This is a genomic window from Nocardioides thalensis (assembly GCF_013410655.1).
Taxonomy (GTDB): domain Bacteria; phylum Actinomycetota; class Actinomycetes; order Propionibacteriales; family Nocardioidaceae; genus Nocardioides; species Nocardioides thalensis.
This window is the reverse complement of record NZ_JACCFP010000001.1, coordinates 112,380-223,733: the sequence shown is the minus strand read 5'-3', so window position 1 is coordinate 223,733 and position 111,354 is coordinate 112,380. Positions and strand designations below refer to the sequence as shown.

At 72.6% G+C, this 111,354-nt stretch carries 111 protein-coding genes, 2 tRNA genes, 1 other RNA gene and 1 riboswitch (2 of these 115 running past the window's edge); of the genes, 34 read left to right on the top strand and 80 right to left on the bottom strand.

All coding sequences use genetic code 11. The annotated features are described in order from the left end of the window. From HNR19_RS01100 to HNR19_RS01090, 3 genes are all read right to left on the bottom strand, one after another. A protein-coding gene (locus tag HNR19_RS01100) for a redox-sensing transcriptional repressor Rex (protein WP_179666158.1) crosses the window boundary here: on the bottom strand, window positions 1-402 show its 5' portion. It extends 318 nt beyond the left edge of the window; the window shows 402 of its 720 coding nt (coding positions 1-402); it begins with the start codon at window positions 400-402; its stop codon lies off the left edge, out of view. A gap of 238 nt (window positions 403-640) precedes the next feature. Beyond that, window positions 641-919, bottom strand: a complete 279-nt coding sequence (locus HNR19_RS01095; protein ID WP_179666157.1) for a glutaredoxin family protein — start codon at window positions 917-919, stop codon at window positions 641-643. Beyond that, the gene (locus HNR19_RS01090) at window positions 919-2,475 is read right to left on the bottom strand and encodes a class I adenylate-forming enzyme family protein (RefSeq protein ID WP_179666156.1); all 1,557 of its coding nucleotides are present in this window, start codon (window positions 2,473-2,475) and stop codon (window positions 919-921) included. Before HNR19_RS01090 ends, HNR19_RS01095 begins: the two co-directional genes overlap by 1 nt. A gap of 53 nt (window positions 2,476-2,528) precedes the next feature. On the opposite strand from HNR19_RS01090, the gene HNR19_RS01085 reads away from it, so the two are divergent. The 3 genes from HNR19_RS01085 to HNR19_RS01075 all read left to right on the top strand — a co-directional run bounded on the left by HNR19_RS01085 (window position 2,529) and on the right by HNR19_RS01075 (window position 5,607). Next, entirely contained in the window at window positions 2,529-3,431 is a 903-nt protein-coding gene (locus HNR19_RS01085) for an HAD family hydrolase (RefSeq protein ID WP_179666155.1), read from the top strand. A 99-nt stretch (window positions 3,432-3,530) separates the two neighbouring features. Further along, window positions 3,531-4,319 (top strand): sigma-70 family RNA polymerase sigma factor, encoded by a 789-nt coding sequence (locus HNR19_RS01080; protein WP_179666154.1) that lies wholly within the window; start codon window positions 3,531-3,533, stop codon window positions 4,317-4,319. Between the two features lie 130 nt (window positions 4,320-4,449). Then, window positions 4,450-5,607 (top strand): DUF5667 domain-containing protein, encoded by a 1,158-nt coding sequence (locus tag HNR19_RS01075; protein WP_179666153.1) that lies wholly within the window; start codon window positions 4,450-4,452, stop codon window positions 5,605-5,607. Between the two features lie 51 nt (window positions 5,608-5,658). Here the strand turns inward: HNR19_RS01075 and HNR19_RS01070 are convergent, their stop codons facing one another. From HNR19_RS01070 to HNR19_RS01050, 5 genes are all read right to left on the bottom strand, one after another. Then, window positions 5,659-6,855 (bottom strand): lysophospholipid acyltransferase family protein, encoded by a 1,197-nt coding sequence (locus HNR19_RS01070; RefSeq protein WP_179666152.1) that lies wholly within the window; start codon window positions 6,853-6,855, stop codon window positions 5,659-5,661. Then, complete coding sequence (locus tag HNR19_RS01065) at window positions 6,848-7,918, bottom strand: NAD-dependent epimerase/dehydratase family protein (protein ID WP_179666151.1); 1,071 nt, start codon at window positions 7,916-7,918, stop codon at window positions 6,848-6,850. The genes HNR19_RS01070 and HNR19_RS01065 overlap by 8 nt, the downstream gene beginning before the upstream one ends. Before the next feature lie 30 nt (window positions 7,919-7,948). Beyond that, window positions 7,949-8,050 carry a 30S ribosomal protein bS22 gene (locus HNR19_RS01060; protein ID WP_008356322.1) on the bottom strand — a complete coding sequence of 34 codons (102 nt, stop codon included), beginning with the start codon at window positions 8,048-8,050 and terminating at the stop codon, window positions 7,949-7,951. Window positions 8,051-8,195: 145 nt separating this feature from the next. Next, complete coding sequence (locus tag HNR19_RS01055; RefSeq protein ID WP_179666150.1) at window positions 8,196-8,411, bottom strand: helix-turn-helix domain-containing protein; 216 nt, start codon at window positions 8,409-8,411, stop codon at window positions 8,196-8,198. A gap of 179 nt (window positions 8,412-8,590) precedes the next feature. Further along, window positions 8,591-9,781, bottom strand: coding sequence for an acetoin utilization protein AcuC (locus HNR19_RS01050; protein ID WP_343046992.1), 1,191 nt, complete (start codon window positions 9,779-9,781; stop codon window positions 8,591-8,593). Window positions 9,782-9,856: 75 nt separating this feature from the next. Between HNR19_RS01050 and HNR19_RS01045 the strand changes: the two genes are divergently transcribed. Then, window positions 9,857-10,549 (top strand): HAD family hydrolase, encoded by a 693-nt coding sequence (locus tag HNR19_RS01045; protein WP_179666149.1) that lies wholly within the window; start codon window positions 9,857-9,859, stop codon window positions 10,547-10,549. A gap of 269 nt (window positions 10,550-10,818) precedes the next feature. Then, on the top strand, window positions 10,819-12,006 hold the full coding sequence (tuf, locus tag HNR19_RS01040) for an elongation factor Tu (protein WP_179666148.1): 1,188 nt from the start codon (window positions 10,819-10,821) through the stop codon (window positions 12,004-12,006). A gap of 64 nt (window positions 12,007-12,070) precedes the next feature. Here the strand turns inward: tuf and proC are convergent, their stop codons facing one another. After that, window positions 12,071-12,871, bottom strand: a complete 801-nt coding sequence (proC, locus tag HNR19_RS01035; protein ID WP_179666147.1) for a pyrroline-5-carboxylate reductase — start codon at window positions 12,869-12,871, stop codon at window positions 12,071-12,073. Window positions 12,872-12,958: 87 nt separating this feature from the next. Here proC and HNR19_RS01030 point away from each other — a divergent pair, with 87 nt between their 5' ends. Then, entirely contained in the window at window positions 12,959-13,345 is a 387-nt protein-coding gene (locus HNR19_RS01030; RefSeq protein WP_179666146.1) for a hypothetical protein, read from the top strand. A gap of 6 nt (window positions 13,346-13,351) precedes the next feature. Here the strand turns inward: HNR19_RS01030 and HNR19_RS01025 are convergent, their stop codons facing one another. Genes HNR19_RS01025 through HNR19_RS01015 form a run of 3 tightly spaced genes read right to left on the bottom strand, consistent with a single transcriptional unit; the run spans window position 13,352 to window position 15,793 of the window. Then, window positions 13,352-14,302 (bottom strand): proline dehydrogenase family protein, encoded by a 951-nt coding sequence (locus tag HNR19_RS01025; RefSeq protein ID WP_179666145.1) that lies wholly within the window; start codon window positions 14,300-14,302, stop codon window positions 13,352-13,354. A gap of 49 nt (window positions 14,303-14,351) precedes the next feature. Beyond that, the gene (locus tag HNR19_RS01020) at window positions 14,352-15,086 is read right to left on the bottom strand and encodes an ABC transporter permease (RefSeq protein ID WP_179666144.1); all 735 of its coding nucleotides are present in this window, start codon (window positions 15,084-15,086) and stop codon (window positions 14,352-14,354) included. Next, complete coding sequence (locus HNR19_RS01015; RefSeq protein ID WP_343046991.1) at window positions 15,083-15,793, bottom strand: ABC transporter ATP-binding protein; 711 nt, start codon at window positions 15,791-15,793, stop codon at window positions 15,083-15,085. Before HNR19_RS01015 ends, HNR19_RS01020 begins: the two co-directional genes overlap by 4 nt. A gap of 95 nt (window positions 15,794-15,888) precedes the next feature. Here HNR19_RS01015 and HNR19_RS01010 point away from each other — a divergent pair, with 95 nt between their 5' ends. Then, window positions 15,889-17,100 carry a nuclear transport factor 2 family protein gene (locus tag HNR19_RS01010; RefSeq protein WP_179666142.1) on the top strand — a complete coding sequence of 404 codons (1,212 nt, stop codon included), beginning with the start codon at window positions 15,889-15,891 and terminating at the stop codon, window positions 17,098-17,100. Here the strand turns inward: HNR19_RS01010 and HNR19_RS23060 are convergent. The 3 genes from HNR19_RS23060 to HNR19_RS00995 are packed head-to-tail and all read right to left on the bottom strand — an operon-like array spanning window position 17,094 to window position 19,463. After that, a complete protein-coding gene (locus tag HNR19_RS23060; protein WP_179666141.1) occupies window positions 17,094-17,693 on the bottom strand; it encodes a TetR/AcrR family transcriptional regulator in 600 nt (199 codons plus the stop codon). The genes HNR19_RS01010 and HNR19_RS23060 overlap by 7 nt on opposite strands. Then, window positions 17,690-18,517 carry a sugar phosphate isomerase/epimerase family protein gene (locus tag HNR19_RS01000; protein ID WP_179666140.1) on the bottom strand — a complete coding sequence of 276 codons (828 nt, stop codon included), beginning with the start codon at window positions 18,515-18,517 and terminating at the stop codon, window positions 17,690-17,692. Before HNR19_RS01000 ends, HNR19_RS23060 begins: the two co-directional genes overlap by 4 nt. Window positions 18,518-18,524: 7 nt before the next feature. Beyond that, window positions 18,525-19,463, bottom strand: a complete 939-nt coding sequence (locus tag HNR19_RS00995) for a Ppx/GppA family phosphatase (protein WP_179666139.1) — start codon at window positions 19,461-19,463, stop codon at window positions 18,525-18,527. A gap of 55 nt (window positions 19,464-19,518) precedes the next feature. On the opposite strand from HNR19_RS00995, the gene HNR19_RS00990 reads away from it, so the two are divergent. The 3 genes from HNR19_RS00990 to HNR19_RS00980 all read left to right on the top strand — a co-directional run bounded on the left by HNR19_RS00990 (window position 19,519) and on the right by HNR19_RS00980 (window position 21,713). Further along, window positions 19,519-20,286, top strand: a complete 768-nt coding sequence (locus HNR19_RS00990; RefSeq protein ID WP_179666138.1) for a DUF3109 family protein — start codon at window positions 19,519-19,521, stop codon at window positions 20,284-20,286. Between the two features lie 90 nt (window positions 20,287-20,376). Further along, on the top strand, window positions 20,377-21,015 hold the full coding sequence (locus HNR19_RS00985) for a VOC family protein (protein WP_179666137.1): 639 nt from the start codon (window positions 20,377-20,379) through the stop codon (window positions 21,013-21,015). 107 nt (window positions 21,016-21,122) lie between these two features. Continuing rightward, window positions 21,123-21,713: a class I SAM-dependent methyltransferase gene (locus tag HNR19_RS00980; RefSeq protein WP_246303457.1), complete on the top strand. Its 591-nt coding sequence runs from the start codon at window positions 21,123-21,125 to the stop codon at window positions 21,711-21,713. Here the strand turns inward: HNR19_RS00980 and HNR19_RS00975 are convergent. Further along, window positions 21,710-22,753 carry a substrate-binding domain-containing protein gene (locus HNR19_RS00975; RefSeq protein WP_179666136.1) on the bottom strand — a complete coding sequence of 348 codons (1,044 nt, stop codon included), beginning with the start codon at window positions 22,751-22,753 and terminating at the stop codon, window positions 21,710-21,712. The genes HNR19_RS00980 and HNR19_RS00975 overlap by 4 nt on opposite strands. Window positions 22,754-22,785: 32 nt before the next feature. Further along, entirely contained in the window at window positions 22,786-24,036 is a 1,251-nt protein-coding gene (locus HNR19_RS00970) for an MFS transporter (RefSeq protein WP_179666135.1), read from the bottom strand. Between the two features lie 106 nt (window positions 24,037-24,142). On the opposite strand from HNR19_RS00970, the gene radA reads away from it, so the two are divergent. Continuing rightward, window positions 24,143-25,591 carry a DNA repair protein RadA gene (radA, locus tag HNR19_RS00965; protein ID WP_179666134.1) on the top strand — a complete coding sequence of 483 codons (1,449 nt, stop codon included), beginning with the start codon at window positions 24,143-24,145 and terminating at the stop codon, window positions 25,589-25,591. 78 nt (window positions 25,592-25,669) lie between these two features. Then, the gene (disA, locus tag HNR19_RS00960; RefSeq protein WP_343046990.1) at window positions 25,670-26,749 is read left to right on the top strand and encodes a DNA integrity scanning diadenylate cyclase DisA; all 1,080 of its coding nucleotides are present in this window, start codon (window positions 25,670-25,672) and stop codon (window positions 26,747-26,749) included. Window positions 26,750-26,887: 138 nt separating this feature from the next. Here the strand turns inward: disA and HNR19_RS00955 are convergent, their stop codons facing one another. Beyond that, window positions 26,888-27,745, bottom strand: a complete 858-nt coding sequence (locus HNR19_RS00955) for a hypothetical protein (protein WP_179666132.1) — start codon at window positions 27,743-27,745, stop codon at window positions 26,888-26,890. A gap of 163 nt (window positions 27,746-27,908) precedes the next feature. Here HNR19_RS00955 and HNR19_RS00950 point away from each other — a divergent pair, with 163 nt between their 5' ends. Then, complete coding sequence (locus HNR19_RS00950; RefSeq protein WP_343046989.1) at window positions 27,909-28,799, top strand: HhH-GPD family protein; 891 nt, start codon at window positions 27,909-27,911, stop codon at window positions 28,797-28,799. Here HNR19_RS00950 and HNR19_RS00945 read toward each other — a convergent pair. The 10 genes from HNR19_RS00945 to HNR19_RS00900 all read right to left on the bottom strand — a co-directional run bounded on the left by HNR19_RS00945 (window position 28,765) and on the right by HNR19_RS00900 (window position 39,767). Beyond that, complete coding sequence (locus HNR19_RS00945; protein ID WP_179666131.1) at window positions 28,765-29,826, bottom strand: glycosyltransferase family 2 protein; 1,062 nt, start codon at window positions 29,824-29,826, stop codon at window positions 28,765-28,767. The two genes, HNR19_RS00950 and HNR19_RS00945, sit on opposite strands and share 35 nt — an antisense overlap. 13 nt (window positions 29,827-29,839) lie before the next feature. Continuing rightward, window positions 29,840-30,919, bottom strand: coding sequence for a hypothetical protein (locus tag HNR19_RS00940; protein WP_179666130.1), 1,080 nt, complete (start codon window positions 30,917-30,919; stop codon window positions 29,840-29,842). A 137-nt stretch (window positions 30,920-31,056) separates the two neighbouring features. Continuing rightward, window positions 31,057-33,633: an ATP-dependent Clp protease ATP-binding subunit gene (locus tag HNR19_RS00935; protein WP_246303456.1), complete on the bottom strand. Its 2,577-nt coding sequence runs from the start codon at window positions 33,631-33,633 to the stop codon at window positions 31,057-31,059. A 155-nt stretch (window positions 33,634-33,788) separates the two neighbouring features. After that, the gene (locus tag HNR19_RS00930) at window positions 33,789-34,121 is read right to left on the bottom strand and encodes a histone-like nucleoid-structuring protein Lsr2 (RefSeq protein WP_179666129.1); all 333 of its coding nucleotides are present in this window, start codon (window positions 34,119-34,121) and stop codon (window positions 33,789-33,791) included. Between the two features lie 63 nt (window positions 34,122-34,184). Continuing rightward, the gene (locus HNR19_RS00925; protein ID WP_179666128.1) at window positions 34,185-34,961 is read right to left on the bottom strand and encodes a type III pantothenate kinase; all 777 of its coding nucleotides are present in this window, start codon (window positions 34,959-34,961) and stop codon (window positions 34,185-34,187) included. Further along, entirely contained in the window at window positions 34,958-35,869 is a 912-nt protein-coding gene (nadC, locus tag HNR19_RS00920) for a carboxylating nicotinate-nucleotide diphosphorylase (protein WP_179666127.1), read from the bottom strand. Before nadC ends, HNR19_RS00925 begins: the two co-directional genes overlap by 4 nt. Next, window positions 35,869-37,545: an L-aspartate oxidase gene (locus HNR19_RS00915; protein WP_179666126.1), complete on the bottom strand. Its 1,677-nt coding sequence runs from the start codon at window positions 37,543-37,545 to the stop codon at window positions 35,869-35,871. Before HNR19_RS00915 ends, nadC begins: the two co-directional genes overlap by 1 nt. Window positions 37,546-37,554: 9 nt before the next feature. Next, a complete protein-coding gene (panD, locus tag HNR19_RS00910) occupies window positions 37,555-37,977 on the bottom strand; it encodes an aspartate 1-decarboxylase (protein ID WP_179666125.1) in 423 nt (140 codons plus the stop codon). Further along, window positions 37,977-38,861 carry a pantoate--beta-alanine ligase gene (gene panC / locus HNR19_RS00905; protein WP_179666124.1) on the bottom strand — a complete coding sequence of 295 codons (885 nt, stop codon included), beginning with the start codon at window positions 38,859-38,861 and terminating at the stop codon, window positions 37,977-37,979. The genes panD and panC overlap by 1 nt, the downstream gene beginning before the upstream one ends. A gap of 3 nt (window positions 38,862-38,864) precedes the next feature. Continuing rightward, window positions 38,865-39,767 carry a Rossmann-like and DUF2520 domain-containing protein gene (locus HNR19_RS00900; protein ID WP_179666123.1) on the bottom strand — a complete coding sequence of 301 codons (903 nt, stop codon included), beginning with the start codon at window positions 39,765-39,767 and terminating at the stop codon, window positions 38,865-38,867. A gap of 169 nt (window positions 39,768-39,936) precedes the next feature. On the opposite strand from HNR19_RS00900, the gene HNR19_RS00895 reads away from it, so the two are divergent. Next, on the top strand, window positions 39,937-41,076 hold the full coding sequence (locus HNR19_RS00895) for a glycosyltransferase (protein WP_179666122.1): 1,140 nt from the start codon (window positions 39,937-39,939) through the stop codon (window positions 41,074-41,076). Between the two features lie 6 nt (window positions 41,077-41,082). Here the strand turns inward: HNR19_RS00895 and HNR19_RS00890 are convergent, their stop codons facing one another. Continuing rightward, the gene (locus tag HNR19_RS00890) at window positions 41,083-42,045 is read right to left on the bottom strand and encodes an ABC transporter substrate-binding protein (protein ID WP_179666121.1); all 963 of its coding nucleotides are present in this window, start codon (window positions 42,043-42,045) and stop codon (window positions 41,083-41,085) included. Window positions 42,046-42,199: 154 nt separating this feature from the next. On the opposite strand from HNR19_RS00890, the gene HNR19_RS00885 reads away from it, so the two are divergent. Then, window positions 42,200-43,363, top strand: coding sequence for a hypothetical protein (locus HNR19_RS00885; RefSeq protein WP_179666120.1), 1,164 nt, complete (start codon window positions 42,200-42,202; stop codon window positions 43,361-43,363). On the opposite strand, the gene HNR19_RS00880 is transcribed toward HNR19_RS00885, so the two are convergent. Both HNR19_RS00880 and HNR19_RS00875 read right to left on the bottom strand, forming a co-directional pair. Beyond that, window positions 43,293-44,030 (bottom strand): ABC transporter permease, encoded by a 738-nt coding sequence (locus HNR19_RS00880; protein ID WP_179666119.1) that lies wholly within the window; start codon window positions 44,028-44,030, stop codon window positions 43,293-43,295. The genes HNR19_RS00885 and HNR19_RS00880 overlap by 71 nt on opposite strands. Beyond that, complete coding sequence (locus tag HNR19_RS00875; protein WP_179666118.1) at window positions 44,030-44,716, bottom strand: ABC transporter permease; 687 nt, start codon at window positions 44,714-44,716, stop codon at window positions 44,030-44,032. Before HNR19_RS00875 ends, HNR19_RS00880 begins: the two co-directional genes overlap by 1 nt. A gap of 39 nt (window positions 44,717-44,755) precedes the next feature. Here HNR19_RS00875 and HNR19_RS00870 point away from each other — a divergent pair, with 39 nt between their 5' ends. Next, the gene (locus HNR19_RS00870; RefSeq protein ID WP_281366450.1) at window positions 44,756-45,766 is read left to right on the top strand and encodes an ABC transporter ATP-binding protein; all 1,011 of its coding nucleotides are present in this window, start codon (window positions 44,756-44,758) and stop codon (window positions 45,764-45,766) included. 9 nt (window positions 45,767-45,775) lie between these two features. Here HNR19_RS00870 and HNR19_RS00865 read toward each other — a convergent pair whose 3' ends face one another. The 6 genes from HNR19_RS00865 to folP form a co-directional block, all read right to left on the bottom strand. Then, window positions 45,776-46,867 carry a GNAT family N-acetyltransferase gene (locus HNR19_RS00865; RefSeq protein WP_179666117.1) on the bottom strand — a complete coding sequence of 364 codons (1,092 nt, stop codon included), beginning with the start codon at window positions 46,865-46,867 and terminating at the stop codon, window positions 45,776-45,778. Window positions 46,868-46,974: 107 nt separating this feature from the next. Continuing rightward, on the bottom strand, window positions 46,975-47,571 hold the full coding sequence (locus HNR19_RS00860; protein WP_179666116.1) for a hypothetical protein: 597 nt from the start codon (window positions 47,569-47,571) through the stop codon (window positions 46,975-46,977). Between the two features lie 26 nt (window positions 47,572-47,597). Further along, the gene (locus tag HNR19_RS00855) at window positions 47,598-48,107 is read right to left on the bottom strand and encodes a DUF3180 domain-containing protein (RefSeq protein ID WP_343046988.1); all 510 of its coding nucleotides are present in this window, start codon (window positions 48,105-48,107) and stop codon (window positions 47,598-47,600) included. 12 nt (window positions 48,108-48,119) lie between these two features. Continuing rightward, on the bottom strand, window positions 48,120-48,689 hold the full coding sequence (gene folK / locus HNR19_RS00850) for a 2-amino-4-hydroxy-6-hydroxymethyldihydropteridine diphosphokinase (RefSeq protein WP_179666115.1): 570 nt from the start codon (window positions 48,687-48,689) through the stop codon (window positions 48,120-48,122). Next, entirely contained in the window at window positions 48,686-49,093 is a 408-nt protein-coding gene (gene folB, locus HNR19_RS00845; RefSeq protein WP_179666114.1) for a dihydroneopterin aldolase, read from the bottom strand. Before folB ends, folK begins: the two co-directional genes overlap by 4 nt. Further along, a complete protein-coding gene (gene folP, locus HNR19_RS00840) occupies window positions 49,090-49,914 on the bottom strand; it encodes a dihydropteroate synthase (protein ID WP_179666113.1) in 825 nt (274 codons plus the stop codon). Before folP ends, folB begins: the two co-directional genes overlap by 4 nt. Window positions 49,915-50,058: 144 nt before the next feature. On the opposite strand from folP, the gene HNR19_RS00835 reads away from it, so the two are divergent. Together HNR19_RS00835 and HNR19_RS00830 are read left to right on the top strand one after the other, a co-directional pair. Then, the gene (locus HNR19_RS00835) at window positions 50,059-50,973 is read left to right on the top strand and encodes a hypothetical protein (protein ID WP_179666112.1); all 915 of its coding nucleotides are present in this window, start codon (window positions 50,059-50,061) and stop codon (window positions 50,971-50,973) included. Beyond that, window positions 50,973-51,887: a TolB-like translocation protein gene (locus HNR19_RS00830; RefSeq protein WP_179666111.1), complete on the top strand. Its 915-nt coding sequence runs from the start codon at window positions 50,973-50,975 to the stop codon at window positions 51,885-51,887. Before HNR19_RS00835 ends, HNR19_RS00830 begins: the two co-directional genes overlap by 1 nt. Before the next feature lie 11 nt (window positions 51,888-51,898). Here HNR19_RS00830 and folE read toward each other — a convergent pair whose 3' ends face one another. The 6 genes from folE to dacB all read right to left on the bottom strand — a co-directional run bounded on the left by folE (window position 51,899) and on the right by dacB (window position 58,798). Then, window positions 51,899-52,516, bottom strand: coding sequence for a GTP cyclohydrolase I FolE (gene folE, locus HNR19_RS00825; protein WP_179666110.1), 618 nt, complete (start codon window positions 52,514-52,516; stop codon window positions 51,899-51,901). 10 nt (window positions 52,517-52,526) lie between these two features. After that, window positions 52,527-54,599 (bottom strand): ATP-dependent zinc metalloprotease FtsH, encoded by a 2,073-nt coding sequence (ftsH, locus tag HNR19_RS00820; protein ID WP_179666109.1) that lies wholly within the window; start codon window positions 54,597-54,599, stop codon window positions 52,527-52,529. 37 nt (window positions 54,600-54,636) lie between these two features. Next, a complete protein-coding gene (hpt, locus tag HNR19_RS00815) occupies window positions 54,637-55,188 on the bottom strand; it encodes a hypoxanthine phosphoribosyltransferase (protein ID WP_179666108.1) in 552 nt (183 codons plus the stop codon). 5 nt (window positions 55,189-55,193) lie between these two features. Then, on the bottom strand, window positions 55,194-56,174 hold the full coding sequence (gene tilS, locus HNR19_RS00810) for a tRNA lysidine(34) synthetase TilS (RefSeq protein ID WP_179666107.1): 981 nt from the start codon (window positions 56,172-56,174) through the stop codon (window positions 55,194-55,196). A 74-nt stretch (window positions 56,175-56,248) separates the two neighbouring features. After that, window positions 56,249-57,295, bottom strand: a complete 1,047-nt coding sequence (locus HNR19_RS00805; RefSeq protein WP_179666106.1) for a zinc-dependent metalloprotease — start codon at window positions 57,293-57,295, stop codon at window positions 56,249-56,251. Between the two features lie 36 nt (window positions 57,296-57,331). Continuing rightward, entirely contained in the window at window positions 57,332-58,798 is a 1,467-nt protein-coding gene (gene dacB, locus HNR19_RS00800; RefSeq protein ID WP_179666105.1) for a D-alanyl-D-alanine carboxypeptidase/D-alanyl-D-alanine endopeptidase, read from the bottom strand. A 131-nt stretch (window positions 58,799-58,929) separates the two neighbouring features. Between dacB and HNR19_RS00795 the strand changes: the two genes are divergently transcribed. Further along, window positions 58,930-59,421, top strand: coding sequence for an inorganic diphosphatase (locus HNR19_RS00795; protein ID WP_179670008.1), 492 nt, complete (start codon window positions 58,930-58,932; stop codon window positions 59,419-59,421). Between the two features lie 3 nt (window positions 59,422-59,424). Here the strand turns inward: HNR19_RS00795 and HNR19_RS00790 are convergent, their stop codons facing one another. From HNR19_RS00790 to HNR19_RS00740, 11 genes are all read right to left on the bottom strand, one after another. Continuing rightward, the gene (locus HNR19_RS00790; protein ID WP_179666104.1) at window positions 59,425-60,102 is read right to left on the bottom strand and encodes a class I SAM-dependent methyltransferase; all 678 of its coding nucleotides are present in this window, start codon (window positions 60,100-60,102) and stop codon (window positions 59,425-59,427) included. Further along, window positions 60,099-62,099: an acyl-CoA dehydrogenase family protein gene (locus HNR19_RS00785; RefSeq protein WP_179666103.1), complete on the bottom strand. Its 2,001-nt coding sequence runs from the start codon at window positions 62,097-62,099 to the stop codon at window positions 60,099-60,101. The genes HNR19_RS00790 and HNR19_RS00785 overlap by 4 nt, the downstream gene beginning before the upstream one ends. A 23-nt stretch (window positions 62,100-62,122) precedes the next feature. Next, entirely contained in the window at window positions 62,123-63,373 is a 1,251-nt protein-coding gene (locus tag HNR19_RS23055) for an NlpC/P60 family protein (RefSeq protein ID WP_179666102.1), read from the bottom strand. A 201-nt stretch (window positions 63,374-63,574) separates the two neighbouring features. Then, window positions 63,575-64,660 (bottom strand): phosphatase PAP2 family protein, encoded by a 1,086-nt coding sequence (locus HNR19_RS00775; protein ID WP_343046987.1) that lies wholly within the window; start codon window positions 64,658-64,660, stop codon window positions 63,575-63,577. A gap of 28 nt (window positions 64,661-64,688) precedes the next feature. After that, window positions 64,689-65,804, bottom strand: a complete 1,116-nt coding sequence (locus HNR19_RS00770; protein ID WP_343046986.1) for an ABC transporter ATP-binding protein — start codon at window positions 65,802-65,804, stop codon at window positions 64,689-64,691. Continuing rightward, window positions 65,798-67,450: an ABC transporter permease gene (locus HNR19_RS00765; RefSeq protein ID WP_246303454.1), complete on the bottom strand. Its 1,653-nt coding sequence runs from the start codon at window positions 67,448-67,450 to the stop codon at window positions 65,798-65,800. The genes HNR19_RS00770 and HNR19_RS00765 overlap by 7 nt, the downstream gene beginning before the upstream one ends. A gap of 244 nt (window positions 67,451-67,694) precedes the next feature. After that, the gene (locus HNR19_RS00760) at window positions 67,695-68,768 is read right to left on the bottom strand and encodes a thiamine ABC transporter substrate-binding protein (protein WP_179666100.1); all 1,074 of its coding nucleotides are present in this window, start codon (window positions 68,766-68,768) and stop codon (window positions 67,695-67,697) included. Beyond that, window positions 68,758-68,865: riboswitch (TPP riboswitch) on the bottom strand. Its footprint overlaps the gene before it by 11 nt. A gap of 6 nt (window positions 68,866-68,871) precedes the next feature. Next, complete coding sequence (locus tag HNR19_RS00755; protein ID WP_179666099.1) at window positions 68,872-69,945, bottom strand: MBL fold metallo-hydrolase; 1,074 nt, start codon at window positions 69,943-69,945, stop codon at window positions 68,872-68,874. A 10-nt stretch (window positions 69,946-69,955) separates the two neighbouring features. Beyond that, window positions 69,956-70,801 carry an SDR family oxidoreductase gene (locus HNR19_RS00750; protein WP_179666098.1) on the bottom strand — a complete coding sequence of 282 codons (846 nt, stop codon included), beginning with the start codon at window positions 70,799-70,801 and terminating at the stop codon, window positions 69,956-69,958. Beyond that, entirely contained in the window at window positions 70,798-71,910 is a 1,113-nt protein-coding gene (locus HNR19_RS00745) for an NAD(P)H-dependent amine dehydrogenase family protein (RefSeq protein WP_179666097.1), read from the bottom strand. Before HNR19_RS00745 ends, HNR19_RS00750 begins: the two co-directional genes overlap by 4 nt. A 45-nt stretch (window positions 71,911-71,955) precedes the next feature. Beyond that, window positions 71,956-73,161 carry an oxidoreductase gene (locus HNR19_RS00740; RefSeq protein WP_179666096.1) on the bottom strand — a complete coding sequence of 402 codons (1,206 nt, stop codon included), beginning with the start codon at window positions 73,159-73,161 and terminating at the stop codon, window positions 71,956-71,958. Window positions 73,162-73,239: 78 nt separating this feature from the next. On the opposite strand from HNR19_RS00740, the gene HNR19_RS00735 reads away from it, so the two are divergent. Both HNR19_RS00735 and HNR19_RS00730 read left to right on the top strand, forming a co-directional pair. Continuing rightward, window positions 73,240-74,175, top strand: coding sequence for an oxygenase MpaB family protein (locus HNR19_RS00735; protein WP_179666095.1), 936 nt, complete (start codon window positions 73,240-73,242; stop codon window positions 74,173-74,175). A 113-nt stretch (window positions 74,176-74,288) separates the two neighbouring features. Beyond that, on the top strand, window positions 74,289-75,026 hold the full coding sequence (locus HNR19_RS00730) for a hypothetical protein (RefSeq protein WP_179666094.1): 738 nt from the start codon (window positions 74,289-74,291) through the stop codon (window positions 75,024-75,026). Here HNR19_RS00730 and HNR19_RS00725 read toward each other — a convergent pair whose 3' ends face one another. The 6 genes from HNR19_RS00725 to nth form a co-directional block, all read right to left on the bottom strand. Next, entirely contained in the window at window positions 75,027-75,806 is a 780-nt protein-coding gene (locus HNR19_RS00725) for an enoyl-CoA hydratase/isomerase family protein (protein ID WP_179666093.1), read from the bottom strand. A 54-nt stretch (window positions 75,807-75,860) separates the two neighbouring features. Continuing rightward, window positions 75,861-77,120, bottom strand: coding sequence for an acyl-CoA dehydrogenase family protein (locus tag HNR19_RS00720; protein WP_343046985.1), 1,260 nt, complete (start codon window positions 77,118-77,120; stop codon window positions 75,861-75,863). Window positions 77,121-77,213: 93 nt separating this feature from the next. Beyond that, window positions 77,214-78,401 (bottom strand): MarP family serine protease, encoded by a 1,188-nt coding sequence (locus HNR19_RS00715; RefSeq protein ID WP_179666092.1) that lies wholly within the window; start codon window positions 78,399-78,401, stop codon window positions 77,214-77,216. Further along, the gene (locus tag HNR19_RS00710) at window positions 78,398-79,204 is read right to left on the bottom strand and encodes an NUDIX hydrolase (RefSeq protein ID WP_343046984.1); all 807 of its coding nucleotides are present in this window, start codon (window positions 79,202-79,204) and stop codon (window positions 78,398-78,400) included. Before HNR19_RS00710 ends, HNR19_RS00715 begins: the two co-directional genes overlap by 4 nt. Then, entirely contained in the window at window positions 79,201-79,791 is a 591-nt protein-coding gene (locus HNR19_RS00705; protein WP_343047331.1) for a TlpA family protein disulfide reductase, read from the bottom strand. Before HNR19_RS00705 ends, HNR19_RS00710 begins: the two co-directional genes overlap by 4 nt. A 5-nt stretch (window positions 79,792-79,796) precedes the next feature. After that, complete coding sequence (gene nth, locus HNR19_RS00700; RefSeq protein WP_343046983.1) at window positions 79,797-80,531, bottom strand: endonuclease III; 735 nt, start codon at window positions 80,529-80,531, stop codon at window positions 79,797-79,799. 336 nt (window positions 80,532-80,867) lie between these two features. Between nth and HNR19_RS00695 the strand changes: the two genes are divergently transcribed. Further along, window positions 80,868-81,545: a Crp/Fnr family transcriptional regulator gene (locus HNR19_RS00695; protein ID WP_179666090.1), complete on the top strand. Its 678-nt coding sequence runs from the start codon at window positions 80,868-80,870 to the stop codon at window positions 81,543-81,545. Between the two features lie 55 nt (window positions 81,546-81,600). On the opposite strand, the gene HNR19_RS00690 is transcribed toward HNR19_RS00695, so the two are convergent. From HNR19_RS00690 to sp36, 4 genes are read right to left on the bottom strand one after another with little or no spacing between them, the layout of a single operon-like run. Next, window positions 81,601-82,446 (bottom strand): MBL fold metallo-hydrolase, encoded by an 846-nt coding sequence (locus HNR19_RS00690; protein WP_343046982.1) that lies wholly within the window; start codon window positions 82,444-82,446, stop codon window positions 81,601-81,603. Beyond that, complete coding sequence (locus tag HNR19_RS00685; protein WP_179666089.1) at window positions 82,443-83,330, bottom strand: NUDIX hydrolase; 888 nt, start codon at window positions 83,328-83,330, stop codon at window positions 82,443-82,445. The genes HNR19_RS00690 and HNR19_RS00685 overlap by 4 nt, the downstream gene beginning before the upstream one ends. A gap of 2 nt (window positions 83,331-83,332) precedes the next feature. Next, window positions 83,333-83,791: an Atu1372/SO_1960 family protein gene (locus tag HNR19_RS00680; protein ID WP_179666088.1), complete on the bottom strand. Its 459-nt coding sequence runs from the start codon at window positions 83,789-83,791 to the stop codon at window positions 83,333-83,335. Window positions 83,792-83,807: 16 nt separating this feature from the next. Then, the gene (gene sp36 / locus HNR19_RS00675; protein WP_179666087.1) at window positions 83,808-83,960 is read right to left on the bottom strand and encodes a Sp36 family protein; all 153 of its coding nucleotides are present in this window, start codon (window positions 83,958-83,960) and stop codon (window positions 83,808-83,810) included. A gap of 79 nt (window positions 83,961-84,039) precedes the next feature. On the opposite strand from sp36, the gene HNR19_RS00670 reads away from it, so the two are divergent. The 5 genes from HNR19_RS00670 (at window position 84,040) to HNR19_RS00650 (ending at window position 89,642) form a co-directional block, all read left to right on the top strand. Continuing rightward, window positions 84,040-84,450, top strand: a complete 411-nt coding sequence (locus HNR19_RS00670; RefSeq protein ID WP_179666086.1) for a hypothetical protein — start codon at window positions 84,040-84,042, stop codon at window positions 84,448-84,450. A 93-nt stretch (window positions 84,451-84,543) separates the two neighbouring features. Continuing rightward, a complete protein-coding gene (locus HNR19_RS23050; protein WP_179666085.1) occupies window positions 84,544-85,731 on the top strand; it encodes a DUF7134 domain-containing protein in 1,188 nt (395 codons plus the stop codon). Next, window positions 85,728-86,396 (top strand): response regulator, encoded by a 669-nt coding sequence (locus HNR19_RS00660; protein ID WP_179666084.1) that lies wholly within the window; start codon window positions 85,728-85,730, stop codon window positions 86,394-86,396. The genes HNR19_RS23050 and HNR19_RS00660 overlap by 4 nt, the downstream gene beginning before the upstream one ends. Before the next feature lie 76 nt (window positions 86,397-86,472). Then, the gene (locus tag HNR19_RS00655; protein WP_179666083.1) at window positions 86,473-87,231 is read left to right on the top strand and encodes an ABC transporter ATP-binding protein; all 759 of its coding nucleotides are present in this window, start codon (window positions 86,473-86,475) and stop codon (window positions 87,229-87,231) included. Continuing rightward, window positions 87,231-89,642, top strand: coding sequence for an ABC transporter permease (locus tag HNR19_RS00650; protein ID WP_179666082.1), 2,412 nt, complete (start codon window positions 87,231-87,233; stop codon window positions 89,640-89,642). Before HNR19_RS00655 ends, HNR19_RS00650 begins: the two co-directional genes overlap by 1 nt. 17 nt (window positions 89,643-89,659) lie before the next feature. Here HNR19_RS00650 and HNR19_RS00645 read toward each other — a convergent pair whose 3' ends face one another. Genes HNR19_RS00645 through HNR19_RS00635 form a run of 3 tightly spaced genes read right to left on the bottom strand, consistent with a single transcriptional unit; the run spans window position 89,660 to window position 92,824 of the window. Continuing rightward, window positions 89,660-90,157 carry an SRPBCC family protein gene (locus tag HNR19_RS00645; RefSeq protein WP_179666081.1) on the bottom strand — a complete coding sequence of 166 codons (498 nt, stop codon included), beginning with the start codon at window positions 90,155-90,157 and terminating at the stop codon, window positions 89,660-89,662. Between the two features lie 40 nt (window positions 90,158-90,197). Further along, window positions 90,198-91,199 (bottom strand): SDR family oxidoreductase, encoded by a 1,002-nt coding sequence (locus tag HNR19_RS00640; protein ID WP_179666080.1) that lies wholly within the window; start codon window positions 91,197-91,199, stop codon window positions 90,198-90,200. Continuing rightward, on the bottom strand, window positions 91,196-92,824 hold the full coding sequence (locus HNR19_RS00635) for a phytoene desaturase family protein (RefSeq protein WP_179666079.1): 1,629 nt from the start codon (window positions 92,822-92,824) through the stop codon (window positions 91,196-91,198). Before HNR19_RS00635 ends, HNR19_RS00640 begins: the two co-directional genes overlap by 4 nt. 97 nt (window positions 92,825-92,921) lie before the next feature. Between HNR19_RS00635 and bagA the strand changes: the two genes are divergently transcribed. Both bagA and bagB read left to right on the top strand, forming a co-directional pair. Further along, entirely contained in the window at window positions 92,922-93,920 is a 999-nt protein-coding gene (gene bagA, locus HNR19_RS00630; RefSeq protein ID WP_179666078.1) for an ATPase BagA, read from the top strand. After that, window positions 93,917-95,083: an ArsA family ATPase gene (gene bagB, locus HNR19_RS00625; RefSeq protein ID WP_179666077.1), complete on the top strand. Its 1,167-nt coding sequence runs from the start codon at window positions 93,917-93,919 to the stop codon at window positions 95,081-95,083. Before bagA ends, bagB begins: the two co-directional genes overlap by 4 nt. A gap of 60 nt (window positions 95,084-95,143) precedes the next feature. Here the strand turns inward: bagB and HNR19_RS00620 are convergent, their stop codons facing one another. After that, entirely contained in the window at window positions 95,144-95,434 is a 291-nt protein-coding gene (locus HNR19_RS00620; protein WP_179666076.1) for a WhiB family transcriptional regulator, read from the bottom strand. 181 nt (window positions 95,435-95,615) lie between these two features. Between HNR19_RS00620 and HNR19_RS00615 the strand changes: the two genes are divergently transcribed. Continuing rightward, window positions 95,616-98,018, top strand: a complete 2,403-nt coding sequence (locus HNR19_RS00615) for a penicillin-binding protein (protein ID WP_179666075.1) — start codon at window positions 95,616-95,618, stop codon at window positions 98,016-98,018. 11 nt (window positions 98,019-98,029) lie between these two features. Here the strand turns inward: HNR19_RS00615 and HNR19_RS00610 are convergent, their stop codons facing one another. Next, entirely contained in the window at window positions 98,030-98,488 is a 459-nt protein-coding gene (locus HNR19_RS00610) for a GatB/YqeY domain-containing protein (protein WP_179666074.1), read from the bottom strand. 37 nt (window positions 98,489-98,525) lie between these two features. Between HNR19_RS00610 and HNR19_RS00605 the strand changes: the two genes are divergently transcribed. From HNR19_RS00605 to HNR19_RS00595, 3 genes are all read left to right on the top strand, one after another. Beyond that, window positions 98,526-99,479 carry a metallophosphoesterase gene (locus tag HNR19_RS00605; protein WP_343046981.1) on the top strand — a complete coding sequence of 318 codons (954 nt, stop codon included), beginning with the start codon at window positions 98,526-98,528 and terminating at the stop codon, window positions 99,477-99,479. 61 nt (window positions 99,480-99,540) lie between these two features. Beyond that, window positions 99,541-99,617, top strand: a tRNA-Pro gene (locus HNR19_RS00600). A 117-nt stretch (window positions 99,618-99,734) separates the two neighbouring features. Then, entirely contained in the window at window positions 99,735-100,937 is a 1,203-nt protein-coding gene (locus tag HNR19_RS00595; protein ID WP_179666072.1) for a hypothetical protein, read from the top strand. 270 nt (window positions 100,938-101,207) lie between these two features. On the opposite strand, the gene HNR19_RS00590 is transcribed toward HNR19_RS00595, so the two are convergent. From HNR19_RS00590 to ffs, 7 genes are all read right to left on the bottom strand, one after another. Beyond that, window positions 101,208-102,245 (bottom strand): aspartate-semialdehyde dehydrogenase, encoded by a 1,038-nt coding sequence (locus HNR19_RS00590; protein WP_179666071.1) that lies wholly within the window; start codon window positions 102,243-102,245, stop codon window positions 101,208-101,210. 60 nt (window positions 102,246-102,305) lie between these two features. After that, window positions 102,306-103,586, bottom strand: coding sequence for an aspartate kinase (locus HNR19_RS00585; protein WP_179666070.1), 1,281 nt, complete (start codon window positions 103,584-103,586; stop codon window positions 102,306-102,308). 59 nt (window positions 103,587-103,645) lie between these two features. Then, entirely contained in the window at window positions 103,646-104,263 is a 618-nt protein-coding gene (locus HNR19_RS00580; protein WP_179666069.1) for a DUF5063 domain-containing protein, read from the bottom strand. Next, complete coding sequence (gene recR / locus HNR19_RS00575; RefSeq protein WP_179666068.1) at window positions 104,260-104,856, bottom strand: recombination mediator RecR; 597 nt, start codon at window positions 104,854-104,856, stop codon at window positions 104,260-104,262. Before recR ends, HNR19_RS00580 begins: the two co-directional genes overlap by 4 nt. A 10-nt stretch (window positions 104,857-104,866) precedes the next feature. After that, the gene (locus tag HNR19_RS00570; protein ID WP_179666067.1) at window positions 104,867-105,283 is read right to left on the bottom strand and encodes a YbaB/EbfC family nucleoid-associated protein; all 417 of its coding nucleotides are present in this window, start codon (window positions 105,281-105,283) and stop codon (window positions 104,867-104,869) included. A gap of 19 nt (window positions 105,284-105,302) precedes the next feature. Beyond that, entirely contained in the window at window positions 105,303-107,342 is a 2,040-nt protein-coding gene (locus tag HNR19_RS00565) for a DNA polymerase III subunit gamma and tau (RefSeq protein WP_179666066.1), read from the bottom strand. 67 nt (window positions 107,343-107,409) lie between these two features. Beyond that, window positions 107,410-107,500: signal recognition particle sRNA small type (gene ffs / locus HNR19_RS00560), an RNA gene on the bottom strand. A 71-nt stretch (window positions 107,501-107,571) separates the two neighbouring features. Here ffs and HNR19_RS00555 point away from each other — a divergent pair. Further along, window positions 107,572-107,660, top strand: a tRNA-Ser gene (locus tag HNR19_RS00555). Window positions 107,661-107,715: 55 nt separating this feature from the next. Here HNR19_RS00555 and HNR19_RS00550 read toward each other — a convergent pair. The 4 genes in view from HNR19_RS00550 to eccD are tightly spaced (at most 44 nt apart) and all read right to left on the bottom strand, a layout consistent with a single transcriptional unit that may run on beyond the window. Next, window positions 107,716-108,093, bottom strand: a complete 378-nt coding sequence (locus tag HNR19_RS00550; protein WP_179666065.1) for a hypothetical protein — start codon at window positions 108,091-108,093, stop codon at window positions 107,716-107,718. 44 nt (window positions 108,094-108,137) lie between these two features. Continuing rightward, window positions 108,138-109,379, bottom strand: a complete 1,242-nt coding sequence (locus HNR19_RS00545) for a S8 family serine peptidase (protein WP_179666064.1) — start codon at window positions 109,377-109,379, stop codon at window positions 108,138-108,140. 8 nt (window positions 109,380-109,387) lie between these two features. Next, window positions 109,388-110,833 (bottom strand): type VII secretion protein EccB, encoded by a 1,446-nt coding sequence (gene eccB, locus HNR19_RS00540; RefSeq protein WP_179666063.1) that lies wholly within the window; start codon window positions 110,831-110,833, stop codon window positions 109,388-109,390. Beyond that, window positions 110,830-111,354, bottom strand: the 3' end of a protein-coding gene (gene eccD / locus HNR19_RS00535; RefSeq protein ID WP_179666062.1) for a type VII secretion integral membrane protein EccD. It continues 846 nt past the right edge of the window; 525 of the gene's 1,371 nt are visible here — the last part of the coding sequence; its start codon lies off the right edge, out of view; it ends in the stop codon at window positions 110,830-110,832. The genes eccB and eccD overlap by 4 nt, the downstream gene beginning before the upstream one ends.

The window sequence follows — 111,354 nt, the reverse complement described above, 5'->3', positions numbered from 1 at the left end:
GGCCACCAGCTCGTCGTGGCGCTCGGGGTCGGCGTCGAGCAGCGCCACGACCCGGAAGCCGCGGCTGCGGAAGCCGGAGTAGTTGGCGAGCGCGTGGCCCAGGTTTCCGATGCCGACGATGACGACCGGCCAGTCCTGCGTCACGCCGATCTCGCGCGCGATCTGGTAGCGGAGGTACTCGACGTCGTAGCCCACGCCGCGGGTGCCGTAGCTGCCGAGGTAGGACAGGTCCTTGCGGAGCTTGGCGCTGTTGACCCCGGCGGCGGTCGCGAGCTCCTCGCTGGAGCAGGTGCGGATCCCCGACTCGGAGAGCGCGGTGAGGGCACGCAGGTACACGGGCAGGCGGGCGACCGTGGCCTCGGGGATGACCCGGGCGGTCTCGCTCGAATTCCGTGCGCTCACAGCTCTGCTTCCTAGCCACACTCACGGCGGGCGCGGCTCACTCACTGTAGGAGTTTGTGAACGCGAGAACAAAATCCGAGGCCGGGCCGTTCCGAGGCACGAGGAACGGCCCGCTCGGCCGAGGAGATCGAGTAGACGAAGGTCACCCCGGAGCGCCAGCGACGGGGTGACCGGAGTCGTATCGAGATCCGATCAACGCCCCCCAACACACCAGCGCGAGCCGTGCGCGCCGGAAGGATCAGCGGCCGCGCAGCGCGGCCCGCAGCCGCACCGGACTCACCCGCCAGAAGTCGTGCTGCCGGCCGTCGACGAACGTCACCGGGATCTCGTTGGCGAAGCGCTGCTCGAGATCGGCGTCGCCCACGATCGAGACCTCCTCGTAGGACTCCCCCACCTCGGCGCACACGGCCTCGATCACCGCCCGGGCCTCGTCGCAGAGGTGGCATCCCGGCCGGGAGTACAGCGTGACCCGGGGACCGGTTGTCGAGGAGGCCTCCCCGCGATCGTCACGAGACACTAGATCAGCCCCAGCGTGCGGCGGCGCTCCTCGCCGCGCAGCCGGCCCTTCTGCACCTTGCCGGTCACGGTGCGCGGCAGCGTCTCGACGACCTCGATCCGCGCGGGGTGCTTGAACCGCGCGAGCTGGTCGGCGCACCGCGCGCGTACGTCGTCGGCGACCCGGCCTGCGTCGGCGCCGGGATCGTCAGGTACGACGTACGCCACCACCGCCTCGCCGGTCGTCTCGTCCGGGACGCCGATGACCGCGGCCTGCCGGACGCCGGGGACCTCCTCGATCACCGCCTCGACCTCGGTCGGGTAGACGTTGAAGCCGGACACGATCACCAGCTCCTTGACGCGGTCGACCAGGAACAGGTCGCCGGCCGGGTCGAGGAAGCCGAGGTCGCCCGTGGACCACCAGCCGTCGCCGTCGGGTCCGCCGCCCCCGTCGGGCCAGTAGCCGGTGAACAGGTTGCCGCCGCGGATCTGGATCTCGCCCGGGTCGTCGGCGGCGGCGCCCAGGACCGGGCTCCCGTCCTCGTCGACGAGTCGCAGCTCGATGCCGCCGAGGGCGGCGCCGACCGACCCCGGCTGCGGGTCGGCGGAGCACAGCGTGCTCGTCACCACCGGCGCGGCCTCGGTCAGGCCGTAGCCCTGGTGCACGGGGATGCCGGTGAGCTCGCTGAACCAGGTGACCGTCTCGGCCGACAGCGGCGCGGAGCCGGACAGCACCAGCCGCACCGGCCCGAGCCGCTCGGCGAGGGCCTCGACGTGCTGCCAGTGCGCGAAGACCGGTGGCGCCACGGGCACCACGCTGCACGCCTCGTCCTCGATCAGGTTGAGCGTGCCCTCGGGGTCGAACCGGTCGGTGAGCACCAGCTTGGCGCGGTGCCGGATCACCCCGCCGAGCACCGCGTTGAGGCCGTAGACGTGGAAGAGCGGCAGCACGCCGAGCACCACGTCGTCGGGGTGGATCATCGGCGGCTCGACGGCCGCCACCTGCTCGATGTTGGCGAGCAGCGCGCGGTGGGTGAGCATCACGCCGCGCGGGACGCCGGTGGTGCCGCCGGTGTAGAGGAGGACGGCGAGCTTCTCCGGGTCCGGGATCGGCGGGACCGCGCGAACGGCGGTGGCGCGGAGGCCGTCGTACGACAGCTCCCCGTCCAGAGCCGGTGCGCCGACGACAACCACGGGCACGGGCTGCTCTGACACCTGCGCCGCCTCCCGCACGACGGACACCGTGGACGCGTCGGCCACGACGAGCCGCGCCCCGGAGTCGCCGAGCATCCGAGCCAGCTCGGCCGCCGTGGACTGCGGGTTCACGGGTACGGCGACCGCCTGCGCGCGCAGCACGCCGAGGTACGTCGTCACGAACTCGATCCGGTTGCCGGTCACGATCATCACCCGGTGGCCGCCGACGATCCCGGCGGCGCCGAGGCCGCTCGCGACCAGGTCCACCTCGTGGTCGAGCTCGGCCCAGGTGAGGCCGCGACCACCGGCCTCGACGACCGCCAGCCGCTCGGGCACGTCGGCGGCCGCCGCGCTCACGAGCTCGGCGACGTCGGAGACAGGCATAGGAGCGATCCTAGGCCGCGCGCCTGGGGGAGGTGGCGCACTAGGGTGACCTCATGGCCGCGCCATCGGACCGGAGTCGCCGGCTCAACCTCAAGCAGCGCTCCACGCTGGCCGGCGAGGCCGCGGCTGCCGTGGCCGAGGTCGAGTCCGCGCTGGACCACCCGTCCGACCCCACGGCCGCGGCGTTCTTCGACGTGGACAACACGGTGATGCAGGGCGCGAGCATCTTCCACCTCGCCCGCGGGCTCTACCGCCGGAAGTTCTTCACCACCAAGGACATCGTCGGCGCCGCCTACAAGCAGGCCTACTTCCGGATCGCCGGGGTCGAGGACCCCGAGCACGTCGCCGAGGCCCGCAACTCGGCGCTCGCGTTCATCGCCGGGCACACGGTCGCCGAGCTGGAGGAGATCGGCGAGGAGATCTTCGACGAGGCGATGGCCCACCGGATCTGGCCCGGCACCCGAGCCCTCGCCCAGATGCACCTCGACGAGGGCCAGCGGGTGTGGCTCGTCACCGCGGCCCCGATCGAGATCGCCACCCTGATCGCGCGGCGCCTGGGCCTGACCGGCGCCTTGGGCACCGTCGCCGAGCACGTCGACGGCGTCTACACGGGCCGGCTGGTCGGCGACATGCTGCACGGCCCGGCGAAGGCCGAGGCGGTCAAGGCGCTCGCCGAGCGCGAGGGACTCGACCTCGCCCGCTGCTCGGCGTACTCCGACTCCGCCAACGACCTGCCGATGCTCAGCCTCGTCGGCGACCCGTGCGCGATCAACCCGGACGCGAAGCTGCGGGCGCACGCCCGCGAGCACGGCTGGCGGATCCGCGACTACCGCACCGGCCGGAAGGCCGCGCGGGCCGGGCTCGTGCTCGGCTCCGCGGCGTCGGGCGCGGCGGTCGCGGGGCTGGTGGCCAAGCGGCAGCTGCGCCGGCGGCTGGGAGGCCGCCTCGGCGTCTGAGGCTTGGCTACCCGTCAGTAGACGGGTTCTCCCGTTTTGTTCACAACGCGCGAGATCCCGCCTAGGATGCCGTGCGGGGGAGCAAAGGGGGGTCACTCCATGACCTGGGAGAGGGAGCAAGTCGCGCGAGGGTTCGATGCCCTTCGCGACGCTGTCGCGTCCCTCCTCAGCGACCCCTTCGCGCCGGCCCCGCTCGCGATCGCGACCGGTGGTGCCGGCTCCGGCGCCACGCCGCCCGGCCACTGGCTGCTGACCGAGGTCGACGACAGCTTCGACACCGAGGGACAGCGCCCGTACGGCGACGCGCCGCTCGCGACGTCCTCGGAGGACTCGCCCGAGGAGCGCGAGCGCCTGATCGGCCTGGTCGAGCTCGCCCGGCAGGGCGACGCCGAGGCGTTCGGGATGCTCTACGACCATTACCAGTCGTCGGTCTACCGGTTCCTCTACTACCGCACGCGCTCGAGCGTGATCGCCGAGGACCTGACCTCCGAGACGTTCTTCCGGGCGCTGCGCAACATCTCGTCGTTCCGCTGGCAGGGCAAGGACTTCGGCGCCTGGCTGATGACGATCGCGCGCAACCTCGCGACCGACCACTTCAAGGCCGGCCGCACCCGCCTCGAGCTGACCACCGAGGACATGGGCCAGCACGACGACGCCACCGAGGGCCCCGAGAACGCGGTGCTCCAGTCGCTCACCAACGAGATCCTCCTCGACGCGCTGACCAAGCTGCCCAACGAGCAGCGCGACTGCCTCGTGATGCGCTTCCTCCAGGGGATGAGCATCGCCGAGACGGCCGCCTCCCTGGGTCGCAGCGACGGTGCGATCAAGCAGCTCCAGCTGCGCGGCGTGCGCAACCTGGCCAAGCTGATGCCGGAGGGCCTGCGATGAGCATCCGGCGCACCGTTCCACGTATCACCGATCACACGGCAAAGTTCGTAACTTGCACGGGCCGGGCCTCGTTGAACGATCACATCGATGGACCACGACAGCAGGGACGGGAATCATGACGGGCGGGTTTGTGAGCCGTCGGCGCGCCGACGAGTTCGATGCCCAGCTGTCCCGCGCCCGGGACGGCAAGGGCCCCGCGGCCGACCCCGCGTTCGACGACCTGCTGGAGATCGTCGGTGCGCTGCGGTCCGTGCCCGAGGTCACCGCCCGCCCGGAGTTCGTCGCCGACCTGCGTGAGCGCCTGGTCGCCGAGGCGGCCGCCCAGCCGGTCCAGGCGGCCACCCGCCGGCCCGTCGACGATGCGCTCGTCGCCCGCCTCACTCCGGCCCAGACCCGCGGCCGCAACGAGCGTCGCCTCGCCACCCTGCTGGGCGGCTTCGCCGTGGTCGCCGCCACCGGCTCGATGGCGATGGCCTCGCAGGCCGCGCTGCCGGGTGACGTGCTCTACCCGATGAAGCGGGCCATCGAGAACGCACAGACCAACCTCCAGTCCGACGAGGCCGCCAAGGCCGAGACCCTGCTCGCCCACGCGCAGCAGCGGCTCGTCGAGGTCGAAGCGCTCAGCGAGCGCGACGGCGACGTCGCCGACGAGATCTCCTCGACGCTCCAGGACTTCAGCGAGCAGACCAACCAGGCGACGTCCCTGGCCATCGACGAGTTCGAGACCAGCGGCGACGAGAAGTCGCTCCAGGACGTGCGCACGTTCGCCGACGAGAGCATGGGCCAGCTCACCGACCTCGGCGACCGCCTGCCCGACGAGATCCGGCCGGCGCTGATCACCGCCGCGCAGACCGTGCGCCAGGTCGACAGTGCGGCGCAGCAGGTCTGCCCGACCTGCGAGGGCGGCACGGTCACCGACCTGCCCGAGTTCGCCACGCGCGCGCTCACCGACATCCTCAGCGGCGTGAGCGAGGACGCAGCGGCGGCCGAGCTCGCCGCCCAGCAGCAGCCGCCGCAGCAGCAGCGGCGCGACGAGCCGCGCAAGAACGTCGGCTCCGACAACGGTGGCAGGCAGCAGCCGACCGAGGAGGACACGGTCCTCCCCGACGCCGACGACCCGACCGACCTGCCCGACGACGACCCGATCGGCGACATCACCGACGGCCTGCTCGGCGGCGACAAGGACGGCGGCAAGAAGCCCGACGACACCGAGGACGACAAGGGCCTCGTCGGCGACGTCGTCGACGGAGTCGGCGGCCTGCTCGGCGGACTGCTCGGCGGCAACTGAGCCCTGCCGGACCGAGCGCGTGGCGCGCTCGTCAGGCCGCTCGACCCGCGGTCAGCGGAAGACCGACGTCCGCTCGCGCAGCAGCGTGTAGAGGGTCTGCTGGATCGTCTCCCGCACCTGGTCGGTCACGTTGAACACCAGCATCGGGTCGTCGGCGGCGCCGGCGTCGTACTCGTCGGTGCGGATCGGCTCGCCGAACTCCAGGTACCACTTCGACGGGAGCGGCACCAGGCCGAGCGGGCCGAGCAGCGGGAAGAGCGGCGTGATCGGGATGTAGGGGATCCCGAGCAGTCGCGCGAGCGACGGCACGTTGCCGACGAGGGGATAGATCTCCTCCGCGCCGACCACCGACAGCGGGACGATCGGCACCCCGGTGCGGATCGCGGCCGAGACGAAGCCGCCGCGCCCGAACCGCTGGAGCTTGTAGCGCTCGGAGAACGGCTTGCCGATGCCCTTGAAGCCCTCCGGCCACACGCCGACGAGCTCGCCGTCACGGAGCATCCGCTCGGCGTCCTCGCTGCACGCCAGCGTCGCGCCACCCTTGCGGGCGACCGCGCCCACGACGGGCATCTTGAACACCAGGTCGGCCCCGAGCGGCCGCAGGTGACGCCCGACGTGGTCGTGGATCGACACCATCGTCATCAGCCCGTCGACCGGGATCGTGCCCGAGTGGTTGGAGACCACCAGCGCACCTCCCTCGGCCGGGATGTTCTCCGCGCCGCGGACCTCGATCCGGAACCACTTCTGCGCGATCGGCCGCACCGCCGCCATGAAGAACCGCTCGGTGATCTCGCGGTCGAAGCCGTACTCGTCGACGACGTAGTCGCCGGTGAGGCGCCGGCGCAGGAACGCGAGGAAGCGGGCGAGCTGCGGCTCCCAGTCGGCTCCGAAGATCTCACGGCTGGCGCTCTGGAAGGCCATCAGCAGGTCGCCGACGGGGATCCCGCCCTTCGGCTCGCGGTCGGAGACCTGGATCGCCGGCGGGTCGGTCGCGCCGGCCGCGGCCGGCGCGTCGGTCTCCGCGCCGGGCCGGGCCTCCGAGGTGTCACGGCCCGTGCTCTCGTCGGGCGCCACGCCCTCCGACGGCTCGACGACCGTGCCCTCGACGTCGGCAGCCGGCTTCTGCGCGGCCTTCCGGGACTGGGGCGCGAGGCCGCGGGCGGCGGCCGACGGCCGCGTGCCGGTGCCGCGGCCGGGGCGACCGCGCGTGCCGAGCGGGATGATCTGTGCGCCTTCGGGCTCACCCATCGGTGCCTCCTGCGATGCTCAGCCGGGGTGCGCCGGGCAGCGGCGCCTCCTCCGGCTCGGGGAGTCGCTCGGCGACACTGTCGAGCATGCGGACGGCGTGGCCGCCGGTCGGCGTGAGCGTGCTGGCGAACTCGCAGAACGCCTCGGCGGTGGAGTACTGGGGCTCGAAACCGAGCTCGGTGCGCATCCGCGTGGTGTCGACCCCGCGCCCGAAGGTGAGGAACGAGATCAGCTCGGGCGACAGGTCGGCCAGGCGGGCCGACCGCAGCGCCGACCCGAGGCCGCCGAACGCGATCGACGGCAGGGGGACGCCGGGCCGCTGGAGGCGGCGCAGCGCCTGCGAGAGCGGCATGATGCCGTCACCGGCGACGTTGAACGTGCCGTGACTCTCCTCGAGCACGGCGTGGCGCAGGGCGCGGTTGAGGTCGTGCTCGTGCAGGAACTGGAGCCGCGGGTCGAAGCCGAGCACGGTCGGGATGACCGGCATCCGGAAGTACGACGTCAGCGGGCTCACGACCCGGGGACCGATCACGTTGGCGCAGCGGAGCATGGTGACGACCACGTCGGGGCGCCGGCGCGCGAAGCCGCGCACGTAGCCCTCGACCTCGGCGACGTCCTTGGCGTAGCCCGAGCGGGCCGCGCGCCGCGGCTCCATGTCCTCGGTGAACATCGCGGGATCGCGGCTGCTGGAGCCGTAGACGGTGGTCGTCGACTTCACCACGAGCTTGCGCACGCGCGGCGACTTCTGGCACGCAGCGAGCAGCTGCATGGTGCCGATGACGTTGAGCTCCTTCATCGTGCCCCGTGCTCCCGCGGAGCCGGGCGTCGCGATGACGCTCATGTGGACGACGGTGTCGACGTCCTCGCGGTCGATGATCTTGGCGATCACCGGGTTGCGGATGTCGGCGCGCACGAAGGTGACGTCGCCGATGTCGCCGCGCGGCGGCACGGCGTCGACGCCGACGACGCGGTCGACGGAAGGATCGGCGGCGAGGGTGCGCGCGAAGGTCCGACCGAGGTCACGGGAGACCCCGGTCACGAGGACCGTGCGACCGTCCGCCATCCCGAGGAGCCTGTCAGGACCTGGCGTCGGTCACTTGCCGAGCTTGCGGCGCTGCACCCGCGTCTTCTTCAGAAGCTTGCGGTGCTTCTTCTTGGCCATGCGCTTGCGCCGCTTCTTGATGACAGAACCCACGTGTAACCTCTCGATATGCCGGATGCCGGCGGTCGTGCTGGTCCCGCCCACGGTGGACGGGTGACCGGCACAGCCTATCCGGGCAGGCGAGGCCCCGGTGAATCAGCGTTCACGATGAGAGGAACCTCCCACCTCCGGCAGTCGATCAGCCGGCGTTGAAGAAGCTCTTGCGCAGGTAGTCGTTGACGTCGTCCTCGGTCACGCGGAACGAGCGGCCCACGCGGACGGCGGGCAGCTCGCCGCCGTGCACCAGGCGGTAGACGGTCATCTTCGAGACGCGCATCATGGACGCGACCTCGGCGATGGTCAGGAACTTGGGGTCCGGAAGCGACTCGGAGCGCTCGCGCGACGAGGGAGCCATGGTCAACCACACTTTCCGCGCACCCGTCACCGCCTTCCCCAGCAGTGAATGGCGGATGCCCTGGGCGTGAGAATAGGGCCAGATGTGACTCATGGGGAAGAGATTCACCAGAGGAACTTCTGTGAATACGGCGTGTCGTCTTGACGCTACGCCTCAGTCACGGCGCGCTCATGGCGGCGTCAGGGCAGCGGATCGAGCCCGTGGAGGGGGAACACGGCCATCCTGGTCTCGTTGATCGCCCGGTCCAGCCACGCCTCCGGGTCGTAGCCGTCCTCCCAGCGCCGGTAGCCGACGGGGCGCTCGTCGGTCATCCGACGCGGCGGCGTACCGCCGAACCGCGACCTGACGTGCTCGCGCCACGCCTCGGGCACCGGCTGCCCGAGGGCGACCGGGCTGCCCGCGACCGCGGCGAGGAGGTGGGTCCAGGCGCGCGGCACGACCGAGGTGACCGCGTAGCCGCCGCCCCCGGTCGCGACCCAGCGGCCGCCCGCGGCCTCGTGGGCGAGGTCGTGCAGCTCGAGGTAGGCCTCGCGCTGGCCGTCGACGCTGAGCATCAGGTGGGCGAGCGGGTCGTCGGCGTGGGAGTCGCACCCGTGCTGGGTGACGAGGACGTCGGGCGCGAACTCGCGCACCAGAGGCGGCACGACGGCGTGGAAGGCGCGCAGCCAACCGGAGTCGCTCGTACCGGGCGGCAGGGCCACGTTGACCGCACTCCCGGCGGCGTCGGGCCCGCCCGTGTCGGCGGGGAACCCGGTGCCCGGGAACAGGAACTGCCCGGTCTCGTGCAAGGAGATCGTGAGCACGCGCGGGTCGTCCCAGAAGATGCGCTCGACCCCGTCGCCGTGGTGCACGTCCACGTCGACGTACGCCACCCGCTCCGCGCCCTGGTCGAGCAGCCACCGGATGCCGACCGCGACGTCGTTGTAGATGCAGAAGCCGCTGGCCCGGTCGGGCATGGCGTGGTGCAGGCCGCCGGTGATGTTGGCGCTGTGCAGGCTGTCGCCGGTCCACACCTGGCGGAACGCCTCGACGCTCGCGCCCACGATGTGCGCGGAGGCGTGATGCATCCCGGCGAACACCGGGTTGTCGTCGGTGCCGAGGCCGCGCAGCTCCTCCCCCGGCCCGGGCTTCGCGCTCATCCGCTGGACGGCGTCGATCAGCTCGGGCTCGTGGACGGTGGCCAGCAGGTCGTCGGAGGCCATCGGCGCGGCCACGGTGACCAGCCCGCCGGCGCCGACGACGCCGAGCTCCGTCGCGAGCCGCATGGTCAGGTCGACCCGCACCGGCGTCATCGGGTGATCGGGCCCGAAGTCGTACTCCGTCAGGGTCGGGTCGAAGACGACCGTGGACGGCCCTGTGCACGCGATCACGCTACCGACGCTACCGGTGTCCGGCCGGCCGACGGCGGTGCCTGTGTTGTCGGCGGTCGCTGCGAGACTGTCGTCATGGTGACCGGGGGCGTGCTGTTCGACCTCGACGGCACGCTGTTCGACCACCGCAGCGCCGCCGAGCGGGGGGTGCGCGCCTGGCTGGCCTCGCTCGGCCTCGACGGCGAGATCGAGGAGCAGGTCGACCGCTGGTTCGCGCTCGAGACGCTCCACCACGAGCGGTTCCAGCGCGGCGAGATCAGCCACGTCGAGCACCGCCGCGCCCGGATCCGGGCGTTCTTCCCGCAGCAGGACCTCGCCCGTGACGCGGTCGCCGACGACACCTTCGCCGGCTACCTCGGCTTCTATCGCGCAGCCTGGTCGGCGTTCGCCGACGCGGCCGCGGCGCTCGAGTCCGCCCTCGCCGCCGGGCTGCCGGTCGGCATCCTGACCAACGGCGAGCAGTCGGTGCAGGAGACGAAGGTCCGCAGGACCGGCCTCGGGTCTTACGGCGTGCCCGTGGTGGCGTCGTCGTCGCTGGCCGCGGCGAAGCCCGACGCGCGCGCGTTCCACGCCGCCTGCGAGGCCATCGGGGTCGCGCCGGAGCGGTGCGTGATGGTGGGCGACTCGCTGCGACACGACGTCCGCGGCGCGACCGACGCCGGGCTGGCGGGCGTGCTCGTCGACCGCTACGGGCGCTACGACCGGCGGCCGGCCGACGTCGCAGGCGTACGGCGGATCCGGTCGCTCGCCGAGCTCGCCTGGACCTAGGAGTCTGCTGAAGCGGGTGCCCGCAGCCCGCGGAATCCGGTGGCGGCTTCCGGTGTTGGTGCCTAACGTGACGAGCATGATCACCGCCCCCGGCGCTCACCTGGCAGGCCTTCGCCTGCCGGGCGCCGACGTGTGCGCGGACCTGTTCTCACTCACCTCAGCCCGACGCTGACCCTCCCCCTGCAGCCAGCCAGCAGGACCCCACGGGGGCGGGTCGTCCCGTCCGTGGGTCCTGCACGTCCACCCAACTGACTGCAGAAAGAAATCTCATGGCCAAGAGCCAGTTCATCCGCACCAAGCCGCACCTCAACATCGGGACGATGGGTCACGTCGACCACGGCAAGACCACGCTGACCGCCGCGATCACCAAGGTGCTCTCCGACACCGACCCGGGCGCGACGCGGTTCGTGGCGTTCGACGGCATCGACCGCGCGCCGGAGGAGGTCGAGCGCGGGATCACCATCAACATCGCCCACGTGGAGTACGAGACGGCGACCCGTCACTACGCCCATGTCGACATGCCAGGCCACGCCGACTACGTGAAGAACATGATCACCGGCGCCGCGCAGGTCGACGCCGCGATCCTGGTGGTCTCGGCGCAGGACGGCGCGATGCCGCAGACCCGCGAGCACGTCCTGCTCGCTCGTCGCGTCGGCGTGCCCTACCTCGTCGTCGCCCTCAACAAGGCCGACACGGTCGACGACCCCGACCTGCTCGACCTCGTCGAGCTCGAGGTCCGCGACCTGCTGACGGAGTACGGCTTCCCCGGCGACGACGTACCGGTCGTGCCGGTGTCGGCGCTGCGCGCCCTCGAGGGTGAGGAGCGGTGGCAGGACTCGATCCGCTCGCTGCTCGCCGCCGTCGACGACTACGTCCCGACGCCGGTGCGCAGCGTCGACGAGCCGTTCCTGATGCCCGTCGAGGGCGTGCTGACCATCAGCGGCCGCGGCACGGTCGTCACCGGCGCGGTCGAGCGCGGCCGGCTGCGCGCCGGCGACGCCGTCGAGCTGGTCGGGCTCGGCCCGACGGTGGCGTCGGTGGCCACCGGGATGGAGTCGTTCGGCAAGACGCTCGACTCCGTCGAGGCCGGCGACAACGCCGCCGTGCTGCTCCGCGGCGTCCGCCGTCAGGACGTGCGGCGCGGCCAGGTGCTGGTCGTGCCGGGCACGGTGCGGCCGCACGCGCGCTTCACCGCCGACCTGCACGCGCTGACCGCGGCCGAGGGCGGGCGGCGTACGCCGTTCGCCGCCGACTACAAGCCCCAGTTCTACTTCCGCACGTCCGACGTGTCCGGGGGCTTCGACCTCGGCGAGGTCGAGCTGGTGCACCCGGGCGACACGGTCGAGGTGGCCGTCGAGCTCGGCAAGCCGGTGGCGATGGAGCCCGGTCTGGGGTTCGCGGTCCGTGAGGGCAACCGCACGGTCGCCGCGGGCGTCGTGAAGGCGACCCTCGACTGAGCAGCAACAGACGTGGCGCCGGCCAGGAGGACCTGGCCGGCGCCGTCGTCTGTCAAGGCGAGGGTCAGCCCCCAGCCAGCTCCCGCGAGCGGTCGCGGGCGGCCTCGAGCGCGGCGAGGAAGGCCGCGCGCACGCGGTGCACCTCGAGCTCACGGAGGGCCGCGGCCGTCGTACCGCCCGGGGAGGTGACCTGCTCGCGCAGGACCGTCGGGTGCTCGCCGGTCTCCTTGAGCATCGCCGCGGACCCGACGAGGGTCTGCACGGCGAGCTCGTGGGCGGTCGCGCGGGGCAGGCCGAGGTGGACCCCGGCCTCGATCATCGACTCCACGACGAAGAACACGTAGGCGGGCCCGGATCCGCTGATGGCGGTCACGGCGTCCTGCTGCTTCTCGGGCACCCGCACCACGCGGCCGACCGAGGCCATCAGCGACTCGGCCTCGGCGAGGTGGGCCTCGTCGCAGTGGGAGCCGGCGGAGATCGCCGACATGCCCTGGTCGACGAGCGCCGGGGTGTTCGGCATGACGCGGACGACGGCGACGCCCTCAGGGACGTAGGACTCGATGAATGCGGTGGTGATGCCGGCCGCGAGAGAGACCAGCAGCTGCCCCGCCCGCAGCGAGGGGGCGATCTCGCCGAGCACGTCGGCCATGTCCTGCGGCTTCACGACGAGCGCGACCGTGTCGGCCTTGGCTGCCGCGTCCACGTTGGAGACGACGGTGACGCCGTAGCGCTCCTCGAGCTCGGTGGCACGCTCGGCGCGCTTCTCGCCGACCAGGAGGTCGTCGACGCGGCGGCCCGCGCGCACCAGGCCGGAGAGCAGGGTCTCGCCCATCACGCCGGCGCCGATGACGGCTGTCTTCTGCATCTGCTGGATCTCTCCGGGTAACTCAGGGAACGTGTCTCGCACGCCGATGAATGTTCGTGACCAGTAGACCCTAGAAGGGACGGACCCATGAAACAGCCCAGTATCCGGCTCGCACTCTGCTCGCTGGTCGTCGCCGGCGCCCCGCTCCTGGGTGGCGTCCCGGCGTACGCCGGCGACGACGGGGTCGAGCGCAACGGCTCCTGCTCCGGCCGGTCGGACTGGGAGCTCCAGGCCAAGGCGCGCGACGGCGGGCTGGAGGTCGAGGCCGAGGTCGATTCCAACCGCCGCGGGCAGCGCTGGAAGTGGGTCCTCCGGCACAACGGCGACGTCGTCGACCGGGGCGTCTCCCGCACTCGGCCGCCGAGCGGCTCGTTCGAGGTCGAGCGGCGCACGAACAACGCCGACGGCACCGACACCTTCCGGTTCCGCGCGACCCATAAGGGCGAGGTCTGTCGGGGCCGGCTGCGGATCTGACCCGGGCTACTTCTTCGAGATCAGCGAGCGCGCGAAGAACGTCAGGTTCTGCGGGCGCTCGGCGAGCCTGCGCATGAGGTAGCCGTACCACTCCGCGCCGTACGGCACGTAGACGCGGACGGTCTCCCCCGCGTCGGCCAGGCGCTTCTGCTCCAGCGGCCGGATGCCGTAGAGCATCTGGAACTCGTAGCTGCCGGGCGCGCGGCCGTAGCGGCTCGCGAGCGACGAGGTGATCTCGATGAGCCGCGGGTCGTGGGTCGCGATCATCGGATAGCCCTCGCCGCCGAGCAGCACCTTCAGGCAGCGCACGTAGGAGCGGTCGACCTCGTCGGCGTCGGTGAAGGCCACCTCGGCCGGCTCGTCGTACGCCCCCTTGCAGAGCCGCACCCGCGAGCCCTCCCCGGCGAGCGCCCGGCAGTCGGCCTCGGTGCGGTGCAGGTAGGCCTGGAGCACGGCGCCGGTCTCGGGGAAGTCCTTGCGCAGGTCGCGCAGGATCCGCAGCGTCTCGTCGGTGGCGGTGTGGTCCTCCATGTCGAGAGTGACCGTGGTGCCGGCGTTGCGGGCCGCGCGGCAGATGTCGCGCGCGTTCTCGAGCGCGGTCTTGTAGCCGCCGCCCGGGGCGTCGTCGTGGCTCAGGCGCAGTCCGATGGCGGTCAGCTTCACGCTCACCTCGGCGACGTTGGTCAGGTCGCGGGCAAAGAGCCGGTCGAGCAGGTCGCGGTAGGCCGCGACCGTCGCTTCCGCCTGGTCCAGCTCGAGGGTGTCCTCGCCGAGGTAGTCGATCGTCGCAGTCAGCCCGTCGGCGGCCAGCCGGGCCACGGCCTCGACGACGTCGTCGACCGTCTCGCCGGGCACATAGCTGCGCACGATCCCCGCGGAGACCGGCATCGACGTCACCACGCGCTTGACGGCGCCGCTGCGTGACAGCAGCAGCAGTGCGTCCCGGAGAGGTCTCATGGCTCCCACGTTATGTGAGCGAGCGGGAGTCGGCGCAGTCGAGGTGGCACTACGCCGTACGCCGCCGCAGCGTCGCCGCCCCCAGCGCCAGCGCAGCAAGCGCGAAGCAGGTGATGACCGCCAGGTCGGCCCACACGTCGCCGGTGCTCGCGGTCGACGCGAGGCGCTCCATGGCGTCCACCGCGTAGGAGAGCGGGAGCACGTCGGAGACGGCGTCGAGCACGTCGGGGAGCCGGTCACGCGGGACGATGAGGCCGCACAGCAGGATCTGCGGCACCACGACCGCGGGCAGGAACTGCACGGCCTGGAACTCGGTGCGCGCGAACGCCGACACGAACAGCCCGAGCGCGGTGCCGAGCACCGCGTCGACCACGGCGACGACGCCGAGCAGCCAGACCGGGCCGCTGACGTCGAGGTCGAGCAGGCCGACGCTGATGCCCACCGCGAGCGCGGCCTGCACGGCGGCGACGAGCCCGAACGCGAGGGCGTAGCCGAGGAGGAAGTCGAACTTGCCCATCGGCATCGCGAGCAGCCGCTCGAGGGTGCCTCCCGAGCGCTCGCGCAGCGTCGTCACGCTCGTCACGAGAAACATGACGAAGAACGGGAAGACCGCCAGCAGCGCCGGCCCGAGGCGGTCGAAAACGACCGGCGTGGCGTCGAACATCCACCACAGCAGGCTGATCAGCAGGCACGGCAGCACCAGCAGCATTGCCAGGGTGCGGTGGTCGCGGCGCAGCTGAGTCAGCACGCGGGCGGCGACGGCGAGGGTGGTCCGGAGGTTCATGCCGCTCCCTTCACGATGGCGAGGAACGCCTGCTCGACGTCGTCGACGCCGGCCTTCTCCTTGATCTCGGCAGGCGTGCCGTCGGCGAGGAAGACCCCGTCGCGCATGAGCAGCAGCCGGTCGCAGCGCTCGGCCTCGTCCATGACGTGGCTCGACACGAGGACGGCGGCGCCGGCCTCCGCGAGCCGGTGGAACATGCCCCACAGCTCCTCGCGGAGAACCGGATCGAGGCCGACGGTCGGCTCGTCGAGCACGAGCAGGTCGGGACTGCCGAGCAGCGCAACCGCCAGGCTCGCGCGGGAGCGCTGGCCGCCGCTGAGGTTGGCGACGACCTGGTCGGCGTGGCTGCGCAGGTCGACGGCATCGACGCACCGATCCACCTCGTCCCTGCCCACGCCGAGCACGCGGGCGAAGAACGCGAGGTTCTCGGTGACGCTGAGGTCGTCGTACACGCTGGGCGCCTGGGTGACGTAGCCGATCCGGCTCCGCAGCGACGCCGATCCGGCGGGCTCGCCGAAGACCGTGAGCGTGCCGGTGACGCCGGCCTGGACGCCGACGATCGCGCGCATCAACGTCGACTTCCCGCACCCGGACGGGCCGAGCAGGCCGGTCACCTCGCCGGCGGGCACCGAGAAGTCGAGCCCGTGCAGGACCTCGCGGCCGCCGCGGACGACGACCAGGGCCGAGCCCTCGATCGCGTTATTCATCATGTGTTGAATAATGCGCTTGTCCGCGCGGTGATGCAAGCGCGGTCATCAGCAATTCACTTGCCTGGCGATGGACCGGCGGACACGATCGCCGCATGGGACGCGACGTCGCCGTACTCGGGCTCGGCAACCTCGGAGGGGCGGTCGCGCGGCGGCTCGCCGGCACCGGCTGGGAGGTCGTCGGCTGGACGCGCTCCGGCGCGACCGTCGACGGCGTGCAGCCCGCGGGCTCGGCACAGGAGGCGGTCGCCGCGGCAGGGACGGTCGTGCTCGTCCTGTACGACGGCCCCGCCTGTCGTGAGGCGCTCGCCCAGGTCGAGGTGACCGGGCGAACGGTCGTCAACCTCAGCACCGTCGGCGCGGCCGAGGCCGAGGAGCTCGCGGCGTCCGTCGACGCCGCCGGAGGGACCTACGTCCATGCGCCCGTCGTCGGCACCGTCGCGCCGGCGCTCGCGGGCAAGCTCGTCGTGCTCGCCGGGACCGGTGGCGAGCCCCCTGTCGACGAGCTGCTCGGGACGCTCGGCACGGTCGTCCGCGTCGGAACGCCCGGCGACGCCGCCCGCGCGAAGCTGCTCGCCAACGGAGCACTGACCAACGCGCTCCTGGCGATCCGGGACGGCCTCCAGCAGGCGGTCGGGCTCGGGCTGTCGCAGGAGGTCGCGCTCGACGTGCTCCAGCACACGGCGCTGGGCGGGCTGGTCGCGGGCAAGCGCGGCCGGATCGCGTCCGGCAACCAGGAGCCGGCCGACTTCACGATCGACGCGCTGCACAAGGACATCGAGCTGCTGGCTGCGGAGACGCCCGCCGCTCAGACCGTGCTCCAGCGCCTGCGCGACGCGACCGCGTCAGGAAGTGCCCACGACGGGACCCTGGGCGCCAACGACATCGCCGGCGTGGCCCGGCCGGGGCGCGACTACTCGCCGACCCCGACCTCGAGCACGCTCCTGTGGGCCGACGGCGTCGACGCCGCGGTCGCAGCGCCGCTCCGTGCCTACGTGCGCGGCCACGCCACGGGCGACCCGGCCCACTTCCGCGAGGCGTTCCTGCCCAGCGCCCACATCGAGGGCCTGCGGGACGGGGAGTTCGTGTCCTGGACGGTCGACGAGTACGTCGGCCTGTTCGACGGAACGCCGGCGCCAGACGAGGACGCGCGCCGGCGCGAGCTGCGCAGCCTCTCGGTCAGCGGGACCATCGCCATGGCGTCGATGGAGCTCTTCCACGGGGAGGCGACCTTCACCGACCAGTTCCTGCTCGTCCGGTCGGCCGACGGCTGGCGGATCGCGAACAAGGTCTACCACCGTCACTGAACCGGCAGGTCACCCGTCAGGTAGCGCTGGACGACCGGGCCGTAGATCCCCACCAGCTCGTCGGTGCCGAGCGAGGCGATCGGCTCGATGCGCAGCACGTAGCGGGCGAGGATCAGGCCGATGACCTGGCTGGCGACGAGCGGCATGCGCAGGTCCGGGCGGTCGACGCCGAGCCGCTCCCCCATCGGGATGATCACGACCGGCAGGAAGCCCTCGCGGATCAGCTTGTCGCCGCCGGGCTCGAGCACGCGCCGGACCGTGGCGAGCAGGCCGGGCTGCAGCCCGGGGTCGTCCCAGACCGAGAGGAACGTACGCAGCAGCGGCTCGGCCGCCTGCTCGGCCGGACCGAGGGTCGCGGTGGTGAGCAGCTCGCGCGGGTCGACGGGCAGCGCCAGTGCCGCGACGAACAGGTCGTCCTTCGAGCCGAAGTAGTGGTGCACCAGCGCCGCGTCGACGCCGGCGTCAGCGGCGATGGCCCGGATCGTCGTGCCGCCGAACCCGGCGGCCGCGAAGTGCTCGCGCGCCGCGGACAGGATGGCGGCGCGCGTGTCGGGGCTGCCGGGCCGCCTGCCCCGGCGCTGCGCCGTACTCATGTCCCTGAGGCGGGTACGGCGGACAGGTGCTCGATCGCGAACTCCAGGGACTCGCGCAGATCGGCCTCCCGCTCGGCGACCGTGCGGCAGCGGCGGGTGTTGATCTCCAGCACGACCTCGCCGTCGAAGCCGGAGGCGGTCAGGTGACGCAGGAACGCGTCGGCGCCGACGGTGCCGCGGCCGGGCACCAGGTGCTCGTCCTTCGCGCTGCCGGTGCCGTCGGTGAGGTGGATGTGGCGCAGCCGCGGCCCGAGCCGCTCGGCCATCGCGACCACGTCGCTGTGCGCGATCGCCGCGTGGGAGAGGTCGATGCAGGTGTTGGCGTACTCGTGGTCGGACGGGTCCCACCCGGGGACGTACATCTCGAGGCTGCGGCGGTTGCGGCGCGAGGAGGCCCGCCAGGGATACATGTTCTCGACCGCGAACCGGATGCCGGTCGCCTCCTCCAGCGCGGCGATGCCCTCGACGAACCCGAGCGCGTAGTCGCGCTGCCACCGGAAGGGCGGGTGCACGACGACGACCTCGGCTCCCACGTCGTGGGCCATCTCCGCCGACCGCTCGAGCTTGCCCCAGGGCTCCAGGCCCCAGACCCGCTGGGTGAAGAGCAGGCACGGCGCGTGCACCGCGCTGACCGGCATGTCGTGGTGGTCGGAGAGCTGCTTGATCGCGCTCGCCTGCTGGGAGAGCGCGTCGATCCCGACCATCACCTCGACCGCTTCGTAGCCGGTGCGGGCGGCGTACGAGAAGGCGTGGGCGGTGGACTCGGGATAGACCGAGACCGTCGAGAGTCCGATGCGGGGCCGCGGATGGCCTGGGCTGGACATCCCGGCGTCAGCCCTCGTCGGTGATGCCGAGCTTGTCGATGCGCTCCAGGATGACGCCCTCGCGGAGGGCCCACGGGCAGATCTCCAGCTCGCTCAGGTCGAAGATGTCCATGACGGCCTCGGCGACCAGCGCGCCGGGCACGATCTGGTGGGTGCGGCTCGGGGAGACGCCGGGCAGGTCGGCGAGCTCGTCTGCGGACATGCCCACCAGCTTGGGGATCCAGTCGCGCAGGTCGTCGAGTGCGAGGACCCGCTCGACGAGGGGGCCCTGGTCGGACGGCGCCGCGCCGCAGATGCGCGCCAGCGAGCGGAAGGTCTTGGACGTCGCCGCCGCGACGTTGGGGGCGCCGGCGCGCAGCACGTAGCCGGCGTCCCTGGCGATCGCGGCGCGGATCTTCTTGCGGATCGCCCGGAGCTGGAGCTCGTCGATGCCGTCCTCGAAGTGGGCGCGCGCGAGGCGGGCGGCGCCGAGCGGGAGCGACTGCGCGACGTCGGGGGCCTCGTCGGTGCCGGCCGCGATCTCGAGCGAGCCGCCGCCGATGTCGAACACGGTCAGCCGGCCGGCGGACCAGCCGAACCAGCGCCGTACGGCGAGGAACGTCAGCCGGGCCTCGTCCTCGCCGGAGAGCACCTCGAGCGCGACGCCGGTCTCGCGGCGGACGTGGGCGAGCACCTCGTCGGAGTTGGCCGAGTCGCGCACCGCCGACGTCGCGAACGGCAGCATCTCCTCGCAGCCCTTCTCGTCGGCGACGACGAGGGCCTCGGCGCAGAACTCGGTGAGCGCGGCGATGCCCGACGCCGTGACCGCACCCTGGTCGTCGAGGTGCTCGGCGAGCCGCAGCGGCTGCTTGTGCGAGTACGCCGGCAGCGGGGCGGCGCCGTCGTGGGCGTCAACGACGAGCAGGTGCCCGGTGTTGGAGCCGATGTCGAGCACGCCCAGACGCATACCTCAACGGTACCGCCGTCGGTCAGGAGTAGCCCCGCGCCGTACCGTTTGCGTTGTGCCCGAGGTGCCCCTGGACTTCCCGCGAGCGTTCGTCGAGTTCGTCAACCCCGACGACGCCGACGAGGTGCTGCGCTGCGACCTCACCTGGCTGACCTCGTCCTACACCTGCATCTTCGGCTCCGGCTGCAAGGGCATCTACGCCGACTCCCCCGACACCGGCTGCTGCACGCTGGGCGCGCACTTCGCCGATGACGACGACGAGAAGCGCGTCGCCGGCTTCGTCGCGCAGCTCACGCCGGAGCTGTGGCAGCTCCACCCCGGCGGGAAGATCAAGAAGAAGCACTGGATCGAGGTCGACGAGGACGGCGAGCGCAAGACGCTGGCCCTCGAGGTCGACGGGCAGCGCGGCTGCGTCTTCGCCAACCGACCGGGCTTCGCAGGCGGCCAGGGCTGCGCGCTCCACGCGCTCGCCCTCGCGCAGGGGCGCAACCCGCTCGAGACCAAGCCCGACGTGTGTTGGCAGCTGCCGATCCGGCGTACCTTCCGCACCGTCGAGCGGCAGGACGGCACGTCGTACACGGAGACCTCGATCGGCGAGTACGACCGCCGCGGCTGGGGCCCGGGCGGGCACGACCTCGACTGGTACTGCTCCGGCAACACCGAGGCGCACGTCGCCGTCGAGCCGGTCTACGTCACCAACGAGGCCGAGCTCGTCGCGCTGATGGGCCAGCCGGCGTACGACGAGCTGGTGCGCCACTGCGAGGCACACGTGCGGTCGCGGTCGGCGCTGGCGCTCCACCCCGCCGACCGGCCATTGCGGTAACTCACCGCTCCCCGGCGACGTACCTCTTGATGTCGAGAGAACCCGACCCCGGCGACGAGTGCCGTCCGTCATATGTCGACAATGTCTGACATGCGCCTGGACCACCTCTCCTACGCCGCCGGACCCGACGGCCTCGCCGCTACCGCAGCCCGCCTCGGCCAGGCGATCGGGCACGAGTTCATCGACGGCGGGGTGCACCCGCGGTTCGGCACGACCAACATGATCCTGCCGCTCGCGGACGGGACCTACATCGAGGTCGTCGCGGCGCTCGACCACCCGGCGTCCGACAAGGCGCCGTTCGGCCAGGCCGTCAAGGCGCGCTCCGCCCTCGGCGGTGGCTGGCTCGGCTGGGTCGTCGCGGTCGACGACCTCGCCCCCGTCGAGGAGCGGCTCGGCCGCGCCGCGGCCATCGGCAGCCGGCACCGCCCCGACGGCACCGAGCTCCGCTGGCGCCAGATCGGCGTCAACGGCCTGATCGCCGACCCGCAGCTGCCGTTCTTCATCGAGTGGGAGACCGACGCGGCGCTGCACCCGTCGGCCGGCGCCGACGGCTCGCTCTCCCTCGCCGGGATCGAGATCGCGGGCGACCCGCAGCGGGTCAGCGAGTGGCTCGGCGAGACCGTAGAGGCCCCCCTCGAGGACGTCAAGGTCGAGTGGGTCGCCCCGCACGGCACGCCGGGCATCCTCGCCGCCCAGGTGCAGACCCCGAACGGGATCGTCCGCATCTGAGCCGGCTCCCCAAGGGCGCCATCGAGAGCCCGAACATCTGGCGGACGCCGGCGACGTACGAGATCGAGAACCGCGCCGCCGACCCCGACGGCCGGCTCTGGTCGGCCATGACGTCGCTCGTCGACTGGTCGGGACGCACCGTGCTCGACCTCGGCTGCGGCACCGGCTTCCACCTGCCGCGGTTCGCCGAGACCGCCGGCCGGGTGGTCGGCGTCGAGCCGCATCCCGACCTGCTGCGGCTCGCCGAGCGCCGTACCCGCCGGCTCGACAACGTGGAGCTGGTCTCCGGTACGGCGCAGCAGATCCCGCTGCCGGACGCGTCCGTCGACGTCGTGCACGTGCGGTGGGCCTACTTCTTCGGGCCGGGCTGCGAGCCGGGCCTCGCCGAGCTGGACCGGGTCGTACGGCGCGGCGGCACCGCGATGATCATCGACAACGACGGCTCGCGATCGACGTTCGGCGCCTGGTTCCGGCGCGGGTTCCCGCACCTAGACTCCCCCGCGGTCATCGAGCAGTTCTGGTCGACCCACGGGTGGACCCGCACCCCGGTCGACATGGGCTGGCGCTTCGCGTCGCGCGCGGACCTCGAGGCCGTCGTCCGGATCGAGCTCCCGAGGACGACCGCCGAGCAGGTGCTGCGACTCCACGAGGGCACCGAGGTCGACTACGCGGTCAACCTCTGGTCGAAGCGCTTCTAGCGCGCGGTCGAGCCGCGGACCGCGAGGGTCGGGGCCAGCAGCACCCCGCCGCCGTCGTACGGCTCGTGCGCGAGCAGCGCCCGCAGCGCACGGACCAGCTCGATCGCGGCCTGCTCGAGCGGCTGGCGCACCGAGGTGAGGCCGGGCGGCACGACCTGCGCGACCTGCGAGTCGTCGAAGCCGACGACGCCGATGTCGCGGCCGGGGTAGAGGCCGCGCTGGGCGAGGGTGTGCAGCACGCCGATCGCGAGCGTGTCGGACGCGCAGACGAACGCGTCGGGGCGCGGGCCGTCGAGCAGCTCGGCGGCGGCGGTCATGCCGGCGTGCACGGTGTCGTCGGTGCGTACGGCGAGGGCGCCGTCGTACCCGCCCCGAGCGGCCATCGCCTGCTCCCAGCCCGAGCGCCGGTCCTCACCGAGGTGGAAGTCCGGGCGCCAGCCGAGCCAGGCCACGCGCTCGTAGCCACGGTCGAGCACGTGCTCGGTGGCCGCGCGGACCCCGGCGGCGCCGTCGACGTCGACCCACGGGTGCGCGGCGGCCGCGTCGCCCCAGGGGCGCCCGAACGCGACGAACGGCGCCCGCCGCTCGGAGAGCCAGGCCGCCTGCGGGTTGCCGAGGTAGGTGTCGGTCACGACGAAGGCGTCCACCGCCGTCGACCGGAGCAGCGCGTCGTAGCCGGCGAGCGGGTCGGGCCGCACCCCCTCGACCTGCTGCCCGCCCGAGAACAGCAGCACGTGGTAGCCGGCGGTGCGCGAGGCCTCGACGAGCGCGTGGATGAAGCGGTCCATCGCGGCGTTGGCGGTGTACTCCTGGGCGGCCGGCATCCGCAGCCCGATCAGTCGCGAGGAGCCGGTGCGCAGGTGCCGGGCGGCCCGGTTGGGCGTGTAGCCGAGCTCCTCGATCGCGTCCTGGACGCGGCTGAGGGTGTCGGGGCGCAGCAGCTGCGGGCTGTTGATCGCGTTCGAGACCGTCTGCCGGGAGACCCCGGCCCGCTCGGCGACGTCAGCGAGCGTGGGCGGCAGCGGGGGTGTGTCGCTCACCGGTCAAGCGTACGGCGGCCGCGGTCCGCGCCTCACGGAGATGCCGATGTTGGCTCGCCGCCCGGGTCCGCGGGCTTGAGGGTGACCCCCGCGATCGCGGGCCGGGTCGCGCCGATGATGCCGACCAGGACGCAGAGCACGGCGGCGCCGATCTCGACCCGCCCCAGCCCGAACGCGATCGCCAGCGGTCCCACGACGAGCTGACCGATCGGCATCGCGACGAAGGAGAAGAAGCCGTCGACGGACATCACCCGCGACAGCATGTCCTCCGGCACCTTCTCCTGCACGGTGAGGCTCCAGGCGAGGTTGACGACGGCGAGCCCCGCCCCGGCGAGGAGGAACGCCGCCGCCAGCACCACCGTGTCGACCCAGGTGCCGAGCACCAGCATGGGCGCGGCGCTGGCGGTGAACCCGATGACGCAGGCGCGCAGCGGCCGCCTCAGGGTCATCCGCGCGAGCACGAAGGCGAACAGGAAGATGCCCGCCGCCTGGGCGGCGCGCGCGATGCCCCACCCCGACGAGCCGATGGTGTCCTCGGCGATCGCCGGCCCGAGCACGCCGAGAGCGCCGCTGATCGCGGCGTTGAAGATCAGCGAGCAGGTGGCCACCGGCAGCACCCAGCCGAGAGCGCGCACGAACGACCAGCCGGCCCGCAGGTCGCCAAGCACGCTGTCCTGCTTGTCCGGGCGGGCGCCGACGGGGATCCGCATCAGGCCGAGGAAGCCCGCGGCCGCGAGGTAGGTCCCGGCGTCGACGGCGATCGCCCAGCCCGGCCCGACGGTCGCCACCAGCACGCCCGACAGGGCGGGGCCGAAGATGCTGAGCAGGCTCTCGGTCTGGCCGATCAGCAGGTAAGCCGACTTGCGCTCGGACTCGGGCAACAGCACCGGCACCATCCCGTGGAACGCCGGATAGCTGACCGCGAACGCCGTACCGCTGAGGAACTGGAGCGCCGCGAGGTGCCAGATCTCGGCCACGTCGGTCAGCACGAGGGCGGCCGTGGCGCCCTGCAGCAGCGCCTGGACGACGTTGGCGCCGCGGAGCACCGCGCCCCGCGGCAGCCGGTCGGCGATCGCCCCGCCGATCATCATGAACGCAACCATCGGCACGGTCCACGCCGCGATCACGAGGCCGAGCGCCGAGGCGGAGTCGGTGATCGCGAGGACGGCGAACGCCAGTGCGATCGGCGACATCGACGTGCCCGCCGCGTTGACCATCTCGCCCGCGAAGAACCAGCGGAAGTTCGCCACCCGGAGGGCCGAGGCGTGGTCGCGCAGCGTCACCTGGCGGACGTTAGCCAACGCGGCCGCTCGATCACGACCGGTTCTGCCCAGGGCGTACGGCGCCGCCTGCGCCACTGTGTCGGGCCGATCCTCTAACGTCACGTCCATGGCGTCTTCGAACACCCGATCGAACCGCACGCGCGCGACCTACCGGTGCAGCGAGTGCGGCTGGACGACCGCGAAGTGGGTGGGCCGCTGCGGCGAGTGCCAGGCGTGGGGCGCCGTCGCGGAGGCCGCGGCGAGCGAGCCCACCGGCCGCACCCAGGCGGCGCCGGTGACCCGACCGGCGGTGCCGATCGGCCAGGTCTCCGCCGAGCAGGCCGTCCACCACTCGTCCGGCGTGCCCGAGCTCGACCGCGTCCTCGGCGGCGGTCTGGTGCCGGGCGCCGCCGTGCTGCTGGCCGGTGAGCCGGGCGTCGGGAAGTCGACGCTGCTGCTCGAGGTGGCGGCCAGCACCGCCCGCCGGGCCCAGCGCACCCTCTACGTCACCGGCGAAGAGTCCGCGGCGCAGGTCCGGCTGCGCGCCGACCGCACCTCCGCGGTGCAAGACCAGCTCTACCTCGCGGCCGAGACCGATCTCGGCGCGGTCCTCACCCACGTCGAGGAGGTGCGACCCAGGCTGCTCGTCATCGACTCGGTGCAGACGATCGGCGCGTCCGGAGTCGACGGCGTGCCCGGCGGCGTCACCCAGGTCAAGGAGGTCGCGGCCGCGCTCGTGCGGGTCGCCAAGACCCGCGACATCACCGTCGTGATGGTGGGCCACGTGACCAAGGACGGCTCGATCGCCGGCCCGCGGGTGCTCGAGCACCTCGTCGACGTCGTGCTCCACTTCGAGGGCGACCGCGACTCGCGGTTCCGGATGGTCCGCGCGGTCAAGAACCGGTTCGGTCCGGTCGACGAGGTCGGCTGCTTCGACCTCGGTGCCGACGGCATCACCGCGGTGCAGGACCCGACCGGCATCTTCGTCGAGCAGCACCACACCCGCGTGCCCGGCACCTGCGTCGCGGTGTCGATGGAGGGCCGCCGGCCGATGCTGGCAGAGGTGCAGGCACTGGTGACCGTCCCTGCCGGGGAGGACCGCGTGCGCCGTACCACCTCGGGCCTGGACGGGTCCCGGCTCGCCCTGGTGCTGGCCGTGCTGCAGCGTCACGCGGGCGTGCCCCTCCACAAGCGCGACGTGTTCGCGTCCACCGTCGGCGGCGCCCGGCTCGTCGACCCCGCCACCGACCTGCCCCTGGCGATCGCGCTCGCGTCGGCCGACTCCGGAGCGCCGGCGCCCGCGGGAGTCGTCGCGCTCGGCGAGATCGGCCTGTCGGGCGAGCTGCGGCGGGTCCGTGACCTGGAGCTCCGGCTGGCCGAGGCGGCACGCCTGGGCTTCACCACCGCCGTCGTCCCGGCCGACGCCGAGGCGCGCAGCGGGCCGCACCGCGTGCGCACCGGCCGGGTGGTCGACGGCATGAGCGTCATCGAGGTCCCCGACATCACCACCGCGCTCGAGGTGCTCGACGTCCATCGTCGCGGCCAGCGCCCGCTCACCGCTGTCGAGGACAGGTGACCCGAGCGGGACACCCCGTGGCTTAGGGTTACGCCGGAGGCGTGTCGAGCGCCCCGCGAGCCGAGGAGTGAGACTGCAGTGGTGACCGAGCGGCCGGATGACGCCCGGCTCCGCGAGACGCTCGCGCTGATCGCGCCCGGCACCGCGCTTCGCGACGGCCTCGAGCGGATCCTCCGCGGCCGCACCGGCGCCCTGATCGTGCTCGGCCGGGACAAGATCGTCGACGGCATCTCGACCGGCGGGTTCGAGCTCGACGTACCGTTCACCGCCACCGGGCTCCGCGAGCTGGCCAAGATGGACGGCGCGATCATCGTCGACCGCGACCTCACGCGGATCATCCGCGCCGCCGTGCACCTGATGCCCGACCACACCATCCCGTCGGAGGAGACCGGCACCCGGCACCGCACCGCCGACCGGGTCGCGCGCCAGACCGGCTTCCCGGTGATCTCGGTGTCCCAGTCGATGCAGATCATCGCGGCGTACGTCGGCGAGATCCGCCACGTGCTCGAGGACTCCGGGCAGATCCTGTCCCGCGCCAACCAGGCGCTCGCGACCCTCGAGCGCTACAAGCTGCGGCTCGACGAGGTCTCCTCGACGCTGTCCGCGCTCGAGATCGAGGACCTCGTCACGGTCCGCGACGTCGCCGTGGTCGCACAGCGGCTCGAGATGGTCACCCGGATCGCCCGCGAGATCGAGGACTACGTGCTCGAGCTCGGCACCGACGGCCGGCTGCTGTCGCTCCAGCTCGAGGAGCTCGTGACCGGCGTCGACATCGAGCGCGAGCTGGTCATCCGCGACTACGTCCCCTCGCGCAAGCGCAGTCGCGAGCCCGACGAGCTCCTCGGCCGCCTCGAGGGGCTCTCGGCCACCGAGCTCGTCGACCCCGCCTCGGTCGCGCGCGTCCTCGGCATCGGCACCGGTGAGCACCTCGACGGCGCGGTCGCGCCGCGCGGCTACCGCCTGCTCGCGAAGGTGCCGCGGCTCCCCGCGGTCGTCGTCGAGGGCCTGGTCGACCACTTCGGCACCCTGCAGAAGCTGCTCTCCGCCGGCATCGACGACCTCCAGGCCGTCGAGGGTGTCGGCGAGCTGCGCGCGCGCAGCGTGCGCGAGGGCCTGTCGCGGCTGGCCGAGTCGACGATCCTGGAGCGGTACGTCTGAGGCCAGGGACCGCCCGAGGAACGAGGGAGGTCCCGTCGGCCGAAGAGGTTGAGGGCGCGCGCTCCTGCGAGCGTGCGAGCAGGAGCGACCGCGCGTCTCGAAACCTCGATCAGCGACCGCTCACAGCCAGCCGCCTGCTCAGCGGATCGGTACGTCCTGCTGGCGGTCGCCGTGCTCCGGCTGCTGACCGCCGCCACCCTCCGGGGACTGCTCGCCATCCTGCGGCTGCTTCTGCCCACGGTCGCCCTTCTCGCCCGGCTCGCGGTCCTCGCCCTCCGGCCCGGTCGGGTCGGCGTCCGGCGTGACCGTCGCCGGCGTGGGCGTCTCGAGCTCGAAGTCGGTCTCGCCCGGCTCACCGCCGAGCGTCGCCGCCGCCACGGAGTAATCACCCGGCTGGAGCCACTCGGAGCCTCCGGGGCAGCCCGGGTCGGACTCCTTGGCCTCCTCCCAGGTCATCTCGACGACCGTCGCCACCACGTCGCGCACGGTGACGACCCGCTCCGGGATCGCGTCGCCGCACTCACGGGTGGTCCAGACCTCCTCGGCGCCGCGGGTGACGCGGACGACGATGCGCTCGTCGCTGAGCCGCCAGAGGCACGCCGCGGGTCCGGTCGACCTCAGGCTGAGGCCGATCGTCACGTCGCGCCCGGCGACGGCCTCGTCGACCTCGGGCGTGATCAGCACGTCGGCGGCCTTGCAGTAGCCGTCCGGCTGGGCGAGCACGTCGGGGTCGAACGTCGGGCCGTACGTCGGCCCGGCCCGCCGCTCGCGGCGCTCCCGCCGGCGCTGCTCGTCCCTCGGCTCGACGGTGACGGTCTGCGACGGCTCGACGTCGGCGCCGGCCTGCTGGGCGACGGGGGCATCGTCGGACGCGTCGCTGCCACCGCGCAGCACGCTGACGATGACGAAGAGCAGGCTCGCGGCGAGCGTGAGCACGAACAGGCGCCGCCGCCAGTAGACCTCCGGCGGCAGCGGTCCCCGGGTCAGCTGCGCCATGGATCCGACGCTAGCCGCGGGACGCCCCCGATCGTCGGTCCCACACCGTGCATCGCCGAGTCGCCGCGTGATCACCAGCCGACTCGGCGTCCCACACGCGTGAAGACGAGCCGGCTCGGAGCCCCAGACGCGTGAAGATGCGCCGACTCGGCACAATTGGACGGTGAGCAGCCAGACCGCGCCGGGATCGTCACCGTTGGTGGCGCCGGTCCTGGAGTGGTACGACGAGCACGCGCGCGACCTGCCGTGGCGGCGGCCCGAGGCCAGCGCGTGGTCGGTGATGGTCTCGGAGTTCATGCTCCAGCAGACCCCGGTCAACCGGGTGCTCCCGGTGCACGAGACGTGGCTCGAGCGGTGGCCGACACCGGCGGACCTCGCGGCGGAACCCACCGGCGAGGCGGTGCGGGCCTGGGGCCGCCTCGGCTACCCACGGCGCGCGTTGCGGCTGCACGCGGCGGCGACGGCGATCCGCGACGAGCACGGCGGCGAGGTGCCGGCCGACTACGACGCGCTGCTCGCGCTGCCCGGCGTGGGTGACTACACGGCCGCCGCGATCGCGACGTTCGCCCACGGTCGCCGGCACGTCGTGCTCGACACCAACGTCCGGCGCGTGCTCGGCCGCGCGGTGAGCGGCGTGGAGTTCCCGGCCCGCTCGGTCACCCGCGCCGAGCGCGACGTGGCTGCGGCGCTGCTGCCCGACGACGAGCCGACCGCGGCGACCTGGTCGGTGGCGGTGATGGAGCTCGGCGCCCTGGTCTGTACGGCGGACCGGCCCCGCTGTGACGCCTGCCCCGTGGTCGCGCTGTGCGCGTGGCACACCGCCGGGCGGCCGGCGTACGACGGTCCGCCCCGCCCGGTGCAGACCTACGCCGGCACCGACCGCCAGTGCCGGGGCCGGCTGCTGGCCGTGCTGCGCGACGCCGAGGGCGCCGTACCGTCCGACCGGCTGGACGCGGTGTGGGACGACGCGGCCCAGCGCGCCCGCTGCCTGGAGTCCCTGCTCGCCGACGGCTTGGCGGTCAGGACCGCCGACGGGGGCGTGGCGCTGCCGTAGGCGCCGCTGCGCCCGGGGTCTCGACCGGCCGGTTCGCGGGCGGCCGGAACCCGTCCTTCGGCGTCTCCCGCAGCCGGTCAAGCGCGGCGTCGAGCGCGGCCCGCTGGTCCGCGCTCGGCGCGGCCGGCTCGTGGGTCCCGCGGTCGGCGTCGATCTCGTCGACCACGCCGAGCCTCCGCAGGAGGTCGAGGTCGTCGGCGATCGTGCGCTCGTAGAGCGCGAGCAGCTCCTGCTCCAGCGCCTCCGGCGGCAGGCCGCGGGCGAGGAGGCCCTGCACGGCGTCCATGGTCCGCTGCCGGATGGGACGCAGCCTGGTGTCCGGCCCGGCCTGGGCGAGGGCGGTCCACTTCCGCGCGAACTCCTCGCCCGAGTAGGACTCGAAGTGCAGCACCAGGAACGACGGGTCCGCGGCGGTGTCCACCGCTCCCCCGTCGGCGCCCACGGGGTCGTGCAGGGTGAGCCAGGTGTCAGTGCCCGGTCGCACGCCGGACTTGCCGTCGGCGTGCCCGTGCAGGAAGGCCCCGTTGGTGGGCTTCTCGATCACGCCGCGCCGGACGAGGCGGCGCAGCTCGGGCTTCTCGAGGGGCCGCTTGAACCAGGTGGGCGGTCGCTCCCAACGCAGCCGGCTGACCGCCTCACGCACCTCGAGCCTGACGGCGGGGACCGATGGGGGCACCGCGGCGAGGCGGTCGCGGTCGACGCGCACCACCTCGTCGCCGTCGACGTGGAAGAGCCAGGACGCCCAGCCCAGCTCGCCGAGGAGGTGGCGGATCGCGTTGGCGTTGATGCGCTGCCTGTGGTTCAGCTCGGGCGGCCGCCCACCCTGCCACCAGGCGTCGTCGGTGCGGATGCAGGTGACGTGCGGATGAGCCGCGAAGCCCTCAGCGACCTCCGGCTGGTCCGCGTCGAGCAGCACGAACAGGTGGTCGACCCCACCCGCGAGGTTGCGGGCGACGTACTGCTCCAGGCGCGGCAGCGTGTCCTTGACCGTGCTGACCGCGGCGACGATGCCGCCCTGGTCAGCCATGCCGGAGCTCCCGTCAGGACCGGTCACGCTGCTGTGCGCGTGCCGCGCGGTTGGCGTCACGCTCGCGGCGCAGGTCGGCGACCTGGCCGTCGAGGATCGTCGCCAGCGCCCGCAGCGCGGCGTCGGTCACCTCGCGCTCGTCGACCGGCGTCAGCTCGTCGGCGAACGCCGAGTCGTGGGGGTGCAGCTCGGCGAGGTCGCCGACGACGTCGTAGCCGCCGCTCTCCAAAGCCTCGATCACGCCCCGCGCGTGCTCCTCGCACCACGCGCGGTGCTGCGCGAGCATCGGGATCCGGTCGCCCTTCTGCGGCGCCAGGACGCCGATCGCGAAGCCTCGCTTGAGCACCGGCCCGTGCAGGTCGCGGCGGAACGTCGGGGGCGCCAGCAGCCCGTTGATCCTCAGCAGCAGCTCGGCCTGTGCGCGGCCCAGCGACTCGTTGGCGCGCACGCTCTCGGCGGTCAGCGACGCCGGGTCGATGCCGAGCACCCCGCAGAAGCGGTCGAGCAGGACGGTCGGCGCGGCACCCGGCGGCGGCAGCAGCACGACGTGCATCCGCGACGGGTCGACCAGGCCCTTCCAGCGGGCGAGCATCGCGGGCACGTCGTAGGCGCGCCAGAACCCGGCGGCCACCTCGCCCTCGCGGGACACCACGGCGTCGACGAAGGCCTCGTAGGGCACCTGGGAGCCACCCTTGACGGTCTGCTGCCAGGCCGACGGGATCGTGCGCGCGATGTCGCGGACGGTCAGCAGCAGGTGGGCCTCGCGGCCGCCGAGCGCCTCGCCGAGCCGCGCGACCTGCTCCTCGGTCGAGCCGCCGAAGACCTCGTCGCTGACGAGCACCCGGTCGCCCGGGGCGGACGCGAGCTCGCGCGGGAACCGCTCGAGCGCCCGCTTCGCCCGCGGGGCGTCGACGCCCTCCTGGAGCTGGTCCTTGAGCGCCCGCACCAGCTGGCGGCTCGCGATCTGGTTGTGCGGCACCATCGTCAGCCCCTGCGCGCCGAGCGCGTCGGGGTTGGCCCGCAGCAGCGACTGGAGGTACGACGTCCCCGTCTTCTTCAGCCCGATGTGCAGGTAGACCGGTCCGTCAGACATGCCTCGCATTGTGTCGCACCCCGCGAGTCGGCAGAAACCGGCGCTCAGAAACGACCGAGTCGGCAGAAGTTCGCGCCAGTCCTGCGAACTTCTGCCGACTCGATGCCCTCAGGCTGAGAACTTCTGCCGACTCGCGCCTACTCGGTGCCGGTGGAGCGGGGCACGTCGGTCGGGCCGCCCTCCTCGGTCGGCGCCTCCGCGGCGCCGCCCTCGGACACGGTCTCCAGCGGCGGCAGGTCGGGCAGCTCGCTGACCTTCTGGCCCTCGAACGTGAAGGTCGCGGTCGGACCCTCGCCGTCCACGTCGACCAGCACCAGCTGACCGGGGCCGACCTCGCCGTACAGCATCTTCTCGGCGAGCACGTCCTCGATCTCGCGCTGGACGGTACGGCGCAGCGGCCGCGCGCCGAGCACCGGGTCGAAGCCCCGCTCGGCGAGCAGGTTCTTCGCCTTCTGGGTCAGCTCGATGCTCATGTCGCGGTCCTTCAGGCGGACCTCCACCGCGGCGATCATGTTGTCGACCATCGCGACGATCTGCTCCTGCGACAGCGGCGGGAAGACGATGATCTCGTCGACACGGTTGAGGAACTCGGGCCGGAAGTGCTGCTTGAGCTCCTCCGACACCTTGCTCTTCATCCGCTCGTAGGAGCCCTGCTTGTCGCCGGCCTGCTGGAAGCCGAGGTTGATGCCCTTGGCGATGTCACGGGTGCCGAGGTTGGTGGTCATGATGATGACGGTGTTCTTGAAGTCGACCACCCGGCCCTGGGAGTCGGTCAGGCGACCTTCCTCCAGGATCTGCAGCAGGCTGTTGAAGATGTCGGGGTGGGCCTTCTCGACCTCGTCGAAGAGGACGACGGAGAACGGCTTGCGGCGCACCTTCTCGGTGAGCTGGCCGCCCTCCTCGTAGCCGACGTAGCCCGGGGGCGAGCCGAAGAGCCGCGAGACGGTGTGCTTCTCGCCGAACTCGGACATGTCGAGCTGGATCAGCGCGTCCTCGTCGCCGAAGAGGAACTCCGCGAGCGTCTTGGACAGCCACGTCTTACCGACACCGGACGGGCCGGCGAAGATGAACGAGCCGCCGGGACGCTTCGGGTCCTTCAGGCCGGCACGGGTACGGCGGATCGCGCGCGAGAGCGCCTTGACCGCCTCGTCCTGGCCGATGACGCGCTTGTGGAGCTCGTCCTCCATCTTGAGCAGCCGGGTCGACTCCTCCTCGGAGAGCTTCACGATCGGGATGCCGGTCGCGACCGCCAGCACCTCGGCGATCAGCTCCTCGTCGACCTCAGCGACCTCGTCCATGTCGCCGGCGCGCCACTGCTTCTCGCGCTCGGCCTTCTTCAGGATGAGCTGCTTCTCCTCGTCGCGCAGGCGGGCGGCGGCCTCGAAGTCCTGCCCGTCGATCGCCGCCTCCTTGCGCTGCCGCACCTCGCCGATCTTGTCGTCGTACTCGCGCAGGTCGGCGGGCGCCGTCATCCGGCGGATCCGCAGCCGCGAGCCGGCCTCGTCGATCAGGTCGATCGCCTTGTCGGGCAGGAACCGGTCGGAGATGTAGCGGTCGGCCAGCGTCGCCGCGGAGACCAGCGCCTCGTCGGTGATGGTCACCCGGTGGTGCGCCTCGTAGCGGTCGCGCAGGCCCTTGAGCATCTCGATCGTGTGGGCGATCGACGGCTCGGCGACCTGGATCGGCTGGAAGCGGCGCTCGAGCGCGGCGTCCTTCTCGAGGTACTTGCGGTACTCGTCGAGGGTGGTCGCTCCGATGGTCTGGAGCTCGCCCCGGGCCAGCATCGGCTTGAGGATCGACGCGGCGTCGATCGCGCCCTCGGCGGCGCCGGCGCCGACGAGAGTGTGGATCTCGTCGATGAACAGCACGATGTCGCCGCGGGTGCGGATCTCCTTGAGCACCTTCTTCAGGCGCTCCTCGAAGTCGCCGCGGTAGCGCGAGCCGGCGACCAGCGCACCCAGGTCGAGGGTGTAGATCTGCTTGTCCTTGAGCGTCTCGGGCACGTTGCCCTTGACGATGTCCTGGGCCAGGCCCTCGACGATGGTCGTCTTGCCGACGCCCGGCTCGCCGATGAGGACCGGGTTGTTCTTCGTACGGCGGGACAGGATCTGCATGACCCGCTCGATCTCCTGCGAGCGGCCGATGACCGGGTCGAGCTTGCCCTCGCGGGCGTCCTGGGTCAGGTTGCGGCCGAACTGGTCGAGCACCAGGCTCGACGACGGCGCGTCACCGCTGCTGGCGCCGGTCGCGGCGGCGGCCTGGCCGGACTCCTTGCCCTGGAAGCCCGAGAGCAGCTGGATGACCTGCTGGCGCACCCGGTTGAGGTCGGCGCCGAGCTTCTGCAGCACCTGGGCGGCGACGCCCTCGCCCTCGCGGATCAGGCCGAGCAGGATGTGCTCGGTGCCGATGTAGGAGTGGCCGAGCTGCAGCGCCTCGCGCAGGGACAGCTCGAGCACCTTCTTGGCGCGCGGAGTGAACGGGATGTGGCCGCTCGGCGCCTGCTGGCCCTGGCCGATGATCTCCTCGACCTGGGCACGCACCGCCTCGAGCGAGATGTCGAGGGACTCCAGCGCCTTGGCGGCGACGCCCTCCCCCTCGTGGATGAGACCGAGGAGGATGTGCTCGGTCCCGATGTAGTTGTGGGAGAGCATGCGGGCCTCTTCCTGGGCCAGCACGACCACCCGGCGGGCACGGTCGGTAAACCGCTCGAACATCTGCATCGCTCCTCACACGTCACGCAGGCTGTCGAAGGGGACAACCGCTGGACCAGCCTACGCGTTCCGTGTGACGGGAAAACGCCGTCCGCTCAGAGCGAACGCCCGAGCGCGACGGCAGACCGAGGAACGAGGTCCGCCGCCGCGCGGAACGATCAGTGAGCGGCGTCGTACGCCGAGCGCACGTCGGACGGGATCCGGCCGCGGTCGGGGACCGTGAAACCGTTGGCCCGCGCCCACTCGCGCACCTCGCTGGCGGGGGCGCCGCCGGCCGCGGCGCCGGAGCGCGCGGACGCGCGGGCACGGCGGGCCGTGCTGACCTTGCGGCCGTGCCCGACATAAGTGGCGAGGGCGTCGCGGAGAGCAGACGCATTCTTGTCGTTGAGGTCGATCTCGTAGGTCGCTCCGTCGAGACCGAAAGTCACGGTCTCGGTGGCGTCGCTTCCGTCGATGTCGTCGACGAGGGTGATGTTCACTTTCTGGGCCATATCGAGATCATGGCATAACGCCGACTTCGAGGCGATGATCGGCCCACCTTTAACGCTATTTCCTCATTTCGCGTTGCGCAGGAATGCGCGTTCGAGCCCGCGCAGGGTGAGCCACGGCGAATGGTCGGTGAAACACCGGCATTCGTCGACGACGAGCGGCGCGAGATATCCGGTCGAGATCACGCGTACGTCGGCCGCGTCGGCGCCGAGCGCGGAGATCAACCGCTCGACGACTCCCTCGACCTGGCTTGCGACCCCGAAGATCATTCCCGACTGCAGCGCCTCCACGGTGTTCTTGCCGATCACGCTGCGCGGGCGGACCAGCTCGACCTGGCGCAGCTGCGCGCCACGGCGGCCCAGCGCCTCGAGCGAGATCTCGATCCCGGGGGTGATCGCGCCGCCGACATAGCGCCCGTCTGCGTCGACGACGTCGAAAGTCGTCGCGGTGCCACCGAAATCGACCACGATCGCGGGGCCGCCGTAATCATTGACCGCCGCGAGAGCGTTGATGATGCGATCGGTCCCGACTTCCCTGGGGTTGTCGACGAGGATCGGGACCCCGGTGCGCACACCGGGCTCGATGATCACCCGCGGGACATCTCCGAAATGCCGCTCGAGCATCTCGCGCCAGGAATGCAGCACGGCGGGCACGGTCGCGCACACGGCAATTCCCGATACATCTGATATTTGGGCGCCCAGCAATCCGCGAAGCAGAACGGCCCATTCGTCCGCAGTCCGGTGCTCGTCGGTCGCGACCCGCCAGTCCGCGGTCACCTCGCCGTCGGCGACGAGGCCGAGGACGGTGTGCGCGTTGCCGATGTCGGCGGCCAGCAGGCTCATTGTTCGCGCAGGTCCATGCCGAGGTCGAAGACCACGACCGAGTGGGTCAGCGCGCCGACAGAGAGGAAGTCGACACCGGTCCGCGCGACCTCGGCCGCGCGCTCCAGCGTGAGCCCGCCGGAGGCCTCCAGGGTCGCGGCCACGCCCGACTCGTCGCGGATCCGCACCGCCTCGGCCATGGTCTCGCTGCTCATGTTGTCGAGCAGGATCTCAGTGCACCCGGCGGCGAGCAGGTCGCGCAGCTGGTCGAGGTCGGTGACCTCCACCTCGACGCGCAAGTCGGGGTACGCCGTCCGCACGGCCTCGAACGCCGGCACCACGCCGCCGGCTGCGAGCACGTGGTTGTCCTTGACCATCGCGCGGTCGGACAGGCTGAAGCGGTGGTTGACGCCGCCGCCGCACGCGACGGCGTACTTCTGCAGGGCTCGAAGTCCGGGCAGCGTCTTGCGGGTGTCGAGCACCCGGGCCCGGGTGCCCTCGAGCGCGGTGACCCACGCGGCCGTGGCGGTGGCGACGCCGGAGAGGTGGCACGCGATGTTGAGCGCGGTGCGCTCTGCCGTGAGCAGTCCGCGGACCGGGCCCGAGACCGTCAGCACGGCGTCGCCGGGGACGACCCGGCTGCCGTCGGCGGTGCGCTGGTCGATCGAGACCGTGTCGCCCATGACCATGCGGAAGACCAGCTCGGCGACGGCGAGGCCTGCGACGACGCCCTGCTCACGGGCGTTGAAGTCGGCGACACCGTGGACGTCGGTGCCGATCGTCGCGGCACTCGTGACGTCCTCGGTCGGCACGTCCTCGTGCAGCGCTCCCGCGACCAGGTCGTAGACCGAGCGCGGGTCGCCGATCTCGGCGAGCTCCTTGAGGAGCGCGTCGGGGAGGTCGGAGAACGGCGTGAGCGAGAGAGCCATCAGTGCGCCTCCACGGCGGGCAGGTCGGTGTCGGTCGCAGGCGACGGGCTGAACGACACGGTGGTTGCGCCGTCGTGCATGCGGACGTCGAAGTGGCCGGCGAAGTCGACGTCGTCGCGCTCGGGGAAGTCGTCGCGCCAGTGGGACCCGCGGGTCTCCTCGCGCAGCGCGGCCGCGTCGGCCAGCGCGGCGCTGATGGTGATCAGGTTGGTGGTCTCCCACGACGCCTGGTCGACCTGCTCCGCCGTCTCCGACGCGAGCTTGTCGAGCATCGCGCCCGCCTCGGCGAGCCCCGGCGCGGAGCGCAGCACGCCCACCTTCGACGTCATCGTCTCCTGCAGGTCGCGTCGTACGGCGCCCGCCACCAGCCCGACGGAGCGGCCGTCGTCGACGGGCTCCTGCCAGGGGCGCAGCTCGCCGGGGAGCACCTTGGAGATCCGCCGCGAGAAGACGAGGCCCTCGAGCAGGGAGTTGGACGCGAGCCGGTTGGCGCCGTGGACGCCGGAGCAGGCGACCTCGCCGGTGGCGTAGAGGCCCGGCAGGTCGGTGCGGCCGTCGAGGTCGGTGCGGACGCCGCCGGAGGCGTAGTGGCACGCCGGCGCGACGGGGATCAGCTGCGTGACCGGGTCGACGCCGTGGGAGCGCGCGGTCGCGAGGATTGTCGGGAACCGGCGCTCCCAGAACGCCGCTCCCAGGTGCCGCGCGTCGAGCCACATGTGGGGGCGCCCGGTCTCGAGCATCCGCTTCATGATCGCCTTGGCGACGACGTCGCGCGGAGCGAGGTCGGCGAGCTCGTGCTGGCCCTGCATGAAGCGGACGCCCTCGTCGTCGACCAGGAACGCCCCCTCGCCGCGCACCGCCTCGGAGATCAGCGGCTGCTGGCCGCGCGAGTCGGGGCCGAGGTACATCACCGTCGGGTGGAACTGCACGAACTCGAGGTCGCGCAGGGTGGCGCCGGCGCGCAGCGCGAGCGCCATGCCGTCGCCGGTCGACACCGCCGGGTTGGTCGTCTGCGAGAACACCTGGCCGAGGCCGCCGCTGGCGAGGACGACCGCGCGGCAGTGGACCGCGCCGACACCGTCGCGCTGGCCCTCGCCCATCACGTGCAGGGTCAGCCCCGCGACGCCGCCGTCGGCGGCGAGGAGCAGGTCGACGGCGAGCGCGTGCTCGATGACCTCGATGTTGGGGTTGGCGGCGACCGCCTCCATCAGCGCGCGCTGGATCTCGGCGCCGGTGGCGTCGCCACCTGCGTGGGCGATCCGGTCGCGGTGGTGGCCGCCCTCACGGGTCAGCGACAGGTCGCCGCCCTCGTCGAGGTCGAAGTTGGCGCCGCGCTTGATGAGCTCGCGCACGGCCGCCGGCCCCTCGTTGACCAGCACCTGCACCGCCTCGCGGTCGCAGGCGCCGGCACCCGCGACGAGGGTGTCGACCTCGTGCTGCTCCGGGGTGTCACCCGGCCCCAGGGCCGCGGCGATGCCGCCCTGCGCCCACTGTGTCGAGCCCGCGGACAGCACGTCCTTGGTCACCACCATGACCTTGTCGACCTTCTTGCGCAGGCGCATCGCCGCGGTGAGGCCGGCGATCCCGGACCCGATGACGACGACGTCCGCGCGCGTCGTCCAGCCGGGCTCCGGTGCGGTCAGCCGGCCGGGCAGCCGGCGGGTGGAGGCGTGCATCCGCGCAGGCTATCGGCCCGCGGCGACCAGGTCTCCCCGGTTGAGGCCGGGGTCGCCGAAGGTGTCCGCCGGGTCGGCGCCGGTGCCGACCACCTTGTTGTCCGCATCGACGAACACCACGTGCGGCTGGTAGGCCTTCGCCTCCTCGGTGGTCATCTGGCCGTAGGCGATCAGGATGACCAGGTCGCCGGGGTGCACCAGCCGCGCCGCCGCGCCGTTGATGCCGATCACGCCGCTGCCGCGCTCGCCGGCGATCGTGTAGGTCTCGAGCCGGGCGCCGTTGGTGATGTCGACGATGTGGACGAGCTCGCCGGGCAGCAGGTCGGCCGCCTCGAGCAGGTTCTCGTCGACGGTCACCGAGCCGACGTAGTGCAGGTCGGCCTGCGTCACGGTCGCGCGGTGGATCTTGGACTTCATCATCGTGCGCAGCATCAGCTGCTCCCTTCGGCAGCCGCGGTCCCGATGACCAGCGGCATGTTGTCGATGAGGCGGGTGGTGCCCACACGGGCCGCGACCACGGCCCGGGCGGGAGTCTGCGGGGGGACGGCGGCCGCGAGCTCGCCGAGGTCGACGGCGCGGATCTCGAAGTAGTCGAGCTCCACGCCCTCCGCCTCGCTGAGCACCGCCCGACCGGCGGCGAGCGCCTCCGCGAGCCCGCGCGGCCCGGCGTCGCGGGCGGCGTACAGCGCCCGGCTGAGGGCCGTGGCCCGCTCGCGCTGCTCGGCGTCGAGGTAGCGGTTGCGGCTGGAGAGCGCGAGGCCGTCGAGCTCGCGCACGGTCTCGGCACCCACGATCTCGACGCCGAGGCAGAGGTCGCTCGCCATCCGGGTGATCAGCGCGAGCTGCTGGTAGTCCTTCTGGCCGAAGATCGCGACGTCGGGGCGCACCAGCCCCAGCAGCTTGGCGACCACCGTGAGGACACCGCGGAAGTGGCCCGGCCGCGACGCGCCCTCGAGGAGGGTGCCCAGGGGCCCCGGCTCGACCGTCACCTGCGGCTCCCCGCCGGGATAGACCTCGTCGGCAGCGGGCGCGAAGACCACGTCGACGCCCTGTCGCTCGCACACCGCGAGGTCGGCGTCGAAGGTGCGCGGGTAGCGGTCGAGGTCCTCGCCCGGCCCGAACTGGAGCGGGTTGACGAAGATCGAGACGACGACCGTGCCTTCGGCACCGGCGCGCTCCCGCGCCAGCCCCATCAGGCTGGCGTGGCCCTCGTGCAGCGCACCCATCGTGGGCACCAGCGCGACCGCGCCTGCGCCCCCGCGCGCGCCGAGCAGCGTGGCCAGCTCCTCGCGGGTGCCGGCGACCTGGACCGCCACGTGCTACTGCGCCTGGACCGAGACCGACCAGGTGGCCTCGTCGAGGGCGCGCACGATCTTGTGCGCCTGGATCGGGAGGACGCGGCCGTCGGTGACCGCGCGGTCGAGGGTGGCGCGCGCCAGGGCGACGTACGACGGGAGGGTGTCGGGCGCATTGGCGGTGATGTCGGCGAGGTGGGCGCGGATCGTCTTCACGTCGCCGCGCACGATCGGGCCGGTGAGCGCGGCGTCGCCGTGGGCGAGCGCGTTGTCGAGCGCCGCGTCGAGAAGCGGCCGCAGCGTGCCGGCCGGGTCGGAGACGCCGGCGGCGGACAGCAGGCCCATCGCCTCGCTGACCAGGGTGACCAGGTGGTTGGCACCGTGGGCGAGGCCGGCGTGGTAGAGCGTGCGCATCTCCTCGGGGACCCACGTCGGGCGGCCGCCGAGCTCGGCGACCAGCTCCTCGGCGAGCCCGCGCTCGGCGGCGCCCGCGGTCAGGCCGAAGACGCAGCCGGTGAGGCGGTCGAGGTCGACCTCGGTGCCGGTGAAGGTCATCGCCGGGTGCAGCGCGATCACGCGGGCGCCCACGGCGGCGGCCGGCGCGAGGACGGCGAGGCCGTGGCGGCCGGAGGTGTGCACGACGACCTGGCCGGCGCGGAGGGCGCCGGAGTCGGCGAGCACCTGCACGACGTTGGGGAGCATGTCGTCGGGCACCGTGAGGAGCAGCAGGTCGCTCGCGCGGGCGACGGCGCTGGGCTTCATCAGCGGGACGCCGGGGAGCAGCGCGGCGGCGCGCTCGCGCGAGGCGTCGGACTCACCGGCGACGGCGACGACGGGGTGGCCGGCGGCGCGGAGCCGGGCCGAGAGAACGGCGCCGACGCGACCTGCGCCGATGACGCCGATGGAGAGCGCGCTCGTGGTGCCCATGTCGAACCTTCCTCGTTCCAGTCCCTCCGACCACCCGCTGGCGGGCCGGTGTGGGTACCGGACGTGTTTCTCGGTTGCACCATCAAGGCTAGGTCGCTCCCGGGCAGGGCGATAGGTGGCGCCTGGGTGACGTGCACCACCCTCCGCGCCGGCCGGATAGCGTGCTGCCGTGGCCCTCCTCCGTCGCTCCGAGCCGCTGGTCAGCGTGGTGGTCCCGGCGTACGACGTGGCCGCCTACCTGCCCGCGTGCCTCGACAGCCTGCTGGCGCAGACGCACCGCAACCTCGAGGTCGTGGTCGTCGACGACGGCTCGCCCGACGACTCCGGCGCGATCGCGGAGGAGTACGCCGGCCGCGACCCCCGCGTGCGGGTGGTGCACATCGTCAACCGCGGCCTGGGTGGCGCCCGCAACGAAGGGCTCCGGCACGTGCGCGGCGACGTGATCGGGTTCGCCGACTCCGACGACGTCGTGCCCCCGGGTGCCGTCGCCGCGCTCGTGGGCCAGCTGCGCCGTACCGGCGCCGACCTGGTGACCGGCGACGTCGCCCGCCTGGAGGGGCCCGCGGGGGCGGAGCAGCTGCGCCCGATCCGCTGGATGCGGCGGCTGCACAAGGACCGGTCGGCGGTCGTGATCGAGCAGCAGCCCGAGCTGCTCGGCGACGTCTTCGCGTGGAACAAGCTGTTCCGGCGGGAGTTCTGGGAGGGCGCGGGCCTGTCGTGGCCCGAGGGCGTGCGCTACGAGGACCAGCCGGCGATGACCGAGGCCTACGTCCGCGCGCGTCGGATCGGCGTGGTGCCCGACGTCGTCTACCACTGGCGGATCCGCGACGACGGCACCTCGATCACCCAGCAGCGCGCCAGCCTCCAGGACCTCGAGGACCGGTGGACCACCAAGCGGATGTCGCTCGCGACGGTCGAGGGGCTGGGGTCGGCCACCGTGTCGCGGGTCTTCCTCGACAAGGTCCTGCCCGGCGACCTGTGGCGCTACTTCCTGCTCGTGCCCGGCCTCGAGGGCAGCGAGGGCGACGCGTGGTGGCAGCTCCTCGTCAGCGGCGTCCGCGAGTTCTGGGGCGGCCACCGGTCGCTCACCCACAGCGTGCTGCCGCCCGTCCACCGGCTCGCGGGCTGGCTCGTGGAGAACGGCCGGCGCGACGACGTGGCGCTGGTGATGCGCCACGTCGCCGCGCTCGACGGGAAGCCGCTCCCGCGGGTGCGGATGCCCAACGGTGAGACCCGGGTCGACGTACCTGGCCTGGACCCGCGGACCGTCGCCCGTGAGGCGCTCCTCGTCAGGGACGAGGAGCTCTAGTCGGCGTCAGCCGATCAGGCCCTCCTCGGTGAGGAAGTCGCTGGCGACGTCCTCCGGCTTCTCGCGGTCGACGGTGACCCGCGCGATCAGCTCGCCGAGGGTCTCGTTGTCGAGCGCGGCCATCAGGCCGTTGAGCGGCTCGGCGACCTCGGGGTGCTCGTCGAGGAACTCGGTCGAGACCGCCGGGATCAGGTTCTGCGCGGGCTGGATGCCGCGGTCGTCCTCGAGCAGCACCAGGCCCTGGTCGTCGAGCGTGCCGTCGAGCGTCCCGGTCAGGCCGAGGTCGGACTCGCCGTCGATGACCGACTGGTAGGTCTCGGGGCTGGCGTAGCCGAGCGGCAGCAGCTCGCTGATCTCGATGCCATAGACGCTGGTCAGGCCACCCTCGCAGTCGGGCCGGCCCTCGCAGTCGGGGGCCGCCGCGAGCACCACGGACTCGCCCTCGAGGTCGGACAGCGCGGAGACGCCGTTCTCGGAGGCGTAGTCCTCGGTGACGAAGAAGGCGTTCTGCGACGCGGCCGGCGACGGGTCGAGCAGGGTGATGCCCGCCTCGTCGGTGAGCGGCTTGATCGCCTCGATCGACTCGGTGGCGTCGTTGGTCGTGACCGTCTCGGCCTCGGGGCCGTTGGCCTCGATGTTGAGGAAGTCGCCGAGCCCGGCGACGTACTCCGGCACGACGTCGAAGTCGGCGGGGAACTTCGCCATGTAGACGTCGCGGGTGTCGACGAGGGTCTTCTCGACGTCGTAGCCCTCGTCGGTGAGCACGGCCTCGTACATCGCGGTCACGAGCGCCGCCTCGTCGAACGACTGGCTGGCGATGCGGACGGTGCCGCTCGCCTCGCCGCCACCAGAGGCGTTGTCGTCCTCGGCGAGGTCGTCACCGGCGCAGGCCGTGGCGGTGAGGAGCGCACCGAGGGTCAGGCCGGTCGCGAGGACCCGGCGGAAGTGGGTGGGGAGCTGAGCGGTCATCGTGGGGTTTCACCTTCTGTGTCCCGTGGCCGGCGGCCACGCGTGTCCGGTTGGGAAGCGCCTGCGGGCAGGGCCGAGCACAGGCACTTCGAGCACCCTAGGGGCATCGACCGACATCCCGCTTCCGGGAAGGTCCGCCGCCTATGCTCGGCCGGTGCGCCTCAGGTCTCGGACGACGTCCGCCGTCGCCCTCGTCCTGCTGGCGTCCGGGCTGGCTTCCTGCGGCGGCGACACCGACTCACCGGTGGCCGGCGAGGTCGATCCCGTCCCGCTCGACCTCGCGGCGCCGACCTACGCCCTCGCCACCCGGGACGGGCTCGCGCTGCGCTCCGGCGAGGCACGCAGCACGTTCGCCGACTACACGTCGGCGGAGTGGCTCCCGGGCGGGCGGGCGCTCCTGGGCCGCGGTTGGTCGAAGCGCGGGATCTGGGACCCGGCGACCGGGGACGTCACCCCGGTGCGGCTCGGCGATCCCAACCGCTCGGTCACCCAGATCTCCCTGGTGGAGCCGGCCCACCCGAAGGGCGACGATCCCTTCCAGCTCGTCGCCTACGACCTCGACGGCGACGAGCAGTGGCGGGTCAACCTGCCCGAGGCCGAGGTCGCGCCCGAGGACAGCGAGGACGTGGAGCGGATGTACAAGTCCGCGCACACCATCGACGGCGCGACGTTCCTCTACTGGTACGACAACAGCGAGCTCGAGGAGTACGACGACTACGGCATCCTGCGCGTCGGCCCTGAAGGCGAGGACATCAAGCAGGTCCTCGAGGACGTCCCGGTGATCGCGCTCTGGCTGGCGGCCGACGGCTCCTCGCTGCTCGCGACCCGGCGCGTCTCCGGCGACCCGTGCGGCGGCTGCCAGGTCACCCAGCAGCTGGTCGAGATCGACCCGAAGGACGGGACGGCGCTCGCGACGTACGACCTGCCGGAGGCCTACGACGAGAACTGGGACGTGCGGGAGGTGGACAAGGTCGGCGCCCGGATCGCCGTGCGGTTCGAGGAGACGGAGTTCCCCGAGCCGGGCACGCGCGGACCCTGGCAGTGGCTCGAGCAGCGCGGCACGTGGGTGCTCGACGAGGACGGGTGGACGATGGTCGAGGACAGCGACGAGGAGGTCTCCTGGTGGCAGGGAGCCGCCGACCGGATCGTCGCCGTCCCGCTGGAGCGCAAGGGAGGCGGGCGCATCCCCGGTCACGACTTCGCCTACTGGTGGGAGCACGACGGCGAGCGCACCCGCCTCCGGGGCCTCACCCAGCTGGATGCGGGGCGGCGCTATTACGAGGCGTCGATCCCGGGTCAGCTGCTCGCTCCCGAGTGATCGCTCGTACGGCGAGCGCGGCCGCGACCTCGAGGGCGAGGGCGACCGCCGCGACGACGATCGCGCCCGCGATGCCCTGCCCGTAGCGCTGGTTGGCGAAGCCCGCGGTGATCACGTTGCCGAGCCCGGGGCCGGCCACCAGCGCGGCGATCGTCGCCGTCGCCCAGACCTGCACGATCGCGAGCCGCACCCCGCTGAGCACCAGGGGCAGCGCGAGCGGCAGCTCCACGCGGAGGAACAGCTGCCAGCCGGTCATGCCCAGGCCGACCGCCGCCTCCTTGGTGTCGGCCGGGACCTCGCGCACGGCGACGTACGTCTGCGTGATGAGGGGCGGCAGCGCGAACAGCGCCAGCGCGATCAGCGTGGCGAGCCCGGCGCGGCCGTAGGGGCCGAGGTGCGCCGTGCCCGGCCACTCGGCCCGGACCAGGATGGCGAGCAGCGCGAGCGTCGGCACCGCGCGGCCGATGTTGGAGATGCTGACCGCGAGGAAGCCGCCCTTGCCGATGTGGCCGAGCCAGAACGCGATCGGGAGTGCGACGACGACCGCCAGCACCAGCGCCGTGATGCTCAGCAGCAGCTGCTGCACCAGCAGCTCGAGCATGCCGCCGTTGCCGGTCCAGCTCGCGCCGTCGGTCAGGTAGGTCCAGGCATCGCCGAAGACGTCCATCAGCGCGACACCTCCAGGCCCCGCGTGCGGGCCCACGGGGTGAGCACGTGCTGGAGCGCGAGGAGGAGCCCGTCGAGGAACAGCGCGATCATCACGCACAGCACCGAGGCGGTGAGCAGCTCGGCCTTGAAGTCGGTCAGCCGGCCGTGGTTGATCAGGTCACCGAGACCGCCGTGGGCGACGATCGTCCCGACCGTCGCGAGCGCGACCGTGGAGACCGTCGCGACCCGCACGCCCGCGAGCACGACCGGCAGCGCCAGCGGCAGCTCGATCCGCGTGAGCAGCCGCGCGCGGCCGTAGCCCAGGCCGATCGCCGACTCCTTGACGTCGTCGGGCACCGCCCGCAGCCCGTCGAGGAACGCCCGCACCAGGATCGTCAGGCAGTAGAGCGCCAGCCCGATCACCACCGTCGTCGCGGTCAGCCCGGTGAACGGCACCAGCAGCGGCAACAGCGCCAGCGACGGGATCGTGTAGATGCCCGACGCGACACCCAGCACCGCGGCCTCGAGCCGCGGCGAGCGGCGTGCGAGGAGGGCCAGGGGCAGCGCGAGCACGATGCCCAGCAGGACCGCGGAGACGGTCAGGCCCAGGTGGGAGACGGTCGCGTCGACGATCTCGTCCCAGCGGTCGCGCACGTAGTCGTCGCAGATCCACTTGTTGCCGGTGAACCGCCCGTAGCACGTCATCCGCGCTCACCGTCGTCGCTCGCCGGTAGCCTCACGCGCATGGACGCTAGCCGAGACCGCGGACAGGACGGCGCGACCGGGCCGATGATCCGGCTGACGGGCGTCAGCAAGTCCTACCGCGGCACGGTGGCGGTGCACGACCTCGACCTCGACGTGGCCCGCGGCGAGCTGGTCTGCCTGGTCGGCCCCTCGGGCTCGGGCAAGTCCACGACGCTGAAGATGATCAACCGGCTCGTCGAGCCCACCACCGGCACGATCGAGGTCGACGGCCGCGACGTCACCCGGGTCGACCCGGTGCAGCTCCGCCGCGGCATCGGCTACGTCATCCAGCAGGTCGGCCTCTTCCCGCACCAGAAGGTCATCACCAACACGATGACCGTGCCGCTGCTGTACGGCGAGTCGAAGGCGACCGCGCGGGCGCGCGCGGAGGAGCTGTTGCACCTCGTCGGCCTCGACCCCGCGCAGTACGGCGACCGCTATCCCCACGAGCTGTCGGGCGGGCAGCGCCAGCGGGTCGGCGTTGCCCGGGCGCTCGCCGCGGACCCGCCGGTGCTGCTGATGGACGAGCCGTTCGGGGCGGTCGACCCGGTGATCCGGGGCCGGCTCCAGGACGAGTTCCTCCGCATCCAGCGCGAGCTCGACAAGACGGTCGTGCTGGTGACCCACGACATCGACGAGGCCGTCCGGCTGGGCGACCGCGTCGCCGTGTTCGGCGAGGGCGGGCGGCTGCTGCAGTACGACACCCCCGCGCGGCTGCTCGGCTTCCCCGCCTCCGACGAGGTCGCGACCTTCGTCGGCGCCGACGCCGGGCTCCGGCGGCTCTCGGTCACCCGGGTCGAGGCCGCTCACGTCGACCCCGTCGACGGCACACCCGCGTCGGCGCTGGGGGCCACCGTCGAGCTCGGGGTCTCGCTCGGCGAGGCGCTCGCGGTGATGCTGCGCGACGACCGGCCGGCGGTCGGCGTGACCGACGGCCCGCGGTTCGTGGGGGTGCTGACGCCGGAGGGCATCCACCGGGCGCTGCGGGGATCGCTGCGCGCCGAGGCGTAGCGGGCCCGGTCAGCCCTTCGGCACCGGCACCTCGCGGTGCCACGACTCGGTGACGTACGACGTCTCCCAGCCCATGGCGAGGTAGAGCTCGTGCGCGCCGGTCGGCGAGTCGGCGTCGACCTCGATGCCCACCCGGTCGCGGCCGCGGACAGCGGCGTCGGCGATCACGGTGCGCAGCAGGCCCTTGCCGACCCCGCGCCCGCGCGCCGCCTCGAGCACGCCGAGGTAGGCGACGTAGGAGCCGCTCGGCCCGTCCTCGGACCCGGTCTCGGTGCCGACCAGGGCGCCGACCGGCCGGGGGTGCTCCGGGTCGTCGACCAGCTCGGCGACCCACCAGTGGTCCCAGCGGTGTCCCGGGTCCTCGCGCAGCCGGTGGAGAAACTCGTCGAAGGTCTCCTCCCACGAGTTGAAGTGGTCGCGGAACGCCTCCTCGAGGACCTCGTGCACCTCGCGCAGGTCGTCGTGGTCGGGCATGCCGTCGGGCCCCCGCCGTACCAGCCGGAAGCGGACGCCGCGGTCCTCCCAGCCGTCGGGTGAGGGCACCAGGCCGGCCTCGTCGGGGGCGACTGGGCGCTTCATCTGCCACCAGTGGCGCACCCGCTCGAAGCCGGCTGTCTCGAGCCACCGGTGCTGGCGGTCGTCGTCCGCGAACGCGCCGGTATCGATCTGCTGGACCTCGAGACCGCGCGCGGCGCCGACGGCCTCGGCCTGGGCGACGGCCCAGTCGACCAGTACGTCGCTGCAGGCCTGCGCGTCGTCGTCGGGCAGGCCGCGCTCGACCACGTGGACGAACAGCATCCGCCCGCCCGCCCGGTCGTGGCTGCTGCCCCACGCATGGATCACGCCGGCGCTGTCGCGGACGACGACGTTCTCGCGCATGCGCAGGCCCTCCTCGGAGACCTCGACGAGCACGTCGTCGACGCTCGCGCCCGCCCAGCCGCGGCCGTGCTTCTCGTGGGCCCGGAGCAGCGCGGTGAGCCGCGCCAGGTCCTCGGGGTCGTGAGGGTCGGGGCTCCCGACGGTCCAGCCCTCCGGCAGCGGGGGGCGGGGGCCGAGGGCCACCAGGGGATCACTCTCGAATCGCGACTCGTCCGGGATCATCGGGCCTGATTATCCCTGGTCGTCGAATCCGCCCTCGTGGCGCGTCGAATCCGCCCTCGTGGCGCGTCGAATCCGCACTCGTGGTTGGTGGCGGATCCGGCGAGAGCTCAGGCGCCCTTGCGCATCCGGTTCTGCTCGGCGAGGGCGGCCTCGGCGGCCTGCCACTGGGCGGTCAGCACGTCGATCTCCTGCTCGAGCTCGGCCACCCGTACGACGGCGTCGCTCGCGCGCTCCTCGGCGTCAGCGAGCCGCTCGGCGAGGCGACCGGTCTCCTTCTCCGCAGTCTCGGCACGCTCCTGCTCGGCGGTGACCTGGCGGCGAGCCTCGGCCAGCTCGGCGGCGGCGTCGGCGAGGCGGCCCTCGAGGCGGGACACGACGGCCTCGCGCTGCGCGATGCGGCCCTGCATGTCGGCGGCGAACTCCACGCCCTCCAGCGAGCGGCGCTCGTCGACCTCGCGGAAGGCCTGCGCCTGCTCGGCGCGGTCACGGGCGGCGTCGCGACGAGAGGCCATCAGCTCGGAGTGGGTGATCTTGGTGGCGACCGCACCGAGCAGGACGGCAGCGGCGCCCGCGATGGTCACGGCGACCCACGAGCCCGTGACAGCGGCTCCCGCGACGGCGGCCGCCGCGAGCACGAGGAGCAGGACGGCGACCGCGACACGGGTCGACCGCTGACGGCGACGGGAGCCATTGACGGGAGTCACATTGTTCACACTAGACACAGAAATCGTCAGGCATCCGGCGACTCGCCGCGCACACGGCAGGCGCGCTCGAGCAGCAGCGCCGCGACCACAGCGGCGACCGCACCGCCCGCGGCGAGCAGGGAGCGCAGCACCCGGTCGTCGGCCATCTCGGCGGACTCCCCGAGCCAGCTCAGCGCGTAGCCGACGTAGCCGCCCGCGACGAGGGCGGCCACGATCGCCGAGGCGCGAGCCAGGACCAGTCGGTTGACGGCCTGGTGGGCGAGCAGCCGCTCCTGGCGCACCTGCACCGACCGCCAGGTCGCCCACGCCGTGAAGCCGAGGATGGCGGCGAGCAGCCACAGGGTCAGCGGCTGGAGCCAGGAGATGACCGGCGCTACGGTGCCGAGGCGCTCGCTGATCGGGTGCACCGCCCAGCCGCACACCAGGCCGACCACGGCCCAGCCGGCGAGCGCGGCGACCGAGGTCGGCCGCAGCGAGCCGTGCTGCTCGTCCCGGTCCGGGTCGGTGTCGTCGGGAGCCGGGGGCTCGTCCCTCACCGCAGAGCGGTCCTACTCGATGTCGAGCGTGATGTCGTCGCGCCGCTTGAGTCCCTCGGTGCCGACCTTCGCGAGCAGGTCGGCGACCGGGCCGTTGCCGGGGAACTCGGCGTCGGGCTCGAGGTCGAGCCACGGCTGCAGCACGAACGCGCGCGTGTGCGCCTGCGGGTGCGGGAGCTTGAGCGACTCGGTGTCGCTGCGGCGGTCACCCACGACGATCAGGTCGACGTCGAGGGTGCGCGGCGCGTTGACGCCGTGGCTGCGGTCGCGGTCGTAGGCGTCCTCGATCGCGAGCGCGCGGTCCATCAGGCGGTTGGCGGCCAGCGTGGTGTCGGCGAGCACGACGGCGTTGAGGAAGTCGCCGGAGCCGGGCGGGCAGTCGACCGGCGTCGACTCGTAGACGGGCGAGACGCCGGTGATCCAGACGTCGGGGGTGTCACTGAGCGCGTCGACGGCACCCTGCAGGTTGCCGAGCCGGTCGCCGAGGTTGGAGCCGAGCCCGATCACCACCCGGCGGATCGGGCGCATCTCACCGGTCAGCGTGTCTGCGTCGATGATGTTCGGATTGGGGGTCTCGGTCATCGGTGGCCCTCTCCCTGTCCGGCAGGTTCGTCGTGACGGTGGCGGGTGATCGTCAGCGTCACGTCGGAGAACCTTGCCTCGATCGGCGCGTCCGGCTTGTGCACGGTCACCCGCGCCCATTCAACACGAGAGTCCAAGAGGCACACACCGGCCACCCGCTCTGCAAGTGTCTCGATGAGATCGACAGGGTCCCGAGTAACCGCCGCCGTCACCTGGCCCACGAGACTTCCGTAGTCGACGGTGTCGCGCAAGTCGTCCGACGCCGCGGCGGGACGGGTGTTGACACCGAGCGTCAGGTCGATCACGAACACCTGACCGTCCCGCTTCTCGTGGTCGAACACCCCGTGGTGGCCGAAGCACTCGATGCCCAGCACGCTGAGCTCGTCGGTGGCTCCACTGCTCACTGCTCCGCCTCCATCCGCTCGATCACCGCCAGCACATCACGGGTGGCTCGTACGTCGTGCACGCGCACCCCCCACACGCCCCGCTGGGCGAGCACGGTCACGATCGCGGCGTGGGCGAGCTCCCGTTCGTCGACCGGCCGCGGCTCGCCGTCGGGCCCGGCCAGCAGGGTGCCCAGGAACCGCTTGCGGCTCGCCCCGACGAGCACCGGCAGCCCCAGCTCCTGCACGGCGTCGAGGCCGGCGAGCAGCTCCCAGTTCTGGTCGCCGGTCTTGGCGAACCCGAGCCCGGGGTCGAGCACGATCCGGTCGTCGGGCACACCCGCGGCGCGGATCGCCGCAACCCGCTCCCGCAGCTCGCGCGCCACCACGTCCGCCACCGGCCCGTCGTACGACGTGAACTCCTGCATCCGGTCGCTGTGGGCGCGCCAGTGCATCGCGACGTACGTCGCCCGCGAGCCCGCGACCACGTCGAGGATCGCCGGGTCGGCCAGGCCGCCGGAGACGTCGTTGACGATCCGGGCGCCGGCGTCGAGCGCGGCCGCGGCGACCTCGGCCCGCATGGTGTCGACCGACACCACGGCGCCGTCCTTCGCGAGCGCGGTGATCACGGGAACCACCCGCCCGAGCTCCTCCTCGGCCAGCGGGCGCGTGGCGCCGGGCCGGGTCGACTCACCGCCGATGTCGAGGATGTCGGCGCCCTCGTCGAGCAGGCGACGCCCGTGGCCGATCGCGCGCTCGGTGTCGAGATAGAGCCCGCCGTCGCTGAAGGAGTCGGGCGTGACGTTGACGACCCCCATCACCAACGGTCGTGACATCGACATGCGGGCGAGGCTATCGGGCGGTCGCCCAGGCGGTTGTCCACAGGCTCGTCGACCGGGGCTGTCCAATGTCGGACCCCGCGCCTTGACTCCTCGCATCTCGGAGCGCCGCCGGCTCGGTGCGGCGCACTCACAAGGAGCGAAGCGATGCGTCGCATTCTGATCCTCGTCCTGCTGGCCTGTCTCACCCTCCCTGCGGAGGCGGCACTCGCCGCCGCCGACCCGGTCACCTCCAGCTCCGCCGCCGAGGCCGAGCGGCCGCGGAAGAAGAAGGTGAAGCAGCGGGCGTCGGAATGGATGCGGATGTACGGCAAGGTCGGCCTTCGCCGTCACCAGATCACCGACGTCGAGTACACCAGCTCACAGCTGCACCCCGAACCGCCCTCACCGGAGGACCGATCAGACGGGCGGCTGTCGTTCGCGTGCGTGAAGAACTCGTCCCGGGTGATCGCGTTCCATCCCCGCTCGGTGAACATGGCGGGACACTCGTTCAGCCACCAGTGGAAGCTGTTCGTCTACAAGGTCAACCGCGCGCGGACCCGGGGCAGGAAGGATCGATGGATGAAGCAGTTCGAGTTCTGCGCGACCGGCGGTGGGCACACCGAGAACCAGTGGAACGCCAACTTCGAGGGTGCTGCGGTCTCCATCAAGGACCGGCCGGACATCAAGCTCGGCGGCAGCTGGGGCGAGACCGTCTCCGACGACGGCGGCATCCACGCCACCCTCGGGTTCCAGCTCTCGGCGGGCATCGCGAGCATCAGCGCCACCGCACCCGTCGGGATCGACGACGACCTCCGCTTCACCGGCACCAACGGCAGTGACTCCCGGCTCTACGTCCCGGCCGAGTACGTCGATGCCAACCAGGTGAACGGCTACTACACCTCCTCGGACGACTGGACCTTCCAGGGCACCGGCAGGTGGGTGGGCAACGTCGTCCACGTGCTGTACGAGCTGCCGCAGCGTCGGCGTGGTGCGCTCTCCTGGGTGATCGCGACCAAGATCAGCGCCCACTGCACGAAGTGGTTCCAGGTCCTGGGCCGCCGGTGCGAGTCGTTCGACTGATGAGGGGCGCGCTGGTGGCCGCGCTCGTGCTCGTGGGCGCGGGCGTGGCCGGGTGCGACGACGAGCCGGCCCGGCCGGCCACGACGGAGGCCGATCCGGTTCGGCTCGAAGGCGACTGGACGAAGGTCGGATCGGAGGGCCACCTGTACCTCCAGGTCAACACCGACGGATCCCGGCACTACGAGATCTTCCGCGTCGACCTGGCCACCGGAGACGCCACGCAGGTCACCGACGTCCCCGGGCCGTTCGGGGTGTCGACCTTCTCCGTCAGTCGCGCCGGACTCGTGGCGGCCCAAGCGCCGCACGGCGTCGACGAGATCGCCCTGATGACGAGCGACGGGCACCTGGAGCCGGTCCCCCGGGCACGAGGATCGTCCCCGGACATCAGCAACCGTGGTGACCTCGTGGCCCTGCGCCCCGTCGGGAAGCGGTCGTGGGAGCTCATGCTGCGCGAGCGCGACACGAGTGCCTGGCGCCGCCTCGGCGGCGGGCCGACGGCGCGCGCCGCGTGGCTGGACCCGACGACCCTCGCCGTGGTCGACACCCACGACGGCCACACGACCTGGCGCGCCATCACGGTGGAGGACGGACGGGTCGGCCCACGCCACGCGGTCGCCCCGGGACGCTACGTGCCCGCCGACTACGGGGTGCGCGACAACGGTCGACCCCTGCTGCTGCTCGGCGACAGGGGCGCGCCTGCCCTCCTCTGGGAGCCCGGTCGCCCAGCGGAGCGGCTCCCGCCGGCGGCCCGTCGAGCGGGCTGCCTCAGCCCTGACGGGACCGAGGCACTGCTGACCGGAGGCGGGGACCTCGCCGTGCTGTCGATCGAGACCGGTGACGTCCGGTCGGTCGGCGACCCCGGGACCCGCGTCCTCGGGTGCGCGTGGGTGGAACGACGGTTCGGTCCGGACTGACCCGGCCTTGCTCAGCGGGTGCCGTGCATGATCAGGCTCATCGCCTCGTTGCGGGTGGCCGCGTTGTGCATGGTGCCGCGGATCGCCGAGGTGATCGTCCGGGCGCCGGCCTTGCGCACGCCGCGCATCGTCATGCAGAGGTGCTCCGCCTCGATCACCACGATCACGCCGCGGGCCTCGAGGATCTCCATCAGGGAGTCGGCGATCTGGGTGGTCAGCCGCTCCTGCACCTGCGGTCGCTTGGCGTAGAGGTCGACGAGCCGCGCCAGCTTGGACAGACCCGTGATCTTGCCGGTCTCGGCCGGGATGTAGCCCACGTGCGCGACGCCGGTGAACGGCACTAGGTGGTGCTCGCACATCGACCACAGCTCGATGTCGCGGACGAGCACCATCTCGTCGTGGCCGAGGTCGAACGTCGTCGTGAGCACGTCCTCGGGACGCATCCGCAGGCCCTGGGTGAGCTCGGCGTACGCACGCGCCACCCTGGCGGGAGTGTCACGCAGCCCCTCGCGCTCCGGGTCCTCGCCGATCGCCGCGAGCAGCTCGCGGACCGCGGCCTCGGCGCGCGGCTGGTCGAACGGCGGGACGTCCTCGGGAGCCCGGTCCGGCTGGGAGATCGGGTCGGCCATGCCGCGAACTCTAGGTCCCCGACGGAGGCGTCGGCGGCGTCGGATCGCTCGGCGGCGCGATCGGCGGGCCGCCGTAGACGTCGCCGCCGGGGCCGGGCGGCGTCAGGATCGAGCCGCCCTCCTCGCCGGGCTCGGGCGCCGCGCCGTTGCCGTTCTGGAACGCACGGCGGCGGATCTCCTCGGGGATCTCGACGGGCGGGATGTCCGAGGGGACCCGGGTGGGCGAGCCGGTCCACGCCGGACGCTCGGGCCGCTTGCGCAGCGCCTCGAAGATCGCGGCGACCTCCGCCTTGTCGAGGGTCTCCTTGTCGAGCAGCGCCAGCACCAGCGCGTCGAGGACGTCGCGGTTCTCGACCAGGATGTCGAACGCCTCCTGGTGGGCGGCGGCGAGGAAGTTCTTGGTCTCCTCGTCGACGATCGCGGCGACGTCCTCGGAGTAGTTGCGCGAGTGGCCGAGGTCGCGACCGAGGAACGGCTCGGAGTTGGACTCACCGAGCTTGATCGCGCCGAGCCGCTCGGTCATGCCGTACTGCGTGACCATCGCGCGGGCCAGGTTGGTGGCCTTCTCGATGTCGTTGCCGGCGCCGGTGGTCGGGTCGTGGAAGACCATCTCCTCCGCCGCGCGCCCGCCGAGCATGTAGGCGAGCTTGTCGAGCATCTCCGAGCGGGTCTGGGAGTACTTGTCCTCGTCGGGCAGCACCATCGTGTAGCCGAGCGCCCGGCCGCGCGGGAGGATCGTGATCTTGTGGACCGGGTCGGTGCCCGGCAGCGCCGCCGCGACGAGGGCGTGGCCGCCCTCGTGGTAGGCCGTGATCAGCTTCTCCTGCTCGCTCATCAGGCGGGTACGGCGCTGCGGGCCGGCGATGACCCGGTCGATCGCCTCGTCGAGCGCCTGCGCGGTGATCAGCTTCTGGTTGTTGCGGGCGGTGAGCAGCGCGGCCTCGTTGAGCACGTTGGCCAAGTCGGCGCCCGAGAAGCCCGGCGTGCGGCGGGCGGTCGACATCAGGTCGACGTCGCTCGCGAGCGGCTTGCCCCGCGAGTGGACCTGGAGGATGCGGTGGCGACCGGCGAGGTCGGGGGCGTCGACGCCGATCTGGCGGTCGAAGCGGCCCGGGCGCAGCAGCGCGGGGTCGAGCACGTCGGGCCGGTTGGTGGCCGCGATCAGGATGACGCCGCCGCGCACGTCGAAGCCGTCCATCTCGACGAGGAGCTGGTTGAGCGTCTGCTCGCGCTCGTCGTGGCCGCCGCCCATGCCGGCGCCGCGGTGGCGGCCGACGGCGTCGATCTCGTCGATGAAGACGATCGCCGGGGCGTTCTCCTTGGCCTGCTCGAACAGGTCGCGCACGCGGCTGGCGCCGACGCCGACGAACATCTCGACGAAGTCGGAGCCGGAGATCGAGTAGAACGGCACGCCCGCCTCGCCGGCGACGGCGCGCGCGAGCAGGGTCTTGCCGGTGCCCGGCGGGCCGTAGAGCAGGACGCCCTTCGGGATCTTCGCGCCGACGGCTTGGAACTTCGCCGGCTCGGAGAGGAACTCCTTGATCTCGCCGAGCTCCTCGATCGCCTCGTCGCAGCCGGCGACGTCGGCGAATGTCGTCTTGGGCATGTCCTTGGCGATCAGCTTGGCCTTGGACTTGCCGAACTGCATCACGCCGCGGCCGCCGCCCTGGACGTTGTTCATGAGGAAGATGAACAGCAGGATGATCAGCGCGAACGGCAGCAGCGTCGCGAGGATCGAGCCGAGCAGGCTCGGCTGCGGGTTCTCGGAGTCGGACTTCTCGATGGTGCCCTCGGCGAGCTGCTCGTCGACGGCGGCGAGGATGCCCTCCTGCTGACCCTGGATGTAGTGGGTCATTACCTGGTCACCCTCGTCGCGGGTGCCCTTGTCGAGGGTCGCCTCGATCGTCTGGTCGCCGTCGATGAACTTGATCTCGTCGACGTCGCCCTCGGCGATGTAGGTGCTCATCTGGGACGTCGTGATCTCGTCGTGTCCCCCACCCGGAGCGAGGAACTCCAGGGCGAGGAGGACGGTCACGACCGCCACGACGATCCAGAGCCAGGGGCCCCTGAAAACGCGCTTCACTGACTCATCCGCTCCAATGTCCAGACGTTCTGAACTGTCAACTGTAGACGTGGGGTGCGAGCGTCGCGATGTCGCGGAGGTTGCGGTAGCGCTCCCGGTAGTCGAGGCCGTAGCCGACGACGAACTCGTTGGGGATGTCCCACCCGACGTACTTGGCCTCGACCGGCATCTGCAGCGCCTCCGGCTTGCGGAGCAGCGTGCAGATCTCGACGCTCGCGGGGCCGCGCGAGCCGAGGTTGGAGGTCAGCCACGACAACGTGAGGCCGGTGTCGATGATCTCGTCGACGATGAGCACGTGGCGGCCGGTGATGTCGCCGTCGAGGTCCTTGAGGATCCGCACGACGCCCGACGACTTGGTGCCGGAGCCGTAGGACGACACCGCCATCCAGTCCATCTCGACGTGCCGGTCGAGGGCGCGCGCCAGGTCGGCCATCACCATGACCGCGCCGCGGAGGACGCCGACGATGACGAGGTCCTTGCCGTCGTAGTCGCGCTCGATCTCCTGCGCCAGCTCGCCGAGCCGGTCCTGGATCTGCTTCTCGGTGAAGAGCGTTTCGACGAGGTCGTTCTCGACGGCCGCGGAGTCCATGGCGGTCATGGTGTCACAGCGGTGGTGCGGAACCGCAGGCAACGGTCCTCGACGTACGCCGTGACGTGGCCGGGCAGCTGTACGTCGCCGCGAGTCCGGCCGGCCGCGAGATCGACCAGAGCGCGGACGTGGGCGTGGAACAGCTCGCTGTCAGTCGCGCCGGCGTCCAGAGCGGCCAGGCGCAGGACGCGCGAGGCGATCGCCCGATAGTGGTCGTGAAGGGCGTCGAGGGGAAGTCCGTCGCCGCCGCGCAGCTCGTCGTACGCCGCCTGCGCCAGCGCGTCGAGCGCCTCGACGTCGTCGCGCACCTGGTCGGCGGTGCGCGCGAGCGCCGCGGCGACCCCGGGGCCGAGCTGCTCCTCCAGGACCGGAAGGACGGTGCGGCGCACCCGGACCCGCGTGTAGCCGGGGTCCTCGTTGTGCGGGTCATCCCAGAAGTCGATGCCCTGCACCTGGCAGGCGGTGACCGTGTCGTCGCGGCCCACGTCGAGCAGCGGCCGGCGGTAGTGGTCGAACCCGCGGCGCATGCCGGCCAGCGAGCGCGCCCCGGAGCCGCGGGTCAGCCCGAGGAGCACGGTCTCGGCCTGGTCGTCGCGGGTGTGGCCCAGCAGCACCAGCGACCCGCCCAGGTGCTCGCGCATCTGCTCGAGCACGGCGTAGCGGGCCTGGCGCGCCGCGGCCTCCGGCCCCTCGCCGGTGCCCTCGACCTGCACCCGGACCGAGCCGGTCTCGTCGACGCCGAGCTCGGCCATCTGGGCGACGACCTTGCGCGCCTGGTCGGCCGAGCCGTCCTGGAGGCCGTGGTCGACCGTGACGCCGACGACGCGCAGCGAGAGCTTGCGCCCCTCGAACACGGCGGCGCTCAGCAACGCCAGCGAGTCGGCGCCGCCGGAGCAGGCGACGAGGACGGTGTCGCCCGGCTCGAGCCCGTCGAGGCTGCGGCGGACGCAGCGCCGTACGGCCGCGACGGCCGGGTGCAGGCTCATCAGCGACGCACCTGACGTTCTGGCGCGAAATCCGGCCGCCGGAGAGCCAATACGTCAGGTACGTCGAGCATCGGTCAGCCCAGCACGCGACGGACCCAGCCGTCGTGGTCGGTGAGCTCGGCCTTGGACGGCAGGTGCTCGGGGGCGGCCCAGACGGCGTTGAACTCGTCCATGCCGACCTTGTCGACGACGGCGCGGACGAACTTGGCGCCGTCGCGGTACTGCGCCATCTTCGCCTCCAGCCCGAGCAGCCGGCGCAGCAGGCGGTCGAGGGTGCCGACGCCCTTGCGCCGCTTGGTGAAGCGTTCGCGGATCTCCTTGACCGACGGGATGACGGTCGGGCCGACGTCGTCCATGACCACGTCGGCGTGGCCCTCGAGGAGCGACATCATGCCGGTGACCCGGTCGAGGATCTCCCGCTGCTCGGGGGTGCTGACCATGTCGATGATGCTGCCGCCGGCCCTCGTCGACTTGATGGCCTGGGCGATCCGCTCGATGCCGCCCTCGACGATCGAGTCGGGCTCGACGGTGTCGCTGATCGCCCGGATCTCGGAGAAGAGGTGGTCGCGCATCCACGGGACTGCCGTGAACTGCACCCGGTGGGTCTCCTCGTGCAGGCAGACCCAGAGCCGGAAGTCGTGCGGGTCGACGTGGAGCTCGCGCTCGACGTGGGCGATGTTGGGAGCCACCAGGAGCAGCCGCCCCGACGGCTCAAAGAACGGGTCGAACTGGCCGAGGACCTTGCCGGCAAGGAAGCCGAGGAGGCCACCGACCTCGGCGCCGGTCACCTTGGAGCCGACCTTCAGGGAGAGCCCGGTCGGCGGCTTCTTGGCGACCATCTTCTCGACCATCGGCCGGGTCGCCACCGCGAACCCCTCGGCGTTGGCCTGCACCCAGCCCGGCCGGTCGACGACGAGCACCGGCGCGGTGCCGTCGGGCGCGTCGAGCCCGGTGAAGTCGCGCACCAGCCCGGTGGAGCGGGCCGCACCCGCGCGCAGCTCGGCCACGACCTCGGCCGCCTCGTCGCGGCTGACCTCCGGGCCCTCACCCGCGATCTTGGACCCGAGCGACACCGCCAGCCGCCAGTCGATGACGGCGGGGAGGTCGGGCGCTTCGGTCATGCGGGAAGCCTAGGGCTCTCGCCCAACAGGGGGCGCTCAGCCGCCGCAGCGGCAGGCGCCCAGCGCAGCGGCCGCGTTGTCCATCGCGGTCTGCGCCATCCCGGAGCGGGGCGGCGGCACCTTGTCGGCGATCAGCGCAAACACCATCAGGTTGCCGTCGAGATCGACCGCGACACCGGCGAGCGAGGTGACGCCGGTGAGCGTGCCGGTCTTGGCGCGGACCCGGCCGCGGCCCGGCGGCGCACCCTCCCCCATCCGGTCGGAGAGCGACCCGGTGTACGCCGCCACGGGGAGGCTGCTGATCACCGCGCGCAGGTCGGGGTGCTGGTCGTCGGCCGCGAAGCGGAGCACGTCGAGCAGCAGCTGCGGCGACATCAGGTTGTTGCGGGACAGGCCGCTGCCGTCGTACAGCACCGAGCCGCGCATCGGGACGCCGTTGGCCTCGAGCACCTTCTCGACGCCGCGCTGCCCTGCGTCGGACGACCCCTCGCCCACGGACGCGAGGCCGATGTGGCGCAGCAGCACCTCGGACGCCTCGTTGTCGCTGACCTCGATCAGCCGCTGCACGATCTGAGCGAGCGGCGGGCTCTCGACCTCCGCCACGTCCGTCGCCGACCCACCGGCGACCACGTGCGTCGCCGACCCGGCGACGGTGATGCCGTTGGTCTTCAGCGCCGCGGCGAACACGTTGGCGGCCGACAGCGAGGGGTCGGCCACCCGCCCGTAGCCGCTCGGGTCGCGTCCCTCGTCGACCCACAGCGCGGTGATCGGCGAGACCACGCCGTCGGGGACGTAGTCGGGCTCCCACTCGGGGTTCACCGCCGGGCCCGAGAAGAGGCTGTCGTCGTACCCGAGCCGCACCCGGGTGACCCCGTCGGCGCGCAGCTCGCGCGCGGTCCGCCGCGCAAGCGTGGCGATGTCGGCCTTCTCGGGGACGTACGTCGCCGGTGTCGACGTGCCCCAGAGCGCGTCCTGGCTGCTGAGCAGGAACGGGTCGCCGCCACCGACCAGCACCAGCTCGGGCGTCCGGCCGCTGCCCTGCAGCACGGTCGACGTCTCGAAGGTGTGCTCGGCACCGAGCAGGAACAGCGCGACGGCCGACGTCACGACCTTCGTCGTCGAGGCGGGCGTCGCGACCCCCTGGCCGAGGAGGTACGTCGCACCGCGCCCCTCCAGCGGCGCGACCGCGCCGATCACGTGCTTGCCGAGGTCCTTGTCGCCGAGGAAGCGGGCCACAGCGCGCTCGATCGCGGCGCGGTCGAGCGGTCCCCTCCCGTCGGCAGCGCGGGCCACCGCGGGCGGGGCGGGGTCGACCGGCGGGATGTCGACCTCGGGCGGCGGCGCGACGTCGGCGGGGTCGGCCGGCGGGTCGTCGTCACCGCGCAGCGCGTCGATCCAGTCCTCGGCGTACCCGAGCCGCCACGACACCGCGCCGGCGGCGACGAGGAGCACCACGAGCAGGGCGGCGAGCCACTTGAGCCAGCCGCGACGGCCGTGCTCCACGTCACTCCTGCCCACATCCACTCCCGTCTCGACTGCGCGATCGGGGCCATTGTGCGCGAGGATGTGCCCAGACAACCGATCGGGGCCGTTCGTGGGCTTCGGTCCCCGAGGCTGACGCGGAGGAAGAAGTGCTGGAGTTCGACGTGCTCGTGGAGATCCCCAAGGGGAGCCGCAACAAGTACGAGGTCGACCACGAGACCGGTCGGATGCGCCTGGACCGCTTCCTCTTCACCTCGACGATGTATCCCGCCGACTACGGCTACATCGAGGACACGCTCGGCCAGGACGGCGACCCGCTCGACGCGCTCGTGCTGCTCCAGGAGCCGACGTTCCCCGGCTGCCTCATCAAGTGCCGCGCTATCGGCATGTTCCGCATGACCGACGAGGCCGGCGGCGACGACAAGGTGCTCTGCGTGCCGTCCAACGACCCGCGCATGGAGCACCTCCGCGACATCAACCACGTGCCGAAGTTCGACCGGCTCGAGGTCCAGCACTTCTTCGAGGTCTACAAGGATCTCGAGCCCGGCAAGTCCGTCGAGGGCGCCGACTGGGTCGGCCGCACCGAGGCCGAGGCCGAGGTCCAGGCCTCCTTCGAGCGCTTCAAGAGCAACGGCGGCCACTGAGCCTCAGGCGCGCTTGACGCCTCTGAAGTAGGCGATCGCCCCGCTCCGGTCCAGTACGACGTCCGCGACCTGCCGGTCGTCGAGCCACCCGAGCAGCTGCTCGCCCGTGCAGCCCGGGCCGAGCAGCCCGGCCGCCCGCCCGACCGCGCGGATCGGGGCGTGCTGGATGCCGGAGTCGTTGAGCAGCGTGCTGCCGGTGAGCACCCCGCCGGGCTTCAGCACCCGCGCCACCTCGGCCACCGCGCGCTCCGGGTCGGGGAAGCAGTGCAGGCCGGTGAAGCTGACGACCATGTCGAACCAGCCGTCGTCCCACGGGAGGTCGCCCACGTCGGCGACCTGCGGCCGCACCTGGTCGGCGACGTCGCGGCGCTCGGCCGCCCGGCGGGTCCGTTCCAGCATCCGCTCCGAGATGTCCGCGGCGACGTACTCGACCCCCTGGCCGGGCTTCAGCCCGCGCAGCGCCACGCCTCCGCCGCAGGGAATGTCGAGGATCCGCGCTCCGGCCTGCTGGCGGCCGATCGCGGCCGTGGCGGCGTACAGCTTGCCGAGATCGCTCTGGAGGGCGAGCCGCCAGCCGAGGCCGCCGAGCCTGCGGTGCTCGACGGACCAGTCGTAGATGTGCGCCCACGCCGGGTCGTCGGACCAGCCACCGAGGCCGGGCACGTGCCGCAGCGCGATCATGCGTCGCTCCAGCTCAGCAGCTCCTCGGCGCGCAGCACCTCGCGCGGCACCCCGAACGCGGCCACCAGGTCGCCGGCGACGGGCCGCAGCCGGCGGCAGAGCGCGCCGACCTCGCGGGTGATCGCCTTCGACCGCTGGGTCGTCAGCCGGCCGTGCTCCATGAACCAGGCGCGGTCGGCCTCGATCGAGGACAGCGCGTGCAGATCGCACACCGCGTTGAGCGCGACCCTGAGGTCGCCGTCGGGCAGCGAGCGCACCTTGTCGATGAACGCCTCGAGCACTAGCCGCTCCACGTGCGCTCGGGCGGCGGAAATCACGTGGTCCTGCACGCGCGAGAACACCTCGCCGGGGTTCATGCCGGCGTCGACGCCGCGCTTCAGGCGCCGCGCCACGCCGCTGATCTGGTGCTCCTCGCGGAACTCGAACATCGCCAGGTGGTAGTCGGGGTCGAGCAGGCCGGCGTCCTGGTCCCACTCGTCGCCGCCCGGCAGCGCGTCCTTGATCGCCTCGAGCAGCTTGTGGGCGCGGGACTTCTCCAGCACCGTCTCGACCGCGAGCCCAGCGACGAACTTCACCATGCCGAGCTGGTCGAGGTCGGAGAAGTCGCTGGCGTAGTCGGTCAGCAGCCCCTTGGCCACGAGCTGGAGGAGGACGGTGTTGTCGCCCTCGAACGTGGTGAAGACGTCGGTGTCGGCCTTGAGTGCGGTGAACCGGTTGACGGCGAGGTAGCCCGCACCGCCACACGCCTCGCGGCTCTCCTGGATCGCGCGGGTCGCGTGCCACGTCGCGAGCGCCTTGGTGCCCGCGGCGCGGGCCTCCAGCTGGCGCCGGGTGACCTCGTCGGTCGTGATGCCGGAGAACACCTCGTGCAGCCGCGCGGTGAGGACCTCCTGCGCGAAGTGCAGCGCGTAGGTGCGCGCCACCAGCGGCAGCAGCCGTCGCTGGTGCATGCCGTAGTCGAGGAGCAGCTCCTCCTGCTCCTCCGAAGTCGCTTCGAACTGGCGGCGGCGGAGCCCGTACTCGACGGCGATCGTCAGCGCCACCTTGGCCGCGCTGATGCCCGCCGCGCCCACGCACACCCGGCCCTGCACGAGGGTGCCGAGCATCGTGAAGAAGCGCCGGTTGGGGTTCTCGATCTCGCTGACGTAGGTGCCGTCCTCGGTGACGTCGGCGAACTCGTTGAGCAGCGCCCCGCGCGGCACCCGCACCCCGCTGAACCGGATCCGGCCGTTGTCGACCCCGTTGAGGCCCATCTTCAGGCCGTCGTCGGTGATCTCGATCCCGGGCAGCACGGCGCCGCTCTCGTCGCGCAGGGGTACGACGAACGCGTGCACGCCGTGGCGCACGCCGGCCACGTCGAGCTGCGCGAAGACGACCGCCAGCCGCGCGTGGCGGGCCGCGTTGCCGATGTAGTCCTTGGTCGCCGCCGGCGTGGTCGTCTCGATCACGAACTCGTCCGTGTCGGGATCGAAGGTCGCGACCGTGCCGAGCGCCTGCACGTTGCTGCCGTGGCCGGTCTCGGTCATCGCGAAGCAGCCCAGCAGCTCGCCCTTGATCAGCGGCTCGAGGTAGGCGTCGTGGTGCGCCTTGGTGCCGAGCATCAGGATCGCGCCGCCGAAGAGGCCGAACTGCACGCCGACCTTCACCAGCACGGACAGGTCGCCGAACGCGAGCGTCTCGAACGCCGCCACCGACGCCCCGATGTCCCCGCCGCCGCCGTACTCCTTGGGGAAACCGAAGCCGGTCTGGCCGGTCGCCGCGACCTCCACGACCACGTCCTTGACGCGCTCGCGGAACTCCTCGCGGGTCATCGTCTCGGCGTCGCTCAGGACCGAGGAGTACGCCGCCAGCTGCTCGCGCACCGCCGCGCGGATCTCGCCGTACTCGCCGTCGAGCACGTCCGCCAGCGCCGGAACGTCGACTGTGAGCGGCGGCACCTCGGTCTCGGCCTCGACGGTCGGGGTCTCTGCACCGGTGACTTCGTCAGTGGACGACATGACAAGAACCTAGTGCCTGGCGGTCAGGGCCTCGCGAAGTGCGTCGGGGGGATCCAGTAGTACATCGACTCCTCCGTCACCGGCCGGCCGGTGCGCGGCGCGTGGATGATCATTCCGTCGCCGGTGTAGAGCGCGACGTGGAAGATCCCCGAGGAGCTGCTCGACGAGCTCCAGAACACCAGGTCGCCCGGCCGCAGGTCGTCGACCGAGATCGGCGTCGACTGCTGGTACTGCGCGACCGAGTAGTGCGGCAGCGCGATCCCGCCGGCGGCCCAGGCGCCCATCGTCAGGCCCGAGCAGTCCCACGAGCCCGGACCCTCGGCACCCCAGACGTAGGGCTCGCCGAGCTGGGCGCGGGCGAACGCGATCGCCTCGGCTGCCCCGGCGTCGGCCGGCGGGGCCGGCTCGTCGGTGTCGTCACCGGTGTCGCCGTCCGGCACCTCCGCGTCGGGCTCGTCGGCACCGTCGCCGGGGTCGTCGGTGTCGGGCTCGTCCTGCTGCTCCTGCTCCAGCTGCTCGCGCTCCTCCTCGAGCCGCTGCGCCTCGAGCGCAGCCTGCCGCTCCTCGGCGAGGTCGATGCTGATTCCCTCGAGCCGGGCGAGGCGGCGGATCAGCTCCTCCTTCTCGCCGGCGATCGACGCGGCGGCGGCCGCGGCCGCGTCGGCGGCCGACTGGGCGGCGGCGTGCGCCTCGCGCGCCCGGTCCTCCGCCGCGGCGGCGTCGTCCGCGGTGTCCTCGGCCTCCTGCTCGGCGGCGTCGGCCTCGTCGGCGGCGACCAGGTAGTCGTCGCGCTGCTCGTCGAGGCGCTCCTGCACCACGTCGGCGGCGACGCTGCGGTCGATGACCGAGCTCATGCCGTCGGCATCGAGGATCCCGTCGAGCGCATCGAGCTCCACCCCGGCGCCGTACGACGAGAGCACCGTCCCGCGGTAGGAGTCCTTCTGCTCCGCCAGCGCCCGGTCGGCCCGCCGCGACTCTCGCTCCGCGCGCTGCGCCGCGATCCGCGCCTGCTGCGCCCGGTAGCGCGCCCCGTTGTAGGCCTCCGCCGCCTGCAGCGCGGCGATCTCCGCGTTCGCGAGCTCGGCGTTCGCGGCGTCGAGCGCGGCCTGGATCGAGTCGACGTCGTCGGCGGCGAGCCGGGCCTCGTCGCGGGCGTCGCGGACCTCGGCCCGGCTCGGCGGGTTCGGGTCGCCGGGATCGGCCTGGGCGCCGGGGATGACGGCGGCAGCAGCCAGCGTCAGGGCAAGCAGGACAGACGGCAGCGCGCGGCGCACAGGGAGCTCCTGTTTCGTCGAGGTCAGGTCACGAGCCCCGGCACGACTTCCCCATCACCCGGAGCAACTCGTGGAACGCTAGGCCACTTTCGTCACATTGGGAACAGAAAGAAACAGAAATCTCAGAAGTATCGGCGTGTCGGCTTGCGAACTACATCGATGTAGTTCTCGCGGATGGCGGTGGGCGCCCTTCGCTCCGCGTCAGTCCGCGTCGACGGGCACCTTCGAGGTGGTGGTCGTGGGGTGCGTGCGGAGCCCGCCTCTGTCCAGGCCGAACTTCTGCCCGCTGGCGATGCCGCCCACGTAGAACGAGATGATCGCGATCGCCACACCGGCGATGTCGTCGGCGACGTAGTGCCAGCCGAAGTAGAGCGTCGCCACCACGGTCAGCGCGAAGTTGATCCACACGATCCAGTTGAGGGTCTTCGAGCGCAGCGTGTACTGCACCATCAGCGCCAGCAGGAGCGTGATCGCGCAGTGCAGGCTGGCGAAGCCGGCGACCGAGTTCACGATCTCGGTCTGGGTGGGGTCGTTGAGGATCTGTCCGCGCGCGTTGGCGATCGAGTTCATCAGGTCGGTCGTCGCCGTGTGGTCGAGGCCCTCGAAGTCCCCGGGCCGCTCGATGCCCGGCCCGACCGTCGGCAGCAGGTAGTAGGACAGCGTCCCCAGCGACCAGCAGAGGCACTGCGACGTCACGAACCAGTAGCCGTAGGAGAGGTTGCGCGACCAGACCAGCCACAGGGTGACGCCGATCGGCACCATCGGCAGGAAGAAGAGGTAGATCGGCGACAGGATGTTGGCGGTGAGGTTCGTGCCCAGCAAACCGTGCAGCACGTCGGACGGCTCGTGCCCGAAGAACAGCACCTTGTCCATGATGTGCAGCTCCCAGTCGTACTCCAGGGGGCTGACGTGGTCCGGATCGGGATCGGTGTCCCGCACGAACGGCAGGTTGGACTTGAGGTTCCGGTAGCTGACGTAGGTGACGTAGAAGGAGACGATCCCCAGCGCGACCAGGATGATCCGCTCCTTGTCCCAGTGCTTCCTCAGCCGCTCCTGGGCCAGCGGCCAGAACCGGCCGGGCAGGCCACGCGAGAGCCACAGCGTGCGCGGGACGATGTCGAGAGCGAGGGCGAGCAGCAGCAGGAGCGGCAGCCGGACCCACGACGGCCCGAGGAAGCTGCCCTCGGGGTCGAGGAGCGGACGGTCGTACTTGACCGAGACGAACACCGCGAGCCCACCCATGATGAGCGCCGTGGCGATCAGGAGGGTATAGGCGCGGCGGTACACCCGCGACAGTCTAGGGAGTCACGTCAGATCATTTCCCCCGGGTTTCGGGGAGTATGGCGAGGCGCACACGATCGACCCGCAGGCTGACAGTCTCGCCGGCCTCCGGAAACCATCCGGCCGTCCCGACCGCGGGCAGCTCGCCGATCCCGGCGACGTCGACGACGAGCCGCAGCTCGTCCGGCGTCGGCTGCACCGACACCACCCGCCCCGTCAGGCCGCCCGCACCGTGGTCCCGCGCCGGTAGGGCCGTCACCGCGGAGCGCCGTACGGCGACCCGTCGAGTTGTGCCTGATGGTTCGCCGAGTCCGCCCTCATGGTCGGTCGAGTCGGACGTGGTGGTCGGCGCGCGAACCACCGATGACGATTCGGCGGACCATGAGGGCGGATTCGACATCAGGCGATCAGCGGCCGGCCCCTCCAGCACCGCGGCGTAGCCGAGGAAGAGGGCGGTCTCGGGGTCGGCGGGGGCAGCCCACACCTCGGCGGTGGTGCCCTGCTGTACGACGCGGCCGGCGCGCATCACCGCCAGCCGGTCGGCGATCGTGAACGCCTCCTCCTGGTCGTGGGTGACGAGCAGCGCGGTGGTGCCGGCCTCGCGGAGGATCCGGCGCAGGTCGGCGGCGAGCCGCGTGCGCAGCCCGGCGTCGAGGGCGCTGAGCGGCTCGTCGAGCAGGAGCAGCCGGGGCTCGGCAGCGAGCGACCGGGCGAGCGCGACCCGCTGCCGCTCCCCGCCGGAGAGCGTGCGGGGCAGGCGGGCGCCGTACCCGCCGAGTCCGACGAGCTCGAGCAGTTCCTCGACCCGGGTCGCCGTCTCCGCGCGGGAGACGCGCCGCAGCCGCAGGGCGTAGGCGACGTTGCGCGCCACCGTCAGGTGGTCGAAGAGCTGGCCGTCCTGGAACATCAGCGCGAAGCCGCGGCGGTGCGTCGGGACGCCGGCGAGGTCCTGCCCGGCCCAGGAGACCCGTCCCGACGACAACGGCTCGAGGCCCGCGACGGCGCGGAGCAGCGACGACTTCCCGCACCCGGACGGCCCGACCACGGCCAGCACCTCGCCGTCGGGCAGGCTCAGGCTCACGTCGTCGACGGCGCGCACGCCGTCGAAGGACACCGAGGCCGACGAGACCTCGAGAGCAGCCGTCACCACGTGCCCACCCCCGGCACCCGGACCCGCTCGACGAGGAGCACCACCAGCGCGGTCACGGCGGCGAGCACGACGGACGCGGCCATCGCGGTGCCGTAGTTGAGCTCGCCGGGCTGGCCGATGAGACGGAAGATCACCACCGGCAGCGTCGGGACCTCCGGCCGCACGATGAACGACGTCGCGCCGAACTCCCCGAGCGACACCGCGAAGCAGAAGCCCGCCGCGGCGAGCAGCGGCCGCCACACGACCGGCAGGTCCACCGTGAGTACGGCGCGCAGCGGGCCGGCGCCGAGCGACGCGGCGGCCTGGCGCTGCCGGTCGTCGATGCCGCCGAGCACCGGCACCAGGGTGCGCACCACGATCGGCAGCGCGACCAGCGCCTGCACGACCGGCACGAGCAGCGGGCTCGACCGCAGGTCGAGCGGCGGCTCGTCGAGGGTGATCAGGAAGCCGAAGCCGAGCGTCACCGCCGAGACCCCGAGCGGCAGCATGAACAGCGCGTCGAGCGCACCGCGCGCGGTGCGACCGGTGCGGGTGCGCACGCGGCGCGTGACCACGAACGCGACGACCAGCCCGAGCAGCAACGACATCCAGGTGGCGTCGACGGCGATCCGCAGCGAGTTGGTGAGCGCCTCGGTGACCGGCACCCGGAACAGCCCGTCGCCGAGCCCGCCGCCGACGTCCTCCCCCGTGCCCGTCATCGCCCGGTAGAACGCGAGCGTCCAGCGGCCGTCGTCGCGCACGGACCCGAGCACCAGCCCGGCGATCGGCGCGGCGACGGCGACCAGGGTGACGGCGGTGACGAGCACCGCGGGCAGGTCCGACGCCCGCGGACGCGCCGGAGCCGCCAGCGCGCGCCGTACGGTCGGGTCCGGCACGGCCCGCAGCCGGCCGGCGAGCACGAGGAGCGCGACGACCGCGAGCAGCTGCACGAGCGACAAGGCCGCCGCGGCGGGCAGGTCGAGCAGCTGGGTGGTGAGCAGGTAGATCTCGGTCTCGACCGACGCGTAGCGCACCCCGCCGAGCGTCAGCACCACGCCGAACGCGGTCGCGCAGAACAGGAACACCACGCTCGCCGCCGAGACGATCGCCGGACGAAGCGCCGGCAGGGTGACCGTCCACAGCACCTGCCGCGGCGTCGCGCCGAGGGCGGCCGCGGCGTCGGCGGGCCGCCGGTCGAGGCCCTCCCACGCGACGCCCGCCGTCCGGATCACGACGGCCACGTTGAAGAACACCAGACCCGCGATGATCGCCGCCGGCGTGCCGTCGAGACCGAGGAAGCCCAGCGGGCCGGACTCACCGAGCAGCTCACGCATCGCCACGCCGACGACCACCGTCGGCAGCACGAACGGCACCAGCATCAGCGCCCGCACCAGGCCACGCCCCGGGAACGACAACCGGTGCAGCACGTACGCCGCCGGGAGCCCCAGTGCCACGGACACCGCTGTCGCCGTGGCACTCGTCCAGACCGTGAACCACACGACCCGGCCGGTGCGCGGCCGCGCCAGCACGTCGACGACCGCACCCGGCTCGAACCGCCCGTCCACCCACAGCCCGCGCTCCAGCATCCCCGCCACCGGCAGCACGAAGAACACGGCGAACACCGCCACCGGCACGAGCGCCAGCGCGACGAAGGCAACCCGGCGCATCATGCGAACGCGCCGGCCCGGATCCGACGGAACCCGACGGCCGGGCGATTTCGCGACGACGCGCCGGCGCCCCGACCCCCGCGGCGCGCAGCCACGGAGCGCCGCCGCGCGGCGGAGCGAGCAAGCCCGGCCGGCGGGTTCCCGCGGATCCGGGCCGCCACGGGCGACACCACCTTCTCCAGACCACGTCCGGAGGTTTCGAGGCTCGTCGCTAGCGCTCCTCGCACCTCAACCACCGGACGGCTCACCGGGTGACGACGTCGGTCCATTCCTGCAGCCACTCCTGGCGCATCGAGGCGACCTCCGCCGGGTCGACCTCCTCCGTCTCCTCCGGCTGTACGGCGTGCGCGGCCCAGTCCTTCGGGAGCCGCGCCGAGTCGTCGACGGGGAAGACGTACATGCTCGTCGGGAGCGCCGCCTGCACCTCGGGGCTCAGCAGCCAGTCGACGACGGCCTGCGCGCCCTCCGGGTTGGCGGCACCCTCGAGCACGCCGGCGTACTCGACCTGCTCGAAGCAGGTGTCGAGCAGCGCGCTCGTGGTGCTGTCGCCGCCGCCCTTCGGCACGGTGAAGGCCGGGGAGGAGTCGTAGGACAGCACGATCGGCCGGTCGCCGCCGGAGAACGTGAAGTCGACGTAGTAGGCGTCCTCCCAGCCCTTCACGACCTTCGCACCATTGGCCAGCAGGTCCTCCCAGTAGCCGAGCCAGTCGTCGCCGAAGTGGCCGATCGTGGCGAGCATGAAGGCCAGGCCGGGCGTGCTCGTGGTCGCGCCGGGGGTCACGAAGAGATCCTCGTAGGCCGGGTCGGCGAGATCCTCGAACGTCGCCGGCGGCTCGAGGCCCTCGTCGGCGAACCACTTCTCGTCGACGTTGACGCAGACCGACGCGTGGTCGATCGGCGTCAGCGCGCCCTCGACGTCGCCGGGCAGCCGCTCGTCCTCGGCGCCCTCGGGCAGCTCCGGCGCGTACGGCGTGAACACGCCCTGGTCGAGTGCGCGCGACGCGAAGGTGTTGTCGATGCCGAACGCGACGTCGCCGAGCGGGTCGCCCTTCGTGAGCACCAGCTTGTTGGTGAGCTCGCCGCCGTCGCCGGCGGGCGACTGCACCAGCGTGTAGCCGGTCTCCTGCTCGAACCTCGCCACCAGCTTCTTCGGCAGCGAGAACGAGTCGTGCGTGACGAGCACGACCTCGCCCGTGCCGGCGGGCGAGTCGGGCGTGCTGCCGCCGGCCTCGTCCTCGGCCCGATCGTTCTCGCCGCTCAGCGAGCACGCGCCCAGGAGGAACGTGGACGCGAGGACTGCAGACGCAATGGTCTTCATGCTGACTCCCTTCGCCGGTGCTAGCCGGATCAGGTTCGGAGGGTCTGCGGCGGTTCCGCACTCTCAGCCCGCACAGCGGGCTCCCCTGTCTTGTGCTCCCAGACTAATGCGCTCGGTAGACGACCCCGTCGGCGGTCTCGTCCGCGACCGCCTCGCCGCGGGCGACGAGCAGGTCGAGGTGGGCCTTGGTCTCCATCGCCGCCATGCCCCGGTTGAAGAGGTCGAGCTCGTCGTAGGACCGCTCGTGGCGGGTCCAGCCCAGGTCGGTGGCCACGACGGCGGCGTACGACGGACCGCGCCGGCGCAGCGACTCCCGGCAGCGCACCAGCCGGTCCTCGTGGTGGGCGAGCAGCTCGTCGACGCGCGCGTGCGAGGACGGCGCGACCGGCCCGTGGGCCGGCAGGATCCGCAGGTCGGGCAGCGACCGCACCTTGGTCAGCGAGGCCATGAAGTGCCCGAGCGGGTCGGGCTCCGCCGGGACGGTGAAGCCGATCGACGGCGTGATCGTGGGCAGCACGTGGTCGCCGGCGAACAGCAGCCCGTCGGCCCGGTCGGCGAAGACGTAGTGCCCCGGCGTGTGGCCGGGGGTGTGCACCGCGTCGATCGTGCGGCGCCCGACGACGACCTCGTGATCGCCGGCGAGCCACGTGTCGGGGAACTGCCAGTCCTTCGGGTCGGGCAGGTCGGCGTCGGTCCGGCCGGCGGTCCAGGCCTCGGCGACGTCGGCCGCACCCGCGGAGCGCAGCACGACCGCGAACGGGTTCTCCGTGACCTCGCCGCGCCCGGAGGCCTGGAGCAGCTCCAGTGCGGGCTTCTCGCCCTCACCGAGGGCAACCTCGGCGCCGTACTCCTGACCGAGCACGCTCGCCATCGTGAAGTGGTCGCGGTGCACGTGGGTGACGAGGAACCGCCGGATGTCGCCGAAGCCCGAGCCGATCGAGCGCAGGCAGCTGTCGAGCAGCTCCCGCGCGACCGGGATCGCCCAGCCGCCGTCGATGAGCGTCAGCCCGTCGTCGCTCTCGACGACGTAGACGTTGATCGCACGGAGTCCGTCCATCGGCAGCGGCAGCGGGATCCGGTGGATCCCGGGCGCGACCTGCCACGCGCCTTCGGCTGTCCAGTGCTCGCCGGAGTCGGGCGAGACGGCGTGGGCGGTGCTGACTCCTCCTGATGTCACCCGGCCGACCTTAGGGGCCGACCGGTTCCGGCGACTCCGTGGGCTGGAGGTCGGGGAGCTTGAGGTCGAGGTTGGGCACCTGGATGCCGCCGTCGACCTCGAGCATCTTGCCGGTGAGGAACTGGCCCGCTCGCGAGGACAGGTAGACCACCGCGGCCGCGATGTCCTCCGGCTCGCCGAGCCGGCCGAGCGGCGTCTTGCCCTCCATCTCGTCGCGCACCTCGGGCACGCCGGCGACGAACTCGAGCGCGCTCGTCAGCACCGAGCCGACGTAGATGCCGTTGACCCGGATCCGCGGCGCGAGGTCGGTGGCGGCGAGCCGGCTCCAGTGGGCCAGCGCCGCCTTGGCCGTGCCGTAGGCGACGTAGCCGCGGTCCGCCGTACGGCCCATCATCGAGCTGATCGACGTGATCGACTTCTGCCGAGGCTCCTCGTCGGTGTCCATCGACGCGAGCATCAGCGGCACGGCGGCGCGGGTGAGGGCGTGCGCCGTGCTGACGTTGAAGTGGAACGCCTCCTCGAGGTAGGCGACGTCGGTGTCGAGGAACGCGTTGGGGATGGTGCCGCCGACGTTGTTGACGACGATGTCGAGCCGGCCGAGCTCGTCGTACGCACGCTGCGCCAGGCCCGCGACCTCCTCGGTGTGCGCGAGGTTGGCGGGTACGACGACCGCACGCCGGCCGACCGCCTCGACCCGGGCCGCCACCTCCTGGAGCTGCGACTCGGTGCGGGAGGAGATGACGACGTCGGCGCCGGCCTCCGCGAGCGCGACCGCGGTCGCCGCCCCGATGCCCCGGCCCGCGCCGGTGACGATCGCGACGTGGTCGGTGAGGGTGAAGCGGTCGAGGATGCTCACCGGGCGCCTCCCGTGCCGGTGACGAGACCGCGACCCGTGACCAGCGGCAGGTCCAGCGGCGTGACGAGGCCGGGCTTCGCAGCGACGACGGCTGGGATCGCGTTGATCAGGCGCTGGGCGGTCACGATCATCCCGGACACGTTGTGGTCGCCGTGCTCGCCGTGGTGGGTGAAGTCGACCTTCATCATCGGCTCGCCCTCGATCTCGACGCGGTAGCAGCCGTCGCCCTCGAGCGGCCGCGCCCAGTCGGGGTCGCTCGCTGCGTCGGTGCGGGTGACGTGCTCCAGCGTGACCCGCGGGACGCCGTCGACCGTGCCGACGACCTGGAAGCGGACCGAGCCCATCGTCCCCTCCTCGATGTCGACCGACGCGGTGGAGATCGAGCGCCCGGCCGGCCGGCGCTCGACGTGCTCGACGAGCGGCTCGTCGAGGGTGACGTCGAGGCCCGCGGCGATCAGGCGGACCACCGGGCCCCACGCGGTGGAGAGGATGCCGGGCTCCCAGAGCATCGGCTTGGCGTCCATCGGCTGCCCGAACCCGAACAGGTCCTTCATGACGACCGGCTGGTAGTAGGTGGAGTAGTCGGCGATCTCGCTGACCTTGACGTGGTCGATCCGCTGCGAGAGCGAGGTCATGACCAGCGGCAGCACGTCGTTGGCGAAGCCCGGGTCGATGCCGTTGACGTGGAGGCTGGCGTTGCCCTGACGGCCCGCCTCGTCGATCTCCTCGATCATCTCCGCCGGCAGCGTGCCGTCGCGGTGCACCAGGATCACCGGGCCGCTCGACACCACGTTGACGCCGTCGCGGATGAGCGCGGTGAGGTCGGCGATCGACTCGAAGACGCGGTCGTCGGTCATCGCGCCGTGCACGATGCAGTCGGGCGCGAGCGCGACCAGCTCGTCGCGGTCGGTGGTCGCCTTGACGCCGAGCTCGCGGCCGAGGCCGGCGAGCTCGCCGGCGTCCTTGCCGTGCTTCTCGGGCGTCGACGTCCACACGCCGACCAGCTCGAGGTCGGGGTGCGCGTCGACGCCGGCGATGGCGTGCCGGCCGATCGTGCCGGTGGACCAGACGACGACGCGGAGGGGCTTCTCGGGGATGACCTGCGACATGCAGGTCAATGTAGAACAGGTTCTAGTTCGGCGGAAGGGTGTTGCTCAGGTCGCCGTGACCGCCGGGACCGGGATGACCCGCTCCGGCTCCCACTCCGGGCAGCTGGTGCCGGAGTAGATCGTCGGCATGCAGCGGTTGCAGTGGATGCAGATCCCGGAGGTCACCTCGCCAGTCTGCATCCGCAGGAGCAGGTCGGGCTCGCGCAGCAGCGCGCGCCCCATCACCACGAAGTCGAAGCCCTCCGCCATCGCCTGTTGCATCGTCGCGACGGTGTTGACGCCGCCGAGCAGCATCAGCGGCACCGACAGGCCCTCGCGGAAGCGCAGCGCCTTCTCGCGGAAGTAGGCCTCCTCGAACGGGTAGGACTTCATGAAGCCCTTGCCCACCGGCGTGCGCATCCCCCACCGCACGATCGCGGGCATCGCGGCCGCGAACTCCTTCACCGGCGCGCCCCCGCGGAAGAGGTACATCGGGTTCATCAGCGAGGAGCCGCCCGAGAGCTGGAGCGCGTCGAGGTGGCCGTCGGCCTCCAGCAGCTGCGCGAACTCCAGGCCGGTCTCGGTCGTCACGCCGCCCTTGAAGCCGTCGCTCACCGACACCTTGGCGGTGACGGCGCAGGCGTCCCCGACCTCCTCCCGTACGGCGCGCGCGACCTGGCGTCCGAGCCGGGCACGACGCTCGAGCGGCCCGCCCCACCGGTCGCGGCGGCGGTTGAGCCCCGGGGCCAGGAACGACGAGATCAGGTAGGAGTGCGCCATGTGCAGCTCCAGCACGTCGAAGCCCGCGCGCACGAGCGTGCGGGCCGCGTCGACGTACGCCTTCGTCACGCGGGTCAGGTCCTGCTCGGTCGCAGCGCGCACCATCTGCATCGACAGCGGGCTCGGCATCCGTGACGCGGCGATGCCGTGCACCCCGTTGGAGCGGCCGTTGGCGACCGGGCCGGCGTGACCGACCTGGCCCGCGATCGCGGCGCCCTCCTGGTGGACCGCGTCGGCGAGCCGCGCGAGGCCGGGCAGCGTGTCGTCGCCGACGACGATGACGTCCTTGTGGGTGCGACCCTCGGGAGCGACCGCGAGGTAGGCGACCGTCGTGATGCCGACGCCGCCGGCAGCGGGCGCGACGTGGTAGGCGATCAGCTCGTCGGTCACCTGGCCCTGCGGCGTCCGCCCCTCGAAGGTGGCCGCCTTCACGGTGCGGTTGCGCAGCCGCACCGGACCGAGGCTCACGGGGCTGAAGACGTCGGGGGTCACGACGGAAATGTAACGCGTTCTAGTTTCTCGTGTAGACGGGCAGTGTCGCAATTGGCAGAGTGCCAGTAACCTCGGGGCATGGCGAAGACGCTGTGGCGCGACCGCAACGACGCACTCGACCCGGACGCCGACTACGTCGAGATCGTCCGCAACCTGACGCTCTACGAGTTCACCTGGGACCTCACCCAGGCGCTCAGCTTCGCGCTCTTCCGCACCTACGCGGTGCCGAGCATCGGCCGCCTGCTCGACCAGACGCAGCAGTTCGCGCAGCACTGCCAGAAGCGGTACGACGACACCGCGCTGCTGCTCGAGGCACCGTTCGTGCACGGCTTCGACAGCCCGGAGGGGCGCACCGGCATCCGACGGATCAACCAGATGCACCGCATGTACGACATCAGCAACGACGACATGCGCTACGTCCTGTCGACGTTCGTTGTGGTGCCGAAGCGGTGGATCGACGCCTGGGGCTGGCGGCAGCTGACCGACAACGAGATCCGGGCGACCGTCAACTACTACCGCGAGCTCGGCAGCCGGATGGGCATCCGCGAGATCCCCGAGACCTACGACGGCTTCATGCACCTGATGGACGACTACGAGCGGCGGCACTTCGCCTTCGACGCCGGCGCCCGCCGCGTCGCCGACGCCACGCTCGCCCTCCTCGACGAGTTCTACCCGCGCCCGCTGCGCAAGGCGGTCAACGCGACCAGCCGGGCGCTGATGGACGAGCCGCTCCGCGAGGCCTTCCGGTACGACGACCCCGGTCCCCGCGTGCGCGCGGCGACGCGCGCCGGCCTCCGTGCCCGCGCCCGCCTGCTGCGGCTGCTGCCGAGCAAGCGGAAGCCGACGTACCTCCAGGACATGAACCGGATCCGCAGCTATCCCGGCGGCTACGACCTCGCCGAGCTCGGCACGTTCACGCCGTTCGGCGCTGCTGCTGCCGCGGGCTGCCCGGTGCCGCACGCGGCGACGGACGAGCGGCCGGCCGCGTCGACGGCCCCGACCACCGGGGCCTGACTGCCGCAAACCCTCCCTAGGGATGGTTTTGCCGTCCGCACGGCGGCAAGAGTCCCCCGCGGCGGCTCGGGTCCTGCCACGATGCCACCATCCACCTCGTCCCTGGAGGACTCATGCGCACCACCCCTGCCCCGTTCCGCCGCCTCGCCGCCGTCGCCGTGCTGGCGCTGGTCGCGACCACCGCTGCCGCGTGCGGCGACGACGAGAAGTCCGGCGACTCCGGCGACTCCGGCGACTCCCCGTCGGTGACCCAGGAGCAGCTCGACGCCGCCGCGCTCACCCTCGAGAACTTCACGGGCGACGACTGGGAGGAGGTGCCGCACGAGGACGACGAGGACAACGACTCCCCCGGCTGCTTCGGCGACATCGGCGACTCGATCGACGAGCTCGACCCGACGCTGGAGTCCAAGCACCAGTTCGAGGACAGCACGATCGGCCTACCGTCGGTGAGCCACGAGGTCCTCTACTTCGAGGACGAGGGCGCCATCACGGAGAAGTTCGACGAGGTCCAGGAGGGCCTCGCCTCCTGCACCGAGATCAACGAGACCAGCGACGAGGGCATCACCTTCGACGTCACGATCACCTCCGACGAGGAGCCGATCAGCGACGAGGTCGACGACCAGATCAACATCGTCATCGCCGGCACGATCACGCAGGAGGGCACCCCCAACAACATCAGCCAGCACGTGTCGATCTCCCGGATCGGCAACGTCCTGACCCAGGTCGGGACGCTCGACCTCGGTGACGAGTCGGAGATGCACGCCGGCCTCGCCCAGATCGCCGTCGACCGGCTGGTCGCCGCCCTCGCCGGGGAAGAGCCTGCGGAGACGGCTGCCCCGCCGGCGGCCTGATCAGGAGCCGAACTTCGGGGCGCGCTTCTCCAGGAACGCGGCGATCCCCTCACGCCCGTCCGGCGACCCGCCGAGCCGGCTGATCGAGGCGGCCTCCTTGCGGAGGGCGGTCTCGGGAGCCGGCTCGGCCACGTCGCGCACCAGGCGCTTGGTCGCGGCGAGCGCCTGCCCGGACCCGGCGAGCAGGTTGGCGACGACCTCGTCGGTCGCCGCGGCCAGCTCGTCGGCCGGCACGACGCGGGCGACCAGGCCGGCCGCGTGGGCCTCCGCAGCGGTGAGCAGGTCGCCGAGCAGAGCGAGCCGCAGCACCCGGTGCAGCCCGAGGGTGTGCACGAGCATGCTGCCGCCGCCGTCAGGACTGAGGCCGACCTTGGTGTAGGCGAGGCTGAACTTCGCGGTGTCGGCGGCGAGCACCACGTCGGCCGCGGCGGCCAGAGGGAAGCCGATGCCGGCCGCGGTGCCCTGCACCGCGCTCACCACGATCGCGTCGCCGCGCACCAGCTCGACGATCGTGCGGTGCGCCGCCTCCGCCAGCTCGAGGAGCATCGGCTCGAGCTCGTCGTCACCGGCCCGGCCGAACGACCCCAGGTCGCCGCCCACCGAGAAGAACCGGCCCTCGGCCGCGAGCACGATCACCCGCGCCCGGTCGGCCTTCGCCCGCAGCACCGCCTCGAACAGCTGCCGCCCCGACTCCGGGTGCAGCGGGTTGCCGGCGTCACCGTCGGCCAGCGTCACGCGGGCCGCGCCGTCGGCGTACTCGTAGCGGACGAAGTCGGTCATGAGGTCCTCCTCGGGACGTGGGGCGAGCGGCGGCGGCGCGGCGCGTGGGGTAACTCAGGCGAACTGGTCGTGGATCGTCGGCGGCAGCTCGAAGAGCGGGGCCCGCATCAGCTCGGCCCGACCGAGGGTGGCGAGGTGGGCCTCGTCGGGGCCGTCGAAGATCCGCATGGCGCGGTGCCAGGCCCACAGCTGCGAGAGCACGGTGGAGTCGCCGATGCCGGCGCCGCCGTGGAGCTGGATCGCACGGTCGATCACCGAGAGCACCGCGCGCGGTACGGCGACCTTGGCCTCAGCGATCAGGTGCCGGGCGGCCTTGTTGCCCTGGCTGTCGACGACGTACGCCGCGTGGTGGCACAACGCCCGCGCCTGGTCGAGCTCGATGCGGGACTCCGCGATCCGCTCGCGCACCGACGACTGCTTGGCCAGCGGGCCGCCGAACGCCTCGCGCGTCGTCGCGCGGCGCACCATCATCGCGAGCGCGCGCTCGCCGGCGCCCAGCGCCCGCATCACGTGGTGGATGCGGCCGGGCCCGAGGCGCATCTGCGCGGCGGCGAAGCCACCGCCCTCCTCGCCGAGGAGGTTCTCGACCGGCACCCGCACGTCGGTGAACTGCACGACGCAGTGGCCGTGCTGGTCGTGGTGGCCGAAGACGGGGAGCGAGCGCTGGATGTCGACGCCCGGGGTGTCGGCCGGGACGATCACCATCGACTGCTGGCGGTGGAGCTCGGCGGTCGGGTCGGTCTTGCCCATCACGATGAGCACGGCGCACCGCGGGTCGGCCGCGCCGGTGATCCACCACTTGCGCCCGTTGATGACGTACTCGTCGGTGTCGCGGTCGATCCGGGTCTCGATGTTGGTCGCGTCGGAGGAGGCGACGGCCGGCTCGGTCATCGCGAACGCGCTGCGGATGGCGCCGTCGAGGAGCGGCTTGAGCCACCGGTCCTGCTGGGCCGGCGTGCCGACGAGGTGGAGCAGCTCCATGTTGCCGGTGTCGGGCGCGGCGCAGTTGATCGCCTCCGGCGCGAGCTCGGGGCTCCAGCCGGAGAGCTCGGCGATCGGGGCGTACTCCAGCTGCGAGAGCCCGGACTCGTGGGGGAGGAAGAGGTTCCAGAGGCCGCGGGCGCGGGCCTTCTCCTTGAGCTCCTCCAGCACCGGCGGCGGCGTGTGGTCGGCCGGCCCGCGCTCGGCGCGGTAGGCGGCGTACGACGCCTCCGCCGGGAGCACCTCGTCGCGCACGAACGCGAGCATCGCGTCGTACAGCTCCTGCGCGCGGGCGCTGGGGGCCGGGTAGGCGGGATACATCGGCTGGTTCACGTCGTCATCACCTAGGTCGAGTCGTCGGGGTCCCCGCGGCGTTGTTCGTCGGAGGAGCGAAGCGGGGGAGACGAAGAACGTCGTGGGGTGGCTTCATGAAGCGCATGCTTCCGTGTCGGCCTCGGTCTCGTCACCCTCCCCCTGGTCGGCGACCTCCTTGACCTGCTCGGAGGTGAGCGCATATCCGGTCTCGGGGTCGGTCACGGAAGCCGCGAAGACCACGCCCGCGACGTCGCCCTCGGGCGTGACCAGCGGGCCGCCGGAGTTGCCGGGCCGCACCAGGCCGCGCACGGAGTAGACCTCGCGCAGCACGGTGCCGCTGCCGTAGATGTCGGGCGACCGCAGCGTCTGCTGCTGCCGGATCCGGCCGGGCTGTACGTCGAACGGGCCGTCCTGCGGATAGCCGACGATCGCGACCGGGTCCTCCGCCTCGGAGGCTCCACCCGCCTCGATGTCGAAGTCGAGCACGGGCGCGCTGCCGGTGTCGACGTCGAGCACCGCCAGGTCGAGCTCGGGGTCGTAGACGACGACCCGCGCCAGCTCGGTGCCCCCGTCGACCTGCACCTCGGGGTCGTCGACGCCGGCGACCACGTGCGCGTTGGTGATCACGCGGCCCGGCGCGTAGACGAAGCCGGTGCCCTCGACGCCGCGACCGCAGTCGTTGGCGCCGAGGATCTTGAGCACGCTCGACTCGGTGGCGGTGATCTCGGGATCGTCGAGGAGCCGCCGGGGGCCGGGGCCGACCTCGACGATGTCCTCGTCGGCGAACGGCTCGAGGTAGCGCGGGAAGAACCCTGTACCGACGACGTTGTTGAACGCCTGCAGCGCCGCCTGCGCCGCGTCGGGAAGCACCCCGTCGACCTTCTCGAGCACCGCGGAGTCGCGCACCTGCTCGGTGACGGCGCCGATCCGGGTGCCGGACACGGCGACGCCGAGGGCCCAGGCGACCAGGAGCACGGCGGCCGCGCTCAGCGCCGCGCCACCGACCGCGTCGAGGGCTCGCGCGGGTTGCCAGGTGATCTTCTCGCGGACCCGCGCGCCGGCGTACTGGAGCAGCGCCTGGCCGAGCGAGGCCGCCAGGATCACGATGAACAGCGCGCCGAGCGACACCCCGAGCGAGGGCGCCGCGTCGCCCAGGACCATCGGCGCCAGCCAGATGCCGAAGATGCCGCCGAGGAGCAGGCCGACCGTGGCGAACGCGCCCGTCACGAACCCCTGCCAGTAGCCCGAGAGCGCGTAGGCGGCGACGAGCAGCAGCAGCGCCCAGTCGAGGATGTTCACCTGTCGGCCTCCGGATCGTACGGCGGGGCCGGGGCGACGTCGTCGGGGTCGTCGGCGTCGTCATCGTCGTTCGGCTCGAGCAGGTCGAGCCCGTCAGCACCCTGGGCGCCCGCCTCGTGGCGGGCGACGAAGGCACGGTACTCGGCGAGCATGTAGTCGGGGAGGTCGTGCACCGGCGGGTCGTCGACCGGCGGCAGCCAGTCGAGCGCGGCGAAGAACCGGGTGATGATGCCTCCGGTGAAGCCCCAGAGGATGACGTCCTTGTCGTCGCCGATCAGGAAGCCCGGCCCCGCCCAGCCGCCGGGGTGGCGCACCTGGATGCGGTGGTCGGGGTCGACCAGCTCGCCGAGCGGCACCCGGTGGATCTCGTGCACCTCGGCGGGGCTCGCGACGCGGATCGGGCTCGGCTCGCGCCACCAGCCGAGGATCGTGGTGACCGCGAAGTTGGACGGCGGCAGCCACAGCTCGGGCAGCTCGCCGAACACCTCGACACCGGCCGGGTCGACGCCGATCTCCTCGTGCGCCTCGCGCAGCGCCGCCTCCACGGCGGTCTCTCCTGGGTCGATGGAGCCCCCGGGGAACGAGACCTGACCGGGGTGGGAGCGCATGTCGTGGGCGCGCTCGGTGAGCAGCAGGTCGCCGCCGATCGCGTCGCCGGGGTCGTCGCCGAACAGCATCAGCACCGCGCCCCGCCGCGGGTCGGAGCCCTCCGGCGGGAGGAACTGGCTGAGCTGGCGGCCCTCGATCGCGTCGGCCGCGTCGGCGACGGGCCGGAGCCAGGCGGGCAGCTGGTCGCGGGTCACGACCGTGCCCGCTCCAGGTCGATGTCGAGCTTGGCCTCGACCATGTCGACCACCTCGTCGAGGGACTCCTTGCCGCCGTTGGCCAGCTCGACGGATCCGTCCTCCTTGACGAAGACGAACTGCGGCAGCCCGACGATCGCGAGGTCGGTCTCGGACAACGCACCGCACGGGTCGGCGAGCGAGGGGTACGCCGTGCCGCTGGTCCGCGCGAGGTCGATGGCGGCCGCCGGGTAGCCGTCCTGCCAGTTGACTCCTACCACGGCGACCTGGTCGCCGTACCGTTCGTGGAACTCGGCGAGCGCCGGCATCTCCTTGATGCACGGCTCGCACCACGACGCCCAGAAGTTGATCACGGCCGGGCCCTCGACCGAGGAGAGCGTGGCCTCCTCGTCGGAGCCGAGGCACGGCAGCGCCACGTCGGGCAGGTCGGCGTCTCCCCCGCCCGGCGCGCAGTCGGGGACGCCGGCGGCCTCCCGGTCGGCCACCAGGTCCGAGGAGGTGACGTCGACCTCGCAGGCCGCTGCCGGGTCGTCGGAGCCGCAGCCGGCGAGCAGTACCGCGACCGCGAGCAGCGCCGTACCGGTCACCGCCCTCAATTGGGCCCCTCGGTGCGCACCAGCTTCTCCGCCTCGGCCGGGTCGGTGGGACCCGCGCCGTACGACGGGCACCAGCGCGCGACCGGGCAGGCGCCGCACGCCGGCTTCTTGGCGTGGCAGCGGCGGCGACCGTGCCAGATGAGGTGGTGGCTGAGCATCGTCCAGTCGGACTTGGGGAACAGCGCGCCGATCGCGTGCTCGGCCTTGACCGGGTCGGTCTCCTCGGTCCAGCCGAAGCGCCGGATCAGCCGGCCGAAGTGGGTGTCGACGGTGATGCCGGGGACGCCGAACGCGTTGCCGAGCACCACGTTGGCGGTCTTGCGGCCGACGCCGGGGAGGGTCACCAGGTCGTCGAGGCGGCCGGGCACCTCGCCGTCGAAGTTCTCGACGAGCGCGGCGCTCAGCTTGAGCAGCGCCTCGGTCTTCGCGCGGAAGAACCCGAGCGGCCCGACGATCGTCTCGAGGTCGACGCGGTCGGCGGCAGCCATCGCCGCCGGCGTCGGGTAGGCCGCGAACAGGGTCGGGCGCACTGCGTTGACCCGCTTGTCGGTGGTCTGCGCGGAGAGCACGGTGACCACGAGCAGCTGGAAGGCGTTGTCGAAGTCGAGCTCGCAGTGGGCGTCGGGATAGGTCTCTGCGAGCACCCGGTTGATCTTGCGAGCCCGGCGGACCAGCTGGGTGCGGGTCTCCTCCGCTCTCACCCCGGGGGTAGGCGTCACACTGGCCGGCACGCGGGCCAGCCTATGCGGTGCTCCCGACAGGCTCCCAGCGCACGGCCCGGCCGAGTGTGACGCGCGTCGCACTCACTCCCACAGCCTGTGGACAAGCCTGGGGACAACCGCGGGTCGGGTGTGGACGAAGGGCACCCTCCCAGCGGGGCCGCCTGCGGACGACGGCGACCTCCAGCGCGGCGCTGATGCTAGGTGTGAGGTGGCCCACTGGCTAGGATGCGTGCCGACCGCCCGTGTTCGCGGGTTGTCCCGGGGGAACCTGCTCAACAGCACCACGCGGCGCTGGGCCACCGGCAGCGCCGTACTCCGAGCCCTACCGATTCATCTGGAGGATCCGTGGACAACGACGTGCTCCGTCAGGCACCGCTGTTCAGCGCCCTGGACGACGAGGCCGCGTCCGCGCTGCGGTCGTCCATGTCCGAGACGCGGCTGCGCCGCGGGGAGGTGCTCTTCCACGAGGGCGACTCCGGCGACAAGCTCTACATCGTGCTTGACGGCAAGGTGAAGCTCGGCCGCACCTCGTCCGACGGCCGCGAGAACCTGCTCGCGATCCTCGGCCCCGGCCAGATGTTCGGCGAGCTCTCGCTCTTCGACCCCGGCCCGCGCTCCGCGACCGTCACCGCGGTCACCGACGCCGACTTCGCCTCGCTGTCCCACGAGGACCTGCTGCGCTGGCTCGAGGGCCGCCCGCAGGTCGCCCGCGGCCTGCTCGCGCAGCTCGCCGGCCGGCTGCGCAAGGCCAACGACGTCGTCGCCGACCTCGTGTTCTCCGACGTGCCCGGCCGCGTCGCCAAGGCGCTGCTCGACCTCGCCGAGCGCTTCGGCCGTACGGCGGACGACGGCGTGCACGTGCACCACGACCTCACCCAGGAGGAGCTCGCCCAGCTGGTCGGCGCCTCCCGCGAGACCGTCAACAAGGCGCTCGCCGACTTCGCCTCGCGCGGCTGGCTGCGGCTCGAGCCGCGGTCGGTCGTGATCATGGACATGGAGCGGATGACCCGTCGGGCTCGCTGAGCGCCCGACCGTTGAGGTCGTAGGACTCAGAGTGACCTATAGGTCACTCTCACTCCTACGACTCGGCGAGGTAGGCCAGCTGCGCGCGCACCGACCACTCGGCGGCGCCCCACAGCGACTCGTCGACGTCGGCGTAGACGACCTCGACGACCTGCCGCGGCAGCTCGGGGTCCTCGGCGACCTCGGGGCCCAGCCCGGAGAGGTCGACACCGAGCCGGGCCAACGCGGCCTCCACCTGGTCGAGCCGCTCGCGCCGGTGCACGAGGTAGTAGTCGAGCACCGCGGCCGCGTCGTCGAGGACCGGGCCGTGCGCCGGCCAGAGCGAGGCGACCCGGCCGTCGGAGACCAGCGAGCGCATCCGGCCGATCGAGTCGAGGTAGGGACCGATCTGGCCGTCCGGGTGCACGACGACGGTCGTGCCGCGCCCCAGCACCATGTCGCCGGTCAGCAGCGCGCGGTCGGCCGGCAGCAGCAGCGAGATCGAGTCGGCGGTGTGGCCGGGCGTGGTGACGACCTCGGCGCGGAGGCCGGCGACGTCGAGGATCTCGCCGTCGGTGAGCGGGTCCGCTCGCCAGCACTGGTCGGGGTTGAGGGCGCGGACGCCGCAGCCCATTCGCTCGGCGAAGCTGCGCGCGGCCTCGGTGTGGTCGATGTGGTGATGGGTGACGACGACGGTGTCCACTTGGCCCGCGACCTCGGCGACGGCGTCGAGGTGCTCGTCGTGCAGCGGCCCGGGGTCGACCACGATCGACCGCTCGGCCGCAGGCTCGCGCAGCACCCAGGTGTTGGTGCCGTCGAGCGTCATGATGCCGGGGTTCGGCGCGAGCACGCAGCGGCCGCGGTCGCCGTACGCGCCGCCGCTCCAGGGTCCGGTCGGCGTCGGCGGCGGTGCGGTCGTCACGACGACGCGCCCCGGCGCGCGGCGACCAGGGGCCGGAGCCGGTCGGGCATCGACAGCGTGAAGCCCTCCCCCAGCGGCTCGACCGCAGGCGTGAACATGTCGACGGTGCGTCCCTCGGCGGCCGCGAACACCTCGCCGGCCGTCCCGTGCTGGCCGACCTCGAGGCAGGTGAGGTACGTCGGCGGCAGCATCGCGAGGGTGCCGGCGTCGGCGCGGTCGGCCGCCTCCGCGGCCGGCATCCAGACGACCGCGTCCGACTCGGTCGAGACGTCGCGGGTGCGCTGGCCCTCCGGGAGGTGCGCGACGAAGAACCACGTGCGATAGCGCTTGGGCTCGAAGACCGGCGTCTGCCAGCCGTCCCAGACGCCGAGCAGGTCGGTGCGCAGCACCAGCCCGCGACGGGCGAGGAAGTCGGTCATCGCGAGCTCGCGCGACTCCAGCGCGACCCGGTCGGCCTCCCAGTCCTCACCCGTGGTGTCGGCGACGACCTCGTCGGGCGACGCGCCGGCGAGCAGGACCCCGGACTCCTCGAACGTCTCGCGCACCGCGGCGCACACCAGTGCCCGGGCCAGCTCCTCGTCGCAGCCGAGCGACTCCGCCCACTCCTGCGGCGACGGGCCCGCCCACTGCACGGACGCGTCGAAGTCGCGCGGGTCGACGCCGCCGCCCGGGAAGACGCACATGCCGCCGGCGAAGTCCATCGTGACGTGCCGGCGGAGGAGGTAGACCTCCGGCGACCCCGACGACTCGGCCGAGCCGTCGCGGAGCAGCACCACCGTTGCCGCCGCACGGGGCTCGGCCGGCTCGCGGGTGCCGTCGTCGTACTCACGTGCGATCGCCGCGAGGTCGTCGGGCAGCGGCACCGGCGGCAGGGGGATCCGCACCCTCAGACCTCGACCACCAGCTCGACCTCGACCGGAGCGTCGAGCGGCAGCACGGGTACGCCGACCGCGGACCGGGCGTGGATGCCGGCCTCGCCGAACGCCTCGCCGAGCAGCTCGGACGCGCCGTTGGCGACGCCCGGCTGGGCGGTGAACTCGGGCGTCGACGCGACGAAGACGACCACCTTGACGACGCGCTTGACGGCGCTCAGGTCACCGATCTCCGCCTTGATCGCGGCGATCCCGTTGAGCGCGCACTGCTTCGCGCACTCGTAGGCCTCCTCCGGCGTCACCGAGCCACCGACCTTGCCGGTGGCGATGAGCTGGCCGTCGCGCATCGGGAGCTGGCCGGCGGTGAACACGTGCGAGCCGGACCGGACCGCCGGGACGTAGACCGCCACCGGCGGCACCACGTCGGGCACCGTGAGACCGAGCGCGGCGAGGTTCTCCTCGGGGGATGTCACGTCTCAGCCCGCCCCGTCACTCGGCCGGGCGCTTGAAGTAGGCGATGTCGTTGCCCTGCGGGCTCGGGACGAGGGTGACGAGCTCCCAGCCGTCCTGGCCGAAGTTGTTGAGGATCTGCGCCGCGGCGTGGTTGAGGACGGGCGCCACCTGGTACTCCCACTTGGTCATGCCCCGCACCCTACTCAGCCCGTCCCGGCGGTGGACACGGTGCTGTGGCGCCGGTCACGGGTTGTGCCACGATGCCCGGATGAATCTCGACAACGCCGTGTGGCTCCTCACCGGCCTGGCAGCCGTGGTCGTGCTGCTGACCCGGTCGCGGTTGTCCAACGAGCAGAGCCAAGCGGGCCACGCCACGGTCCCGCACGAGATCGTCAACGCCCACACGCTCATGGGCATCGTCGCTCTCGGGACCTGGATCTTCTACCTCAGCTCTCCCGGCACCACGCTCGGCATCGTGACCCTCGTCGCCTGGTGGATCGAGGTCGCCATCGGGCTGCTGATCCTCGGCCGCTGGATGGCGCGCCCGAGCAAGCACGCCGCCGACGCCACCGGCGACTCCTGGGGCCAGGGACCCGGCCTGTCCATCCTCGGCCACGTCGGGATGCTGCTCGGCATCTCGTTCTTCACCTGGATCGTGCTCGCCGACAAGATGGCGTGACCCCACCAGGCCTGACAGGTGCGACCCGGGTCCGACCCGGGGATCCACCCACGGTCTGACGTCCGCACCCCGGCGCCCGTCTACCGTGGCGGCGTGACCGCGCTGACCACCGACCGCCAGCCGTGGCGGCTGGGGCCGCGCGGCGAGCGCTGGTTCGACGTCGCGCTGGTCGCCGTGCTCGCGCTGCCGGCGCTCGCGTTCCTCGTCAACGAGTCGGTCGACGTGGGCGTCTTCATCCTGCTCGAGACCCTGCCGCTGCTGTGGCGCCGCCGCCGCCCGGCGCTGGTCTTCGCCGCGATCGCGATGGCCAGCCTCGCCCAGGTGGCGGTGCTGGACCTCCCGACCAGCGGCCAGGCGGCGTTCCCGATCGCGCTCTACTCGGTGGCGCGCTACGGCCGGCCCGCGGCGACGGCGGCCGCGGTCGTCGTCGGCTTCGCGGCCGCCGGCGTGGCGTCCTGGGACTGGCTCAAGGAGTACGACGAAACCAGCCGCGCCGCCTACGTGTCCTACTTCCTCAGCATGGTCACCGTGGTGGTCGCGGCCTGGGCGCTCGGTGCGCTCGGCCGCACCCGGGAGGCGTACGTCGCCGCGCTCATCGAGCGGGGCGAGCGGATCGCCCGCGACGCCGAGCAGCGGGTCGAGCTGGCCGCGCAGGAGGAGCGGGCCCGGATCGCCCGCGAGATGCACGACGTCGTCGCGCACGGGCTGACCACGATCGTGGTGCAGGCCGACGGTGCCCGCTATGCGGCCGCCACCTCCCCCGAGACCGCCGGCCGTGCGCTCGCGACCATCTCCGAGACCGGTCGCCAGTCCCTGACCGAGATGCGCAGCCTGCTCGGGCTGCTGCGGTCCGACGACACCGGCACCGCTCCGGTGCCGACCCTCTCCGACCTCCCGCGCCTCGTGGCCGGCGAGGAGGGCGTCTCCGCCGACCTCCCCGGCGCCGACGTCCAGGTCCCGCCAGGCGTGGGGCTGGCGGCGTACCGCATCGTGCAGGAGGCGCTGACCAACGTCCGCAAGCACGCCGGTCCCGAGGCCCGGGCCCGCGTCGCGGTCCGCGTCGCTGCCGACGCCGTCGACGTCACCGTCACCGATGACGGACGCGGCGCGACGGCGCCCGACGACGGGCGGGGCCACGGCATCGCCGGGATGCGCGAGCGGGCGGCTGTGCACGGTGGCACGTTCCGCGCCGGACCCCGCGCCGGCGGCGGCTTCGAGGTCGTGGCGAGGATCCCCCACAAAGGCGCCACCCGCGGGGTGGCGGGCGGGAGCAAGCAGTGAGTGAGCCGATCCGGGTCTTCCTCGTCGACGACCAGGAGCTGGTGCGCGCCGGCTTCCGGATGCTCATCGACAGCCAGCCCGACCTCGAGGTGGTCGGCGAGGCCGGCGACGGCCGCGAGGCGGTCGAGCGGCTGGCCGCCACCCGCTGCGACGTCGTGCTGATGGACGTGCGGATGCCGCGGATGGACGGCGTGGAGGCGACCCGGCTGCTCGCCGCGCGCGGCGACGGGCCGCAGGTGATCGTGCTGACGACGTTCGACCTCGACGAGTACGCGTTCGCCGCCATCAAGGCTGGCGCGGCCGCGTTCCTGCTCAAGGACGCGAACCCGGAGACTCTGCTCGGCGCGGTCCGCGCCGTGCACGCGGGCGACTCCGTCGTGGCGCCGAGCACCACGCGACGCCTGCTCGAGCACTTCGCAGCAGCGCTGCCCGATCCCGCCGCCCCTCCTCCCGACCGGCGGCTCGACTCCCTGACCGAGCGCGAGCACGAGGTGCTGGTGCTCGTCGGCCGCGGCCTGTCCAACACCGAGATCGCCGAGGCCTTCACCGTCTCCGAGGCGACGGTCAAGACGCACGTCGGCCGGCTGCTCGCCAAGACCGGCTCGCGCGACCGCGTGCAGCTGGTGGTCCTCGCCTACGAGACCGGGCTGGTCCGGCCCTCCTGAGTCAGACCCTCGTCGTACGGCGGGATCAAACTGCGGCCCGACGACTCCGACGCCGCCGGCGACGAGGCTCGTCGGCATGACCCTCACCGACACGAATGCCTCCACCACGACCGCGGCCAGCGCCCGCGGGCTCGCCAAGACTTACGGCCGCGGCGGCGTCGAGGTGCACGCCCTGCGCGGCGTCGACCTCGACCTCGCCCCCGGCCGGTTCACCGCGATCATGGGGCCGTCCGGCTCCGGCAAGTCGACCCTCATGCACTGCCTCGCCGGGCTCGACCAGCCCACCGCCGGCGAGGTCACCGTGGCCGGCACCCGCCTGGAGGCCCTGAGCGACGACGACCTGACCCGCTTCCGGCGCGACCACGTGGGCTTCGTCTTCCAGGCGTTCAACCTGCTGCCGATGCTCACCGCCGAGCAGAACATCTGGCTCCCGCTCGAGCTCGCGGGCCGCACGCCGGGCGAGCTGCGCGGCCGGTTCGACGAGGTGGTCGAGACCCTCGGGCTTACCGACCGCCTCGGCCACCGACCCGCCGAGCTGTCCGGCGGCCAGCAGCAGCGCGTCGCGATCGCACGGGCGCTCGTGGCCCGGCCCGCGATCGTCTTCGCCGACGAGCCGACCGGCAACCTCGACAGCTCGGCCTCCGCCGAGGTCCTCTCCTTCCTGCGCAGGTCGGTGCGCGAGCTGGGCCAGACGGTGGTCATGGTGACGCACGAGCTGGACGCCGCGGCGTACGCCGACGACGTGGTGGTGCTGGCCGACGGCCGCATCACTGCGCGCCTGACCGAGCCCACACCGGCCGAGCTGGTCGCGGCCCTCAAGGGCGGTGCCGCCTGATGCGCACCGTGCTCCTGGCGTCGCTCCGCGTCCACGCGCGCAGGTACGTCGCCGCCCTGCTCGCCGTCGCGATCGGCGTCGCCTTCGTCGTGGTGACCGCCGCGCTGTCCTCGGCCGCGCGCGACGGCTTGGTCGCGGGACTCGACGAGCCCTACGCCGGCGCCGACGTGGTGGTCGACAAGCCGCCGGCCGAGGACGCCGTACGGCTCCTGGACGAGGCGGCCGGGCACGACGCCGACGCGTGGCTGGTCGGCTGGACCATGCAGCCCGTCGCGCGGGACGGCACCGTCCTCGACGCCGAGGCCGACATCGCGCAGGTGCCCGACCCGGCCGATCGGCGCTGGCAGCTGCTCGAGGACGGTCGCTTCCCCGAGCGGTCGGGCGAGGCGCTCGTCGACGACGACGCGGCGCGCGCCGCCGGCGTGGTCGTCGGCGATCGGCTCACGATCGGCACCGGCGATCGCGCGCTCGACGTCGAGGTCGTCGGGCTCGCCGAGTCGCCGTCGGCCTTCTCCTCTGCCGCCGTGTGGCTGCGGTGGGACGACCTGGTGCGGTGGGAGGACTCTCTCTACGTCAGCAGCGTCGCGTGGGCGGGACCCGGCGACCACGACGCCGAGGTCGCCGTCGTCGAGGGGATCGCCCGCGGCGGAGACGCGCTGACCGTCGCCGACTTCGTGCGCCGCGTGCAGAAGGAGGTCAACAACGGCGTCGACGTCGCCCGCATCGTGCTGCTCGTCTTCGCCACGATCGCGCTCACCGTCGCGGTCATCGTCATCAACAACACGTTCGCGATCCTGTTCGCCCAGCGTGCGCGGGACCTCGCGCTGCTGCGCTGCGTGGGCGCGACCCGCCGCCAGCTGGTGCGCGCGGTGCGGCTCGAGTCGCTGGCCCTGGGTGTCGTCGCCGCGGCGGTCGGCGCCGTCGCCGGTCTCGGCGCCGGGCACGGCCTGGTCGCCCTCGTCCGCTCCGCCTGGCCCGACGTGCTGCTCGGTCGGGCCGAGGTGGGCGCCGGCTGGGTGCTCGGCGCTGCTGCGGTCGGGATCGCGGTGACGCTGCTGGCGGCCTCGCTGCCGACCCGCCGGGTCGCAGGCATGAGCCCGCTGGCCGCGCTCCGGCCCGACGACTCGGCGTCCGTCGCGACCGGCACCGGCCGGCGGCGGCTCGCGGCCGGTGTGGCGACGGTGGCGACCGGCTTCGTCCTGCTCGTGCTCTCGGTGGTCGCACACGCCCTCCCAGCGCTGCTGGTGGGTGGCGTGGTGACGTTCGCGGGAGTGCTCGTGCTCGGCCCGGTCCTGGTGCCCGGGCTGATCCGCGCGGCCGGCACCGCGCTCCGGCGCGTGCTCGGTCCGGCCGGCCGTCTCGCAGGCGTCAACGCGGTGCGCAACCCGCGCCGTACCGCCGCGACCGCGGCCTCGCTGCTGATCGGCGTCACGCTGACCACGGCGGTGCTGACCGGCACGGCCAGCGCGCGCGGGGCTCTCGACGGCCTGATGGACAGGGACCACCCGATCGACGTCGCGGTCACCTCGCCCGCCGCGAACCTCCCCGACGACGTGCTGACCGGTGTCCTCGACACCCCCGGCGTCGAGGACGCGGTGGCGATCCGCGGCGTGGTCGCCGAGGTCGAGGGCGCGGACGGGCCGGTCACCGTGCTGGCCCCGGAGGCCGGCGAGGTCACGCACTCGCCGGTGCTCGCCACCGACGACCGGCAGCTCCGCGTCTCCCGGGAGCTCGCCGCCGACCTGCCGCGCCGGGTCACCATGCGCGTCGGCGACCGCGAGCAGGAGCTGCGCGTCGTCGGGGACGAGGGGTTCGGCGACGCCGCGCTCGTCACTCCGGCGACGCTCGCGGAGCTGACCGCGACCCCCGAGCTGAGGGCGGTGTGGGTGCGCGCCACCGACGGGGCCGACGGCGAGGAGCTCGGCAGCATGCTGACCGCCCTGGCCCGGTCGGCCGACGTCGAGAACGGCCTGGTCAAGCGGGAGTACGTCGACCTGCAGCTCGACGTGATGACCGGCAGCATAGTCGGGCTGCTCGCCGTGGCGGTCGTGATCGCCCTCGTCGGCATCGCCAACACTCTCGGGCTGTCGGTGCTCGAGCGCGGCCGGGAGCACGCCCTGCTGCGTGCGCTCGGGCTCACCCGACGTCAGCTGCGGACGATGCTCGCGACCGAGGCGGTGCTGCTCGCCGTCGTCGCGACCCTGCTGGGCACGACGCTCGGCGTCGCGTTCGCCGGGTTCGGCGTCGAGGCGATGATCGAGCCAGTGGCCGCGGGCGCCGACCTGGTCCTCCCAGGGTGGCAGCTGGCCCTGACCGTCGTCATCGCGGCGGTCGCCGGCCTGGTCGCCTGCGTGCTGCCGGCCCGACGAGCGGCGCGGGTCGCGCCTGCTGCGGGGCTGGCGCTCGACTGAACGCCAGGGGCGGCGGCTCAGGTCCCGGGCGACCGGACCTTGGCGACCGAGCCGTCGCCGTTGGTGTCGTCGGCCCGGCGGGCCCGGCTCTCGGCGAGGTGCGAGAGCCGGCGCAGCGCCTCGACGTTGCGCAGCGAGAGGAGCACGTCGCGGACCGGCTTGATGATGAGCTGCGCGGGGCCGGACGAGGCGTCCTCCCACATCGTCACCCGGGTCTTGTCGGCGCCGATCGGCTCGCAGCCGATGTGCACCTTGCCCTCGCCGGCCGGCCATGCCCGCACGGTCAGCACGATCTCGTGCGGCCGGTCGACCGCCTCGACCGAGGTGGTGTCGCTGATCAGCAGCGGCCACGCGCCCACGGAGTGGTGGATCCGGCTGCCCGGCTCGGGCCACGCCTCGTCGACGTCGCGGATCCGGGCCGCGCCCACGACCCACGTCGCGTAGCTCCACCCGTCCGCGAGCACGTCGAAGACGTCGTCGGGACGGCAGTGGAAGACCCTCGATGTGCGGCTCATGGGTCCGAGGTACCCGCAGCGGGCCGCGGCATGTCCTCTGTCAGACCAGGCGTTGGAGGATCCGGGCGCCGACCCGGCGGCCGACGACGCCGGCCACCCGCGCCCCGGCGCCGAGCGGCGTGTGGCGCAGCAGCTCCTGGGCCGAGAGCGATCGGGCCCGGTCGTCGAACGACCCGTGGCAGCCGTGGTCGCCGGGCAGCGGCTCCCAGAGGTTGTCGCCGTCACGGACCGGCCGCTCGACCTGCTGGCCGTCGTAGCCCGTCTCCTTCAGCACCCGGTCGAGCGCACCGGGGAAGATCCGGTCGGCGAGCACGGTGCGGGTGGTGACGAACGAGACCTGCACGGCGCGCTCGCCGGTGCGCGCGGCGTAGAGGATCGCGTCGGCGGCGACCTCCGGCTGGAAGATCGGCGGCACCGGCTGCGGCGCGGCGTCGAGCAGGTTGCGGCACATGTCGAACTGCGGGGTGTTGACCGCCGGCAGGTTGACCTCGCTCACGGTGATCGCGCTGCCCTGGTGCAACAGCTCGCTGCGCAGGGAGTCCGACAGTCCCTGCACGGCGTGCTTCCCGGCGCAGTACGCCGACTGCAGCGGGATGCCGCGGTAGGCGAGCGCGCTGCCAACCTGCACGACCCGGCCGCGACCACGGGGGCGCATACAGCGCAGTGCGGCGCGGGTCCCGTTCGCCGTACCCCCGAAGACGACGGCGACGACGCGGTCGAAGTCGTCGGGGTCGACGTCCTCGAAGTCGCCCATGACCGTGACCATCGCGGAGTTGACCCAGACCTCGATCGGGCCGACCTCGTGCTCGATCCGATCGGCCGCGGCGTCGACGGCGACCCGGTCCGTGACGTCGACCCGCATCGCGCGGCACTCGGGCTGCCGGTCCTTCAGCTCCGCCTCGGTCGCGTCGAGCGCGTCCTGCCCGCGGGCGAGCACGACGACCGGGTGGCCCTCGTCGGCGAACGCGCGCGCCGCCGCGCGGCCCACGCCGGAGGTGCCTCCGGTCACCACCACGACCCCTCGTGCGTGCGGCGTGCTCATCGCGGGCTCCTCAGCTCGTGGACCAGTCGTCGGGGTGCGGCGACCAGGCCGCGGAGGCGGGCGTGCGCGAGCGCCGCCCGGGCGGCGTTGGACCCGCAGGCACCGTGGACCCCGCCGCCCGGGTGAGCGGAGGCGGAGCCGAGGTAGAGCCCGCGGATCGGCGTCTCGGCGCGGCCGAGTCCCGGCACGGGCCGGAACACCAGCTGCTGGTGGAGGCTCGCCGTACCGCCGTTGAGCGCGCCGTTGACGAGGTTGGCGTCGCGCGCCTGCATCTCCCGCGGGCCCAGCACCCGCCGGGCGAGCACCCGGTCGGCGAAGCCGGGGGCGTAGTCCTCGATCCGGCGCTGCATGCGGTCGGCCATCCGCTCGGCGTCGCTCTCGTCCCAGCTCCCGGTGATGCCGTCGGGGCCGGCGTCGCCGCGGGCGAGGTGCGGCAGGTGCGTGTAGGCCCACAGCGACTCGGCGCCCTCGGGCGCCCGGGTCGGGTCGGCCGCGGCCATCTGGCCGACGAGGAGGAACGGGCGGTCCGGCACCAGTCCGTCGGCGATCTGCGCCCCCTGTCGAGCGAGGTCGTCGATCCGCTCGGCGATGTGCACGGTGCCGGGCGCCTTCGCCGGGGCGGTCGTCCACGGCACCGGCCCCGAGAGCGCCCAGTCGACCTTGATCGTGCCGGGGTCCCAGCTGAAGCGGGTCATCCGCCGCCGGATCCGGGCCGGCAGGTCGAGCTCGGCGACGAGCTCGCCGTACAAGGCAGGCGCGCTCACGTCGGCGACGACCGCCTGCCGCACGCGCACCTCCTCCGTGCCCGCCCGTACGGCGACCGCGCGCCCGTCGCGGACGACCACCCGATCGACGCGGCAGCCGGTGACGATCCGGCCCCCCGCGGCCTCGAGCCGGCGGGCCATCGCGCCCGAGAACGCCCCGGCGCCACCGACGGGCACCGGGTAGCCGAGGTGCTGGCCGATCATCGCCAGCAGCCAGCCCATGACCGTGGAGCCGACGCCGTCCATGGCGATGTCGGCGTGGCCCGCGTTGGCGGCCAGCAGCATCTTCGCGCCGTCGCTGCGGAACCGCTGGTCGGCGACCTCCCGCATCGGCGCGAGGATCTCGCGCACGAAGTCGAGCCCGCCGGCGCCCCGCAGTCGGGCGACGGCGCCGAGGCCCGCTTTGACCGGGGGGAACGGCGCGAGCAGCGCGCCGATCACCTGCTCGCCGATCGCGTCCCACTGGCGGCACAGGTCGAGCCAGGCGTCGCCGTCGCCGGGGTGCAGGCCCTCGAGCGCGGCCGCGGTGTCGTCGCGGTCGGGGTGCACGAGCGCCCAGGCACCGGCGCGGTACGGCGTGCCGAACACCGCCGGGGCGTGCGCCCACTCGAGCCCGTGCCTCTCCAGGCCCAGTCCCCGGATCGTCGGGCTCACCGCCGCGAGCGGGTAGAACGAGCTGAACGTGTCGTGCACGAAGCCGTCGCGCACCGCGCTGTCGCTCGCGACGGCGCCGCCCACCCGGTCCTGCTCCTCGAGCACGACGACGTCCCAGCCGGCGTCCGCCAGCAGGTTCGCCGCGACGAGACCGTTGGGCCCGCTGCCGATCACGACGGCGTCGACCTCGGCGGTCAGTTGGGTCATCTGGTCTCCTCCGGTCGGTCGCTGCGGTACCCGGGCATGCCGTCCGGAAACACTCTCCACCCCCGGAGCCCCACACGGCACGTCCTAGGCTGCCCCTGTGAGCGACTGGCCGAAGGTGCGACTGCACGTGGTCACCGGGAAGGGTGGCACCGGCAAGTCCACGGTGGCGTCGGCGCTGGCGATCGCACTCGCCGGTCGCGGCAAGAACGTGCTGCTCTGCGAGGTCGAGGGCCGGCAGGGCATCGCCCGGATGTTCGACGTCGACCCGCTCCCCTACGAAGAGCGGAGGCTGACGACCGGCCTGCCCAACGAGTCCGGGGGCCGCGGCGTCGTGCACGCGCTGCACATCGACGCCGAGTCGGCGCTCCTGGAGTACCTCGCCATGTACTACCGGCTCGGCCGCGCCGGGCGAGCTCTCGACCGGTTCGGGTTCATCGAGTTCGCGACCACCATCGCGCCCGGCGTCCGCGACGTGCTGCTCAGCGGCAAGGTCTACGAGGCCGTGCAGCGCAACAGCCGCAACAAGGGCGCGATCGACTACGACGCGGTCGTGCTCGACGCGCCGCCGACGGGGCGGATCGCGCAGTTCCTCAACGTCGGCGGCGAGGTGGGCGGCCTGGCCAAGGTCGGGCCGGTGAAAGCGCAGTCCGACACGATGATGACGCTCTTCCGGTCGCCCCGGACCGCCGTACACCTGGTGACCGTGCTGGAGGAGATGCCCGTGCAGGAGACCGCCGACGGCATCGCCGAGCTGCGGGCGGCGCGGCTGCCCGTGGGCGGCGTGATCGTCAACCAGGTGCGGCCGAAGGACCTGACGCCCGACGACCTGGCCGCGGCCCGCGCCGGGGCGCTCGACCGCGGTCGCGTCGAGGCGGACCTCAAGGCCGCCGGCGTCGAGCACGACGCCGCGCTGGTCGACGGCCTGCTCGCCGAGGCGCAGGACCACGCAGTGCGCCGCGCCCTGGAGGACTCCCAGCGCGAGATCGTCGCGCGGCTCAACGCTCCGAGCTACGAGCTGCCCCGGCTCGCCGCCGGCATCGACCTCGGCGCGCTCTACGAGCTGGCCGGCCACCTGCGCGCCCAGGGCCTTGCATGAGCGCGGCGGCACGACGGTCCCGGGTCCGCGTCGGACCCTCCGGGAAGCACGCCGGTGAGCTCGACGTCGACGCCCTGATCGACGACCCGGGGACGGGGATCATCGTCTGCTGCGGGTCCGGCGGCGTCGGCAAGACCACCACGTCGGCGGCCCTCGCCCTGCGCGCGGCCGAGCGGGGGCGCAAGGTCGTCGTGCTCACGATCGATCCCGCCCGACGGCTGGCGCAGTCGATGGGCATCGAGGAGCTCGACAACACCCCCCGGCCCGTCCAGGGCGTCGCGGGGTCCGGGAGCCTCGACGCGATGATGCTCGACATGAAGCGCACCTTCGACGAGGTGGTCGAGTCGCAGGCCAGCCCGGAGAAGGCGAAGCAGATCCTGGCCAACCCGTTCTACATCGCGCTGTCGAGCTCGTTCGCGGGCACGCAGGAGTACATGGCGATGGAGAAGCTCGGCCAGATCCACCGCGACTGCGTGGTCGAGACCGGCCAGTACGACCTGATCGTCGTCGACACCCCGCCCTCGCGGTCGGCACTCGACTTCCTCGACGCGCCCGAGCGGCTGTCGAGCTTCCTCGACGGCCGGTTCGTGCGGATGCTGCTCGCGCCGGCGCGCGGTCCGGCGAGGTTGATGACCGCAGGCGTGGGCCTGGTGACGGGTGCGATGACGAAGATCCTGGGCGCGCAGTTCCTCAAGGACCTGCAGACGTTCATCACCGCGCTCGACACCGTCTTCGGCGGCTTCCGGCAGCGGGCGCAGCGCACGTACTCACTGCTCCAGGCCGACGGCACGGCGTTCCTGGTGGTGGCGGCGCCCGAGGCCGACGCGCTGCGCGAGGCGGCGTACTTCGTCGAGCGGCTCACCGAGGACGACATGCCGCTGGCCGGCCTCGTCGTCAACCGGGCCAGCCCCGACCCGGGCGGCACGCTCTCCGCGGAGGAGGCGCTCGCCGGCGCCGCGCGCTTGCCGCAGTCGCTGACGGCCGGGCTGCTCCGGCTGCACGCGGACCGGGTCCACATGGTCGAGCGGGAGCGCAGGCTGCGCGAGCAGTTCGCCGTGGCGCACCCGCAGGTGCCCGCGGCCGTCGTACCGGCGCTCGCCGGCGACGTGCACGACCTCGACGGCCTGCGCCGCGTCGGCGACCTCCTCGCCGGCCGATCCTGACGACCCGGCGCCGACCGATCCGGTCGTCGTCAGGAGGTCAGGTCCGACCTCGCGGAAGGATCAGGCGGTGACGGCCTTCTGCTGCGCCTTGGTGCGCGCCGTCTCGAGGACGTTGCGCCACGACGCGTTGGGGTGACGCCGCAGGAGCGCACGACGCTCCCGCTCGGTCATTCCGCCCCAGACGCCCCACTCGATCTGGTTGTCCAGCGCCTCGGCAAGGCACTCGGTGCGAACGACGCACCCCTGGCACACCTGCTTGGCCTGGTTCTGCTCGGCCCCTTTGACGAACAGCTCGTCCGGCTTAGCCGTTTCACGACACGCTGCGCGCATGGCCCATTCTTCGACCCACATGTTGTCCCCACTCTGCGAGAAGGGTGACGCCCCCACAGCGTCGCTGGTCCCTTCTCAGGGCATAAAGGTAAAGGCACGGGTCCCAAAAAGACATCGCTCTTAGGAATCAACTGTCTAGTCACAACGGACTAGATCCACGGCGGGCACGGTGCGCGGGGTGCGCCGACGTACCCTAGGGGCCATGTCAAAGTCCCGGCCCGACCGCCTCGGCGCCCCCAAGGTGGCCTCCCACCTGGGGGTCATGCTCATCGTCGCCGCCGTCCTCGGCGTGGTGGTCTCGGGGCTCGCGATCCCGTTCGCCGGCGTGCTGGGCTTCGCCGCCCGCAACGTGTCGGAGTCGATCGACGACCTGCCGCAGGAGCTCGAGACCGAGCAGCTGCCGCAGCGGACCACGATCCTCGACAAGGCCGGCAACACGATCGCGACGGTCTACGACCAGAACCGCATCAACGTCGACCTGGTCAACATCTCCCGGATCATGACGAAGGCGATCGTCGCGATCGAGGACTACCGCTTCTACCAGCACGGTGCGCTCGACATCAAGGGCACGCTCCGCGCGCTCTTCACCAACCAGGCCGCCAACGGGGTGGTCCAGGGCGGGTCGTCCATCACGCAGCAGCTGGTCAAGCTCACCCTCCAGAACCAGGCTCTCCTGGCCGGCGACGAGGAGGCCGAGGAGGCGGCGACCGACGACACCTACGCGCGCAAGCTGCGCGAGCTGCGCTACGCGATCGCGCTGGAGAAGGAGCACACCAAGGACTGGATCCTGGAGCGCTACCTCAACACGGCCTACTTCGGCGACAGCGCTCACGGCATCCAGGCCGCGGCACAGCACTACTTCGGCATCAACGCCAAGGACCTCGACCTCCAGCAGTCGGCTCTCCTCGCCGGCCTGGTGCAGAGCCCCGAGGCGTTCAACCCGGTCGAGAACCCGCAGGCGGCGCGCGAACGGCGCGACATCGTCCTGGACCGGATGGCCGAGCTCAACGTCATCTCCGAGGAGAAGGCCGAGGAGGTCAAGAAGCAGGGTCTCCAGCTCGACCCCCAGCCGATGAGCAACGGCTGCGTGAGCTCGCGGGCGCCGTTCTTCTGCGACTACGTCCTCGCCTACCTCAAGAAGGACCCCGACCTGGGTCGCACGCCGGCCGAGCGGCTGCGCCTGGTGCGCAGCGGCGGCCTGACGATCACCACGACGATCGACACGCGCATGCAGGACTCCGCCCAGCGGGCCGTCTCGGCCAACGTCTTCCCGCGCGAAGGCGCGATCGGGGCGCTCGCCCTGGTCCAGCCCGGGACGGGCGAGGTCAAGGCCGTCGCCCAGTCGCGACCGATGGGCGCCGACACCGCGGCGGGACAGACCTATCTCAACTACACCGTCCCGCCGGCGCTGGGCAACGCGCGCGGCTTCCAGTCCGGATCGACGTTCAAGCCGTTCGTGCTGGCATCGGCCATCGACCAGGGCATCCCGCTGACCTGGACGAAGTCGGTGCCGGGCACCATGAACATCGCCGAGAACCGCTTCAAGACCTGCGACGGCTACTACCAGAGCAGCAGCGTCTGGGACGTCAGCAACTACGACTTCTCCGGGCACACCGTGAACCTCTACAGCGGCACCCAGCTGTCCGTGAACACGTTCTTCGCGCTGCTCGAGGAGCGCACCGGCATCTGCGCACCGTGGAAGCTGGCCAACGACCTCGGCCTCAACCTCAGCGAGGACTGGATCAAGCCCTCCTTCGTGCTCGGCATCGCCGACGTCAGCCCGCTCGCGATGGCCGAGGCCTACGCGACGTTCGCCGCCCGGGGCCAACACTGCGAGTCGCGCCCGGTGGTCAAGATCGAGGACGCCGACGGCAACGTGCTCAAGGAGTACGACCCCCACTGCACCCAGGTGTTGCCCGGCCCCGTCGCCGACGCCGTCAACGACGTGCTCCAGGGTGTCATCGACCCGGGCGGCTTCGCCGACGACTGGCACCCGGGCCAGGAGGCCGCCGGCAAGACGGGCACCACGTCCGACAACACCGCCGTGTGGTTCACCGGCTACACGCCGAACCTCGCCGGTGCGGCGATGGTCGCGGGCGTCAACGAGGCCGGGGAGCCGGAGACGATCGAGGGCAAGGTCATCGGCGGCTACACCCGTTACAGCACGTCCGGCTCCGGTACGGCGGCGCCCATCTGGGGCACCGCGTTCCGCGAGATCGCGGCCTACCTCGAGGACGAGACGTTCGTGCAGCCCGACTCGGCCGACATCGCGGGTGTCCTCATCGAGGTCCCGTACGTCGCGCCGTGCTCGTCGATCTCCGGTGCGGAGGCGACGCTCGAGGGCGCCGGCTTCTCCGCGGTCACCGGGCCGTACGTCAACTCCAGCTGCCCGCGCGGCACCGTCGCCTACACGAGTCACGGAGCCGGCGAGACGCTCGGCTCGGGTGACACCGTGACGATCTACGTCTCCGACGGCACGCCCGCGCGGCCGCCCAAGAAGGACAACAACGGTGGCGGCGGCAACGGCGGTGGCGGCAACGGCGGTGGCAACGGCAACAACGGCAACGGGAACGGGAACGGCAACGGAGGCCGCGGGAACGGCTGAGCGCGCCTCGCTCAGCCCAGCTGCCGGCGTACCTCCGCGGCGACGGCGGCGCCGTCGGCCCGGCCCTTGACCTGCGGCTGGACGACACCCATCACCTTGCCCATCGCCTTCGGGCCTGCACCGGCAGCGTCGAGCTGCTCGACCGCTGCGGTGACGATCTTCGAGATCTCCTCGGGAGAGAGCTGCTGGGGCAGGTAGTCGGCGATGACGCCCGCCTCGGCGCGCTCCTTGGCCGCGCTCTCCGGGCGGCCACCCTCCTCGAACGCCACCGCGGCCTCGCGGCGCTTCTTCGCCTCGGACGACAGCACTCCGATGATCTCGTCGTCGGTGAGCTCCTTCGCCACCTTGCCCGCGACCTCGGCGTTGGTGACGGAGGTGAGGATCATCCGCAGCGTGCCGGAGCGCAGCTCGTCGCGTGCCTTCATCGCGGCGGTCAGGTCGGCGCGGAGGCGGTCCTTGAGGGTGCTCATGGTGAGCATTCTGCCGGTCGTGTGGAAACCTGTCCGCGTGGGATTCGTGCGAGCTCTCGGGGCGTTGGCAGGGGCGGGCGTCACCGCCGGCGCCGCGGTCACGGCGTACGCCGTCAGGGAGACCCGGCAGTACACGCTCCGCGAGGTCGAGGCGGCCGCCCTGCCGGCGGGGATGCGGCCGCTGCGGGTGCTGCACCTGAGCGACCTCCACATGACGCCGGGCCAGCGCCGCAAGCAGGAATGGGTGCGGCGACTCGCCGACCTCGAGCCCGACCTCGTCGTCGACACCGGCGACAACCTCGCCCACAAGGACGCCGTGCCGTTCGTGCTCGACGCGCTCGGGCCGCTGCTCGACCGGCCCGGGGTGTTCGTGCACGGCTCCAACGACTACTTCTCGCCGAGCTTCCGCAACCCGTTCGTCTACCTGCTCCCGGACTCCGGCAAGCGGCACACGTCGGTGCCGCAGCTGCCGTGGGGCGAGCTCACCAAGGGCCTTGCTGGAGCCGGCTGGCTCGACCTGACCAACCGGCGGGCCCAGCTCGACGCCGGCGAGGCACGGATCGCGTTCGCGGGGGTCGACGACCCGCACCTCGAGTACGACGACCTGGGCGCCGTCGCCGGTCCGGCGGATCCTGACGCCGACCTGCGGCTCGGGGTGACGCACGCGCCGTACCTGCGGGTCCTGGACCAGTTCGCCGCCGACGGCTACGACGCGGTGCTCGCCGGGCACACCCACGGCGGGCAGGTCCGCCTGCCGCGCGGGCCGGGCCGGCCGAGCCGGGCGCTGACCACCAACTGCGACCTGGACCCTGAGCGGGCCAGCGGCCTCCACCGGCACCCCGCCGCATCCCGCCCCGGCGACCCGGGATCGGCCTGGCTGCACGTGTCGGCCGGGCTCGGCACCAGCCCCTACGCGCAGGTCCGGGTGGCCTGCCGGCCCGAGGCCACGCTGCTCACGCTGACGCCCGGGACCGAGGCTGAGCCCGATTAGGGACCGATCACGCCGCTCCGGTACGCTCTGGGCCTTGTGAGCCGCCACCCGCGGAGCACATCGGGCTGTGGCGCAGTTTGGTAGCGCGCCTCGTTCGGGACGAGGAGGCCGCAGGTTCAAATCCTGTCAGCCCGACCAGTCGCCCGGCCCCACTCCGGTGGGTGCCGGGCGGTCGTCATTTTGGACCTCAGGAAGCGCGCGATCACGAGCCGGGCACGCCTCGGCGACCGCCCTCGACGTGACACACTGCACCCCATGTCTGACGAGCAGGACAAGCTGAAGCTCAGCCTGGAGCCCCCCAAGCTGTTCGGGCGGAAGAAGAAGCCGGCCTCCGGCGACTCCGCCGCGAAGCCCCCTGCCCCGCGCCGTCCCTCCCGCCCGACGCCGGCCGCTACCCCCGCCGAGGAGCCCATCGAGGAGCCCACCGACACCAGCGACGAGCCGAGCACCGACGAGCCCGCCGAGGAGGTCTCGGCGACCACGGGCGCCGACACCGCCGAGCCGACCCAGGTCCTGCACGACCTGCCGGAGGCCGAGCCGGAGCCCGAGCCCGAGCCTGAGGAGAAGTGGGCTCCGACGCCCGCGGACGCGGCAAGCACGTCCGACACGATCGTCGAGCCCGAGGTCGAGCCGGCCCCGGAGCCCGGACCCGAGCCGGAGCCGGAGCCCGGGCCGACGCCCGACCCCGCTCCCGAGCCGCAGCCGACGCCCGAGCCCTCACCGATGCCCGAGCCCGACCCGGTCTCGACACCCGCTCCGGAGCCGGAGCCGGAGCCCGCACCGGCGGCCGAGCCGCCCGCAGCCGCGGCGAAGAAGGCGCCGGCCAAGAAGGCCCCGGCAAAGAAGCCCGCCGCCGCCAGCACGCCGGTCGAGCCCGTGGCGAAGAAGGCCGCGCCGGCTGCCAAGAAGGAAACGGTGCCGGCCGCGAAGAAGGCGGCTCCCCCCGCCAAGAAGACCGCTCCTGCCGCGAAGAAGGCGGTCGCGGACCCGGGCCCGGTGGAGGCGCAGCCGCTGGCCGACTACGAGCGCGAGGACGCCGAGATCCTCGCCGCGGCCGAAGCCGACGAGGCTCCGCTGCTCGACCGCTACCCCGCTGCAGCGCTGACCGGCGGCGTCGTGGGCATCGCCGCGGTCGCGCTGATCTGGCTCTTCCTCCGCGGTTGCGAGGCCGTCCGCGGCACCGCCTCGTGCGGCGGCGGTCCCGGCTTCATCCTGCTGCTCGTGACGTTCGCGGCGTGCGTGCTGGTGGGCACCGCCCTGCTCCGCACGTTCGCCGTCAAGGAACCCGGCACCACCAGCTTCCTCGCCGCTGGCGTCGTGGCCGCGATCTCACTGACCTTCCTCGTCGACCTGCTCGACGACTGGCCGATCGCGATCGTCGTTCCGATCCTGGCCGTCGCCTCCTACGTCGGCTCGGTCAAGCTCACCGACCTCATCGAGGAGACCGCCTCCGACTGAGGCTCGCCGAACCGGCGAGGTTCGGGGTGCGAACCGGCGAGGTTCGGGGTGCGAACCGGCAAGGTTGGTGGGCCGAACGGGCACGGTTAGTGGGCCGAACCGGCAAGGTTGGTGGGCCGAACCGGCAGGGTTGGTCGGCCGAACCGCCAGAGCTGGCGCTCGTGGGCCCGCTCGGCCAACCGTGCCGGTCCGTCACGCCAACCGTGCCGGTTCGTCACGCCAACCGTGCCCGTTCGCGCCCCGAAGTGTGCCCGTTCGTCGGGCGGGCGGTCAGCGGGAGGCGAGGATCAGCTCGGCGATCTGCACCGTGTTGAGGGCGGCGCCCTTGCGGAGGTTGTCGTTGGAGACGAAGAGCGCGAGGCCGCGGTCGTCGTCGACGCCCGGGTCCTGGCGCAGGCGGCCGACGTACGACGGGTCCTTGCCGGCGGCCTCGAGCGGGTTGGGGATGTCGGAGAGCTCGACACCCGGGGCGCCGGCGAGCAGCTCCTTGGCGCGGGCGACCGGCATCGGAGACGCGAACTCGGCGTTGATCGCCAGAGAGTGACCGGTGAAGACCGGGACCCGCACGCAGATGCCGGAGACGCGCAGATCGGGGATGCCGAGGATCTTGCGCGACTCGTTGCGCAGCTTCTGCTCCTCGTCGGTCTCCTCGAGGCCGTCCTCGACGAGGTTCCCGGCGAACGGCAGCACGTTGTAGGCGATGGTGCGCTTGTAGACGCCGGGCTCGGGGAACGCGACCGCCTCGCCGTCGTAGGCGAGCTCACGGGCCTTGTCGCCCGCCGCGGCGACACTCGTGGCCAGCTCCTCGACGCCGGCGACACCGGAGCCGGAGACGGCCTGGTAGGTCGAGGCGATCAGCCGCACCAGCCCCGCCTCGTCGTGGAGCGGCTTGAGGACCGGCATCGCCGCCATCGTCGTGCAGTTGGGGTTGGCGATGATGCCGTGACCGGCCTCGATCACGCCCGCGGCGGCCTCGGGGTTGACCTCGGAGACGACGAGCGGGATGGCGGGGTCCTTGCGGAAGGCCGAGGAGTTGTCGACGACGATCACGCCCGCCTCGGCGAACTTCGGCGCCAGCGCCCGCGACGTGGTCGCGCCGGCCGAGAACAGGGCGACGTCGAGACCGGATGGGTCGGCGGTCGCGGCGTCCTCGACGACGACCTCGCGGTCGCCGAACGCGAGCGTCTTGCCGGCCGAGCGCGCCGAGGCGAAGAACCGCACCTCGTCGGCGGGGAAGTCGCGCTCAAGGAGGATCTGGCGCATGGCGACGCCGACCTGGCCGGTGGCACCGACGATTCCGATCTTCATGGGATCAACCTTTCCGGACGCCCGCGGATCACGCGAGCGGATAAACGGGGGTGGCCGCGGTCAGCGGCCGGTGCCGCCGTAGACGACGGCCTCGATCTCGTCGGAGCCGAGGTCGAACGCGGCGTGCGCGGCGTTGACGGCATCCTGGACCTGGGTCTCGGCGACCACGACGGAGACGCGAATCTCCGACGTGGAGATCATCTCGATGTTGACGCCGGCCTCCGAGAGCGCCTCGAAGAAGCGGGCTGAGATGCCGGGGGCGGAGCTCATGCCGGCGCCGACGATCGAGACCTTGCCGACGCTGTCGTCGTACTGGAGGCTGTCGAAGCCGACGGCCTCCTTGATGCGGTCGAGCGCCGTCATCGCCGTCTGGCCCTCGCCGCGCGGGAGCGTGAACGAGATGTCGGTCAGGCCGGTCGCTGCCGCCGACACGTTCTGGACGATCATGTCGATGTTGATCTGCGCGTCCGCGACCGCGCGGAACAGGGCCGCGGCCTCACCGGGCTTGTCGGGCACGCCGACCACGGTGATCTTGGCCTGGCTGCGGTCGTGGGCGACACCGGTGATGATCGCGGCTTCCATGCTGCTGTCCTCCTGACGGACGTCTTCGGCCTTCACGACCCAGGTGCCTTCCTTGTCCGAGAAGGACGAGCGCACGTGGATCGGCATGTCGTAGCGGCGGGCGTACTCGACGCACCGCAGGTGCAGGATCTTGGCGCCCTGCGCGGCCATCTCGAGGGTCTCCTCGTAGGAGATCCGCGGGACCTTGCGCGCCCGCGGCTCAATCCTCGGGTCGGCGGTGAAGATGCCGTCGACGTCGGAGTAGATCTCGCACACGTCGGCCTTCAGCGCGACCGCGAGCGCCACTGCGGTGGTGTCGGAGCCGCCCCGGCCCAGCGTGGTGATGTCCTTCGTGGTCTGGGAGACGCCCTGGAAGCCCGCGACGATCGCGATGGCGCCCTCGTCGATGGCGGCGCGGATCCGGCCCGGGGTGACGTCGATGATCTTCGCCCGGCCGTGCTCGGCGTCGGTGATGACGCCCGCCTGCGACCCGGTGAACGAGCGCGCCTCGTGGCCGAGGCTCTGGATCGCCATGGCGAGCACCGCCATCGAGATTCGCTCGCCCGCGGTCAGCAGCATGTCGAGCTCGCGGGCGGGCGGCAGCGGGGAGACCTCGTTGGCGAGGTCGATCAGGTCGTCGGTCGTGTCACCCATCGCCGAGACGACGACCACCACGTCGTGGCCGAGCTTGCGGGTGGCGACGATGCGCTGCGCCACACGCTTGATGCCAGCGGCATCAGCGACCGACGAGCCGCCGTACTTCTGCACGACAATGCCCACGAGGGCTCACTCCTGAATCAGCGGGGAAGAGACGCCGCGATTCTACCGAGGGGTCGGGGTCACACCCCGGTCGTGTCCAGCGCCGCCTCGGCCGCCTCGATGACGTCGCTCTCGGAGGGGAGCTCGACGTCGAGCCGGTCGTGCTGGATCACCGACAGCAGCGCCATCTGGGCGGCGCCGGCGAGCGTGCCCCAGCTGGCGACGTAGGAGTACTGCCACCACCAGAGGGCCTCGTCGACGTCACCGGCGCGGTAGTGGCGCAGCCCGTTCTCGAGGTCGCTGGCGATGCTCGCGAGGTCGTCGGAGAGCTGGCCCTCGACGACCTCGGGAGCGTAGGGGTCGAAGACGTAGCTGTAGGTGTCGAGGTCGCCGAGCAGCTCGGACAGCCGCATCCGCAGGTTGTCGACGTCGGGCTCCGGGCCGACGTCGGGCTGGTACTCGTCGCGTGGGGCGAAGTCGCGCTGCGCGCCGAGCCGCGCTCCCGCAAGGGAGACCTGGCTGATCTGCAGCAGGAGGAGGGAGACGGCCTGTCCCCCGGTCGCCTCGGTGGCGATCACCGGGAGCGCCTCGACGAACGCCGAGACGGACGCGGCGATCTCGTCGGCGAACCTGACGTTCTCCGACTCGACGGCGAGCAGGGCCTCGAGAGCGGCCTGCCCGGGGAGCTGTTCGGTCATGTCGCTGCCTGCCTTCCGACGAATGCGCGTCCGAGAGTGACCTCGTCGGCGTACTCGAGATCTCCTCCCACAGGGAGTCCACTCGCCAACCGGGTGATGCGCAACCCCAACGGGGACAACATTCGGGTGAGGTACGTCGCTGTCGCTTCGCCCTCGAGGTTGGGGTCGGTCGCCAGGATCACCTCCGTCACCGCGTCGTCACCGAGCCGTGACAGCAGCTCCTTGATGTGGAGCTGGTCGGGGCCGATACCGTCGATCGGGGAGATCGCGCCACCCAGGACGTGGTAGCGGCCACGGAACTCCCGGGTGCGCTCGATGGCGACGACGTCCTTGTACTCCTCGACGACGCACAGGACCGAGGGGTCGCGGCGCGGGTCGCGGCAGATGCGGCACTGGTCGTCCTCGGCGACGTTGAAGCACACCGAGCAGAACTTCACCTTCTCCTTGACCTCGAGGAGCACCTCGGCGAACCGGCGTACGTCGGCCGGGTCCGCCTGCAGCAGGTGGAACGCGATGCGCTGCGCGCTCTTGGGACCGACGCCCGGCAACCGGCCGAGCTCGTCGATCAGGTCCTGGACGACACCTTCGTACATCGTCGGTCTCTCAGGTGAAGCCGAGCTGGCCCGGCGTCGGCGGGGTGTCGGTCGAGCCGCCGAGGCCGCCTGCGACCGGGCCCAGCATCTGCTCGGCGAGGTCGTCGGCCTTGGACTTCGCGTCGCGGTAGGCGGCGACGATCAGGTCGCCGAGCTCGGCGAGCGCCTGCTCGTCGGTGCCGTCGACGGCGTCGGCGGTGATGGCCACCGCGGTCACCTCGCCGGTGCCGGTGACGCTCACCGTGACGGCACCGCCGGCGACCGAGCCGTCGACCACGGTGTCGGCGAGCTTCGCCTGCGCGTCCTGGAGCTGCGCCTGCATCTGCTGGGCCTGCTGCATGAGCCCGCCCAGGTCGAGCCCGCCCAGGCCGGCGGCAAGCGCCTCCAGCGGGTTGCTGCCCTCGGGGGAGCCGGGCTGCTGCGTCATCGGTGAGCCTTTCGTCGGGTCATGAGCGGGGGTATTCGTCGATCACCTGGGCGCCGAGCTCGCGCGCGAGCAGCTCGGCACCGGACTCGTGGTCGGCGTCGGCGTCGTCGAGGCGCACGGCGGAGTCGGGGTCGTCGCCGGGCTCCTCGGGGGGAGGCTCGGGCGGCGCGGCGAACGCCTCGGGCGGCGGTCGGCGCGACACCCTCTGCTCCGGCTCGGCCTGCCGCTCCGGGGCGGGAGCGTCGGTGGCCCACGGCGGCGGGTCGTCGGCGGCCGCTGCCGGGGCCGCGGCCGGCTGGGACGGCGCCGGCGCTGCGGCGGGTGGCGGGGGCGTGCCGGGCTGCGCGCCCTGGTCGATGATCGCCTCGATGCGCGGCTTGATGCCGACGACGTCGACGATCGCCTGGCTCAGCACCGGCTCGTGGCCACCACTCACGAACTGGTCGCGGAGCCCCCCGGAGGTGAATCCGAGCGTCAGCAGGCCGTCGGTGAACGAGGACACTTGGGCCGTCTGGCCGACCAGCGACCAGGTGGCGCGACGCAACGACTTGCAGGCGTCGATCACGTCGGGCCAGAGGCGTCGTACGTCGGCCAGGGTCAGCCCGCCGGCCGGCGGGGTCGCCGTGGGAGTGGGCTCTGCGGCCGCTGCAGCGCCGGAGGTTTCGAGGCTCGGCGCTGGGGCCCTTTGCACCTCGACCTTCGGCGGCTCAGGCGTCGCTGGCGGAGCGGGATCGGGTTGGTCGGCGACCGGGGTCGGCGCGGGCTCCGGCTCGGCGGGCGCGGGACGCTCGGCCCGCTCGGGCGCCGCCCGCTCGGCGCGCGAGGGGGCCGGGCGGTCCTGGGCCGGAAGCGGGTCGGCAGGCGCGGCGGGGGCCGCGGTCGGCGTACCGGTGATGGAGATCCGCCGCTCGAGGCGGTCGAGGCGGGCGGTGAGGCCGTCGGTGCTGTGGTCGGCGGCCGGCAGCAGGATCCGGGCGCAGATCAGCTCGAGCAGCAGCCGGGGCGCCGTCGCTCCGCGCATGTCGGTGAGGCCGGCGGCCACGAGGTCGGCGGCGCGGGTGAGCTCGGCGCGCCCGAAGCGGGCGGCCTGCGCGACCAGCCGCTCGCCCTGGTCGTCGGCGACGTCGAGCAGACCGGTCGCGGGCGCGTCGGGGACCGCGGAGACGATGACGAGGTCGCGGAGCCGGCGCAGCAGGTCCTCGGTGAACCGGCGCGGGTCCTGGCCGGTCTCGATCACCTTGTCGACCACCCTGAAGACCGACGCGCCGTCGCCGGCGGCGAACGCGTCGACCACGTCGTCGAGCAGCGTGTCGGGCGTGTAGCCGAGCAGCCCGCTCGCCAGGGCGTAGGTCACGCCGTCGGACCCGGCGCCGCCGAGCAACTGGTCGAGCACGGACAGCGTGTCACGCGCGGACCCCGCCCCAGCGCGCACGACGAGCGGCAGCGCGGCCGGCTCGATCGCGACGCCCTCCTTCTCGCACAGGTCGGAGAGGTACGACGACAGCAGCCTCGGTGGGATCAGCCGGAACGGGTAGTGGTGGGTGCGCGACCGGATCGTCGGGATGACCTTGTCGGGCTCGGTGGTGGCGAAGATGAACCGCAGGTGGGGCGGGGGCTCCTCGACGAGCTTGAGCAGGGCGTTGAAGCCCTGCGTCGTCACCATGTGGGCCTCGTCGATGATGTAGACCTTGTAGCGGCTCTTGACCGGCGCGAAGAACGCCTTCTCGCGCAGCTCGCGGGCGTCGTCGACGCCGCCGTGGGACGCCGCGTCGATCTCGATGACGTCGATCGAGCCCGGGCCGCCGCGGGCGAGGTCGCGGCACGAGTCGCACTCTCCGCACGGGTCGGCGACCGGCGCCTGCTCGCAGTTGAGCGCGCGGGCGAGGATGCGCGCGCTGGTCGTCTTGCCGCAGCCGCGCGGTCCGGAGAAGAGGTAGGCGTGGTTGACCCGGTTGCCGGCGAGGGCGGCGCGCAGCGGCTCGGTCACGTGCTCCTGCCCGATGACCTCGGCGAAGGTCTCGGGCCGGTAGCGGCGGTAGAGCGCGAGCGGTGAGTCCACGCCTGAACAGTAACCACCGCACCCGACAGCCGGGCGCTGCACTCCCCAGGCGTCGGACCCGAGACGCAAAGGCCCCCCGTGCACCCGACAGAGCTCACTTACCCTTGCTGCCTTCCGGCCCTGGGGGAGTTGGGCGAGATGCCGCCGCACGGGGGGTTGGCGCAACTCTAAGGGATGGAGGTCAAGGCGATTTCATCGGCGGGTCACCCGACGGGTAACCTCCTCCGCTGGAGGTATCGCCTAGTGGCCTATGGCGCTCGCTTGGAAAGCGGGTTGGGTTAATAGCCCTCGGGGGTTCGAATCCCCCTACCTCCGCCAGAGAACGGCACGGCGCCGGGCAGCAGCCCGGCGCCGTCGCTGATTTCCGCGGGTCTCAGGCCGCCGGCTCGTCGAGGAAACGCACCGGGCGCGGCTCCGGCACGGAGTCCTGGAGAGCGGTGCCGGCGGTCGCGATCGCCGCGCGCACGTGCTCCCGGTCCTCCTCGCCGTGCGGGCACGGGACGACCACGATCCGGTCGGTGCCGCCGGCGTAGTCGAGCTCGGGCTGGAAGCCCTCGTGAGCAAGGGCCGTGGTCACCGCGACCGGGTCCTGCCCCTCGGGCACCCGGTAGCGGACCGTCGGTCCCTCCGGCTCCTCGCCACGAGGACGGCGGTTGAACGGCGTGGCCATGCCGGCGAACCCGGCGATCATCCACACGAGGACGCCGATCACGACCAGCACCGCGAACCAGATCAGGAAGCTCGCACCCATGTTCGGGCGATACCCGGAGCCCTCGGGCACCATACGGGCCCGGGTCAGCGACGGCGACGCGCGAGCACGGGGCGGAGCAGCAGGGCGACCACGAGCGCCGTGCCGCCGGCGAGGCCCCACCACACCGCGTCGCGGCGGGTGCTCGCGAGCAGGTCCTCGCGCGCGCCGGGCGGCTCCGCGCGGCGTGCGACCTCGTCGCGACGGGCCCCGTCGGCGGGGAGGGTACGGCGCTGGAGCGCCTCGACGGGCTGCACGACCCCGTGCCCGGTGGCGCGGCTGACGGCCGACGGGTCGGTGCCGCCGTCGGCGGTGCGGACCAGCCGGTCGCGCAGCTCGTCGGCGTCGTCCGCCGGCCGACCCGACCACACGAGGGCGGCGACGCCGGCGACGTACGCCGCGGCGTACTCGGTGGACACGGTCATCACCACGCAGGGGCTGCCGTTAAGGCCGTACGAGACGCCGCCGTACGTCGGAGCCGCGACGTCGACGTCGCTGTTCTGCACGGCGACCGACGACGAGGCGTCGGCGCCCAACGGCGAGGCGCCGACCGCCAGCACCGACCGGAAACCGGCCGGCCACGCCTCGCCCACGGCGTTCTCGCCGGGCGGGATGCCCTCTTCGCCGGCGAAGCCGTCGAGGGGCGAACCGGCGTCGGGCTCGGAGCGGTCGCCGCCCGGGGCGACCACCAGCACGCCGGCGGCGTCGAGGCCCCGGACGGCGCTCGCGAGGGCCGGTGTCCGGTCGACGGCGAGCGGGACGACCACGACAATCCTGTCGCCCAGCGACGAGCGGCGGCTCCGCACCCACTCCAGCCCCGAGGCGACCGCGTCCGCTGACGGTTCGACGAGCTCCTCGTCGGGGTCGGCGGCGTAGCCGATGTCGTGGACCTTGAGGCTGACCACGTCGGCACCGGGTGCGACCCCGATCGGCAGGTCGCCGTCGTCGGCCCCGGCGGCGATCCCGGCGACGACGGTCCCGCGCGGGCTCGGGATCTCACCCGTCCCGCGCAGCACCTCCTGGTCGTCGACGAGGTCGGCGCGGACCCCGGTGTCGACGACCACGACGGTGACCCCCGCCCCGGGCGCCCGTCCCTCGCGCTCGAGCAGCTCGTGCGCTGCCCGCACCTGGAGGGCCTCGTAGGGGAGGTTGTCGGCAATGACCTCCTCGCGCGGGCTTTCGGCGTCGACGCCCGCGCAGTCGGGGTTCTCCGCCAGCGCGGCCGGCGGGGCGGCGTGGACCGGCGGGACCGACAGAGCGACCACGCCCGTGACCGCCAGCCCGGCCAAGAAGCGCCCTAGCGACATTGCGCGTCCGGGTCGGTGGTCGGCGGGCACAGCGCGGCGTCCTGCGACAGCTCGGGACCCTCCGCGAAGAGCTCGAGCCACACGTCCGGCACGACCACCGCGGAGACCCCGTCGTAGCCGAGGTTGGCGACCTCGGTCTGGCCGCGCAGCCGGTACGCCGTCGCGCGGTCGTCGACGAGGTACGGCGCCTCGGACTCGGCGCCCGCCCAGCCACCGCGGCGCACGACGGCGCCGAACCCGGACTCGACCGTGACGTCCTCGACGCCCGCCTCGCCGGCGTCGGCGGCCGCTGCAGCCGCGCTCACCTCGTCGTCGGGGTCGACCCCGATCTCGACGGCGGGCCTGGCGCCGGGCTCGGACCGCAACACCGCGCACACCTCCTCGCCCTCGTCGGTGACGTCAGCGAGGTCGCCGCTGACCGGCCAGAACGTGGCCTCGGGGTCCTCGTCGGCGAAGGTCAGGTCGACCGCGTCCGGCGCGCGCTCGGCCGGGCGGTGGCCGCCGGGCGTGGAGTGGACCAGCACCTCGAGGCCGAACTCGCCGATCTCGAGCGCGCCGTCGGCGGTGACGACGTAGGAGCGGCCGTCGTCGTCGACGAAGTAGTCGCCGACCCTCGTGCGGGTCGGGTACTCGTCCGCGATCGCGTCGGGCAGCCGCGACCCGGCGCCGGCGATCGAGAGCCCGCTCTCGTCCAGCGTGGCACCGGTCGGGAACAGCGACAGCCACTCCTCGGCGACCGGGACCGCGTCGCGCTCCAGGTCGACACCGAGGTCGCGCAGCAGGCTGTCGGGAGAGCGCGGCAACAGGTAGCTGCGCGCGGTCTCGGGCGTCTCGCCGACGGAGGGCCCGGTCGCGACCAGGTAGCTTTCCTTGCCCGTCGTGACCACCAGCCCCGCTTCGGGAGCGGGCGTCACCTGGGACTCCTCGCCCACGTGCGTGCGGACGCCGTACCCGTCGCCCGTGCAGGAGGTCCAGCCGGTGTTGATCAGGTCGTCCGCGGGCGGCACCGTCGCGGGCGCTCCGATGATGCCGACGGGCTGGCCCTTCGGCTCGCCGCCGATCTCCTCCCCCGACACCTCCTGCGCCTCGACGTCGCTGCCGAGGATCAGCTGGGCCGAGGTGACGTTGACGACCGACCGCAGCCGCGGCTCGTCGAAGCCTGGGATGTCGTCCTCGAGGATCACGTAGAGGGCGCCGGAGTCAGCGTCGACGATCAGCCCCGACTCGTCCCAGTCGACGTCGTCGCGGTTGTCGAAGACGCCCGCGATCGCGGCACCAGCCAGCAGCAGCACCGCGATCGCGATGCCCGCCACGATGGTGCGGCCCGGACGCGCCGGCTCGACCTCGCGCCCGCCGGGCGCCCCGGACACGAACGCGGTGACCAGCCGGCGTCGGCTGAACGCGTAGGCCTCGACGAGGTCCTTCTTGGTGCTCACAGCGACCCGGCGACGGAGTCGAACAGGCCGGTCGCCACCACCAGCAGCGGCACCAGCGCCAGCAGGGCGACCGTCTCGAGCACGTCACCGGCGCGGCCACGGCGCACCGACGGCGCGGAGGGGGTCATCGTCGCGACCAGCAGCGCGGCACCCGCGACCGCGAGCGCGACGGCGAGGGTGGGACGCCAGTCCGGCTGGAGAGCGAGTACGGCGCCCGCAGTGACCGCGAGCCCGGCGATGCCCGAGCCGAGGCCGACGAGGACCTCCGAGCCGGTGCGGTACTGCCGGGTGCGGAGCATCACGACCAGGCAGGCGTCGACCGCGAGCAGGGCACCGGTGACACCGAGCGTGACCGCGACCGGCGCGACGAGCAGCAGCAGGAGCCCCACCGTTCCGGAGATCGCGAGCAGGATCTCGTGCGCGAGCCGCGCGTCGGACGCGACCTTGCCCGGGTCGATGTCGTCGGGGTCGGCGGTGATGTCGGCCGGCGAGTAGAGCTGGGCGACGTTGGTCGAGGTGGC

What these genes read in the sequence shown, in the direction of transcription:
- HNR19_RS01090 (WP_179666156.1), bottom strand. Translation starts at nt 2,475, where the DNA reads ATGCCTGTCTCCGACGTCGCCGAGCTCGTGAGCGCGGCGGCCGCCGAC.
- HNR19_RS01085 (WP_179666155.1), top strand. Translation starts at nt 2,529, where the DNA reads ATGGCCGCGCCATCGGACCGGAGTCGCCGGCTCAACCTCAAGCAGCGC.
- HNR19_RS01080 (WP_179666154.1), top strand. Translation starts at nt 3,531, where the DNA reads ATGACCTGGGAGAGGGAGCAAGTCGCGCGAGGGTTCGATGCCCTTCGC.
- HNR19_RS01070 (WP_179666152.1), bottom strand. Translation starts at nt 6,855, where the DNA reads ATGGGTGAGCCCGAAGGCGCACAGATCATCCCGCTCGGCACGCGCGGT.
- HNR19_RS01065 (WP_179666151.1), bottom strand. Translation starts at nt 7,918, where the DNA reads ATGGCGGACGGTCGCACGGTCCTCGTGACCGGGGTCTCCCGTGACCTC.
- HNR19_RS01055 (WP_179666150.1), bottom strand. Translation starts at nt 8,411, where the DNA reads ATGGCTCCCTCGTCGCGCGAGCGCTCCGAGTCGCTTCCGGACCCCAAG.
- HNR19_RS01045 (WP_179666149.1), top strand. Translation starts at nt 9,857, where the DNA reads ATGGTGACCGGGGGCGTGCTGTTCGACCTCGACGGCACGCTGTTCGAC.
- tuf (WP_179666148.1), top strand. Translation starts at nt 10,819, where the DNA reads ATGGCCAAGAGCCAGTTCATCCGCACCAAGCCGCACCTCAACATCGGG.
- proC (WP_179666147.1), bottom strand. Translation starts at nt 12,871, where the DNA reads ATGCAGAAGACAGCCGTCATCGGCGCCGGCGTGATGGGCGAGACCCTG.
- HNR19_RS01030 (WP_179666146.1), top strand. Translation starts at nt 12,959, where the DNA reads ATGAAACAGCCCAGTATCCGGCTCGCACTCTGCTCGCTGGTCGTCGCC.
- HNR19_RS01025 (WP_179666145.1), bottom strand. Translation starts at nt 14,302, where the DNA reads ATGAGACCTCTCCGGGACGCACTGCTGCTGCTGTCACGCAGCGGCGCC.
- HNR19_RS01020 (WP_179666144.1), bottom strand. Translation starts at nt 15,086, where the DNA reads ATGAACCTCCGGACCACCCTCGCCGTCGCCGCCCGCGTGCTGACTCAG.
- HNR19_RS01015 (WP_343046991.1), bottom strand. Translation starts at nt 15,793, where the DNA reads ATGAATAACGCGATCGAGGGCTCGGCCCTGGTCGTCGTCCGCGGCGGC.
- HNR19_RS01010 (WP_179666142.1), top strand. Translation starts at nt 15,889, where the DNA reads ATGGGACGCGACGTCGCCGTACTCGGGCTCGGCAACCTCGGAGGGGCG.
- HNR19_RS23060 (WP_179666141.1), bottom strand. Translation starts at nt 17,693, where the DNA reads ATGAGTACGGCGCAGCGCCGGGGCAGGCGGCCCGGCAGCCCCGACACG.
- HNR19_RS01000 (WP_179666140.1), bottom strand. Translation starts at nt 18,517, where the DNA reads ATGTCCAGCCCAGGCCATCCGCGGCCCCGCATCGGACTCTCGACGGTC.
- HNR19_RS00995 (WP_179666139.1), bottom strand. Translation starts at nt 19,463, where the DNA reads ATGCGTCTGGGCGTGCTCGACATCGGCTCCAACACCGGGCACCTGCTC.
- HNR19_RS00985 (WP_179666137.1), top strand. Translation starts at nt 20,377, where the DNA reads ATGCGCCTGGACCACCTCTCCTACGCCGCCGGACCCGACGGCCTCGCC.
- HNR19_RS00980 (WP_246303457.1), top strand. Translation starts at nt 21,123, where the DNA reads ATGACGTCGCTCGTCGACTGGTCGGGACGCACCGTGCTCGACCTCGGC.
- radA (WP_179666134.1), top strand. Translation starts at nt 24,143, where the DNA reads ATGGCGTCTTCGAACACCCGATCGAACCGCACGCGCGCGACCTACCGG.
- HNR19_RS00955 (WP_179666132.1), bottom strand. Translation starts at nt 27,745, where the DNA reads ATGGCGCAGCTGACCCGGGGACCGCTGCCGCCGGAGGTCTACTGGCGG.
- HNR19_RS00945 (WP_179666131.1), bottom strand. Translation starts at nt 29,826, where the DNA reads ATGGCTGACCAGGGCGGCATCGTCGCCGCGGTCAGCACGGTCAAGGAC.
- HNR19_RS00940 (WP_179666130.1), bottom strand. Translation starts at nt 30,919, where the DNA reads ATGTCTGACGGACCGGTCTACCTGCACATCGGGCTGAAGAAGACGGGG.
- HNR19_RS00935 (WP_246303456.1), bottom strand. Translation starts at nt 33,633, where the DNA reads ATGTTCGAGCGGTTTACCGACCGTGCCCGCCGGGTGGTCGTGCTGGCC.
- HNR19_RS00930 (WP_179666129.1), bottom strand. Translation starts at nt 34,121, where the DNA reads ATGGCCCAGAAAGTGAACATCACCCTCGTCGACGACATCGACGGAAGC.
- HNR19_RS00925 (WP_179666128.1), bottom strand. Translation starts at nt 34,961, where the DNA reads ATGAGCCTGCTGGCCGCCGACATCGGCAACGCGCACACCGTCCTCGGC.
- nadC (WP_179666127.1), bottom strand. Translation starts at nt 35,869, where the DNA reads ATGGCTCTCTCGCTCACGCCGTTCTCCGACCTCCCCGACGCGCTCCTC.
- HNR19_RS00915 (WP_179666126.1), bottom strand. Translation starts at nt 37,545, where the DNA reads ATGCACGCCTCCACCCGCCGGCTGCCCGGCCGGCTGACCGCACCGGAG.
- panD (WP_179666125.1), bottom strand. Translation starts at nt 37,977, where the DNA reads ATGCTGCGCACGATGATGAAGTCCAAGATCCACCGCGCGACCGTGACG.
- HNR19_RS00900 (WP_179666123.1), bottom strand. Translation starts at nt 39,767, where the DNA reads ATGGGCACCACGAGCGCGCTCTCCATCGGCGTCATCGGCGCAGGTCGC.
- HNR19_RS00890 (WP_179666121.1), bottom strand. Translation starts at nt 42,045, where the DNA reads ATGACCGCTCAGCTCCCCACCCACTTCCGCCGGGTCCTCGCGACCGGC.
- HNR19_RS00880 (WP_179666119.1), bottom strand. Translation starts at nt 44,030, where the DNA reads ATGGACGTCTTCGGCGATGCCTGGACCTACCTGACCGACGGCGCGAGC.
- HNR19_RS00875 (WP_179666118.1), bottom strand. Translation starts at nt 44,716, where the DNA reads ATGACGTGCTACGGGCGGTTCACCGGCAACAAGTGGATCTGCGACGAC.
- HNR19_RS00870 (WP_281366450.1), top strand. Translation starts at nt 44,756, where the DNA reads ATGGACGCTAGCCGAGACCGCGGACAGGACGGCGCGACCGGGCCGATG.
- HNR19_RS00865 (WP_179666117.1), bottom strand. Translation starts at nt 46,867, where the DNA reads ATGATCCCGGACGAGTCGCGATTCGAGAGTGATCCCCTGGTGGCCCTC.
- folK (WP_179666115.1), bottom strand. Translation starts at nt 48,689, where the DNA reads ATGACCGAGACCCCCAATCCGAACATCATCGACGCAGACACGCTGACC.
- folP (WP_179666113.1), bottom strand. Translation starts at nt 49,914, where the DNA reads ATGTCGATGTCACGACCGTTGGTGATGGGGGTCGTCAACGTCACGCCC.
- HNR19_RS00835 (WP_179666112.1), top strand. Translation starts at nt 50,059, where the DNA reads ATGCGTCGCATTCTGATCCTCGTCCTGCTGGCCTGTCTCACCCTCCCT.
- HNR19_RS00830 (WP_179666111.1), top strand. Translation starts at nt 50,973, where the DNA reads ATGAGGGGCGCGCTGGTGGCCGCGCTCGTGCTCGTGGGCGCGGGCGTG.
- folE (WP_179666110.1), bottom strand. Translation starts at nt 52,516, where the DNA reads ATGGCCGACCCGATCTCCCAGCCGGACCGGGCTCCCGAGGACGTCCCG.
- hpt (WP_179666108.1), bottom strand. Translation starts at nt 55,188, where the DNA reads ATGGACTCCGCGGCCGTCGAGAACGACCTCGTCGAAACGCTCTTCACC.
- tilS (WP_179666107.1), bottom strand. Translation starts at nt 56,174, where the DNA reads ATGAGCCTGCACCCGGCCGTCGCGGCCGTACGGCGCTGCGTCCGCCGC.
- HNR19_RS00805 (WP_179666106.1), bottom strand. Translation starts at nt 57,295, where the DNA reads ATGACCGAAGCGCCCGACCTCCCCGCCGTCATCGACTGGCGGCTGGCG.
- HNR19_RS00790 (WP_179666104.1), bottom strand. Translation starts at nt 60,102, where the DNA reads ATGATCGCGCTGCGGCACGTGCCCGGCCTCGGTGGCTGGTCCGACGAC.
- HNR19_RS00785 (WP_179666103.1), bottom strand. Translation starts at nt 62,099, where the DNA reads ATGTCGTCCACTGACGAAGTCACCGGTGCAGAGACCCCGACCGTCGAG.
- HNR19_RS00765 (WP_246303454.1), bottom strand. Translation starts at nt 67,450, where the DNA reads ATGCGCCGGGTTGCCTTCGTCGCGCTGGCGCTCGTGCCGGTGGCGGTG.
- HNR19_RS00760 (WP_179666100.1), bottom strand. Translation starts at nt 68,768, where the DNA reads ATGAAGACCATTGCGTCTGCAGTCCTCGCGTCCACGTTCCTCCTGGGC.
- HNR19_RS00745 (WP_179666097.1), bottom strand. Translation starts at nt 71,910, where the DNA reads ATGTCGCAGGTCATCCCCGAGAAGCCCCTCCGCGTCGTCGTCTGGTCC.
- HNR19_RS00735 (WP_179666095.1), top strand. Translation starts at nt 73,240, where the DNA reads ATGGCGAAGACGCTGTGGCGCGACCGCAACGACGCACTCGACCCGGAC.
- HNR19_RS00730 (WP_179666094.1), top strand. Translation starts at nt 74,289, where the DNA reads ATGCGCACCACCCCTGCCCCGTTCCGCCGCCTCGCCGCCGTCGCCGTG.
- HNR19_RS00725 (WP_179666093.1), bottom strand. Translation starts at nt 75,806, where the DNA reads ATGACCGACTTCGTCCGCTACGAGTACGCCGACGGCGCGGCCCGCGTG.
- sp36 (WP_179666087.1), bottom strand. Translation starts at nt 83,960, where the DNA reads ATGACCAAGTGGGAGTACCAGGTGGCGCCCGTCCTCAACCACGCCGCG.
- HNR19_RS00670 (WP_179666086.1), top strand. Translation starts at nt 84,040, where the DNA reads ATGAATCTCGACAACGCCGTGTGGCTCCTCACCGGCCTGGCAGCCGTG.
- HNR19_RS00655 (WP_179666083.1), top strand. Translation starts at nt 86,473, where the DNA reads ATGACCCTCACCGACACGAATGCCTCCACCACGACCGCGGCCAGCGCC.
- HNR19_RS00650 (WP_179666082.1), top strand. Translation starts at nt 87,231, where the DNA reads ATGCGCACCGTGCTCCTGGCGTCGCTCCGCGTCCACGCGCGCAGGTAC.
- HNR19_RS00645 (WP_179666081.1), bottom strand. Translation starts at nt 90,157, where the DNA reads ATGAGCCGCACATCGAGGGTCTTCCACTGCCGTCCCGACGACGTCTTC.
- HNR19_RS00640 (WP_179666080.1), bottom strand. Translation starts at nt 91,199, where the DNA reads ATGAGCACGCCGCACGCACGAGGGGTCGTGGTGGTGACCGGAGGCACC.
- HNR19_RS00635 (WP_179666079.1), bottom strand. Translation starts at nt 92,824, where the DNA reads ATGACCCAACTGACCGCCGAGGTCGACGCCGTCGTGATCGGCAGCGGG.
- bagB (WP_179666077.1), top strand. Translation starts at nt 93,917, where the DNA reads ATGAGCGCGGCGGCACGACGGTCCCGGGTCCGCGTCGGACCCTCCGGG.
- HNR19_RS00620 (WP_179666076.1), bottom strand. Translation starts at nt 95,434, where the DNA reads ATGTGGGTCGAAGAATGGGCCATGCGCGCAGCGTGTCGTGAAACGGCT.
- HNR19_RS00615 (WP_179666075.1), top strand. Translation starts at nt 95,616, where the DNA reads ATGTCAAAGTCCCGGCCCGACCGCCTCGGCGCCCCCAAGGTGGCCTCC.
- HNR19_RS00610 (WP_179666074.1), bottom strand. Translation starts at nt 98,488, where the DNA reads ATGAGCACCCTCAAGGACCGCCTCCGCGCCGACCTGACCGCCGCGATG.
- HNR19_RS00595 (WP_179666072.1), top strand. Translation starts at nt 99,735, where the DNA reads ATGTCTGACGAGCAGGACAAGCTGAAGCTCAGCCTGGAGCCCCCCAAG.
- HNR19_RS00590 (WP_179666071.1), bottom strand. Translation starts at nt 102,245, where the DNA reads ATGAAGATCGGAATCGTCGGTGCCACCGGCCAGGTCGGCGTCGCCATG.
- HNR19_RS00580 (WP_179666069.1), bottom strand. Translation starts at nt 104,263, where the DNA reads ATGACCGAACAGCTCCCCGGGCAGGCCGCTCTCGAGGCCCTGCTCGCC.
- recR (WP_179666068.1), bottom strand. Translation starts at nt 104,856, where the DNA reads ATGTACGAAGGTGTCGTCCAGGACCTGATCGACGAGCTCGGCCGGTTG.
- HNR19_RS00570 (WP_179666067.1), bottom strand. Translation starts at nt 105,283, where the DNA reads ATGACGCAGCAGCCCGGCTCCCCCGAGGGCAGCAACCCGCTGGAGGCG.
- HNR19_RS00550 (WP_179666065.1), bottom strand. Translation starts at nt 108,093, where the DNA reads ATGGGTGCGAGCTTCCTGATCTGGTTCGCGGTGCTGGTCGTGATCGGC.